The organism is Corynebacterium sp. HMSC072A02, from assembly GCF_001810085.1.
GTDB lineage: Bacteria > Actinomycetota > Actinomycetes > Mycobacteriales > Mycobacteriaceae > Corynebacterium > Corynebacterium hesseae.
In genome coordinates, this window is record NZ_KV799860.1 from 22202 (window position 1) to 135175 (window position 112974).

Sequence of the window (112974 nt, forward strand, 5' to 3'; positions counted from 1 at the left end):
TGGTGGCTATCGACGCCCGCCGCAAAGAGGTCTACTGGGCCACCTACGCCGACGGTAAGCGTCTCAGCGGCCCGAACGTGTCGAAGCCGGAGGCCCTGGAACTGGGCGCCGCTGGGGTGTCGGGCGCGGATACCACGCGCCTGGTTTTCCCCGAGTCTATTGCCCCGCGCCTTCCGGAAGGTATCGCCGGCCTTCCCCGCGAGTGGGCTACCCCGCGCGCGGCGGGACTGGTTGCGTGCGCTGATCTTTCTGCCGAGCCCGCGCCGCTCGTCCCGCTGTACCTGCGGCGTCCCGATGCCGTGGAGCCGAAGGCGAAGCCGCGCTCGGCCGCTTTGGTCGGCGGCATCGGGGAAACACCGGCATCATGAGGCTGCGTCCGCTCGTGCTTGAGGACGCACCCCGCTGCGCCGAACTAGAAAAAGTACTCTTCCCCGGTGAAACTCCCTGGCCGGCGCGTGCCTTCGAGCAGGAAATCGCGGCGGGGCACACAACCTACTGGGCGGTTGACGCAAGCGTCAACCGCGATGACCACAACGACAACCGCGTGGGCCATAACGTCAACCGCGTGGGCCATAACGTCAACCGCGGCGAAGCTCTCGGCTACGCCGGCGTGGGGCGGATGGGGCCCGCGGCGTGGCCGGAATACGAGATCCGCACCATCGGCGTCGACCCCGCGGCCCAACGGCGCGGTATCGCGCGGCTGATGATGGACGCCATCGTCGAGCTTGCAGATTCCCACGATGCGCCCATCTTCCTTGAGGTTCGCGTGGGTAACGATCCGGCCATTCGCCTCTATGAGGCTTATGATTTTGTCATCAACGGCCTGCGCCGCAACTACTACCAGCCCTCCGGCGCGGACGCCCACACCATGTACCGACCACGAAAGAGTGAGAGATGTTAATCCTCGGCATCGAGTCCTCCTGCGACGAAACCGGCGTGGGAATCATCGAGCTGTCTGACAACGGCCACATGGAGATCCGCGCCGACGTCGTGGCCTCCTCCATGGAGCAGCACGCGCGCTTCGGCGGCGTGGTGCCGGAGATTGCCTCCCGCGCCCACCTTGAAGCGATGCCGCAGGTGATGAAGGCGGCGCTGGAGGAGGCGGGCGTCGAGAAGCCAGATGCGGTGGCCGCCACCGTGGGGCCGGGACTGGCCGGCGCGCTCCTCGTCGGGGCGTCGGCAGCCAAGGCCTTCGCCTCCGCGTGGGGCGTGCCCTTCTATGGCGTCAACCACCTCGGCGGGCACGTCGCGGTGGCCAACCTGGAGGGCGAGGAGCTGCCGCACTCGGTGGCCCTGCTCGTTTCCGGCGGCCACACCCAGCTGCTCGAGGTCGAAGCCGTGGGCAAACCCATGAAGGAACTGGGCACCACGCTTGACGACGCCGCCGGCGAAGCCTACGACAAAGTCTCCCGCCTGTTGGGGTTGGGGTATCCGGGAGGGCCGGTCATCGATAAGCTGGCCGCCCAAGGCGAGCCCACCATCGATTTGCCGCGTGGTTTGTCCAAGGCCGAGGACCTGCGCGGGCCCAACCGCCACAACTTCTCCTTCTCGGGGCTCAAGACCGCGGTGGCGCGCCACGTGGAAAAGGCCGAGCGCGAGGGCGCGACGGTCCAGGTTGAGGACCTGTGTGCCTCCTTCCAGGAGGCGGTGGCAGATGTGCTGACCGCCAAGGCCGTGCGAGCCTGCCAGGACACTGGCGCCAAGGTACTGCTGCTCGGCGGCGGCGTGGCGGCGAATTCGCGGCTGCGCGCGCTGGCAGCGAAGCGCTGCGAATCCGCGGGCATCGAGCTGCGTGTGCCGCGCTTCAAGCTGTGCACCGATAATGGCGTGATGATCGCGGCAGTGGCCGCCCAACTCATCCACGAAGGCGCCGAACCCTCCGGCCTGGCATGCGGGACCGATACACAGCTTGAGGTGGAAGTGCCGCTCGTGGCTGCTGCGCGCTAGCGGATGCGCAACCCCCGGGGTGCAGGTAGTGTGATGACCGATAATTGCCTCGCTCGCACATAAGGAGCTCACACCGCTATGACCACTGGATTCCTCGTTAACCCCGATCTGTCCCGCCGCACCATCGAGTTTGAGATCGAGCACGCAAATCAATTCCTCGGCGGCACCACCGAGGATCGCGTATCTGTGGCCTTTCAGGATGATGGCCAGACCTACGCGGCGCTGTTTAACCCGAACGCCAAGGCTGAAGGCGCCGACCCGAACCCGGTGGCGTCCCTGGCGCGCAATGCAGCTGCGACCGGCAATTCCGCCTTCTTGCAGGACCCAATCCGTTCCATCTGCGGTCCGGTGATCTTCGTTGCTGCCGACGGCGACGACAAGAACATCGACGAGGTCGCCGAGGCCGTGGAGCACGGCATCCGCGCGGTGAAGAACTACCGCGAGGACAACCCGGAGGAGTACCAGCTGTGGCGCGCGGCTGTGCTGAACTCCCACCGGCAGGTCTAATTCCAGCCCTTGTTTGTAGGGCCTCAGCGCTTTTCTAGCGCTCGGTGTGGCGCAGCCATGCCAATACGGCCTTCACCCGCCGGTTGGAGTCCTCGGGTCGAAACCCGAGCTTTATAAATACATTGGAGACATGCTTGCTTACTGCTCCGGAGGTAAGGACGAGCGTGTCTTCAATGTCTTTATTGCTCAATCCTTGGGCCATAAGCCCCAGTACCTCCCGCTCGCGAGCGGTGAGCCGGGCTAGCCCAGTGTGCCTTGCAGAAAGCAGCGCCGTGACCACCTCTGGGTCCACCACGGTGCCGCCGCGGGCGACATCGTCAAGCGTGCGCACGAATTCTTCAACATCAGAAACGCGCTCCTTGAGTAGGTACCCGAATCCGCCGTGCTCCAGGAGGCGGTCGAGATAGCTCGCCGCTACGTATTGGCTCAGCACCACCACGGGTTGGGTGGGGTCGGCTGCCCGTAGATCGTGCACGGCTTGAAGCCCGTCATCGGTCATCGTGGGCGGCATGCGCACATCGCTGATAATGAGGTCGAAGTCTTCCTGCCCTGCGATGGCGCGCAGTGCTTCGGCATCTGTGACCGTCGTGACGCTATGGCCGAGAGCACCGAGTAGTTGCTCCAGACCCGCGCGCAGGAGCGCGGAATCTTCTGCGAGTAGTAGCTTCATTCCGCCTCCTTCAGCGGTAGTTTGACCAGCAGCTGGCCGCCGCCTTTACCCGTAGCATTGGTGCTATCAGCACCAAAGGTTACTGTGCCGCCGAGTGCAGCAGCACGCTCGCGCAGCCCGGCGAGGCCCGTGCCCGAACCCACAGCTGCACTCTCACCGTCCGGCTCTTCGTCCGTGGGGCCCGTGCCATTATCTACGATTTTTAGGCGCAGCATATCCCTAAAAGCGACCGTTACCACGGCTTCGGTGGCTGCGCCGTGCTTAGAGGCATTTGTGAGCGCCTCGGCGACTGCATGGTAAGCCAGCAATGCTGTGGTCTCGTCAATCGAGCTCTCGGCGCCCTCTACGCGAAGTGTGGTCTCAAGCCCGGAATGGGCAAGTAACTCGTCGAGGGCGGGGATAAGCCCGTCGTCGAAAAGCACCTGCGGCGCAATGCCACGCACTGTCGCCCGCAATGAAGCCAGAGCCAAAGAGGCATTATGTTCTGCGTCAGTCAAGGCCTGTTGTGCCTGGGGCGGGGCTTGTAGTTTTGCCGCGGCCAAGTTGAGCTTGAGCGCGGTGAGGTACTGCTGCGGGCCATCGTGCAGTTCGCGTTCGATGCGGCGGCGCTCGCCGGAGAAGGCATCGATAAGCGTGGCACGCGAGGCCGCCATTTCCTCGGCCGAAGGACTCAATGCCAGTCGGGTCAGCGAGACCGACACTAAGACCAAGAGGCGGTTGAGACCTACCAGTAACACCACAAGCAACAGGGCAGCCAGCCAGCAGGTTAAGAAAATGAGCGGTCGGTTGGAGGTGGACCACTCGCCAACGGAGAACTCGGCCTTAGGTACGAATGGCGTTATCGCTAGCACACCCGCTGTGAAACCCAGGGCCGTCCACGCGGTAAAGCATGCAGCCGAAATCAATAACTGCAACACGAGGTGATAGAACTGCTGCCAATCAAACCATCGATCTGCGCGCCGGGGTGGAATTTCCACGCCCATCCACTGCGCGCCCAACCGGCCGACAAGTTCCGCGGCGCGACCCACCAACGGGATCCACGGCAGCATCAGCACCGAAATCACCAAGGTTGGGATACACAGCATGCCGAGGAGGAGGCTCCACGCACAAGCTTTGAAGGTTCGCATAGTCTTCGACCCTATCCGCCATGCCGGTGGAAGGGCAGTGGAGCTAGCTCCACCATTTTCCGGGCAGCCCGCCCCATGTCATTGTCGTGCGTGGCCGAGTGGAATCAAAGGCATGTTAAAAGCAGAAAACCTTAGTAAGCGCTACGGCCGCCGCACCGTGCTCAATCGCGTCAATGTGTCTATCGCCCCAGGCGAATTCGTTGCCATCATGGGGCCATCGGGAAGCGGCAAAACCACGCTCCTGAACCTGTTATCCGGGCTCGATAAGCCCACTTCCGGCCGAGTCAACGCGCCGGGGCGCAAGCAGCGTGCATTTGTTTTCCAAGGCTACAACCTGCTGGAATCCCTCAACGCGCGACGCAATGCTACCTTGACGGCGCGTTTTTCCGGACGGCGCCCTGCACGCGGCCGGGTGGAAGAGGTCTTCGACTCGCTCGGTCTCGCTGGATTGGAGAGCCGCCTGCCCGCGCAGCTGTCTGGTGGGCAGCAGCAACGCGTGGCTGTCGCCCGGGCATTGCTGGCCCAAGCGCCCTATATCTTCGCTGACGAGCCCACGGGCGCGCTTGACGACGCCACCGCTTCCACCGTCCTTTCCCACCTTCGCGCCGTTGCCCGCGATGGAGCCAGCGTGATCATGGTGACTCACTCGCACCTTGCCGCCGAGGCGGCCGACCGGGTCATTTCCTTGGAGGAGGTGGCCCATGCTGGTGTGGCTTAAGGACTTACAGTCCAATTGGCTATCGTGGCTGGCCGTAGCGCTGACCCTGGTGGTGTCTTCCACCTCGTGCACCCTAGCGCTAGCCATGCTGGTCGCTTCCCCCGGAGCCGAAGAAAACCCCGCCGGCCAACTGGGCGGCACGGTGCTGGGTATGTCACTGTGCGTGGTGGTGCTAGTGACGCTGTCACAGATGCGCCTTATTATCGCCGAGCGCGAACCGGTCTACCGTTCCTGGCGCATGGTGGGCATGCCTGGGTGGGTGATCCTGTTTTTCATTCTGGGCCAAGTCGCGGTGGTCAGCGCGGGCGCCGGGCTGCTCGGCGTGCTGCCGGCCCTCCCTCTGCTTGCCCCGTGCGTGCGCGCCCTGCGCAGCGACGGCATCCCCTTGCCAGACATTGCTATTACTGGCCAGGTCGTAGTCATTGCAGTAGTTGTTTGTATGTCCGCGGCCCTGGTTGGCGCGCTTCCTCCACTGCGCCGCGTGTTCCGGCCGCGGGCCGCCACGCACCCAGCATGGCTCATAGTGAAATTCCTGCTTGCGGTCGCGGCCATCGGCGGTACGGTCTATGGATGCCTACACATCGATGATCCCGGCGACCTCCTCTCGGCCGAGATGGGTTTGGTCATCCTTGTCGCACTCTTTTTGCCCTGGCTTATGCCCGTCCTGGATCAATGGACCCGCGCGGCCGGCATCGCTGGGGCTAATGTGCGCGTGCGCCGAAGCTTTTCCACCCCGCACATCGTGCCGTGGGTGCTCGTCGGCGGCTTTATCGTCGCCGTCGGCTCGGGCCTGCGCTTTGGGAACGACGCAGGCGCCGGAGGCACCCTGTCCTCGTGGCAGGCCTTCCTCGCCCTTTTGGGTCCAGTCTTCGCACCTAGCATCGTGGGCGCCGTGCTTACCTCGCTGCTTATGCACGGGCGCATCGCGGCCGATATTCGTGGCCTCACCTTGGCGGGCGCCGCCCCCTCGGCCTGGGCGCGCGTGCAAGTGGGGGAGGCGGCGTGCCTCACCCTGACTGCGGCCGGCGTGGTCTGGGCGCTGTGTTTGGCGACGCTCCTCCCACTCCACCGCCTCCTTACCCCACAAGAGGCACTCGGTCGGACAATCCTGGAGGAGCTGTGGTGGCCGTCCTTCGCCGTAATATTCGGCGCAATGTTTATTGCCCTGGGCGTCGTCAAGCTGGCGTTGGCCGGCTTTGTACACACCCGAGTCGCGTCGTTCGCGGAGGGCGAACGGGTTAGCGGCCCACAACGTTGAGGGCTAGCAGTCGCGAGGGTAGAGTGCTAGGCAGGTTGTTTTGACCCACAGTTGTTCACCCGCGACGACGGCTGTGCTGGACACCCACAACCGGCACGCGCGCGTCCACGTGGACGCGCACTAGGAACACTTTGGAGGAAATCATCATGGCAAACATTAAGCCGCTGGAGGACAAGGTCCTCGTCCAGATCGTTGAAGCTGAGACCACCACTGCATCCGGCCTGGTTATCCCGGACTCCGCGAAGGAGAAGCCGCAGGAGGCCACCGTCGTCGCTGTCGGCCCGGGCCGCACCAACGACAAGGGCGAGGTCGTCCCGGTTGGCGTCAACGAGGGCGACACCGTCATCTTCTCCAAGTACGGCGGCACCGAGCTGAAGTACGACGGCCAGGAGTACCTCCTGCTGTCCGCTCGTGACCTGCTCGCTGTCATCGAGAAGTAAAAGTAGGCGATTAACCCTATGCCAAAACTGATTGCATTTGACCAGGAGGCCCGCGAGGGCATCCAGCGCGGTGTAGACACGCTTGCCGACGCCGTCAAGGTCACCCTCGGACCGCGTGGCCGCAACGTCGTGCTGTCCAAGGCTTTTGGTGGCCCGACCGTCACCAACGACGGCGTCACCATCGCCCGCGACATTGACCTCGACGATCCTTTTGAGAACCTCGGCGCCCAGCTGGTGAAGTCCGTGGCCGTCAAGACCAACGACATCGCCGGTGACGGTACGACTACCGCCACCTTGCTGGCTCAGGCTCTCGTCTTCGAAGGCCTGCGCAACGTGGCAGCCGGCGCTAACCCCATCGAGCTGAACAAGGGCATCGAAGCGGCGGCTGAGAAGGTCGTCGAGGAGCTCAAGAAGCGCGCTACCCCGGTGAACTCCTCCGCGGAGGTCTCCCAGGTTGCCACCGTTTCCTCCCGCGATGCGGAGGTCGGCGAGATGGTTGCTGGCGCCATGGACAAGGTGGGCAAGGACGGCGTCGTGACCGTCGAGGAGTCCCAGACCATCGAGTCCACCGTGGACGTCACCGAGGGCATTTCCTTCGACAAGGGCTACCTCTCCCCGTACTTCGCGACGGAAGAGGAGACCTACAACGCCGTGCTTGACGACGCCGCAATTCTCCTCGTCCGCAACAAGATCTCCTCCCTGCCGGACTTCCTGCCGCTGCTGGAGAAGATCGCGGAGTCCTCGCGCCCGACCCTCATCATCGCTGAAGACATCGAGGGCGAGCCGCTGCAGGCGCTCGTGGTGAACTCCATCCGCAAGGTCCTCAAGGTCGCCGCCGTGAAGTCCCCGTACTTCGGCGAGCGCCGCAAGGGCTTCATGGATGACTTGGCTGTTGTAACCGGCGCTACCGTCGTCGACCCTGAGGTTGGCATCAACCTCAAGGAGGTCGGCCCGGAGGTGCTGGGTTCTGCCCGCCGCGTCACCGTGTCCAAGGAGGACACCGTGATTGTGGATGGTGCAGGTACCGCTGAGGCTGTCGAGGAGCGCCGCGAGCAGCTGCGCCGCGAGATCGAGCGCACCGATTCCACCTGGGATAAGGAGAAGCTCGAGGAGCGTCTGGCCAAGCTGTCCGGTGGCGTTGCCGTCATCCGCGTTGGCGCCGCTACCGAGACCGAGGTCAACGAGCGCAAGCTGCGCGTCGAGGACGCCATCAACGCCGCCCGCGCGGCCGTTGAAGAGGGCGTCATTGCTGGCGGCGGCTCTGCGCTGGTCCAGATCTCCCAGGAGCTCGAGGCTTTCGCCGAGGGCTTCGAGGGTGAGGCCAAGATTGGTGTGCTGGCCGTGGCCCGCGCGCTGACCCGCCCGGCCTACTGGATCGCTGAGAACGCAGGCCTGGACGGATCCGTTGTGGTCGCCCACGTTGCCGAGAAGGCCAACGGCGAGGGCTTCAACGCCGCCACCCTGGAGTACGGCAACCTGCTGGAGCAGGGCATCATCGACCCGGTGAAGGTCACCCACTCCGCCGTGGTCAACGCCGCCTCCGTGGCCCGCATGGTGCTCACCACCGAGGCTTCCGTTGTAGAGAAGCCCGCCGAGGAAGAGCCGGCACAGGCTGCGCACGCGCACGCGCACGCGCACTAAAACGTGCGTGCGGGAAACGTAGGTTTCCCGCGTGCCGTAAGGAAGGCCCGCTAACCCGCATTTTTGCGGGGCGGCGGGCCTTCGCCGTGTCCGGGGCAGGACCCCGCCCCGTTAGTAGACTGCTGAGCCGTGGAACAAGAATTCATCACCGTCACCGGCGCCCGCGAAAACAACCTCAAGAACGTGGACGTGCGCATCCCTAAGCGCAAGCTCACTGTCTTCACGGGTGTGTCTGGTTCCGGCAAGACCTCGCTGGTCTTCGATACCGTTGCGGCTGAATCGCAGCGGCTCATCAACGAAACCTATCCCGGCTTCGTGCAGGGCTTCATGCAAGCCCCACCCCGCCCCGACGTGGACTGCTTGGAAGGGCTCACCGCAGCCATCGTCGTGGGTCAGGAGCCCATGGCGGCTTCCGCGCGCTCGACATTCGGTACCGCCACCGACATCACCGGCCACCTCCGCGTGCTCTTCTCCCGCCTAGCCGAGCCCCGCGCCGGCGGCCCCGCGGCCTATTCCTTCAACGTGCCCTCCGCCTCCGGGCAGGGCGCCATCGAGGTCAATGGCGTCAAAGAGGTGCGTCGCTTCGAGCGCACCGGCGGCATGTGCCCGAGGTGTGAGGGAAGGGGGGAAGTGGGGGACGTCGACAAGCGCCAGCTCGTTGATGAAACTCTGACACTGAACGATGGCGCCATCATGTACCCCGGCATGAAGGTGGGCTCGTGGATGTGGCGCGCCTACGCCGAGTCCGGGCTGTACCCAGCCGACGTGCCGGTCAAGGAGTTCACCGAGGAACAGAAGCGGGACCTCTATGAGACCGAGACTAAGGTCAAGGTCGGCGGCATCAACATGAGCTACATGGGGCTGGTCACGCGTCTGAAAACCAACGTGCTGAGCAAGCCCGTGGAGTCCCTGCAAAAGCACATGCGGTCCTTTGTCGAGCGCGCGGTGGTCTTCATCGACTGCCCGGAGTGCCACAGCACGCGCTTGGCGCAGCACGCGCGCGAGTCCTACCTCAACGGCGTCTCCATCGCGGATGTCTGCGCCATGGAGCTTGCCGACGCCTCCGCATGGCTCCGCACCATCAACTCACCGCTTGCCGTGGCCCCGCTGCGTGGGTTGGAGGCCGCCCTGGATTTGGGGCTGGGCTACCTGACTCTGGCGCGCCCGACGGGAACGCTGAGCGGTGGCGAGGCGCAGCGCACGCGCATGGTGCGGCACATCGGGTCGGCGCTCACGGACGTCACCTATGTCTTTGATGAGCCCACCGCCGGGCTGCATCCGCATGACGTCACGCGGATGAATGAGCTTCTCCTGCAGCTGCGCGATAAGGGCAACACGGTGCTCGTGGTGGAGCACAACCCGGCGACGATGGCGATTGCGGATTGCGTCGTCGAGCTTGGCCCCGGCGCCGGAGTGGCGGGCGGCGAAATCCTTTCCGTCGGTGCCGCACCGTCCGTCAGCGGGAAGGTGGCGTTGAAGGATGAGGTGCGCGAGCCCACCGGCGCGCTGGAGATCCGCGGGGCGCGCCATAACAATCTCAAGGACGTCGACGTGGATATTCCATTGGGCGTGCTCACGGTCATTTCGGGCGTTGCGGGATCCGGAAAGTCATCGCTGATGGAATGCCTGCCGGACGACAACCGCATCCTCGTTGTCGACCAGTCTTCGTTGTCTGGTTCGCGGCGCTCCAACCCGGCCACCTACACCGGTGCGATGGACGCGCTGCGCAAGGCCTTCGCCAAGGCCAACGATGGGGCCACGCCGGGAATGTTCTCTTTCAACTCGGAGGGCGCGTGCCCGGCCTGTTCCGGCGCTGGCGTGGTGACCGTGGAGTTTGGTGCGATGGACAGCGCGGATGTGCCCTGTGAGGTCTGCGAGGGCCGCCGCTTTGCTGCCGACGTTTTGGGCTACGAGCTGGCGGGCAAGAACATCGCGGAGGTACTCGCGCTTCCCACGGTTGAGGCCGTGGAGTTTTGCCGCGAGGCCAAAGTTACTGCTGCGAAGCGCGTGTGCGAGCAGCTCGTTGCCGTGGGGCTGGGCTACCTGACGCTGGGGCAGCCGCTCTCGACGCTCTCTGGCGGCGAGCGCCAGCGGCTGAAGCTGGCGGTGCGGCTGTGTGACCGGAAGGCGACTGCGGATATCATCGTGCTCGATGAGCCGACGGTGGGCCTGCATCAGAAAGATATCGACACCTTGCTGCGCCTCTTTGACACGCTTGTCGACGACCACCTCACCCTCATCTGCGTCGAACACCACCGCGCCGTCCTGGCGCACGCCGATCACATCATTGCTCTCGGTCCCGGTGCGGGCTCAGCCGGCGGCGAGGTTGTGGCGGCCTGCTCGCCGCGCGAGTTCCTCGACAAGGACACGCTGACCGCCCGCTACCTGGCGCAGGAGCTGTAAAAACTGGCGTCTTTCACCCGCTGCCCCTTGCCCGTGCTGGCTGTTGGATATCAGTGCAGGTGGGGGAGGGGCGTGATGCTACTTAAAGAAACTTCGCAAAAGGCCCGCTGCGCGACGGCCCACGGTGGGCTCGTCCAGTGGGGAGAGCAGCCTTGTCGCGTCCAGCCAATAGAGGTGGTGGTTTGCCGTCCGACCCCAAGGCTGGGAGCTGGCAGAAGCGGACTAGGCGCCGACGGTCGCGTGGGTGCGACGCGAGCGAAGGGCAACAACGCGCTCCGACTCGCTCATGCCGCCCCACACGCCGTAGGGCTCGCCGGAGGTAAGAGCGTGTTCGCGGCACATCTCGATGACCGGGCAGGTGCTGCAAATAGCCTTGGCGCGGTTCTCGCGCTGGGCGCGGGCGCGTCCGCGCTCGCCGTCCGGGTGATAGAACACGTCAGAGTTTTCCCCACGGCATGCGCCATGAAGCTGCCAATCCCAAAAGTCCGTATTCGGCCCGGGGAGCAGGAAGGACTGAGACACGTTCGATTCTCCTTTGCCAAAGATAGAGTGCCCAGGCGTGGGGCGCGTTGCGGGCACGCCCCTGTGAACGCCGAGGCGAAGTGAGACGAGATTGAAGTGTGTCCCCCTTGGGTAAACAGCGCGTTACGCAATGCTGACATGCAGGTATAACTGGCTGAAACTCCTCAACTGGAGCCCCTGTGACCTGCGCTTAAGGCTAAGATGAACGGTGTATGAACTTTTTTGAGTGGGGTCAAAGCTGGGGATGAGACCCGTCGTTTTGGGGTTTCGTCAAAAGGTTATGCCATGATGTTCATACAGAATATGAAGTAATGCATTAAGCAGAAGAGCAAAAGCAGAACGGCAAGGATGGCAGTGGCTACTCAGGCTACAGACGCGGGCGGCTCCTCAACGGCGGCGAAGCGCGACAGCGATAAGGAATTAGCGGACCTCGTTCCGCTGGCCGTCGACGGTAGCCGCCGCGCCCTCCAGCGCATCATGCGGATCATTCACCCGCAGGTCCTGCGCTATTGCCGCGCGCGCATCGGCGGCCACCGCCAGCCCACGGCGGAGGACGTGGCGCAGGAGATCTGTTTGGCGGTGGCGACGTCTATTGGCACGTACAAAGATAAAGGTCGTCCGTTTATGGCCTACGTCTATGGCATTGCTGCTCACAAGGTAACCGATGCCCACCGCGCCCTGAGCCGCGACCACACTCACCCCACGGAAGACCTTCCGGAGGATGTTGCTCAGGACGCTACCCCCGAAGAATCCGCCCTTGCCGTGGACGGTAGTAACAGAGTGCGGGCCATGCTCGATACGTTAAGTGACAAGGCCCGGGACATTATCATCTTGCGTGTGTTCGTGGGGCTGTCGGCAGAGGAGACCGCGGAAATTGTGGAGTCCACCCCTGGCGCAGTCCGCGTGGCGCAGCATCGTGCACTCGCGCAATTGCGCAAATCCCTCGATTCGCACGAGACGCAGTGAACCAACAATGTGAACCAGCAGAGTGAACCAGTAATTGGGCTAGCCCAGAGCTAGCAGTGAGCCATCGGCACTTGGCACCGACAAACTAATAATTCTCTAGTAAGGAAGGGAGGTCATCATGGCAAAGAAGGACGAGCCTCAGCAGGGTGTCGCTGAGCAGCTGCAGCCCTTGGTTGATGATGATGCATTCCTCACCACTCTCTCCGAAGGAACAGATCCCTCCGATGGCGGTGATGAACTGGCGGGGCTTCTGCTGGAGCTGCGCGGGGACGTCGAAAAGCAGATGCCTCCGACCCCTCTCATTGAGGGCGCGGAGGAAGAGCCGGAGATCATTTCCCTCGGCGCGGCACGCCGCCGTCGAAGCAAGCCTTTCATGCACGGACTCATCGGGGCGGCCGCAGCTACGCTGCTCATCGCAGGTACCGGCGCTGTGGTCGTCAACGCCGGCCCGGGATCTCCGCTTTACGGAGTGAACCAGTCGCTCTTCGGCGCGGACGAGCACGATGTGTCCGTAGTGGAGCTTGCCGGAACGCTCGATGAGATGGAGAAGCGTTCCGCCCAAGGCGACATGGATGGCACCCGCCAGTTGCTTGAAGAAGCCCGGAAGATGGTGGACCAGGCTAAGCGGGAACGTGAGGCAGAGGCCCCTCGTACCACGAAGCAGCAGCCCAGCGCCACGGTGACGCAGACGCAGACCGTGGAGAAGCCTGCCCCGGTGGAGGAGCAGCAGCCGCCGGAGCCGGAAACCGTAACGCAGACAGAGACTGCGGTTTCCACCGTCGTGGTGACCCGCACGGTTTCGGCGGGCAACCCGCTGAGCCCACCGGAGCAGAACCAGCCGGAGCCAGGTCAGCAGGGCGGCGATCAGGCAACGCCTCCGCAAGGCGACAACTCCGACGGAGCTTCGGATGGCGCCACGGATAATGGCCAGCTCCCGCCGGCGCAATTCCAGCAATAAAACCACAAAGAACCTCTTCCCCCGCAACAGGAGGGAAGAGGTTCTTTCCGTTTAACGCGCGGTAGTTCTACCGCGCTGACCGCAGCTAGTAGCGCGAGTCCATGCCGTCGAGATAACCCACCGCATAATCCCAAGGGACGTAGCGCATCGGGTCCGGCTCCGCGCCCGGCTCGTGCACGGGGGCGAGCTGGCCTGCCAGCGTGGCCTGCATGTTGGAGGCCATGATGTCCCACTCGTAGAAGTGGTTCTCCTCGCAGTCCTCGCAGAAAAAGAAGATGCCATCGATGCCGCGCGGGCTGAGAACGCGCGCAAACTCTTGGACCATGGCCAGATCATGGATGACGGCGAGGCGGTCCTCCTCGGACAGCGGCTCGACGTGATCATCCTCCTCGAGGAAGGAGGCTGGGTCGTTGGGGTCGTCCGCGAAAGGATCGCGGGGCATGTTGGCGAAAAAGTTCACGCCTGCGAGCCTATTGACTCCGTGCGCGCATGGCAATTCCCTATAGATACCTATTCCTCTACCCACGGCTACCACTACGGGGCGTCCACGCACTACAGTGAGGGCTACCGCATAAAACTATCTGGTCAGTTTAGGAGAGCCCCACCCTCATGAGCCACGTCCACACCGGCGGAGACAACCCCGACAAGATTGCACTCTACGGCCTTACCTTTGATGATGTCCTGCTGCTTCCGGCAGAATCCAACGTCGTTCCCTCCGAGGTGGATACCTCGGCGCAGTTTACGCGCAACATTCGCCTCGGCGTGCCCCTGGCTTCCGCCGCGATGGACACCGTGACCGAGGCCCGCATGGCCATCGGCATGGCGCGCCAGGGCGGCATCGGCGTCCTGCACCGCAACCTGTCAGTTGAGGATCAGGCCCAGCAGGTAGAGATTGTCAAGCGCTCCGAATCCGGCATGGTGACCGACCCGGTCACGGCTTCCCCGGACATGACCATCGATGAAGTCGATACGCTGTGCGCGCGGTTCCGGATTTCGGGCCTGCCGGTCGTCGATAAGCAGGGCACCCTCGTGGGTATCTGCACCAACCGTGACATGCGCTTCGAGCCGGATTTCTCCCGCAAGGTCTCGGAGATTATGACGCCCATGCCGCTCGTCGTGGCCAAGGAGGGCGTCAGCAAGGAGGAGGCGCTGGAGCTGCTGTCCGCCAACAAGGTGGAGAAGCTGCCCATCGTCAACGATGAGAACAAGCTCGTCGGCCTCATCACCGTCAAGGACTTTGTCAAGACTGAGCAGTTCCCCAACGCCTCCAAGGATGCTTCCGGGCGCCTGCTCGTGGCGGCGGGCATCGGTACCGGTGAGGAGTCCTACCAGCGCGCAGGCCAGCTTGTCGACGCCGGCGTGGACGTCCTCGTCGTCGACTCCGCCCACGCCCACAACAATCGCGTGCTCGAGATGGTCTCCCGCGTGCAGAAGGACTTCGGCGACCGCGTTGACGTCGTCGGCGGCAACCTGGCCACTCGTGCTGCGGCGCGCGACATGATTGAGGCTGGTGCCGACGCCATCAAGGTTGGCATTGGCCCGGGCTCCATCTGCACCACGCGCGTGGTGGCGGGCGTGGGTGCCCCGCAGATCACCGCCATCATGGAGGCCGCCGCGGTGGCCGGCCCGGCGGGCGTTCCGGTTATTGGTGACGGCGGTATGCAGTACTCCGGTGACATTGCCAAGGCGCTGGCCGCCGGTGCGGATGCCGTCATGCTGGGCTCCATGCTGGCTGGCACTACGGAATCGCCGGGCGACATCGTGGTGGTCCAGGGCAAGCAGTACAAGCGCTACCGCGGCATGGGCTCCATGGGCGCCATGCAGGGCCGCGGTCTGACAGGGGAGAAGCGCTCCTACTCCAAGGACCGTTACTTCCAGGCTGACGTCAAGAGCGAGGACAAGCTGGTGCCAGAAGGCGTGGAGGGCCGCGTGCCATTCCGCGGTGACATCGATGCCATCGTGCACCAGATTGTCGGCGGCCTGCGCGCCTCCATGGGTTATACCGGCTCCGCAACCCTGGCCGAGCTCAAGACCAAGCAGTTTGTCCAGATCACCGCTGCGGGCCTCAAGGAGTCTCACCCGCACCACCTTCAGCAGATCGTCGAAGCTCCGAACTACCGCTAAGGACTAATCATGCGCGATTACGTAGAAATCGGCGTGGGCCGTGAGGCTCGCCGCACCTATGACTTGAACCAGATCTCCCTGGTGCCGACTCGCCGCACCCGTTCCTCCAAGGACGTCGACACCTCGTGGCACATCGATGCCTATACCTTCGAGGTCCCGTTTGTCTCGGCGCCGACCGATGCGCTGGCCACCCCCGAGTTTGTTATCGAGATGGGCAAGCAGGGCGGCCTGGGCGTTATCAACGCGGAAGGCCTGTGGGGCCGCCACGAGGATTTGGAGGGCGCGATTGCCCGCGTGACGGAGAACTTCGGTGACCTGTCGACGCTGCAGGAGCTGCACGCAGCGCCCCTGAACGAGGAGTTGCTGGCCGAGCGCATCGCGCAGGTGCGCGATTCCGGCGTGACCGTGGCCGTGCGTGTCTCCCCGCAGCACGCCCGCGAGCTGGCGCCCGTGGTTATTAAGGCCGGCGCGGAGTTGCTGTTTATCCACGGCACTTTGATCTCCGCCGAGCACGTGCAGACCGGTGGCGAGCCGCTCAACTTGAAGGAGTTCATCGGTTCGCTGGATACCCCGGTGATTGCCGGCGGCGTGGCGGATTACACCACTGCGCTGCACCTCATGCGCGCGGGCGCGGCTGGCATCATCGTCGGCTCCGGTGTGAACACCAACCCGGAGACCGTCGGCATTGATATCCCCATGGCGACGACCATCGCGGATGTTGCGGCCGCACGCCGCGATTACCTGGATGAGACTGGGGGCCGCTACGTGCACGTGCTTGCCGACGGCGACATCTTCACCTCCGCAGACATCGCCAAGGCCATTGCTTGTGGTGCCGATGGCGTCGTTCTGGGACCGGTCCTGGCCCGTGCGGCGGAGGCAGGCGGCAAGGGCTGGTACTGGCCGTCCACGGCCGGCCACCCGCGTTTCCCACGCGGCATCATCGAGCCGGTTGGCGTGGCTGGCGCCCTCCTCGGCACCGACGCTTCCGGCGTTGACGCTTCTGGCACCGCCGAGGACGCTTCAGCGACCTCCCTCGAAGTCGTGCTCCACGGCCCGTCCAACGAGCCGCTGGGTGAGCTCAACCTGGTCGGCGGCCTCAAGCGCGCCATGGCAAAGTGCGGCTACACGGACCTGAAGTCCTTCCAGAAGGTAGGCTTGGCCGTGCGCTAGCCCGCCCGTTGTAACGCTGCTCCGCTCAACAAAGCTCGGGGCGGAGTTTATGTCACCGCTCCAGTGGCCATGGCGCTGGCCTCAGTGGCCGTAGCGTTAGAGTCGCTGGCGCGCGGTTTCGGGCGGCCACGGCAGCCGGGGCTTCTTTAGACGGCGTGGGCGCAGCGCTACCTTGCGGAATACCACGCGCCCGCGCGCCGGCACCATGGTTTGCAACACCGAGGCCACCACAACCAGGCCGATAGCCGCCAGCTTAAGCTGGGAGGCATTCTGGGAGAGCAGGAGCCAGCCAAAGAGTGCGGCGAAGACAGGTTCCAGGGCGATGAGGATGGAAAAGACGTTGGGGGCGAGCCTGCGCAGCGCAATGAACTCCAACGAATAGGGGATGAGCGAGGCCAGCACGCCCGTGCCTAGGGCGAGCATTAGGAGGTTTGGGTCGCTGGCCAAAGCCACCGCGCCGCGCCCGCCGACGGGCAGGAGCACGAGGCCACCGATGAGGAAGGCCACGGCCAAACCATCCTGCCCGCTAAAGAGAGCGCCCGCCTTCTTGCTGGCCAAGATATAGGCGGCCCACATCGCACCCGCGCACAGCAAGAAGAAAACTCCACGCAGGTCGAGGGGGTCTCCGTTGAAGGAGTCCAACCCCAGCAGGCCCATGCCGATGAGGGCGAGGGCGACGCAGGTGGCGTCGCGAAGCGAGCGGGAGAGGCACGCCGCCAGCAGTAGCGGGCCGAGAAACTCGATGGTGACTGCCGGGCCCAGCGCGACGAGCTCGATGCCGGCATAGAAAAAACCATTCATCAGGCCCAGCGTGAGGCCGAAAATGGTGGCGGAGATCCACTTCTCGCGGCTCCACTCGCGCACGCGCGGGCGCGCGATGAAGAGCAGAATCACAGCGGCGAAGAGCAAGCGTAGCGAGGCGGTGCCCCAGGGGCCTCCAATGGGGAAAATCTGGATGGCGAGGCTGGCTCCGAGCTGGAGGGAAATACACGAGCCGATGACGCATAGAACGGCAAACGGATTGGTCATGCAGACCATTGTGGGGTGGGAAGAACTGTTAGTCTATCTACAGTTTTTAACACGTACCCGTTAGGGATTCTGCCATGTTGGACCTGCACCGCCTCCGCATTCTCTACGAGCTGCACCGCCTCGGCACCGTCACTGCGGTGGCGGAATCGCTGCGCTATACGCACTCGGCCATCTCCCAGCAGTTGGCGCAGTGTGAGAAGGACGTCGGCGTGGCGCTCTATGAAAAGGTCGGCCGGCGCGTGCGTTTGACGGAACAGGGAGAAATCCTGGCCTCCTACGCGGAGCGAATGCTCGCGTTGGCGGATGAGGCGGAGTCGCAGGTCATTGCGTCAACCAACGCGGTGCGGGGCACGATTAAGGTCACGACCTTTCAAACCATCATGTCCTCGCTGGTCCCGCGGGCGCTGACGGAGTTGGCCAGGGAGTACCCGGACCTGCGCGTGCAGATCATTCAGCGTGAAGCCGATGGCGCGATGGAGCTGCTGGCGCGCCGGGAGGTGGACCTCATCTTGGGTGAGGAGTACGAGTCGGACATGCCCGCCACGGATGAGCACACCCACCGGGAGCTGCTTCTCGACGACCCCCTCCGCCTCATCACCCCACTCACCGGGCCCTGGAGCGAGTTGCGCTTAGAGGATTTTGCAGCGCATGACGAGGAAATCCCCTTTGCCATGGACCCGGAGGAGTTTTTATTGGGGCGGTTCGTCCACCGGCTGTGCCGCAGGCATGGCTTTAACCCCAGCGTGCTCTATGAAACCCCGGACCCCTTTCTACATGCGCACCTGGTGCGCACCGGACACGCGGTGGCGGTGATCTCGGACCTTTTCCTCGACGAAATTGAGGGCGTGCGCGTGGTTTCCTTGCCTGGTAATCCCACCCGCACGCTCTACACCGCGGTGCGCGCCGGGCGCGAGGGACACCCCGCCTTGCGGGCGTTTCGGGCCGCGTTGAGCAAGGCGGCTGCCACCGCTAAAGATTTTGGGCCACTCCCTGCGGTCTAGGGTGTGGGTTCTTGCGTTAAACTGATGACCGTGACTAACCCAAATACAACCCCGCGTCCTGTCCTCGTGGTGGATTTTGGCGCCCAGTACGCGCAGCTCATCGCCCGGCGCGTGCGTGAGGCCAACATCTACTCCGAGGTTGTCCCCAATTCCGCCTCCGTGGAGGACATCAAGGCCAAGAACCCGGCCGCGCTGATCCTCTCCGGTGGCCCGTCCTCCGTATACGCGGACGGCGCCCCCGCACTGAAGCCGGAGCTGCTCGAGCTCGGCATCCCGGTCTTTGGTATCTGCTACGGCTTCCAGTCCATGACCCAAGCCCTGGGCGGCACCGTGGCCTCCACGGGTGCCCGCGAGTACGGCCGCACGGACATGACCGTGTCTGGCGGTGTGCTCCACAAGGGCCTCGAGGATACGCACAAGGTGTGGATGTCCCACGGCGATTCGGTTTCTGAAGCCCCGGAGGGCTTTGAAGTCACCGCCTCTTCCGAGGGCGCTCCCGTGGCCGCCTTCGAGTGCCTGTCCAAGAAGATGGCCGGCGTGCAGTACCACCCGGAAGTTCTTCACTCGCCGCACGGCCAAGAGGTGCTCACGCGCTTCCTGACGGAGGTAGCAGGCCTGGAGCAGAACTGGACTGCTGAGAACATTGCGGAGCGCCTCATTGAGGATGTGCGCGAGCAGATTGGTGAGGACGGCCATGCCATTTGCGCCCTGTCCGGTGGCGTGGATTCCGCCGTGGCCGCGGCCCTGGTGCAGCGCGCTATTGGTGACCGTTTGACCTGTGTCTTCGTCGACCACGGCCTGCTGCGCGCGGGCGAGCGTGAGCAGGTGGAGAAGGATTTCGTGGCGTCGACTGGCGCGAAGCTCATCACCGCTGATGAGCGCGAGGCTTTCCTTTCCAAGCTGGCTGGTGTGACCGAGCCGGAGGCTAAGCGTAAGGCCATCGGTGCGGAGTTCATCCGCTCCTTTGAGCGCGTCGTCGACCAAGCCCTGGACGGCCAGGATGCCGCGTTCCTGGTGCAGGGCACGCTTTACCCGGACGTGGTGGAGTCCGGCGGCGGTGATGGTACCGCGAACATTAAGTCCCACCACAACGTGGGCGGCCTGCCTGACGACGTCGAGTTCGAGCTCGTCGAGCCGCTGCGCCTGCTCTTCAAGGACGAGGTCCGTGCGGTTGGCCGCGAACTGGGCCTGCCGGAAGAAATCGTGGCACGCCAGCCGTTCCCGGGCCCGGGCCTGGGCATCCGCATTATTGGTGAGGTCACCGAGGAGCGCCTGGAGACCCTGCGCCAGGCAGACCTCATCGCGCGTACTGAGCTGACCAACGCTGGCCTGGATGGCGAGATTTGGCAGTGCCCGGTGGTGCTGCTTGCCGACGTCCGCTCGGTCGGCGTCCAAGGCGATGGCCGCACCTACGGACACCCGATCGTCCTGCGCCCGGTATCCTCCGAAGACGCCATGACTGCGGACTGGACCCGCCTGCCGTACGACGTGTTGGAGAAGATTTCCACCCGCATCACCAACGAGGTCAAGGAAGTTAACCGAGTAGTGCTCGACGTGACGTCGAAGCCGCCGGGAACCATTGAGTGGGAGTAAAGCGAAGCAAACTCCCAGACGCTGCGTAGCGCGGCCGTGCCTTGAATTAACAGGGCGCGGCTGCGCTCCCGTTTTCGGCCCCTGGTACCAAGCCCGCGTGGCTTGTCGTTGGCACCGTCTTTGTCGCCACAAGCTCCGACCGAGGCGCGGAGTAGAGCGTTTGTGTTGCCTCGTTGCTGTACAGCTCCGCGAATCGGGCGAGAGCTCTCGCATACCTCTTTAACGCGCGCGCGAGTAGCCGCACGCCGAGCGAAAATTCTCAGCGGGCGGCTGGTGAAAGCGGCTGTTTGTTGCTAAGGCGTCGCAGGCCGGTGAGCCGGCGTCCTACGACCCATCGATCCTGTTGATCCGGCGACCGGTTGGACTTCGACCTGGGGACTCGGGCGACGATTCACGGGCTGGTTGAACTCATGAACTCGGTGGCGGGGTCCGGAGGTTCGCCGGAGTTATGCGGCGGCGCCCCAGGGCTGGAGCCGTCAGCCGGACCGGAACGCGGATCAGGCGGGCCGGATGTTGGCGGATCTGAGGATGCGCGAGCAGTGCCTGGTGCTCGCCCCGGCGCGGAACGCGGCGGGTGGGCCGGGCTTTCGATGGGAATCGGCGGGCCGGCCCACGGCGGCAGGTAGTACACGCGGCCATCGATGCGGTCGAGGTGCCCGCGGCCGGTGGGCTTTTCCGGATCATCGTCGTTGACCGCGTTGTGATACGCGCACAGCGGCACCATATTGGCCATGTTTGTCGGCCCGCCATCTTGGAAGCGGGTGAGGTGATGAATCTGCGAGTCGTCGGCAGGCGCGTTGCACCCGGGCCAGGCGCACGTCGGGTGCTCTGCAGACAGTGCGAGGCGCTGCTTGATGTTGGCGAAACGGCTCGCCATGTAGAGGTTCACGGGGCCGTGGTGGGGGTGGACGAGGGTGATGAGGCCGACGTCGGCAAGCTTTTCGCGCACGAACTCCGCACCGGTCATCGTCGCCCCATTGGTCAACTGCAGCTCAATCTCCTCACCATCGCCATCCACGATGCGGTCCAGCTCATCCAAGCGCACGATGACGTTGGACTGCAGCTTCTGGCCCGAGCCGCCCCCGCCGCGGAACACGGTATGCGCCGCGGTGAGCAAGTCCTTGTCGGTGGTCTTCAACACGGCCAGCAGCTTCGAGATGTTGAGCGAGGAATCCGTAATGCTCAGCGTGTGATTGCGGCCCGCGCGCCGCGTCACCCGCACGCCTGGGGCGGGGTCCTTGGGCGGGTGCCACTCTTTGAGTTTTGCCTTCGCCACCATGGGGATTTTCTCCCGCGGGGTAGCGGCCAGCAGTTGGCGCAGCTCCCACGCCTTGCGGGCCTTGAGCTTGGAACAATAGCGCTCGATATCGAGGAGCGTGAACACGTCGTGGCCCGTGCGGCGCGCTTTGCGCTGCCGGGAGCGGAACATCGTGTCCCCGAAATACACCGCGTGCAGCCCCAGGAGCTTCTCCGCGAAATCCGGCCGCGCACCCATCTCAATTAGCTGCGCGCGCGTGACACCGGCGCATTGCTCGACCACGTCGAGCCCGCGCGCTAGTGCTTGAATGTAACCCCCCAGTTGCATAGCTCACAGCCTAAACCAGGTTGGGGAACCTCGCTACTTGAGCGCAGAAATCGCAGAGCAGAGCTTATCGACGTCCCCCTCCTCCGTCGACCACGCCGTACAGAACCGCACCACGCGCAGGCCTTCGTGTTCTTCGAAGAACTGGCACACGAAGTCCTGCGCGAGCTTCTCTTCCTGTTCGCGTGTCAACAGCGCGAATTGCTGGTTGGTAGGGGAGTCAAAGAGCATGTCGATGCCTGCGGCGCGGAATGCCTCGGCGATGCGCTGGGCCTGGGCGTTGGCGCGGGCGCAGATGTGTTCGTAGAGGGTGGTTGCTGCTGCGCTATGTGCCTTAGCGTCTGGGGTAGTTGCGCTAGCGTCTGCGTAGGAAGCGTTGGTTCCGGGGAGCACATCGGCGGATTCAGGAGCGGGGGCGCTGAAGAGCGCGGCGAATTGCGCGCCGAGCAACCAGCCCTTGGCCAGCAGGCCGCCGTTTTGCTTCATTGCATTGCGAAAACGCGGCGCGCCCGCAGGGAAGACGATGGCCTCGCCGAAGAGGGCGCCGCATTTGGTGCCGCCGATGGTGAAGACGTCGACAAGCGCGGCCAGGTCCGGCAGCGTGATATCTGAGGCGGAGAGGCCATAGCCGAGGCGGGCGCCGTCGACAAACAGGCCCAGCTCGTACTCATCGCAGACCTCGCGCAGGGCCACGAGTTCGGCGCGGGAGTAGGCGGTGCCGAACTCGGTGGGCTGCGTGATGTAGACCAGTGCGGGTTCTGGCATGTGTTCCTCCACCCCGGAGGCGCGGTATTCCTCCATGCAGGCGCGCACCTGCGCGGCGGTGATCTTTCCCAGCTGGTTCGGCAGCGTGATGACCTTGTGCCCGGTGTGCTCGATAGCTCCCGTCTCATGGGTGGCGATGTGCCCGCTATCCGCCGCGATAACGCCCTCCCAGGGGCGCAGGCGATGGGCGATGATCGTGGCGTTGGCCTGCGTGCCACCGACCATGAAATGCACCTCGGCGTTCGGCGCCTGGCAGGCAGTGCGGATGCGCTCAGCGGCCGTGGCACAGAGCTCGTCGGCGCCATAACCGGTATAAGCCCCGCCCGCCCCTGCGATGGCATCAAGGACGCGGGGGTGGGCGGAGCGATGGTAGTCGTTGCCGAAGTGAATCATGGGTGGCCAGTTTAGCCGGTGACGGTGACTTCGCCGATGCCAGCGTCGATGTGAATGTTCAGCAGCGCGTCAGGGTCCTGGCGTTCGGTGCAGTTGCTCTCACCCAGGCCGTCATCACAGGTCAGCGCGACGGGGATGTCCTTCGGGAGGATGACCTCGACGGCGCCGATGCCGGCGTCGACGGTGACGTCGTGCTTGGTTGTGAGGTCGTGGAGCTGGCTGAAGTCCACCGTCGATTCGCCGATGCCCAGGTCGTAGTAGTCCTCGAGCTCATCTTCATGGGTGGGCGCGATGTCTTGCTCACCGACGTTGAAGCGGGCGCTGAAGCCGGACTCGTCGGCCTCGGAGACGAAGGTGACTCCAAGGAAGGTAACCGTCAAGGCGGCGCCCACGGCACCGAGAGCAATTGCCCCCTCAACCCACTGCGAACCGCGCTTCTTTTTCGGTTCCTCCCGCGGGCCCGGCTCCGGCAGGTTCCAGGCATCGGGCACTACGCCGAGTGGATCCCAGGACGGCGGGGTCCTGCGGCCTGATGGGAAAGGGTGGCCGTCCGCCGGGGTATAAGAATTGAGGTTGACCGGCTCTTCGCGCACCGGCTGCTCGGCGGCCAGCAGCCCGCTAGGGGGTAGCGGCTCGCGTTGGTGAAGGGCGTACCACGCCAGCGCCAGCAGGCCGAAGGTCAGTGTAGCGGGCGGAAGGCCGGCGAGGAATTGCCCGCTGAGGAACAGTGGGCCGGAGCTAAACGTCAGAAGGACGCCGACAATTAGGATCCAACCGAGCTCTTGCTCCTCCTTGACGCCATCCTTGCCCAAGGCCGCATCGAGCGGGCAGTAGGGCGATCCGTAGCGCGGCATGAGCGCCCACGCGGCGAGGTAGGCGGCGATGCCCCCGCCGAAAGCGAGTGCTGCGACCACGAAGGCCACGCGCACAATCGTCGGATCGAGCTGATAGCGCACCGCGATGCCTTCACAGACACCGGCGAGCTGGGCGTCGCCGCCCTGCTTTTTGGGAAGGCGGACGGGGCGGGTTGTCCACATCTGGTTGAAAGTGCTGTTCTTCGTCATACTTTTATGGTGCCGCGCGGGGCTTCGCGGCGGTATCGGTAATCGCCCTGATTTTTAGACCTCAGGGTTGTCCCCGATGTGCCGGAGGGGTGGTGCGTGGGACTATGTCTAGTATGACTTCGCCCTATGTCCCCGCCGAGAACGCGGCGCCTTATCCCGTGATGTCACGCCCCCAATCTGGCCGCGTGGTGGCCGGCGTGGCAGCGGGGTTGGCGCAGAATCTGGGGGTTTCGGCGCTCTCCGCGCGCATCGCCTTGACCGCGTTGACCCTGCTGGGTGGGGTGGGGGCGATGGCCTATGCCGGGCTGTGGATCTTCACGCCCGCGCTTGACGACGCCCCCTCCACCCGCCGCAGCCCCCTCTCCCTCGTGCTGGTGTTCCTGGCGCTGGCGGGTAGTGCGGTGGGTGTGTTGGGGGTCTCGGGGGCGTCGCTAAGCGTGGCGGTGCCGTTGGCGGTTGTGGCCATCGGTGCGGTGCTGGCATGGTTGGCGTATGACCGCGGGCTGAACACGCCGGTGGGCCTGGTTGCTGTGGCGGCCGGTGCTGTCCTGGTCATCGGTGGTGTCGTGGTGGCGGCGGTGACGTGGGAGAGCGGATCGGGTTCGGCGATCCTGGCCACGGCGCTGACGCTGGTGGGCTTTGGCGCGCTGGTGGTGCCGCTGGTGCTGAAGCTCTGGCGCTCGCTATCGCAGGAGCAGGCGGCCAAGGCGGTCTCGGAGGAGCGCGCCGAGATTGCCGCCCGCCTGCACGATTCGGTGCTGCAGACGCTGGCGCTGATTCAGAAGCGGGCGGGGGATTCGCGTGAGGTGACGCGTTTGGCGCGCGCCCAAGAGCGCGAGCTGCGCGCCTGGCTTTTCGACGCTCCCTCCGCCGCCCCCACCACCTGCTTCGGCGCCCTCGAAGCGGCGTGCGGGGAGGTGGAAGACCTCTTCGACATGCGGGTATCCGCTGTGACGGTGGGTGAGGATGCGGAGCTGACGGAGGCTGCGAAGTTGCTTATTCAGGCGGCGCGCGAGGCTATGGTCAATGCCGGCAAGCACGCGGGCGTGGACGCGGTGGATGTCTACGCGGAGTTGTTGGCGGGCGAGCTGAGTATCTTCGTGCGTGATCGCGGGGTGGGTTTCGACGTGGATGCTATTCCCGCTGATAGGCACGGGATTCGTGACAGTATTCGCGCGCGCGTAGAGGGATCTGGTGGGCGCGTGCGGATTTCCTCGACCCCGGGGGAGGGCACCGAGGTGGAGCTAGCGGTAGCGTTATGAGCATGGTGAAGGTCTTTTTGGTTGATGATCATTCCGTCTTCCGCGCGGGCGTGCGCGCCGAGTTGGCGGCGGCCCCGGAGATTGAGATTGTGGGCGATGCGGGCACCGTCGCGGAAGCACTGGAGGGCATTGCGCGTACCTCGCCGGACGTGGTGCTTCTCGACGTCCACATGCCCGACGGCGGTGGCCTCGCCGTTATTAACGCGACGGCTAACCAGCCTTCGCGGCCGGTGTTTTTGGCGCTGAGCGTGTCGGATGCGGCGGAGGACGTGATTGCGCTGATTCGGGCGGGTGCGCGCGGGTACGTAACGAAGAATATTTCCGGCCCGGATTTGGCGCGCGCGGTCCTGCAGGTCAACAGCGGGGATGCGTATTTCTCGCCGCGCCTGGCAGGCTTTGTCCTTGACGCTTTTGCCTCCGGATCGCCCGCACCGGAGCCGGAGGAGGGGCAAGACCCAGCAGTGGATGCGCTCACGCGCCGCGAGCTGGAGGTTTTGCGGTTGCTTGCGCGCGGCTATACGTACCGCGAGATTGGCAAGCAGCTGTTCATTTCAGTGAAAACGGTGGAGACGCACGCCTCCAATATTTTGCGCAAGACCCAGCAGTCCAACCGCCATCAGCTCACGCGCTGGGCCACCTCGCGCGACCTGGCTTAAGTCGCAGCCTAGGCAGGGGGAGCGTAGGCGAGCTTGCGGGAGCCGTCGACGTGGGGAAAGAGCAGGAAGGCCGCGCCCGCGACGAGCACCCACACCAGCGCGCTGCCCCAGGCAGGGAGCGCGAGGAGCGGGGAGAGCATAACCATCAACCACAGCACCATGAGGGGAATAAGCTGTGCGGCGTTGGGCAGCATGGTGACGTTGTGGCGCTGGGCATAATCGCGCAGGTCCGCGCGGTAGGGGTGCAGGAATACGAGCGCGCAGGCGGCGATGAGGAGGAGCAGGCTGAGCCCCATGGCGAGCCCGAAGTGGATGCGGCTGGTACCTGCTGCCACGGCGGCACCAGCCAGCAGCGAGGCGCCGAGGCGTACCCACGGCGGAGTGGGGATTGGGGTGGTGTGCGCGCGGAGGGGATTCATGGCGCCTAACGCTACCAGCGCAATTGCGCGTGTCCGGGGAGAGGTTCATAATAGGAGCCATGAATCAAACAGGTGTTCGCGTAGCGGGCGGCTCACGGGCCGACCAGATTGCGGTTCTACGCGCCCAGATTCAACGCCTGGAAACCCCGGATGATTCGGTGCAGGTGCAGCCGGATGCGGAACTTCTTGGCGTCCCTGAAAAGTTATCTGAGCTGCTCCCGGGTGGTGGTCTGCCGCGTAAACGGGCAACCGCCTGCGCGGAATGCGCCGCGCTCGTGGTGGAGCTGATAACTCATGTTAGCGCGGTGGGCGGACACGTCGGGGTAGTGGGCTGGCCGGATCTATCACTCGCACAAGTGGCCGAGGATGGTGATGTCTCCCGGGTCATCACGGTGCCCGACCCGGGCGCGGAGCCCTGGGCGGTAACTAGCGTGCTGTGTGAGGGGCTGGACCTCGTCGTGCACAAGGGGACAGGTGCGCTGAGTCCCACCCGGGCGCGCCCCGTGCTGGCGAAGGTGCGGGCAGGGCAGGCGGCCCTGCTCACCGTGGGGACCCGGCTGCCGGGCACGGCCGTGGAGATCGGTGCGGAGGTCGTCGCGGTGCATGGCCTGGGCCGGGGCAGCGGGCGGATTCGGGGGGTTGATATAGGGGTGCGGGTGGCGTCGGCAAGCATGCGCCCGCGGCGTGGAGTGCTCACGTGCGGGCAGCGACCAGACACGCGCCCGCACTTGGAGGCAGTGTGAGGGTCGCGGCGCTGTGGTTCCCGGATTGGCCCATCCAGGCGCTGCAGGATGCCGAGAGGGCGGCGTGTGTCATCGCCGCCCAGCACCGCGTGGCGGTGTGCAACGCGGCGGCGCGCCGGGCGGGAGTGCGCCGCGGGATGCGCGTGCGCCAAGCCCAAGCCGTCCTGCCGGAGCTGCGCGTGGAGGAGGCCAACCCGGACCGGGACGGGGTGGTGTTCGCGGAGATTGCCGCGGGCCTGGACGCGGTGGCTTCGTCGGTGGAGGTGCTGCGCCCTGGGCTGGTCATCGTGGACGCGGGCGCGGCCGGGCGTTTCCACGGCAGTGAGGCAAAGGCGGTGGAGATGCTTGTCGACGCCACCTCCAGATCCCACCTCGACGCCACCGTCGGCGTCGCGGACGAGATTGCTACCGCGCTGATTGCCGCCCGCCACCGCAACCTGGGCGCGGTGGTGCCGGTAGGAGGGTCGCGCGACTTTCTGGCTAAGCAGCCGGTAGGAGTATTGGCCGCGGAAGTGGCGCTGGGCTGTGCGGCGGACGTGGTTCATTCTTTAGAGCAGCTGGGTGTGCGCACCTTAGGGGAGCTGGCGAGCCTGCCGCTGCGCCAAGTCACCACCCGTTTCGGTGAGGCCGGGCGGCGGTGCCACGCGGTGGCCGCGGCTGCGCCGGATCGGCGCGTGGCACCGGAACTCGCGCGCCCTGACCTGGGCGTGGAGCAGGGCTTCGAGGAGCCCTTGGAGCGCGTGGATGCCGCGGCCTTCGCCGCGCGTCAGCTGGCGGCTCGCCTCCACGCGGCTCTCGAGGAGGCCGGCGTGGTGTGCCTGCGCCTGCGCGTTGCCGCGGAGTTTGAGGGCGGTGAGCGCCTGGAGCGGATCTGGCGTACCCAGGAAGCGCTCAGCGAGGCCGCCACGGCGGATCGTGTGCGCTGGCAGCTCGACGGCTGGCTGAGTACTGCGCGGGCTGGGAGTGCGCCGGGTGAGGGAGGGGGCATCGCCAAGCTGGCGTTGGAACCGGTGGAGGTCGCCCCGCCGGGGGACGGGCTTTTGTGGGGCGCGGGTGAATCCGCCGAGCAGGCTAAGCGTGTCATCGCGCGCGTGCAATCCCAGCTGGGGGTGGATCGCGTGCTGCAACCCCGCCCGGCGGCCGGGCGGGGGGTGGCCGAGCGCATCGAGTACGTCCCTTATGGCGAGCAGCGCGACCCGCAGCCGGAGGGCACGTGGCCGGGGCGCATCCCGGCGCCGCTTCCGGCGAGCCTGGCGCACCCGGCTGCGCGGATTCGGCTTATCGACGTCTCCTCGAAGGACATCATCGTCACCGCCGAGGCCCTCCTTTCCGGGGCTCCAGCAGGTCTGGGGTGGGGCCAGCACCGCTACCGGGTGACTGGGTGGGCCGGCCCGTGGCCCGTGGATACCGGGTGGTGGGAGGCGGGTGCGGCGCAGCGCTGCGCGCGTCTGCAAGTCGTCGGGGAAAACGACAAAGGCCAGCGCGCCTGGTTGCTGGTGTGGGCAGGCGGGCGCTGGTCGGTGGAGGCAACCTATGCCTGAACGGCTTAGTTCAAGATGTCGATGACCAGGCGCGTCGGCGCCCTGAGCACCTGGACCGAATACGGGTGGCGTTCATTAAGCCCGATAACGAACTGCGAGCGGGCCTCGAAGGTGCCGCTGCTGACCACCTGGGTAACCAGCCCGCCGGCGCCCTTTACAGTGCCGATGTTCGGGTCTTCCATGTTGAGCTGGAAGGGGTAGGCGGTGCCGTCGATGCTGACGTCGAGCGCGGCGGAGCCTTCATAAGCAATCGGGTTGCCGGAGCCTTGCTGGGCGGGGGAATCGGTGTAATCGATGAACCAGCCCGGCGAACCATCCCCGACAAACTCGAAGACTACGCGGTCAAAGCCCTCGTGTTTACCCACGCGGACATCGGTCACCACCAGCTCCGAGGGGGCCGGTGGGCGGAGGGTTTTCATCTCCAGGTTGGCGTCCCCCAGCGGGGTTAGGCCAGCGGGCGCGGCGGGGGAGGGCGCAGTGGGAGTGACGGTAGCGGTGGAAGTGGAGGCGCCGGACAGGGTGGCGTCGAGAGTCTTCGTGGGGTCGCCGGTACTACCATCCGGGGAGGAAGACGGAGCGCATCCCTGAAGCACGAGCGCACCCGAGACAACGAGTGCGGCCACGGGGGCGGCTGTGCGCAAGAGATTGTGTTTCGGCATAATTCCGAGCGTAGCGGCACCGCAGGGAATTATATGCATCGAGCTAAGCATCGTAACCACATTGTTGTGAAGGAAGTGATGCCAGTTAAGATGGCGCCATGACCTTCTGCTCCGACGTCCAGGTTGAGCCCCTGGCTGGTACCGCTAAACAAGAATCTGTGTACGTCCTTTTCGAGTGGCCCACGGCGTGGTCGCGCGACGTGCTCGATGGCCGTACCTTCGGCCCGGGCCTCACCGAGAAGCTCAAGGCCAAGCTCAAGGGCGTGGCGGGCCTACAGCTCATTCGCCGCCCGGGGCGCGCCGGGCATGAGCGGGGGACGGGGCACTTCCGTTGTTTCGTCGTGTGGGCGCGCGAGGGGCTGGTGCAGGATTACACCCTGAACGGCCCAGAGGACATTCTTGACCTGGATCTTGAGCATCCCACCGGCACGTGCCTGCCGCTGGTGCTCGTGTGCACCCACGCCAAGCGCGATGCCTGCTGCGCCATCAAGGGGCGCCCGCTGGCTGCCTCCCTGGCATGTGAATTTGAGGAGACCGTGTGGGAAACCTCCCACACCAAAGGCCACCGCTTCGCGCCGTCGGTGCTGCTGATGCCGTGGGGCTATTCCTTTGGCCGCCTCAACGTGGAGGCCGGCCGTGAGCTCGTGGGCAAGGCGCTGCACGGCGAGTATTTCTACCCCGCCAACCGCGGTTCCGGCCTCACCACGCCCCGGGGCCAGGTGGCGGAGCTTGCGGTGGCACGCCAGCTTCTCGACGCCTCCGAGACCCTCCACTACGGCGACCTCACCGTCGACGCGACAGATACCGCAGCGGCAGGTACTGCCGCTGTGCGACACCGCGACGGCCGCGCATGGGACGTGGAACTGGAAGAAAAAGAGGCCTCCGGCGTCGTCTCCTCCTGCGGAGACAAACCGAAGACCTCTCGAATCTACGTCGCGCGTCGCGTCGAAAAGCGCAGCGTATAGATAGGGGTTGGCGCGGTTAGCGGCGCATAATCTTGGCCGAGAGCCAGTTGCCAAAGAACTGCGCTGCCTGCACCAGCACGATGATGATGAGGGTAGCCACCACGGTGACCTCCCACTCGAAGGCGCGGTAGCCGTAGACAATGGCGAAGTCACCCAAGCCACCGCCGCCGACGTAGCCGGCCATCGCGGACATATCGACGATGCCGATGAACAGGAAGGTGTAGCCCAGTACCAGCGGGCCCAGCGCCTCCGGAATGATGACCGTGGTGATGATCTTCCACGGCGAAGCGCCCATCGCGCGGGCCGCCTCGATCACACCCGGATCCAGCGCCACGAGGTTCTGCTCCACGATGCGCGCCACTGCGAAGGTAGCCGCAATCACCATGACGAACGTGGCCGGTTCACGGCCGATGGAGCTTCCCAGCACCGCCACCGTCAGCGGCTGGACAAAAGCCAGCAGGATGATGAACGGGATCGGGCGAATGAAGTTCACCAGAATGTTGATGACGAAGTGAATGGGCTTGTTCTGCAGGATGCCGCCCGGGCGCGTGGTGTAGAGCAGGATGCCCAGCACGAGGCCGATGATGCCGGCGAGCACCAGGGTCGTGGCGACCATGATGAGGGTGTCCTTGATGGCGTCGACAAGCGTGCCGCCCAGTCGGTCCCAATTGGCCTGCGCGAGGTAGGTGACGTTCATCGTTGGATCTCCTCAATCTCGGTGGTGCGTTGCATGTGTGCGTAGAAGTCTTCGATGGCGGCGTCCGGGCCGTTGAGGCGGACGGTGATCTTGCCAAAGGAGTGCTTTTGCAAGGTGGTGATACCGCCGTGGACCACGGCGATGGACACGCCCTCGTCCGCGAGCTTGCCCGCGGCATCGAAGAAGCCGGACTTCTCTGTCAGGTTGATGGTGAACAGGCGGCCTTCGTGGGCCAAGAGGTCATCGGCCTCGACGACGTCCGGGGTGTTGCGCAGCGAGGTGGCCACGAATTTCTCCGCCACCTTGGTTCGGGGATTGGAGAAGACCTCATAGACGCTGCCGGACTCAATAACGTGGCCGCCTTCCATGACGGCGACCTTGTCTGCGATGGAGCGCACGACGTCCATCTCGTGGGTAATGACCACGATGGTAATGCCGAGATCGCGGTTGACCTTGCGCAGTAGGTCGAGGACCTCATGGGTGGTGGTGGGGTCGAGCGCCGAGGTGGCCTCGTCCGCCAGCAGCAGGGAAGGGTTATTAGCCAGGGCGCGGGCGATGCCGACGCGCTGCTTCTGGCCGCCGGAGAGCTGCTCCGGGTAATTATCGCCCTTGTCCGCCAGGCCAACGAACTCCAGTAACTCCTGCACGCGCTTTTTACGCTCCTGCTTCTCGACGCCCTGCAGTTTCAGCGGGTACTCAATATTGCCCGCCGCAGTGCGCGAGGACATGAGGTTGAACTGCTGGAAGATCATGCCGATGTTGCGGCGGATGCCGCGCAGCTTGGACTCGGGAAGGGGGACGACATCGGTGCCGTCGAGAAGCAGCTGCCCCGAGGTCGGCTTATCCAGTCCGTTGATCATGCGCACCAGCGTGGACTTACCTGCGCCGGAGAAGCCAATGATGCCGATGATCTCGCCGGGCTCGACGGTCAGGGAGACATTATCGAGTGCGGTGGTGGTGGTTTTCTTGTTTTTAAAGACTTTGGTGATGTTGCGGAATTCAATCCGGGTGCCCTGGCGGGCGCCAGTGTGTTCAGTCACGTGGTTTTCCTTTGTACGTGTCCGTGTAGTGAATAAGCAGGGAGTAACGGGCAAAATCCCCCGGGTCACGCAAACGAGCGTGAGCGCGGGGGTGAGGGAGATTCGCTTAGCTGGAGGAGGCTTCCTCTTCTAGGCGGTCCAGTATCTCTTGGAGTTCTGCTTGGGGCTTGTCCACGAAGATGGTGGTGCCACCCGTGGTGTCTTGCACCGCGGCCTTCACCTCATCAGAGAGGTAGAGTTCAGCCAGCTTCTTGACCTTCTCATTGTCCTTGTCCTTTTCCTGCACAGCCCACACGTTGACGTAGGGGTCGAACAGGATCTCCGGGTCGGCGTTGGGGTTTTCCGGGTCGTCGTAAAGCACGGCGTCGGCCGGGTTGATACCCGCACGCTTGAAGAAGGAGTTGGTGATGATGGCAGGCTTGCCTTCGCCGAAGGCGGACGGAGTCTGGGAGGCATCGACCGGGGTGATGGTCACCTTGGAAGCGGACTCGTCGATATCGGCGGGATCCGGGGTGAGCTTGCCCTCTTCCTTGAGCTTCAGCAAACCGTTGGCTGCCAGCAGGTTGATGGCGCGGCCCTGGTTCGTGGCGTCATTCGGAATGGCGATGTCCTGCCCCTCGATGCCGTCGATGCTGTCGTGGCCCTTCCAGAACAGAGGCATGGGGTAGACCTGCGTGGACGCAACTGGGACAAGGTTTGTGCCGTTGCCCACGTTGTACTCGGCGAGGAACTTTAAGTGCTGGAACTTGTTGGTGTCCGTGCTCCCCTCAGCCAATGACTGGTTGGGGGTGGCGTAGTCGGTAAAGCTCTTCATCTCGATCTCGATGCCTTCCTTGGCAGCGAGCTCTTTGAGCACGCCCCACTCCGGAAGCTCGGCGTCGGTGGTGCCGATGATGATGGGATCCTCGGCGGTACCAGCGGCGAAATCGGAGCTTGCAGACGAGCAGGCGACCAAGCTGGTAGCGGCAGCGAGGCTAGCTACAGCGGCTGCTACGAGACGGCGGATGCGCATGATTCGTCCTTTGCTAGTTAGTCAGTGAAGGCTGCTTAAACCTGCTCCTCGAGGCGGTCCAGAATCTCCTGGAGCTCCTCCTGGGAGCGGTCCACGGCCACGGCGGTGTCGCCGGAGGACTTCAGGACCGCGTCGGTGACCTTCTGGTCCTTCCACAGCTTGGCCAGCTCGTGGAGGGTTTCGTTATCGGCGTCGTCGGCACGCACGGCCCAGACGTTGATGTAAGGCTCGGCCTCGGTGGAGTCCGGGTCATCCTGAGCAACGGCAGACTGCGGGTCAATGCCGGCGCGCTCGAGGAAGGAGTTGTTGATAACGGCAGGCTTGCCCTCGCCGTAGGCGGCCGGGGTCTGGGCAGCGTCCACCGGGGTGACCTTGACCTTGGATTTCTTCTCATCGATGTCCAGCGGGGTCGGGGTCAGCGGGCTGCCCTCCTTGAGGGTGACCAGGCCTTCCTGGACCAGCAGGCCGATGGCGCGGCCCTGGTTGGTGGAGTCGTTCGGGATGGCGACTTCCTGGCCCTCGACGTCACCGAGGTCCTTGTGGTCCTTCCAGTAGATGGCCAGCGGGTAGATCTCGGTAGCTGCCAGCGGGACGAGGTCGGTGCCGTTGCCCTTGTTGTATTCAGCCAGGAACTTCAGGTGCTGGAACTTGTTGGTCGTCAGCTTGCCCTGGTCCAGAGCCTGGTTCGGGGTGTTGTAGTCGGCGAAGTTTTCCAGCTTGACGTCGAAGCCGGCCTCCTTGGCCAGGTCCTGGAATACGGCCCACTCTTCCATGTTGGCGTCGGTGGTGCCGATGGTGATGGTGGAGTCCTTGGTAATGGCCTCACCGGAGTTCTCGGACTCGGCGGAGTCCGAGGAGCAAGCAACCAGGCCAGTTGCAGCGATGACGGCTGCCGAGGTGGCAGCAAGTACGCGACGGATGCTCATAGTGGGTTCCTAGTGTCCCTTCTTGGTTTGTGCGGCAAGTCGTATCACCGCAGGAGTATGCACTGCACGAAAAACTAGCAACGATTGAACCGCTTTGTCTATCCGAGTATTTGTTCAACGAAAACCTTGACTGGAATACATGTTCGAATATAGTGTGTGGGGCTATGAGGTTCAATGGGGGTGAGGCGCTGCCGTGGTCCCGGGTGGAGAGGATTCTCTCTGGCCGCCCGGGGCCCGTCCCGGTGCCGGTGGGCCACCTTCCGGGGGCGGCGGAGGAGCCGGAGGCCGGGCATTCCGCCGTGCCTTTCGCGGAGCTGCATGCGGTGAGCTCGTATAGCTTCCTCCACGGCGCCTCCGAGCCGGAGGAGCTGGTGGCGCGCGCCGTCGAGCTGGGCTTGCGGGGGATTGCACTGGTAGATAGGGATGGATTCTATGGCCTCATGAAATTTGCGGAGGCCGCCGCCAAGGTGGGGCTGCCCGCAGTCTTTGGGGCGGAGCTCAGTCTCGACCCGGCCCCCCTGACCGTTCTGGCTCGCGCCCCGGAGGGCTATCGGCGTTTATCCCGGCTCATCTCCCGCGCGCACATGGAGGCGGGGGAGAAGGGGGCTGTGTCCTATCCTTCCCTGGCGGAGATTGGTGCGCAGTTGCAGGATGAATGCCTGTTCCTGGTGGGCTGGGAGTGGGCTGAGCATTTCGATCTTCTGGTCGATGGAATAAAAATAGACAGCATGGTTCTGGAGTATGCCTGTACCCAGCTTCCGGAGGACGCGGACCACCACCTACTGCTGGATTCCTTGCCGGTTCCGCGCGCCATCGCAACCGCCCGCCCGGCTGCCGCCACACGGCAACACGCGCGGCTGGCCGGCGCCAAAGAAGCCTTGTCTAGACGCCTCGCGCTTGCCGACGCCTCCCCCAACTCCCACCCCATGGGCTCGTCCTGGCTGCGCTCCGGGGAACAGATGGCGCAGCTGTTTCCGGATCGTCCCGAGCTCATCGCGGAAACCGTCCGCGTCCTTGAGGAATGCAGCTTCACCTGGGAGGCGCTGGCCCCAAACCTGCCTGATTTCGACGTGCCGGAAGGCCATACCGAGATGTCCTGGCTAGAGCACCTCACCTTCGAGCGCGCGGCAGTTCGCTATGCCACGCGGCCTAAGGAGATTCGGGAGCGGGCGTGGGAGCAGATGCGGTACGAGCTGGGCGTAGTGAAGCAGCTGGGCTTTCCCGGCTACTTCCTCATCGTGTGTGATCTCGTGGACTTTTGTAAACGGGAGAATATCCTGTGCCAGGGGCGGGGCTCGGCGGCGAATTCGGCGGTGTGCTTCGCGCTGGGGATTACGAATGCGGAGCCGATTTCCGCGGGCCTGCTCTTTGAGCGCTTCCTCTCCCCGGACCGCGATGGCCCGCCGGATATTGACATCGATATTGAATCGGGGCGGCGCGAGGAGGTCATTCAGTACGTCTATGCCAAGCACGGCCGCGAGCGCGCCGCGCAGGTGGCCAACGTGATTACGTACCGCCGCAAAGGCGCGCTGCGGGATGCCGCCCGCGCGTTGGGCTACCCGCAGGGTTCGGCCGATGCCTGGTCGAAGGGGATCGCGCCCGCGCCTTCGGACGTTGAATCCTTGGCCGAGCAGTTTATAGGGCAGCCGCGCCACCTGGGCATTCACTCCGGCGGCATGGTGCTGTGCGACCGGCCAATTGCGGATGTCGTGCCCGTGGAATGGGCGCGCATGGAAAACCGCTCGGTGCTGCAGTGGGATAAGGATGATTGTGCCGCGGCCGGGCTGGTGAAGTTCGACCTGCTGGGCCTGGGCATGCTCGAAGCCCTGCATCACATGATGGACTTGGTGGAGGAAAGCACCGGCAGGGTGGTCAACCTGTGGGAGCTGGACCTGGCTGACCCGGAAGTCTATGACATGCTCTGCCGCGCGGATGCGGTGGGCGTGTTCCAGGTGGAATCGCGCGCGCAGCTGAGCACGCTGCCGAGGCTCAAGCCGCGGGTCTTCTTCGACCTCGTGGTGGAGGTCGCGCTCATCCGCCCGGGTCCCATTCAGGGCGGGTCGGTGCACCCCTACCTGCGCCGCCGCGATGGCAAGGAGCCGGTGACCTATGACCATCCGGTGCTGGAGAAGTCCCTGGGCAAGACGCTGGGGATTCCGCTCTTTCAGGAGCAACTCATGCAGATTGTGGTCGATGCCGCCGGGTTCAGCGGCGCGGAGGCTGACGACCTGCGGCGCGCGATGGGCTCGAAGCGCTCGCCGGCCAAGATGGCGGCGCTTAAGCAGCGTTTTTATGAGGGTCTGGAGGAGACCAACGGGATCGTCGGGGAGGTCGCGGACAAGCTGTGGGCCAAGATCGTGGCCTTCGCCGCGTACGGCTTTCCGGAGTCGCACTCGCAGTCTTTTGCCTCCTTGGTGTACTTTTCGGCGTGGTTTAAGCGCTATTACCCGGCGCAGTTTTGCGTTGGCTTGTTGCGCGCGCAGCCGATGGGTTTCTACTCGCCGCAGTCGCTTATTCAGGACGCCCGCCGCCACGGCGTGGAGGTGTTGCCGGTCAGCGTCAACGAGTCGGGCCGCGAGGCGCGCGTGGTGGTGGGCGCGGACGGTCAGGCGCGTATCCGCTTGGGGCTTAACCTCATCAAGGGGTTGGGTGATAAGGCCGCCGATCGCATTGAAGCGGCCGCGCCGTTTGGCGACGTCCCCGATCTCTCCCGTCGTGCCGATCTCACCGTCGATCACGTGGAGGCTCTTGCGGTGGCGGGGGCTTTGGATGTCTTTGGGGTGGATCGTCGCCAAGCGTTGTGGCAGGCCGGTGTTGCCGCGACAGAACGGGCAGGGATGCTGCCGGGGCTTTCGGCTATTGAGGCGCCGTCTTTGCCGGGGATGAGTGCTTTTGAGCTTATGGCGGCGGACGTGGCGAGCACTGGTGTGACCCACAACCAGCAGCCGATGGAGCAGGCGCGTGAGGCGCTGCGTGCTCGTGGTGTCTTGGCGGCGGCGGATCTGCCGGCCGTGGAGGATGGCACCCGCGTGCGTATCGCCGGGGTGGTCACGCACCGCCAGCGCCCGCATACTGCAGGTGGCGTGGTCTTCTTCGGCTTGGAGGATGAGACTGGGTTGATGAACGTGATGGTCTCGCCCGGCCTGTGGGCCAGGGATAAGGTCACCGCGCGGACAGCGCCCGCGCTCATCGTGCGCGGCATCGTGCAGAATGCCTCCGGCGCGGTCACCGTTGCTGCGGACCAGCTGGAGCCGCTGGCCTTCGGCGAGGCCCTTTCGCGCGGCTCGCGGGATTTCCGCTAAGAGGTTTATTCCTTTGAGATGAGCTCGTCGCGGTTCATTTTTCCCGCCAGGGAACGGGCCACCGAGAACGGCACCCACACCATGAGCAGCAGGATGATCTTGAGGTAGAGCTGGGACACGAACACACCGTCCATGATGGGCATGGTTCGGGCACCCCAGGCGATAAGGCCAGTCACTGGCAGCAAGATGACGAGTGCTGCGAGGGAGAACTTGAGGCCGTCGTCGCGGGCTTCGACGTGCTGCTGCATTTGGTACTCATCGAGCTCCGTCGTGGGCAGGTCTGCGGCACCTATCGCTGAGCGCAGGCGGGCGGTCAGCAGCGCGGTGAGCAGCGTTCCGAGGCAGGCCACCATGAGTGAGGTAAAGGAGTCCCAGAACTGCAGGGGGAGGGACAGGATGATGAGGCAGGAGGAGAGATCGGCCAGGGTGATGTAGCGCTTGCGGGTCTTAACGGAATCGGGGATGGTAGCGGCGGACATGAGCGAGTTAGTCCTTTCGGTAGATTTCGGAGGACATGGGGGTGAATTCGGTCCGGGAGAACACGGCTTCCACGGGCAAGTCAAAGACCTCGCAGATATTGAATGCGAGATCCAGGCTGGGGGAGTGGTCGCCGCGCTCGAGGGCGCCGATGGTTTGGGGGTTGACCCCGATGGTGTCGGCAAGCTGTGCGCGCGTCATGTCCCGTTCAACGCGGAGCACGCGGACCCGGTTAAATAGTGGGCGGGTTGGCTTTTTCTTTGGGGACATGCACCACAGTGTTGTATAAACCCAACAAGTTGTCAAGGGTTCATGTTAGTGTGTTGGCATGAACCCCGTATCCCCGTCACTCACGAAAGCCCGCTACATCACGAATTTGAGCTGGGACATTATCCTCGCCGCCCTAGCGGCCGCGGCGGCATATTTCTGGTGGGATTGGCTCTATTGGGTCGCCGGCGCGTTTCTCGTGTGGGCACTCTACGAACTGTGGCTCATCCCCGCGCAGGTCAAAAACTTAGGCTGGCAGGAAACCGCCGATGAATTACTGGTCACCCGCGGAAAAATCTGGAACACCTTCACCGTCGTGCCCTACGGCCGCATCCAGTTCGTCGACGTCACCGCCGGCCCCGTCGAGCGGGCGATGGGGCTGAAAAAGGTGAAACTGCACACGGCGTCGCCCAGCAGCGACGCCACCATCCCCGGCCTCCTTGCTGCCGACGCCGACGCCCTGCGCGAACGCCTCGCCGTCAAGGCCCGCGAGAGGATGAGTGGGCTGTGAAGGACCGCGCGCTTATCGACGCCGACGGCTACACCCGCGTCCACCGCCTCACCCCGCTGCTGCGTTTCTGGTCGCTGATTCTGGCCTTGGTGGCCGTTCTCGCGGTGAACGTCAACGCCTCCATGGTGTCGGACGTTCTGTCCTACGTGCAGGGTGGGCACTTGGGTGAGGTCGGCCGCGGCACCCTGCTGGGCATCGGTGCCTTCGTGCTGGTGTGCACGGTGATTTGGCTCGTCTCCGGAATTTGGTGGCGCAAGCTGGGCTACAAGCTCACCGAGGATGAAATCGCGCTGCGCCACGGTGTCATCTCAACGTCCTTCCGTTCCGCGCGCTATGAGCGCATCCAGGCGGTGGATGTCGTGGAATCCATCATCGCGCGCCTATTGGGCTTGGCCGCAGTCCGTGTGGAGACCGCGGGCGGCACCTCCTCCGTCATCAAAATCGAGTACCTGACCAAGGCGACAGCGGAGGAGCTGCGCGCGGAGCTGCTGCGGCGCACAAATAAGGGGTCTGCCAGTGAGCCAGCGCCGGAAACTCCCGCCGCCTTGATTCCGGAGATTCCCATCCTGCGCACGATTGCCGCTGAGGCTTTGCGCCTGCCCACGTTGGTTACCGCACTCGTCATCGGCGGCCTGCTCTTCCTCCCCGGGATGTGGACCGCGCTGCTGCCTATCATCGTGGGCTTCGTGGGGCGGGTGTGGAGTCTGGTGGATTCCTCGTGGACGTTCACCGCGCTTCACGACGCCCCCGCCAACGCCCTCAACGTCTCCTACGGTCTTGCCGACCGCCGCCGCCAAACCATCCGCATCAGCCGCATCCACGGCGTGCGGGTGAGCCAGCCTTTTCTGTGGAGGCGCTTCGGCTGGTACGAGGTGCACGTCTCGGTGGCCGGGTATGGCGCGAAGGGCGGCGGCAAGCAGTCAGGTTCCACGCGCATCCTGCCGGTGGGCACCCGCGAGCAGGCACTGGAGCTTTTAGAGCTCATCTCAGATCTAGACCGCGCGCAGATTGAGGATTTCGCACGCCCTGAAGGGCGCACCCAGCCCACTTATACCTCCCCGCGCCGGGCGACGTGGATCAGCCCCATTGACCGTAAGCAGCAGTCGGTGACGCTGGTGGAATCGCCTCAGCCGGTGACCATCGTGCACCGCGGCCGCATCAACCGCCGCGTCATAGTGATTGGTACCCCGCACATCCAGGAGCTCACGCTGAAGGTGGGGCCGTTGGGTCACCTCGCGGGTGTGCGCACCGTGCGCTTCGACCTTGTGGCGGGCCCGGTCAAGATGGCCGGCCAAGACCTCACGCCTGCCGATGCCTCCGCGCTCCTCACCCGCTTGCGCTCCCGCCGCCTCCCCGCCCTCGAGTCTGCGCCTGCTCCTAGCGGCGGCGACGAAGCTTGAGCAGCACCGGCCCGCGGGTGCGGCTGGGGCCGGCACACGTTGAGGCTGCCGAACAAGACCCGCATCCGCCCGCAGGGCAGGAGCCGAGCGGCTCCATATCGAGCACTCCGCTGGCGGTGAGGTGATCCAGAATCACATCGACCGTGCCGGGCTCCAGCCCGGTCTGCGCCGCGATGGCTACGCGCGAGCGCACACCGGATTCGATGGCTTGCTGCACGGCGTGAATGGGCGAGGCAGGCATTAGATAAACACCCTCAGAATCTGGAAGGCCGCCACTGCCAGCACCCACGCGGTGGCCAGCTGAATGCCGAAGCCAAAGAGCGTCCAGCGCCAGCCAATCTCGCGGCGCTGCGCGGCAATCGTGGCCACGCAGGGTGTGTAGGCCAGCAGGAAGAGCATGTAGGCCCACACCGCGGCGAGGGGATGGCCGCCGGAGGCGCGGTCGAAATCTTGACGCACGTGGTCACTGAGCGCGCTGTGGGATTGCTCCTCCGCGGAGGCGTCGGTGACGTCGTCGACGGCGTAGGTCTGCGCCCACGTCGAAATCAGCGCCTCCTTGGCCACGAAACCAGTGACCAGCGGGCCGGCCAGGGACCACGAGTCGAAGCCAGCCGGGGCAAAGGCCGGGGCAATGGTGCGCGAGACCGCGCCATAGGCGGAATCCTCCGGCGCTGGTGGCTCGCCCAAGGTGGTCTCGTGCACCGCGGCCCCAACCGGGATGGCCATGAGCAGCCACACCACGACCACGGTAGTCACGATGATGCCGCCGGCGGTCTGCAGGAAGCCCTTCAATCGCCTCCACATCACGCTCAGCGCCAGACGCACGGTGGGCAGCTGGTACGTCGGCAAGTCAATAACCAGCGCTTCCTCAGGCACCGCGCGCCACAGCGTCTTGCGCAGCGCCAAACCCACCAGCACGAGCAGCGCGATGGAAATGACGTACATGATGAACACCACGCTGCCGGCGTGCTCTGGGAAGAACGTGGCCGAAAGCATGACGAAGACCACCAAGCGCGCCGAGCACGAGGTAAACGGGATGAGCAGCGCCGTCATAATGCGATGCCGCGGGCTTCCCAGCACGCGCGTGGCCGAGATCGCCGGCACGTTACAGCCAAAGCCCACCACGATGGGGATAAAGGCCTTGCCCGGCAAGCCTATGGCCCGCATAAGGCGGTCGGTCACCACCGCCGCGCGCGCCATGTAGCCGGAATCCTCCAGCACCGCCAAACACAAAAACATCAGCGCCATGAGCGGGGCGAAGGTGAGGACCATGCCGACGCCGCCGATGAGGCCGTCGACAAGCAAGCCCGTAACGAGGGGGTGGCCCAGGCCGATGGCTTCAAGCCCCGCCCGCGCCCAATCGCTCAAGGGTCCGGAGACTAACGCCTCCAGGCCATCCTGCAGGGGAGCGGCCACCGTGGTGGTGATCTGGAAGACCAGCCACATCACGGCCAGAAACAGCAGCGGACCCACGACTGGGTGGAGGGCCACCGCATCGAGGCGGTGGGAGAGTGGCGTGGCATGCTCGACCTCGCTTACCGAGGCCTTCGCCGCCGCATCCAGCTCCGCGAAGCGGCCCTCCAGGCCGGTGTCCTCGCGCAGCTGCACCGGGTGGTGCGCCAAAGACTCCACGACGACCTCGCGCAGCTTCTCGACGCCCTCCCGCTTACGCCCATCAACCTCCACCACTGGGATGGAGGTGGCCTCAGTGAGTGCAGCAGCGTCAACCACTTGACCCTGGTTGAGGGCCACGACAGTCTTCGTCAGCGCGATGATGAGGCGGTAGGGCTGCTCCGCCAATTGGAGGGCCACGTTGAGGCCGCGCGCGACGGCGCTGGCATCGACGACCACGACGACGGCGTCGGGGCGCTCATCGTCGGGGCAATCGATGAGCATGGCGCGGGTGAGCGCCTCATCGGGGCTGAGCGGATCGAGCGAGTAGGTGCCGGGGAAGTCGATGAGATCGGCGGTGGATTCACCCAGCTTCCACGCACCGCGGCTGACCTCAACGGTGGTTCCCGGCCAATTGCCGGTCTGCGCCTTCGCGCCGGTCAGAGCATTAAAGAGCGTGGACTTGCCGGAATTCGGGGAGCCGACGAGCGCGATGATGGGTGCTCCGGCAGGAGCTATCGCGCCGCCCGGATCGCCGTGACAGCTGGGTTTCGTGGTGGCCATGATTTAAACCTCGATGGCTTGCAGCGTTGTCTTGTCGATGGCATAGCGGCAGCTGCCCACCGAGACAACGCGGGCGCCGCCGGCCACGCGCGGGCCCATCGTCAGCGTGGCGCCGGGGCGGATACCCAGCTCGCCGAGGCGCACCGCTAAGGCGGCATCGCAGGTGCAGGAAATGCACTCGTTTCCCAAGGTGATGGTGCATCCCATGGGGATGGCGTCGGCGGTTTGCCGTGGGCACCCAGACAACTTCACGGTGAGCTCTCTTCCTCTAAAGCATTACCGTTATAGGTTAACCTAAGTAAATATAGGTCTGTCTAGTTTTCGCCGCTTTCGGTTAGGTGATCCTCACCACGCGGCGCTCGGGGCGCCGCGTTTCCTACATGTTGCCTGAATTAGTTGGTCCAGCTGCTCACCTGGCGCAGCTTTTGGCGGTTCTTCAGCCGCGACTGGCCCAGCTTGCGGGACATGCGGTCCAGAATCTGGATGGCCTCCGTGATGTGAGGGCCTTTGTTGAGCATGACGCACTCCGCGCGCAGCGCATAGCCCGCGTCCGTGATTTCCGCGCGGGAGGGAAGCCCCGTCTTGGCCAGGGTCTCCAGCACCTGCGTGGCCATGATGACCGGGATGTGTGCCGCCTCCGCGACCTTCATGATCCGCCCCGGTACCTGGACCATCTCCTCGAATCCCAACTCCACGGCCAAGTCGCCGCGCGCAATCATGATGCCGAACTTGGCATGTCGCATGCCCTCCAGCAATACGCTTCCCAGCTGCTCATAGGCCGGCACCGTCTCAATCTTGAGCACGATGCCCAGGTCACGCACGCGCTGCGCCATCTCCTCGGACTCCTGCTCGGCGGCAATCTCCTCGAGCGTGTCATAGAGGAAGGCCACATCAGCTGGAGTGCGGATGAAGGAAACCGCTGCGATATCGCAGTGCGTGGCCACAAAACGCAGCGCTTCGATGTCTTCCTCGGTGAGGCTGGGCAGCGGGACGTCAGTATCCGGCAGGTTGATTCCCTTATAGGCGGCCAGGTTGGTGCCGGTGGGCCCGGCGTGCTCCACGGTGATGACAGCCTCGCGCTCAGCGCCGTTGTCCCGCACCTCGTGGACGCGGCCGGAGATTGCGCCATCATCGAAAATCACCCGGTGGCCCACCTCCAGCGCACCGACCACCTCCGGCAGCGTGCACCCAATGGTGGTCACCTCGCCCTCAACGATGCGCGCCGGCTCCTGCGAAGTGCTCAGCACCAACTCCTCGCCGCGGTGCAGGCGAATCTTCTGCTCCAGTGCCGGAACCCCATGCACCTGCGTGGTGTCCCCGCCGTGGCTCAACACCGTTCCCTCGGCGAGGTAGCAGTTGCGATCACCGTGCAGCACCGCCACGCCTGCTTCCGCGCTCTCCACGGTGAACACACGCGAGCGCCCGCGCGCTTCCGTGAAGCGCACCTCGCTGCCGGGGTGCAGGCGCGCCAACCACTCGCCATCCACCTCCAGCGCTACCGCCGGGCGTGCCGCGCTTGGCGACGCCTCCCCCGCCACCCCGTGGGCGCGGGTAGAGGAGGGGGCGTCGTGAAGCACGAGCGTTGCCGGGCTCAGCAGCTCACCTGCCGCGGTGCGCTCGCCGCGCACGCGAATGACCTGCGGACCCGGCTCGATGCTGCCGGTGCGGACCTTGGGGCCCGCAATATCGCAGGAAATCAGGATCTCGCGCCTCACCTCCTCGGCGGCGCGGTGGACGTGTGCCACCATTTTCTGCCAGGCATCCTGGCCATCGTGGGCGCAGTTGATGCGGGCGAGTTCCATGCCCGCGCGGGCGAAACCGAGGACCAGCTCATAGTCATCTGCGGCCTCGGTGGGAAGGGTCACCATGATGCGCGCGTGGGTGTCCTCCTGAGTGGGGCCGAGGAGGGCTTCGGTGTTGGCGTCGAGGATATCGTCCGCGTCCGCATAGGCCGTGGCAATCGGCTGCACGGGGTAGGTCGGTGCGTGGCCATCGAAGGCGTCGAGCACGTTGCGCGCGGCGTGGAGGCGCTCAAGCACCGCGGGCTCTGGATGGCTAAGGCTCGTGGCGCCCAATGCCGTGAGGCCTTCCTGGATTTCGACGGCGTCCTGGGAGCGCAATTCCATGTAGCGCACGAGGTTAACCGCGCCGGGGCGGTGGACGGGATCCACGCGCGCGATCTGCGCGGCGTGCGCGGCAGACGAAGCTTCGATGCGGGTAGTGAGGGAATCAAGAAGTGGGCGCAGGCTAGGCAAGGTTTCTCCTTCGTTGTGAAAGTCCACCCACATTGTGCCGCGACTTGTTAGACCGCGCCACGGAAGCCGAGCTGGCGCCAGGCCTCGTACACGGCCGTCGACGCCGCGTTGGATAGATTCATCGAGCGCCTAGCCGGCATCATGGGGATGCGCACGCGTTCGGTGACACGCGGATGGAAGGCGTGCTCTTCCGGCAGGCCAGTGGGCTCGGTGCCGAAGAGGAGGACGTCCCCCTCCTGGTAGTCGATGTCCGTGAACCACTTATCTGTGTGGGTGGTGAAGGCGAAGACCCGCGCACCGGGCAGGGCTTCCATGCAGGCGTCGAAGTCTTTGTGGATTTTGAGATCCGCCAGGTCGTGGTAGTCCAGGCCCGCGCGCTTGAGGTGTTTGTCCTCGAAGTTGAAGCCGAGCGGCTCGATGAGGTGCAGGCTCGCGCCCGTGACGGCGGCGGTGCGGATGGCGTTGCCGGTGTTGGTGGGGATCACGGGGTTGTCGAAGACGATGTGCAAGCTGCTCATAGGCATCAGTCTAGGATGGTGGGCATGAGCGCTACCAAACTAGATGGCAACTTGTACCGCGACGAGATTTTTGAGGACCTGGCCCAGCGCGTGGCCGCCCTCAAGGAGAAGGGGATTCCCCCGGGACTGGCCACGGTCCTGGTGGGCGATGATCCGGGTTCGCATTCCTACGTGAAGATGAAGCACCGCGATTGCGAGAAGCTCGGAATCAATTCGATTCGCAAGGACCTGCCTGGCGACGTTACCCAGGAAGAACTCGAGCGCGTCATCGAAGAGCTCAACAATGACGATGCCTGCACCGGCTACATCGTGCAGCTACCGCTGCCGAAGCACCTGGATGAAAACCGCGTGCTCGAGCTCATCGACCCGGCCAAGGACGCCGATGGCCTGCACCCGATCAACCTGGGCAAGCTGGTGCTCAACGAGGACGCCCCGCTGCCGTGCACGCCGAACGGTTGCATCCACCTGCTGCGCCGCTTCGGCGTGGAGCTCGATGGTGCCAAGGTCGTGGTCATCGGTCGCGGCGTGACCGTGGGCCGCCCAATTGGCCTGATGCTGACTCGCCGCAGCGAGAATTCCACGGTGACGCTGTGCCACACCGGCACCAAGGACTTGGCCGCGGAGACCCGTGAGGCCGATGTCATCATCGCGGCCGCTGGCAAGGCACACATGCTCACCGCCGACATGGTCAAGGAAGGTGCTGCGGTTCTCGACGTCGGCGTGTCCCGCGTTGACGGCAAACTCGCCGGCGACGTGGCTGAGGACGTGTGGGAGAAGGCCGGCTACGTTTCCCCGAACCCGGGCGGCGTGGGCCCGCTGACGCGCGCGTTCCTGGTGAGCAACATCGTCGAGCGCGCCGAAAAGCTCGCCGCTCAGTAGTGCGTGAAGTCGAGCGCTCGAGTAGTGAGTATGTCTGACCAACCAGCACAGCCGCGCGGGAAAACTGCGCCGCCGGTGTCTTTATCGAACCCGCACGATGCGCACCTGAAGCCCTCGGCGCTGCCGCCGGCTCTTCAGTGGTTGGCCATCGGCTTGTTCGTGGCGGCGGTTGTGGTGTCGGGCTTCTATGCCGTGTTCGAGCACTGGCGCCGCGCCACGCTGCTGCTGGGCGGGGCGCTGGTGTGGCTGACGGTGGTCCGCCTGACCTGCGATTCCTCGCGGGTCGGCGTGCTCGCGGTGCGCTCCCGGCGCTTCGACGCCTGCTTTACAGGCATCTTGGGCGCGGCGATGGTGTTCATGGCCTTTTCCATCGACGCGCTTGGATCGTAACGCGTTTGGCTCCCGGAAAGAGCCAAACGGCTTCTTAAATGTAATACTCGTCGCCCACGTACGCAGGGCCCACGTCTAAGCCATTTGGCGCCGAGAGCAGCAGGAAGTTGCGCAGGATACGGTTCATCTGCCGGGTCTCCGTCAGAAAAGCATCGTGGCCCACGGGTGAGACAATCTTGGCCATCGCCAGCAGCTGGTTGACGTTGCGGGAGATGTGCTCCTGCTGGTGATAGGGGTAGAGGATATCCGTGTCCACGCCCACCACCATCGTTGGTACCTGGGAGGCCGCCAACGCCTTGATGAGCCCGCCGCGCCCGCGGCCGACGTCATGCCGGTTCAGCGCCTCCGTGAGAACCACGTAGGAACCCGCATCGAAGCGCTCGGTGAGTTTCGCCCCCTGGTAATCCAGGTAGGAGTTCACCGCGAAACGCTGGTTCAGCTGGCGGTGCGGCCCCAAGGGATTCTCGCCTTGCTGTGCGGTAGCGCCGAAGCGCTCGTCGATTTCCTGCTCGCCGCGATACGTCAAGTGCGCGATACGGCGCGCCGCCGCCAAACCATCCCGCGGAGTCTTGTCCGTGAGGTAGTAATTTCCGCCATGCCAAAACGGGTCGCGCTCGATCGCGGAAATCTGCGCGGATTGGATGCCAATCTGCCAGCCCGAAGCCCTGGCCGACACCGCAATCACACACACCGCCGACACGCTTTCCGGGTGCAGCAAGCTCCACTCCAGAGTCCGCGCCCCGCCCATCGAGCCGCCGAGTACCGCGTGCACACGCGAAATACCCAGCTTCTTCAAGCAGTCGTGCTCGGCCTCCACCAAGTCCCGAATCGACAGCGCCGGGAAACGCCCGCCCCACGGCTTTCCATCCGGGTGCAGCGACTTTGGCCCCGTCGAGCCGTTGCAGCCACCCAGCGCATTGGTCGCGATAACGCACCAGCGCGTGGTGTCCAGGGCCTTGCCCGGGCCCACCAGGTCGGACCACCAGTCCGCCACGTTGGAATCCCCGGTCAGCGCGTGCTCGACCACCAAGACATTGTTGACGCCGTCCGGGTCGCCGGCGAAAGCGCCCCAGCGTTGGTAGGCCAGGGAGGCGTCGGCAAGCACGGCGCCTGCTTCGGTGGTGAAGTCACCGATGGGGACGACGGCGAGCTCGCCTTCGGGCGCGAGCTCCGGGATGGCGCTAACCAATGGCCGCGAACCCACGCTCGAGGTCGGCGATGATGTCGTTGACGTCCTCAATACCGACGGACAAGCGCACCGTGGCCTGCGTAATGCCCGCGGCCTTGAGCGCTGCCTCATCGGACTGGGAGTGCGTGGTGGTCGCCGGGTGCACCACCAATGAGCGGGTATCGCCGATGTTGGCCAGGTTCGAGTGCAGCTTCAGCGCATCGATAAACGCCCACGCCTCCTCGCGGCCGCCGTCGATGTCGAAGGAGAGCACGGAGCCGGTGTAGTCATAGCCCAGCTTCTCCTTGGTGGCCTTGTAAGGCGAGGACTCCAGGCCGGCGTAGTTGACCTTCGTGACCTTGGCGTGGGATTCCAGGTACTCGGCCACGGCCTGGGCGTTGGCATTGTGCTTCTCGACGCGCAACTGCAACGTCTCAATGCCATTCAGCGTCAGCCAGGCGTTGAAGGGGGAGATGGCGGCACCGGTATCGCGCAGCAGGCCCGCGCGCGCCTTGATAGCGAAGGCCGGTGCGCCCAGATCGGCGTACTTGAGGCCGTGGTAGGCCTCGTCTGGGGTGACGAAGTAGGGGAAGACGGGCTCGCCGTCACGCTCGATGGTCCAGTCGAAGGAGCCGCCGTCGATGATGGCACCACCGATGGCGGAGCCGTTGCCGCTGTAGAACTTGGTGGTGGAAACCACGACGATGTCTGCGCCCAGCTCCAGCGGGCGGGCGAGCGCGCCGGTGGCGATGGTGTTATCCACGATGAGCGGGACCTGGTTCTTGTGCGCTACCTCAGCGATGGCGGGGATGTCGAGGACATCGGCGACTGGGTTGCCGAAGGTCTCGCCGTAAAAAGCCTTCGTGTTCGGCTGGACGGCGTCCTGCCAGGATGCCGGGTCGTCGGGGTTCTCCACGAGGGTGACATCGATGCCGAGGCGCTTCAAGGTCACGGTAAAGAGGGTGGAGGTGCCACCGTAGAGGCGCGGGGAGGTGACAATGTGGTCGCCGGCGGAGGCCAGGTTCAAAATGGCCGCGGTTTCGGCGGCCTGGCCGGAGGCGAAAGCCACGGCGGCGACGCCGCCCTCGAGGGAAGCGAGGCGCTCCTCCAGCGCGTCCTGCGTGGGGTTGGTCAGGCGAGTATAAATCGGGCCGGCATCCGAGAGATTGAAGCGGTTGGCGGCGTGCTCGGCATCGTTGAAGACATACGAGGTGGTTTGGTAAATCGGCACGTTGCGTGCGTTGGTGGAGCCGCCCAGGTTCTGGCCGGCGTGGAGGGCGCGGGTGGCAAAGGACCACTCGTTTACTGCGGAATTATCGTATTTGGTGCTCATGTCAGGAAAGGCTAGACCAAGCGGTTCAGTGCCGTTAGTGGTTTTCTAGAAACCGCAGGCAAGCCCGAGAATAAAAATAGACCGAGCGGTTGGTTCGGCTTAAATTTCGATGCTTTCACCAACCCGCAGGCGCCGATAGCCGCTCACCCCGGCGCGTTGGAGCATGCCGTCGGTGATCTGCTTGCCGGCGTCGGAAAGCACGGCGTCATGGATGGGAACCGTAAGCCGCGCACCGATGCGCATGGCGTAATCCGCGGCATCCGCCCCGCGCACCCACGGGCCGGCGATGGGGAGCAGGAGCACGTCTACCGTGAGTCCTTCCGAGACAACCCACTGGTCGCCGGGGTGCAGCACGCCGCCGAAGAAATAACCCAGGTTCTCCGGGCGCGGGATATTGGGGTGGATCTCCTCGTGGAGGCCGCCCACCGCGTGAATCTCAAGGCCCAGAACTGTAAACGTCTCTCCAGCATGCACGATGGTGCCGGAGCCGAGGGCGTCGATAGCCTCCCGCGTTCCCCACACCGGCAGGCCGCTCCCGCGCACGGCATCGACGTCGAGGTGGTCACCGTGTGCGTGCGTGAGCAGCACCGCTTCGGCGCCTTCGAGGCAGCTCAGGTCAGAGAGGGGACCGGGGTCGATAACGATGCGACCCTGGGGAGCCTCGACGGCCACGGCGGATTGTCCATGCAGAGATAGCTTCATGATTCCCACGCTAGCCAAAAGTAAAGGAATACAGCGAGAGCCCTTCGCTTACTTCCAGCTCGATTGTTTCGGTGTGATTGTCAGGTTCCCGGACGAGATCCACCGTGCCGTCCTCGGTGATGTCGAAGGTGTCAACCGAACCATCGGCGCGGTGCACGCGAACCGTTCCGCGTCCTGATACCACGAGCTGTACCCAGGCGGCGCGGTAGTTCAGTCGCAGGCGCGCGTGAGGTCCGGCGGTGATGGGCTGGTCAGCCAAAGTCCACGTCCCGCCCAGCGAATACTGACCTAACGGCGGCTCGCTCGTGGTGAACTGGTGCGTGCCGTCGCGGTAATCGGGGTTGGTGAAATACTGTGCGCGTGCGGTGCCGAGGTACGTCTCCGGCGAGCGCGGCGCGATGTTCGCATCGGCGGTCTCGATTGGTTCGGGTAGCTCTATGCTGGGGTCACGCTCGAGGAGAAGCTCACGAATGAGGCGCTCGGTCTCGGCGTAGTCGCCCTCGCCATGGTGGGATTGGCGCAGCATGCCGTGCTTGTCGACGACATAGTGCGCCGGCCAGTACCGATTCCCAAAGTTCTTCCACGTGGCGAAGTCATTGTCTTGCGCCACCGGGTATTCGATTCCTTGCTCGCGGGCCGCGCGGCGCACGTTGTCGACCTCGTACTCGAAGGCGTACTCCGGTGCGTGGATGCCGATGATGTCGAGGCCGTAGTCCTTGTAGTGCGCATAGAGCTTGGTCAGGTGCGTGTTGTTGCGCTGGCAGTTGATGCAGGCATAGGCCCAGAAATCGATGAGGGTGACCTTGCCGGAGGTACGCGGATCGACGGGAGCATCCGTGTTGAACCAGCCGGTCAACCCCGCGAACGCGGGCACGGGGGTTCCTTCGGCTGTGCGGGTGGCCTGTTCAACGGGCGTGGCGTCGGCGTCGATGCTGGGGAGCTTTTGCTGCAGCCAGGCGGGCGCGCCAAGCGAAATGGCACCGGCCATGGCGATAACTACCACTCCCGCGGTGATGCGCACCCCGCGCTGGTGGGAGCGGAAAGCATCGACGCGTTTGCCCACCTCGTTGCCGCCCAAAGCGAAGGCCAGCAGGGGGATGGCCACGCCGAGGGCGAAGGAGAGGCAGAGGGCGAGGATGTGGGCGTCGACAGTCCCGGTGGCGCCCGCCACGGAGATGGCGGCGAGTACAGGGCCGGCGCAGGGGACGAAGACAACGCCCATGGCCAAGCCGACGACGAACCCGCCTTTGCCGCGGGCCTTGGCTTGCAAGCTGCCGGCTTTCGGGAGCTTCTGGAAAGGCCACTCAAGGATTTCTTGCACGCGGGGAACCACCATTCCCAGGCCAACGAGGATCAGCAGCGCGATTCCCACTTTCCACGGGATGTCGGCGGGCAGGCCCAGGGAATTGAGCAGCGTTGTGGCAAACAGCGTGACGAGGCTGAAACTTGTGACGAGTCCGCCTACGACCTGCCATGGCCGCCACCGTGAGCCGCCGCTAACGGCGAGGACCAGCGGCAAGACCGGCAAGATGCAGGGCGAGATGCCCGTGATAAGGCCACCGGTAAACCCGATGAACAGCGTTGATAGCATGCTGTACTCCTTCGCTTGGTGTGCGGTGTGGGTATGCAACTAGTTCGGAGTACGAGTGAAAAACGGATTGGTTTTAAATCCATCCAATCCGCATCGCGGGGTGGCTCCGAATAGTCAGATACAGGGCCCGGAAAAGCCGGACCCGAAGACCTGAAGAAGGAGTACCGAAATGAAGAAGCTTGTTACTACCGCCGCTGCACTTGCTGTTGCCGCCAGCGGGTTGGTTGCCTGCAACGACAAGAAGGAAGACATGGACATGATGCCCAGCTCGGAGATGATGGCCCCGAGCGAGGAAATGACTAAGTAAAAGTGCCATGTCCGCCCCGCTGCTGGAGGTAAGCTCTACACCCGTGTCTGCGATGTCACCTGATGAACATGCGCGGCTGAACCGCCTTTTGGTTCAGACCGCTTCCGCAGACAAGCATGCCTTCAGCGCGCTTTACGACGCCCTCGCGCCCACCGTGTACAGCGTGTGCCTGAGCGTTCTGCGCAATCCCGCCTTAGCAGAGGAAGTTGCTCAAGATGTCTTCGTTGAGGTCTGGACCTCCGCTGCGAAGTTTGACCCGCAGCGAGGAAACGCGCGGTCGTGGGTGGGCAGGTTGGCGCATGGGAGGGCCGTCGATAAGCTGCGCAGCCATGTGGCCGCAGTGCAGCGCGATGACCGCGACTCGAAGCTTGATCACGCCACTTTCGCTGAGCCGATCGAAGACGAAGCCCTGAACAATGTGGAGGCTCACCTCCTGCGCCGGGCCGTCGACGAAATTGGGGAGCCGCATTCCACCGCGGTGGCGCTCGCTTTTTTCGATGGCTTGACGCATGCTGAGCTGGCAGAATCAACGGGAGTACCGCTGGGTACGGCCAAGACGCGCGTGCGCGACGGTGTTAAGAAGCTAAAAGCGATTCTCGAAAGGGAGGGGCGATGAGCAATACACATGAGTTTTCTGATGAGACTTTCGATGACTTCCTCGATTCCCTCCCCGAGGTCGAACCGCCGGCGCGAATGAAAGATGCCGTCTTTGCGGAAATTGGCGGTGGCGAAGCTGCCGAGGTCATCGAGCTTCCGCGCCGCCGTTGGCGGACCTTCGTGGCGGTGCCGGCTGCCGCGGCGGTCCTCGTAGTAGGCATGGTTGCCGTGCCGCCCTTGTTGCAGTCCGATGACTCGCAGAATCAGACGAGCGATAGCGCGCGGGTAGAGGCTGAATCGCCCGGCGAGAAGTCGATGCACGCCATCATGGGGGCAGAGGATCTCATGCAGGGCAACGCCGATGCGTCGGGCGCACAGCTGGATATCGTGTCTTCGGCGTCGATGGAGAAATCCGGCGCGATGGTGGATGGCCAGCCGCAGCTCGCCGATGGCATGGGCGCCCAGGTATGGGCAGTCAGCGCCGATGGCGGCATGGCTTCGGCGGGGGTCATCGGCCAGGACCCACACGATGGGGTATGGATGCCTTTCGACGGCGCGGCAGTCAAAGTCATGGTCACCGAGGAACCCGCAGGCGGCAGCGAGCAACCGACGGGCCGCACTCTTGCTACCGTGACCTTGGCAAGCGCCGGTTAGGGCTCAGTCTGCTAAAGCCTGCTTGATCAGCTCCAGCGCGGCGGCGAGTTCGACGTCGCTCAAATGCCCAAAGCCCAAGACCACGCCTTCCTCGGCGGGCGCGCCGCCCCAATAATCGCGCAGCGGGGTCAGCGTGAGGCCCAGATTGGCCGCGCGCTGGACGACGCCCTCTTCACACAACAACACCGCGTGGAGCCCGCCGTGGATGGGCAGAAGGGTAGCGGGGGCGTCTTCCAGCGCGGCTTGGACGAGGTCGCGGCGGCGCTTGTAGGCACGGCGCATTCGGCCGGTATGCCGCCGCAGCGCCCCGCTGGCCAGGTAGTTCGCCAGCGCCGCCTGGGGAATAGCGCCGACGGGCTGGCCGAAGACCTCCCGCACGCGGTCCACGCCCGCGCGCAGGTTCGGCGGCACGACCAGATAGCCACACGCAATCGACGGCGAAATCACCGAGGAAAACGTGCCCAGCAACACCGTGTGTTCCGGGGCGAGCGCGGTGAGCGCGGGCAAGGGCTGGCCGACGTAGCGCAGCTCGGAATCGAAATCATCCTCGATGATGAGCACGTCATTGCCGCGTGCCCACTCGACGAGCTCCGCGCGCCGGGCAGCCGGCAGCGAACCGCCATAGGGGTGCTGGTGGGAGGGGGTGACGATGAGAACGTCGAGGTCAACGGTGGGGACGGTGACACCGTGGGCGTCGGTGGGGACGTCGACAAGCGTGTGCCCCAAGGCCTGGGGGATGCGGCGCAGGCTGGGGTAGCCGGGGGACTCCACGCCCACGCGCAAGTGGCCGCCCAGCGCGCGCAGCAGCACCGACAGCCCGTCGCGGGCGCCGGCGGTGATGACGACATAAGCGGGGTCGACGGTTAGCCCGCGCATGTGGCGCAGGTGCGCGGCCACCTCGCGGGGGAGATCTCCGGAAGGATCCACCGCAGCCTTGCGCCACGCCGCCCTCCATTCGGGGGTGATGATTCCGGCCGTATCGGGTAAACCGGGGGTCAACTCCACGCGCGGTGGGGCAGGGGTGGGCCGTGGAGCAGGATGCGGCTGCGGGGCGCGCCCGTGGGGCAGGTGCGGGTTGATGACGGTGCCCGACCCAACCGCCGCGGTCAGGTAGCCCTCGGCGGTCAATTGCTCATAGGCGGTAACCACGCTGCCTCGGGAAATGCCGAGCTGACTCGCCAATGCGCGCGTGGAGGGAACCTGCTCGCCGGGCAGCAGAATTCCGGCGGCCACCTGGGTGCGGAGGGCTTCGGCAATCTGCACCGGCAGGGCGCGCGTATCAGATGGGTCGAGGCGGAGAGGCATGACCCCATCATAAGTGGTCTAATCCAACACCCAGAAAATGGCTCTTGTCTTGGACCACTTTTCGGGGCCATGATGTGAGCTATGACTGAACAGAAGAATGAACAGGGACGCGCCACCACGCGCGTCAAACGTGGACTAGCTGACATGCTCAAGGGTGGCGTCATCATGGATGTCGTAACCCCGGAGCAGGCACGAATTGCTGAAGACGCGGGTGCTTCCGCCGTCATGGCGCTCGAGCGCGTGCCGGCCGATATCCGCGCCCAGGGTGGCGTGGCCCGCATGTCGGATCCGGACCTCATCGAGGGCATCGTCAACGCCGTGTCCATCCCTGTGATGGCGAAGGCCCGCATCGGCCACTTCGTGGAGGCGCAGATTCTCGGCGAGCTGGGCGTGGACTTCATCGACGAGTCCGAGGTGCTCAGCCCCGCCGATTACGTCAACCACATCAACAAGTGGGATTTCGACGTGCCCTTCGTCTGCGGTGCTACCAACCTGGGCGAGGCCCTGCGCCGCATCACCGAGGGCGCGGCCATGATCCGCTCCAAGGGTGAGGCCGGTACTGGCGACGTCTCCGAGGCCGTCAAGCACCTGCGCACCATCAAGGGTGAAATCGCGCGCCTCCAGAACCTGGATCGCGACGAGCTCTACGTTGCGGCCAAGGAGCTGCAGGCCCCGTATGACCTGGTTGCTGAGGTTGCGGAGACCGGCAAGCTGCCGGTCGTGCTGTTCGTTGCTGGTGGTGTGGCTACGCCTGCCGACGCCGCCCTCGTCCGCCAAATGGGCGCCGAAGGCGTCTTCGTCGGCTCCGGCATCTTCAAGTCCGGCGAGCCCGCGAAGCGCGCGGAGGCCATCGTGAAGGCAGTGACCCTCTACGATCAGCCGGCAGAGCTGGCTAAGATCAGCCGCGGCCTGGGTGAGGCCATGGTGGGCATCAACGTCAACGACATCCCCGCCCCGCACCGCCTGGCTGAGCGCGGCTGGTAGGACCTGTGCCCGCAGTGAAGAAGTCGGCGGACACGACGCGACCGCTCGTCGGAGTGCTCGCGTTGCAAGGCGGAGTGGAAGAGCACATCGCTGTGCTGGAGGGCCTCGGCGCTGCAACGCGCCGGGTGCGCCTGCCGCAGGATCTCAACGGGCTGGACGGAATCATTCTGCCCGGCGGCGAGTCGAGCACCATCGATAAGCTGGCGCGTTCTTTTGGCGTCGCTGAGCCGCTGCGCCGCGCCGTCGAAAATGGGCTGCCGGTTCTTGCCACCTGCGCGGGGCTCATCTACAGCGCCCGCGAGCTGGAAAACCCCGCACCGGGCCAGCAGACGCTGGGGCTTATCGACGTCACCGTGCGCCGCAACGCCTTCGGAAACCAGCGCTTCTCCGAGGAGCGCACCGTGCCCGTCGCGATGGAAGGCCAGAGGTCCGGCGTAAATGCCTCAGGGGTCGGCGAGCCTCTAGCCATCGAAGCGAGCTTCGTCCGCGCGCCCATCGTTACCCGCGCGGGCGAGGGTGTCGAGGTCATCGCCACCGTGCCCCTCCCTGCACATGACATTGAGGTCAGTGGTGAGGGAAGTGGTGCCGGGGCACGAACCCGTCCTGCCGCGGGGCGCGAGGTGATTGTGGGCGTGCGCCAAGGATGCGTCACGGCGTTGAGCTTCCATCCGGAAGAAAACGGCGACTCGCGCCTCCACGCCGCGTGGCTCGCTTCCCTCGTTCGCTAACTAATTCTGCCCGGAAGCTCTTTCCTTAAATAACTATCGCTCAATAGTGATCTGGGATACATTGAGATGTGCCAGCTGAACACATCACGCCCAGAAAGGCACTTTGCCGTGAGCACACCCGCCCCTGAACAAGTCCGCGAAGATATCCGCTTCCTCGGCCGGGTGCTCGGCCGGGTCATCGCGCAGCAGGAAGGCGAGGATGTCTTCGAGCTCGTCGAATCGACCCGCCGCATGGCCTTCGACGTGGCGCACGGCGATGCAAAACCCGAAGACCTCGTCGCCATCTTCCGCGATCTCGACATCACTAAGGTCAACCTCGTGGCCCGTGCATTCAGCTATTTCGCGCTCATCGCCAACCTCGTAGAGGATCTGGATGACGAGTCCGTTGAAGCGCCCGTCTCCCTGCGCAAGACATTCGCCAAGCTCAAGGAAGAAGGCGTCACGCCAACCGACGCCTCCTCCGTCATCCGCGGCGCGCACGTCGCCCCCGTTCTCACCGCGCATCCCACCGAAACCCGCCGCCGCACCGTCTTTGATACTCAGACCCGCATCAAGACTCTCCTCAAGGAATCACACCGCGGCGGCAACATGGCGGCAATCGAGAAGGAAATGTATCTGCGCATGACGCTGCTCTGGCAGACCGCGCTGATTCGCATCGCCCGCCCCACCCTCGAAGACGAGATTGACGTCGGCCTGCGCTATTACAAGCTGTCGCTGCTCGACCAGGTCCCTGCCCTCAACCGCGCCATTCGCCACGCCATGCGCGAGACCTTTGGCCAGCAGCTTCCCGATTCCCCCGTTGTCCGCCCCGGCTCCTGGATTGGCGGCGACCATGACGGCAACCCGTACGTCGACGAGCACACCCTGACCTATGCCACCCGCAAGGCCGCGGCAACGGTGCTCCAGTACTATGCCGACGAGCTCGGCGAGCTGGAGCGCGAGCTCTCCCTATCAGACCGCTATTCCTCCAGCTCCAAAGAGCTGGGCGCGCTTGCCGACGCCTCCCACAACGACGAAAAATCCCGCGTCGACGAACCCTACCGCCGGGCGATCTTCGGCATCCGGAAGAAGGTGCTGGCGAGGTTGGAGGGGGAGGCGTCGCCAAGCGCGTATGCGTCTCCGGAGGAACTCAAGCGGGACCTGGACGTGATCGACCGCTCGCTGCGCCAGTTCAATGACGATATCATCGCCGATGACCGCTTGGCTCGGCTGCGCTCGGCGGTGACGACGTTCGGATTCCACCTTTCGACGCTGGACATGCGCCAGAACTCGGAGTCCTTCGAGAACGTCCTCACCGAGATTTTCGCCGCGGCCACCATCACCCCGGACTACCGCGCGCTGGGGGAGGAGGAGAAGGTCGCGCTGCTCGTGCGCGAGCTGCAGACCAATCGGCCGCTGCTTTTCCCCGACGCTGAGAAGGGATTCACCGAGGATACCGCGAAGGAGCTGGGCGTCTTCCGTGCGGCCGCGCGCGCTGTGCGGGACTTTGGGCCGGAGTCGGTGTCGCACTGCATTATTTCTATGACCGGAACCGTCTCCGACATTCTGGAGCCGATGGTCCTGCTCAAGGAGGTGGGCCTGAGCGAGGTCGATGTGGTGCCGCTGTTTGAGACCATCGAGGATCTGAAGGCCGGCGCCGGCATCCTGGAGAAGCTATGGCAGGTGCCCGTCTACCGTGAACATCTGAGCTCGCGCGGGGATATCCAAGAAGTCATGTTGGGGTACTCGGATTCCAACAAGGACGGTGGTTACCTGCAGGCGAACTGGGCGCTGTATGACGCCGAACTGGCCCTCGTTGAGCTCTGCGCGCGCCACGGCGTGGAGTTGCGACTGGCACATGGTCGCGGTGGTGCGGTGGGCCGTGGCGGCGGACCGACGTATGACGCGATTTTGGCGCAGCCGAAGGGGGCGGTGTCGGGTTCGGTGCGCATTACCGAGCAGGGGGAGGTGATTTCTGCGAAGTACGGTGCGCCGGAGACCGCGCGCCGCCACTTGGAGGCGTTTGTTTCCGGAGCGCTGGAGGCATCGTTGTTGGATACCGAGCCGATTGCGGATCCGGAGCGCGCCTACGAGATCATGCGCGAGCTGGCGGCGTTGAGTGGCGTGGTCTACCGCCAGCTTGTCGACGACCCCGGGTTCATCACCTACTTCACCCAGTCCACCCCGCTGCACGAGATTGGCGAGCTTAACCTGGGCTCGCGCCCGACCTCGCGCAAGCAGACCACCGCGATTACGGATTTGCGTGCGATTCCCTGGGTGCTGTCGTGGTCGCAGTCCCGCACCAACATTCCGGGCTGGTTCGGCGTGGGCAGCGCGGTGACGGCGTGGGTTCAGCAACCCTCCGGAGGATCGACAGCCTCCGGAGGTGCAGCAGGAGCGGTAAATGCCACAGCGGATGTAGCAGTGACCGAGAAGGCTGGAGCAGATACCGGAGCTGGAGAAGAGAAGCGCTGGGAGGAGCTGCGCGAGCTGTATCGCACGTGGCCCTTTTCCCGCTCTGTCTTCGCCAACATGGCGCAGGTCATGGCTAAGGCGGAGATGCAGCTGGCGCGTCTGTACGCCAACTTGGTCGACGACAAGGACACCGCAGACCGTATCTTTGGCCTGATATCCGAGGAATATGAGCGCACCCGCGAGGTCTACCTCAAGGTCACCGGTAACGCGGATCTGGTGAGCGAGAATCAGCGCCAAGCACGTTCACTCAAGCGGCGCTATCCTTACCTGCTTCCGCTCAACGCCGTCCAGTTGGAGTTGCTGCGCCGCTACCGCCGCGGCGACGACCAGTTCCTGGTGTCCAAGACCATCCAGGTCACGATGAACGGGCTAGCCACCGCGCTGCGCAACGCCGGCTAAACCGCCCGCCCGCATCATTGGGCATCCGGCCCAACCGCTTGGCCCGCCAGCATTCCTGCGGGACAGGCTCGAGGGCATGATCAGTTCCATTAGTTAAGCCGGCATGCCGAATGCCCCGCGAGGAGGTGATTTCCTGCGGGGTTCGGGACAATCATGCACCTTGCCCGGCTATACGTTGCCAAGATGAGTGCTGCCAAGGTGGGCGCGGTGGCTAGTTGAAGGCGCTGGTGAAGACCGGCGCGGCGTCGTATGGCGGGATCCATGCCACCCGCCCGCCGATGCGATCCATGTGGCCGCGCGAGGGAGGGGCAGCTGGGTCATCGTCGTTGACTCCGTTGTGGTACGGGCACAGCGGTACCAGGTTGAGGATGTTGGTGGGCCCGCCGCGGGCCCAAGCCTTGATGTGGTGAATCTGGCACTTCTCAAAAGGAACCTTGCAGCCCTCCCAGGCGCAGCAGGGATTCTCCGCGGCTAAGGCAAGACGCTGCTTGGCGGTGGCGAAGCGCTGGAAGCGGAAGACATCGAGCGGGCCGTGTTCGCGGCTGACCGCCACGATAATCCCCTTGTCCAGCAAAGCGCGCTCCACCAGCTGCGATCCGGTCATCGTCGCGCCATTGGTCGTCCGGACGATGAACTCCTCGCCGTCCTTCTCCGTATTGCCCTTGAGCAGCTCGGCGTAGTCATCGAGCTGCAGGACCGCCATGGTGGCAACCTCAGTCTTGACGCCGCCGCCATCCAGATTCTCCAGGAAGCTCTCACCGGGGCGTTCCTGGTCGATGCCCTCGAATACGCCAGTCAGCTGGAGCGAGTCCGCCGTCACGGTGAGCGTGGCAAGGCCGTTGCCATGCTGGGTGAGCTTGGCGCGCTCGGCATACGTGCGGGGCTTACGCATCTGACGCAGGCGCTTGCGAGCTACCTTTTCCACCAGCTCCGCGCTGGTCTGGCACAGCTCCACGCGCAAATCCCATGCTTTGTTGTGGTCCCGAACTTTGGCCACGAAGTGCTCGATAAGCTGCAAGGTCACCAGCCCGTGTCCCCGCCGGCGCGCGGCTTCCACCGCCGTGCGCTGCTTCTTCGTCGATGAGGTGTGCCCGAAGTAGGTGTGGTGGAGGGAGAGGAACACGGTGGCGTCGGCAGGCGCGGCGCCGAGGGCCACCAAGTCAGATTCAGACAGGCCCGCGCACTCGGCCACCAGGTCAATGGCGCGGCCGAGGGCGGCGAAGTACGTCTGCAATCTCATACCCCGCAGCCTAAAAGCGCTCCATCCCGCCGCCAAGCCCCCAACTCGCCATTTGACGAAATCTGTGGATAACTAGTCGGGACTAGGCGCCGGCCAGGCCGCGGCGCTTGAGCAGCGGCGCGACGTCCTTGTCGCGGCCGCGGAATTCGCGGTAGGCCTCCGTGAAGTCGCGGGATGCGCCCTTCGACAGGATCACGTCGCGGAACTTTTGGCCAGCCGCGCGCAGGTCGGTCTGCTCCTTGAACCACTCGAAACCATCGGCATCGAGTGCCTCGGCCCAGAGATAGGAGTAGTAGCCCGCGGAGTAGCCACCGGCAAAGATGTGGTTGAAGTACGTCGAGCGGTAGCGCGGGGCGATGAGCTCGTTGTCCAGCCCGGCCGCGCGTAGGGCCTCGGCTTCAAACTCGGCGACGGCCTCCGGGGTGGCCTCTAGCTTGGCGGCGTCGGCAGCACTCAGGGAATGCCACGCGAGATCGATGATCGATGCCCCCAGATACTCCGAGGTGGCGAATCCCTGGCCGAATTCGGATGCGGCGGAAATGGCGGCGAGAAGCTCGTCCGGGATTGGTTCGCCGGTCTCCACGTGGCGGGCGTATTCCTTGACCAGTCTCTCATCGAGCGCCCAGTTCTCGTTGATCTGCGAGGGGAACTCCACCCAGTCGCGCGGCACGTTGGTGCCGGCGAAGGTGGGGTAGCGGACGTCGGAAAGCAGGCCGTGCAGGGCGTGGCCGAATTCGTGGAAGACGGTGCGGACCTCGTCCATGTTTAGCAGCGGCTGCGAGCCGTCGGCGGGCTTGGTGATGCCCATGACGTTGACGATGACCGGCTTGCGCTCCAGCAGCCGGGATTGGCCCACGAACTCGCTCATCCATGCGCCTCCGCGCTTGGTGGGGCGTCCGAAGTAGTCGGTAAGGAGAAGGCCGATCCCCTTACTCTCGTGATTGACGTCTCCGTCAATCACCTCCCAGACGCGGACCCCCTCCGCATAGCCCTCGAGGTCATCGCGCGGGATGACGGTGATGCCGTAAAGGCGCTCGGCGGCGGCGAAGACGCCCTTCTCCAGGACCTGATCCAGCGGGAAGTACTTGCGCAGCTCCTCCTCATCAAGGGAGAAGTCGCGGGCGCGGACCTTGGATTCCCAATAAGGCCAGTCCGCGACGCTAAAGCCTTGGCCGTTGAGCGTTGCTTCCTCCGCGAGGAGTTTCTGCTCGCCTTCGGCATTGGCCGCGGCGGCGGGGGCGAGGTCGAAGAGCATGGTGCGGGCGGCGTCGGCAGTCGCGGCGGTTTCTTCGGCGATGACGTAGTCGGCATGCGTGGCAAAGCCCAGCAGCTCGGCGCGCTCGGCGCGCAGCTGGACGGCCTCGATGAGCCCCGGGATGTTGTTCTCGGAGCCCCTGCTTGCCGACGCCCCATACAACCTCCCCCTCGCATCCTCCCGCGCCAGACGGCTCAGCTCGGACTGCACGGTCGGAAGCTCCAGCGGGATGACATAGCCCTCGCGGCCTAACGCCTCGGCGTCGGCCTTGGCGGAGGCGATGCGCTCGGCGGGCAGACCCTCGAGTTCTTCCTCGGTGAAGGAGACCGCGCGCTCGCGGGTAGACGCCATGAGGTTGCGGCCGAATTCTTCAGAGAGCGCGGAGAGGCGCTGGTTGATCTCGGAGAGACGGGCCTTGCCGGCCGCGTCGAGGTCGGCGCCCTTGCGGGCAAAGGTGCGCAGGAGGTGGTCGTGGAGGCGCTGGCCTTCTTCGTCGTCGGCAGGCGGCGTGGCCTCCTTGATGCGTGCGTAGAGCACCTCGTTCTGGTAGATCGCGTCATGGTGCGCGGACAGGCGCGGGTAGATGTCGGCGGCGATCTCCTCCATCTCCTCGGTGACGTCGGTGCCGGAGAGGTTGCCAAAGACCGCCATGACGCGGTCGAGGTCCTGGCCGGAGCGCTCGAGCGCCTCCACGGTGTTTTCCCACGTGGGGGCGGCGGGGTTGTCGGTGATGGAGGTGATCTCGGCGTCGTGAAGCGCGAGTGCCTCGTCGAAGGCGGGGCGGTAGTGCTCGACCTTGATCTCCGCAAACGGCGGGAGCTGGTAGGGCAGCGTGGAGGGAGTTAGCAGTGGGTTAGTCATAAGAAACTACCGTACCTAATAAGCTCCGCCCTATGTGATTGCTTTCACTAAATTATCCGACCGGGACTGGCGTGCGTTCCTTGCGCTGGGTTGTGGCACGGTTCACCAGAATGACATCGAGAACCAGGAAAGCTGCCAAGGTGATTCCTAAGAGCGGCAGGAAGACTCCGACGGTGGCGGCGAATAGCGCGCCCAGTCCTGTGGCGGCCCAGGAGAAGTGGGCAGTCGGGAGGAAGCGCGGGCGGCGTTTCCACCACATGTAGTAGCCCAGCACCACCAGCGCGGCGGTGGCGAGGCCCAGTGCGAGCAGCGCGATCTGCAGTGGAAGGCCAAACATGATCCCCATGTGCAGGTACGTGCCCCAGCTGCTGAGTTTGCTAAACAGCGGCAGGCTGGAGAAAGGCTGCCGGTCGATGACCTCCCCGGTGGTGCCATCTACCGAAATTGCATCGGAGGTGGTGCGCCATTCCACCCACCGTTCGCTGACCTGCCAGGCGGAGTGGGCGTCCTCCGGCGGGTACAGGCGCAGCGGTCCGGTCAGTTCCTCGGCGCGGCCGGTGGCGAGGACACGCTCGGCGTCGGCAGCCACGCTCGTGCTTGCCGACGCTCCATGCCCTTCATGGCCTTCATGCCCGGTGTGCTCATGCGTTTCAGCGGTGGTGCCGTGCAGGGCGGTGTTGATGGGAGTGGCTTTCCAGTGCATGCGCTCGACGAGGGAATCGACGTTCCCGCCGGCCAGACCGGACCAGGTGATGCCGGTGGCAGAGAGGCCAAGCAGACCGATGAAGATCCACGCGCCAATAGTGGAGTGCAGGCGAGTGGCCTTCCAGCGGGCAGAGCGCTTGGGCTGCTGCTGCGCGGCGTTCGCGGTTGCTTTGTTCTTCGGGCGGCGGCGAATCCACCACATATAGAGGCCTCCACAGGCCATGACCCACAACCAGGAAGCGGCCAGCTCCGAGTAGAGCTCACCGATCTTGCCCAGGTGGAAGCTTTCGTGTAGGGAGGAAATCCAGCGGCGCAGTGGCATCTCGCCTAGGCCCGAGTAGGTGGGGTAGTCCCCGATGACCTTGGCGGTTGCGGGGTTGATGAAGACGGTGCGCTGCAGGCTCTCGTCGATGCTTTCATCGGAGACCAGCACGCGCGTGGAATCCGTCGGTGTCGTGGCCGGCCAGACCTGAGTGACCGGCATGTCAGGGTGCTCGTGCTGTGCGGCCTGGATTTGTTCCTCCAGGCTCAGCGGATTCTCCACGGTAGGCACCGTCAATACGTCGTGGTAGACCACTTTCTCCAGGGAGGGCGCCACGGCATAAAGACAGCCGGTCAATGCCGCGATGAGGATGAAGGGGCCGACGAACATGCCGCCATAAAAGTGGATGCGTTGAATGAAGGATCGCAGAGCCGTCCGACTCATAAGTAGTGCTCTTTCGGGGTCTATTGATTAGGGCCTCTGCTGAACGTTCGCGGGGCGTTCAGGAGGGGCGATGGACAGGTGCTGATATCAACTGCACTAGTAGTCGGAGGCGAGGGTTTCTCGGTTCCCAGGTATTGAAAAACTTTTTAACTAACTGGGGTCCTCGGTGCTCAAAGGATGAAAATCCCGCGAGATAAGGCGCGAGAAGCAAGAAACAGTCAAGAAAAAATCTTCGCAGCTCAACGGGTAAAAATAGCGTCGCGGAGTGCTGTTTTAGGCCTGTTTGTGGTTAATGAAGCAAGAAAGCGATCCCTATTCGCTCCAGAACGGAACATAGCGCAACGAACGCGGACCGGCGTTGGGATCGTAGGCATGGATGAGTCCTTCCTCGACGGTGGCGGCAAGCAGGCGTGTGGCCTGAGCGGCTTGTGAATTCTTCAGCCCGAAGCGCTGACGGATTGAGGAATTGTTAACGGGGAGGTTCTCGAGGAAGCGAAGGCAAGCGTGTTGATAGACGGCTTGGGTCTTTTCTTCCATAGTCATCAGCGCAAAGGGGCGGTAGGCGCTGAGGGAGACGGTGGTACTTCCGTTGGCGCGAATGAGAGCAGGTGGGAAGTGCTCGGCTTCGAGTGAAGAGACGATTTTATCCCAGCCACTTCCGCGTTGCTCGACAAAATGCGCCAGACGTAAAGCTTCACCGAGATGGGTATTGCGTGTGGTGGACGCCGAGTCAATGAACCGTTGGGGGTCGATAAGCGGGGTGCCTGGGTTGGTTACTTCGACCCGATCGCTGAAAATCTCCACGGTTAAGAACCGGCCACGCTGTTCAAGATCCTGGTGCATGAGCGCATTTGCTAGCACCTCGCGGAAGGCTACCGTTGGCAACAACGGAGTCACTACGCGCTTACCACTGGAATCAATATGTTCGCCACCTGGACGAATGGTGTTGAAGAGCGTGACTATGTGGGTGAAGGAAGACGCATAGCCTTCGGTGAATTCCCATTCTCGTTCCACCTCCGTGCGTGAAGGACCGTTGAAATGTAGGACGCGGGGAGCGCGCCCGCGCAGCTCCGGAAAGTCCTGAAGAGAGCGCGCATACATGAGCGCGGACCAAGCCGGAATATGCCAGCCTTGCTCGTGTGAGTAGGAGATGGCTTTGGCGCTCCTCAACGTGTCGATGAGGGCGGCGCCTGTCGTATGTGGGAGTTCCGGTCTATTAAGGAAGAAAGCCTCAGGATCAAGCAGGTCGGTAATCGATTCGGGCTCAAGGCCCTCGGCCACTACTGTGTTCTCAAATTCGAACTGGTTGAGTTTTTGCCAGAGCTGACGTTCCTCATTGGGAAAGTCCATGAGGTTTTTCATGTAGCTGCCCTTGCGGAAATACCGCTTCCCTTCGAAGGAATACGGGGCGGACAATGCGGCGGGGATGCGCAGAAGCACAACGAGATGTCCATCAACCGTGATCTCGTCGAAGGTCAGTTCAGGGGCTGGGCTAATGACGCGGTTGAGCCAAGGAAGGAGATCCTCGTTTCCCTTCCCTTTGGTGAGCTGCCAATTAAAGGTCGTCCCGACGATGGTTCGGTCGTCGTTGACACCCCACACGAGATATCCCGCAGGCTCATCATGCAGGCGCGCCGAATTTCCCAAGGCGCAAGCATATTTCGCAATCTCCGCGCCGGAGGATAGCTTGTTTACCTTGAACTCGAGCCACGGTAGCTCAGCCGGAAGCGTTGTAAACCGTTTCACGCGGGCTACAAGTTGTTCCTCAGGCGCAGTATTGATGGGAGTCATGAGTAAAAGTATGCGCGAGAAGCAAGAAACAGTCAAGAAAAAGTCTTCGCAGCTCAACGGGTAAAAATAGCGTCGCGGAGTGCTGTTTTAGGCCTGTTTGTGGTTAATGAAGCAAGAAAAGACCGCCTCGAACTCCGGGGAGGAGACGAAGCGGTCTTTTGTTAAGCGCCTAGCGCAGAATTACTTCTTCAGGCCGTCAATGATTTCGTTGAAGGCAGCGACCGGGCGCATGGTCTGGTTGAGCTTTTCCTCGTTCGGGGCGTAGTAGCCGCCGAGGTCGACGGGGGCGCCCTGGACGTCGAGAAGCGCCTGCTCAATCTCGCCAGCCTTGGCCTCGAGGGCCTCAGCAACCGGCTTGAAGGCCTCGGCCAGCTCGGCGTCGTCAGTCTGCGCAGCCAGCTCCTTGGCCCAGTTGAGGGTCAGGAAGAAGTGGGAGCCGCGGTTGTCGTTCTCGCCTACCTTGCGGGACGGGGACTTGCCCTCATCCAGCAGGGTCTCGGTGGCCTTGTCCAGTGCAGCGGCCAGCACGCCAGCCTTGGCGTTGCCGTTGGTGTTGTGCTCGTGGCGGAAGGACTCAGCCAGAGCCAGGAACTCACCGAGGGAGTCCCAGCGCAGGTGGTTCTCCTCCTGAACCTGCTGGACGTGCTTCGGAGCGGAGCCGCCGGCACCGGTCTCGAACAAGCCGCCGCCAGCCATGAGCGGAACCACAGACAGCATCTTCGCGGAGGTGCCCAGCTCCAGGATGGGGAAGAGGTCGGTGTTGTAGTCACGCAGGACGTTACCGGTGACGGAGATGGTGTCCTCGCCCTTGCGGATGCGCTCGACGGAGGTCTTGGTCGCGGTGACCGGGTCCTCGATGGAGATGTCCAGGCCCTCGGTGTCGTGATCCTGGAGGTACTTCTTGACCAGCTCGATGAGGTTGGCATCGTGACCGCGCTCCGGGTCGAGCCAGAAGATGGCCTTCATGCCGGACAGGCGAGCGCGGTTGACGGCCAGCTTGACCCAGTCCTGGATCGGGGCGTCCTTGGTCTGGCAGGCGCGCCAGATATCGCCAGCTTCCACGTCGTGGGAGATGAGGGCCTCGCCCTTGGAGTTGCGGACCTCGACGGTGCCCGCAGCCGGGATCTTGAAGGTCTTGTTGTGGGAGCCGTACTCCTCAGCCTTCTGTGCCATGAGGCCGACGTTCGGGACGGTACCCATGGTGGTCGGGTCGTAAGCGCCGTTGGCCTTGCAATCCTCGATCACGGCCTGGTAGACGCCGGCGTAGGAAGAATCCGGGATGACGGCGAGGGTGTCCTGCTCCTCGTCGTTCTTGTTCCACATGTGGCCGGAGGTGCGGATCATGGCCGGCATGGAGGCGTCAATAATGACGTCAGACGGAACGTGCAGGTTGGTAATGCCCTTGTGGGAGTTGACCATGGCGAGGTCAGGACCGTCGGCAAGCGCGGCGTCGAAGGCAGCCTTGATCTCAGCACCGTTCTCCAGCTTGTCCAGGCCCTCGTAGATAGCGCCCAGGCCGTTCTCGCCATTGAGGCCAGCGGCCTCGAGCTCCTTGCCGTACTTCTCAAAGACGTCAGCGAAGAAAGCGCGCACCACGTGGCCGAAGATGATGGGGTCAGAGACCTTCATCATGGTGGCCTTGAGGTGAGCGGAGAAGAGAACGCCCTCTTCCTTGGCGCGGGCAACCTGCGCCTTGAGGAACTCATCGAGTGCCTTGGCGGACATGAAGGTGCCGTCGATGACCTCGCCCTTGAGGACCGGCAGCTTCTCCAGCAGGGTCTGCTCGCCCTCGGCGGTCTTCAGGACGATGGAGAGGGTGTCCTCCTCCGGCATGATGACGGACTTCTCGTTGTGGCGGAAGTCGTTAGCGTCCATGGTGGCCACGTTGGTCTTGGAATCAGCGGACCAAGCGCCCATCTTGTGCGGGTTCTTCTTAGCGAAGTTCTTGACCGCAATCGGAGCGCGGCGGTCGGAGTTGCCCTCACGCAGAACCGGGTTGACGGCGGAGCCCTTGACGGCGTCGTACTTCTCCTGAGCCTCTTCGTACTCCGGGAGATCAAAGCCGGCTGCCTGCAGCTCAGCGATGGCCTTCTTCAGCTGCACCAGGGAAGCGGAGATGTTCGGCAGCTTAATGATGTTGGCTTCCGGGGTCTTGGCCAGCTGGCCAAGCTCAGCCAGGGCGTCGGAAACCTTCTTGTCACCAAGGCGCTCCGGGAACTGGGCCAGGATGCGGCCGGCCAGGGAAATGTCGCGGGTTTCTACCTCGATGCCCGCGGTGGAAGCGAAGGCCTCCACGACGGGCTTGAAGGAGTAGGTCGCCAGCAGCGGCGCCTCGTCGGTACGGGTCCAGATAATCTTTGCCATGGTTCTCCTAAAGAAGTTGAAAACTGTTCAACCTCACAGGATACCTGTCTTATTTTCTCGCGGTGCCGGTCCCCCTGTGACTCGCGCCACCAGCGGGGCGGGGCTGTGTGATCGCTAGGGCCTTCTCGTCTGCGCGCGGGAAAGGGACTAAGGTACGCGCACGTGAATCTCCCGCACTCCGCTCCCCGCATCCAACGCCGTCCCGTCCCGCGCCAAACGGAAATCTCCTCAACCCGCCGCACCATCGTCATGATCGCCATGGCGCTGGGTGCCTTCGCCATCGGCACCACGGAGTTCACCTCGATGGGCCTGCTACCGCTCATCGCGGATGATTTCGGGATTACGGAAGACACGGCGTCGGTAGTCATCTCCGTCTATGCACTCGGCGTTGTCGTGGGCGCGCCGGTCATCGCTGCACTCACGGGCAAGCTCCCACGCCGCCGCCTCATTATCCTGCTTATTGGTTTCTTGCTCGTGGGCAACCTGCTCACGGCCTTGGCCCCGAACTACGGAGTTCTGCTGGTGGCGCGCTTCATCGCTGGCCTGCCGCACGGCGCGTACTTCTCCGTAGCTAACCTGGCGGCGGTCTCGATGGCACCTCCTGGCCGCCAAGGTTTTGCCATGTCGATGGTGGGCATGGGTCTGTCCATCGCCACCGTGATCGGTGTGCCCGCGGCGCAGGCCCTAGGCCAAGGATTGGGCTGGCATGCGGCGTACTTTTTGGTCGTGGCCATTGCGGGACTCACGATGATCCTGCTCTTTTTCCTCTTTCCGCACATGACGCGCATGCCGCAAACAGATATGTTTACAGAGCTCGGCGCGCTGAAAAACAGCCAGGTCCTACTCACCGTATTCCTTGGCACCGTTGGCTTCGGCGGCATGTTCGCCGTCTATACCTACATCACGTGGACCATGACGGACGTCGCCGGCATGGACCCGAGCCACACGTGGATTGTGCTCATGGCCTATGGCATCGGCATGACCACAGGCAACGTCGCCGGTGGCTGGTTGGCGGACCGTAACCTGGAATTCGGCATCATTTTTGCCCTTATCTGCATGGTTAGCGTGTCGGTGACCTTCTACTTCGTGGCTCACAGCGCGTGGGCGGGCACGATTGTCTTTGGCGTCTTGGCCTTCTTCGGCTCCATCCTTGTGCCGTCGTTGCAGCTGCGCTTGGTCAACGTGGCGGGGGATGCACAGACCCTCGCGGCGGCGTTGAACCAGTCCGCCCTCAACATCGCCAATGCGGCGGGCGCGGCCATCGGCGGCGCAGTCGTGGGCGCGGGCTACTCCTATAACTCCACCGCGCTGGCCGGTGCGGGCCTGGCGGTGGCAGGCTGTCTCACCTGGGTTGTCACAATGTGGGACAAGCGCCGTCTAGCCCCTTCCGTGAAGATTATTGAACAGAGTTAGACTGTCCGGCATGAGTTTCACCATCGCCTCCGTCAACGTCAACGGCATCCGCGCGGCTTGCAAACAGCGCAATGAGAACAACCCAGGCATGAACGCGTGGCTGGAGACCACACCGGCCGACGTCGTCCTCATGCAGGAGGTGCGCGCCAACCCCGAGCAGACCCAGAAGGCCTTGGCCCCGGCTCTGGAGGCCGGATGGAACCTGGTACAGGCCGAATCTGCCGCCAAGGGCCGCGCGGGCGTGGGTATCCTATCGAAGCATGCGCTTGGCGACGTCTCCGTAGGCTTCGGCTCCTTCGCCGAATCCGGCCGCTTCATCGCCGCCACCGTGGAAGGCGTGCGGGTGGCTTCCCTGTATTTGCCTTCCGGTGATACCGATTCCCCGAAGCAGGATGAGAAATACCTCTTCCTGGATGAATTCTCTGACGTTCTGGATGAGATGGCCGTGACCTACCCGGAGGCCGTCATCGGCGGTGACTGGAACATCTGCCACCGCGCCCAGGACCTGAAGAACAATAAGGCCAACGAGAAAAAGTCCGGCCACCTGCCGGAGGAGCGCGCCTTCATGGACCGCGTCTTCGGTTCTTTCCCGGATGAGCAGCCGCAGGACAAGAAGGGGCTGGGGGACTGGCTCGGCGTGGTGGACTACGAAACCAAGACCGCTTGGGAGGCGGCCAAGGATCCGCAGTGGTTTGACGTCGCCAGGCGCCTGTACCCGGCGGCGGATGGCCCCTACACGTGGTGGACCTACCGTGGCCAGGCTTTCAACAACGATGCCGGATGGCGCATTGACTACCAGGCGGCCACGAAGGCCATGCTGGAGCGCGCGCAGCGCACCTGGGTGGAGAAGGCGCCGACGGTGGAGGAGCGCTGGTCTGATCACTCTCCGCTTCTGGTCGAGTACAAGTAGCCCACTCCAAGTAGTGGTACGATAATCCCGTCTTAACGTCCTTTTCTATTTCGCAGGAGATGCTCATGACCCGCGCAATCATCTACTTTGTCCTCGGCGCTATTCTGCTTGCCCTGGGTATCTGGTGGTGGACCATCGTCGGACCGTCCTTTGCCTTCCTTGGCCCGATCGTCCTCCAGGGCGTTGGCGGCGCGTTCATGGTGGCCGGTTTCGCCGTCATGATGGACGTTATTAGCCCGACCTCCCGCAAGATTTAACCGACGCAGCGCCGCCCCAGCGGAGGCGGCAGAGTAGAGTGGTCAACCATGACTGACTCCACTTCTGCATCGAACTCCGCTTCCCGAGTCCTCTCTGGCATTCAGCCCACGGCGGACTCTTACCACCTGGGTAACTACCTCGGAGCGCTCAAGCAGTGGATTGACCTGCAAGACTCGCACGAGGCTTTCTACTTCATCCCGGACCTGCACGCCATCACGGTGGAGCAGAACCCGGAGGAGCTGCGCCACCGCACTGTGGCGGGTGCTGCGCAGCTGATCGCGTTGGGCATCGACCCGGCGAAATCTACCCTCTTCGTCCAATCCCACGTCCCCGCGCACGCGGAGCTGACGTGGGTTTTGCAGTGCCTGACCGGCTTCGGTGAGGCCTCCCGCATGACCCAGTTCAAGGACAAGTCTCAAAAGCAGGGCCAGGACCGCACCTCGGTGGGCTTGTTTACCTACCCCGTTTTGATGGCCGCGGATATCCTTCTCTATTCCCCGCACTACGTGCCGGTGGGGGAGGACCAGCGCCAGCACCTCGAGCTCACCCGCAACCTGGCGGAGCGTTTCAACAACAAGTACGGTGAGGTCTTCCGCGTGCCGGAGGCCTTCATTCCGGAAGGCTCGGCCAAGATTTATGACCTGCAAGAGCCGACGTCCAAGATGTCGAAGTCGGGGGCCAACCCGAAGGGCATCGTGAACCTGCTCGATGCTCCCAAGACCTCCGCCAAGCGCATCAAGTCCGCGGTGACCGATGACCTCGGCGTGGTGGCCTTTGACCGTGAGAAGCAGCCGGGCGTGTCCAACCTACTGGCCATCCAGTCCGCGCTGACGGGGGAGAGCATCCCGGATCTCGTGGACAAGTATGCCGGTCAGGGCTATGGCCACCTCAAGGTCGATACGGCCGAGGCGCTCGAGGCCTTCACCACTCCGCTCAAGGCTCGCTACGACGAGCTCATGGAAGACCGCGGCGAGCTCGAGCGCATCTTGGCCCAGGGCGCCGAGCGCGCTACGGAGATCGCCACCCCCCTCGTGGACAAGGTCTACGAGGCGGTGGGGTTCCTCCCCGCGCGTCGCGGCTGAGTTGGCTAGCATGATGAAGACTGTGTAGAGGTTTCTGTAATTAACTTTTAAGGGGAACGCCAGTGGCGCCAACGACTCGACCTGATGAGAAGAAGACCGATGACTACGGCATTGAGCGAGCTCACGCCGATGAACCGGGCGCGGTAGACAAAGTCCGTGAGAAGTCCGGCTTCATCGACCACATTATGAAGATGCTGGACCGCTACGGTAGCCAAGGCGGCAACCAGTTCGCGGCCGGAATTACGTATTTCTCGGTTCTAGCTCTCTTTCCCATCTTCATGCTCACCGTGGCCGCCGCCGCGACCGTGCTGGCGAACCGCCCCGACCTCATGCAGCAGCTGGAGGAGCAGATCACCAACGCCGTATCGGGCGATCTGGGTAATTCGATTACGGAGCTTCTCCACACCGCGATTAAGCAGCGCGGCGCGATGTACGGCATCGGTGGCCTGACCACCCTGTGGTCCGGGCTCGGCTGGATGAATAATCTGCGCATCGGCATTTCTGCCATGTGGAACCAGGACCCCACCGACGCACCGGGCAATTTCGTGACCCATAAGCTCAGCGACCTGCTGGGCCTCATCGGCCTGCTCGTGGCCATGATCATCGCCTTCGGCGTGACGGCAGCGGGTTCGTCCGGGCTGACCCAGAAGATCTTCGAGTGGGTCGGCATCGAGTCCTTCCCTGGCATGGGAGCGGTGCTTGTTATCGCCGGAATCGTGATTGGTCTTATCGCTAACTTCCTGGTCTTTTGGTGGATGGTGGCCTTCCTGCCGCGCACGAAGGTGCCCACCAAGTCGGGCTTGATGGGCGCGGCCATTGGCGCGGTGCTTTTTGAAGCCATCAAGCAGCTGTCCACCGTCATCATGTCCTCCGCGGCGGGCAACCCAGCCGGTGCCGTGTTCGGCCCTGTGATTGTCCTCATGGTGGTCATGTACCTGGTCTGGCGCGTCGTGCTCTACGTTTCCGCGTGGACGGCCACCACCGAGGAATCCCTTGAGCTGATGGTCCCGCCGGTTCCGGATCAGGCGGTTATCCGCGTCCGCAATGAGATCCGCCGGGGCCCGAACCCGGGCGTGGCCTTGGGTGCCGGTGCCGCACTCGGCGCGGCGGCCGCAGGCGCATGGGCCTTGCTGCGCCGAAAGTAGGCCGATGCTTCCAGTATCTTTCGCTCCGAACCTGTATGAACACTTCACCCTGGATTCGCGCGCGACCTCACGCGAACTCGGCGTGCAGCTGGCGGCTGCCGACGCCCGCCTCGAAGGCCTCGGCTACCTCCCCGAGGATGCGGAGCGCGAGGAGCTCGCCGTTGCCGCCCGCATCCTCTGCGAGCCTTCTACCCGGGCAAGCTATGACCAAAAGGTAGAATCAGGCGCCCGGCTTACTTGGGCGCAACTGGAGGACTACGCGAATACCGGCCGCTGGGACGAAAGCCACCACGCTCCCGCGCCCGCGCACGACGCCCCGCGTGCAACCCCCGGCACCCGCGTGCTTTTGGCCGTCATCGACTACGTCATTGCGGCGATCGGTGTGTCCCTCCTCGTAAGTCTCGGGGTGTACAACTCCGCTTTCAATGAGGTCTGGCTCACCAGCATCTCGGGCATCATCACGGTGGCCTATTACATCTGCTTCGAGGTCCTCGTAGGAGCAACGCCGGCGAAGCTGATAGCTGGATACACGGTGCGCGATGTCACCACCCGCGAGAAGCTCACCTGGCAGCAGAGCATTAAGCGCAACTGGTGGCGCGTGGCCTCCCTCGTGCCGCTTGTCGGCCCGCTCATTGCCTTCTTCGGAGCCCTCTACGTGGTGACCACGATTGGCCCGAAGAACGCGCTTCGCGGCCAGCACGACATCATGGCTAACGCCGAAGTAGTGAAAAAGTAGCCACCGCCACCACGAGGAGGGTGACGAGGCCCGCCACCAGCCACCCGATCCAGCCCTGCGAGTCCGCGAAGGACGACGCCGTCGCCGGGGCCTCAGCGGTGGCGGTGGCAGAAGGCGTGGTGGGCGCTGTGCTGGGCTCCTGCGACTCCGAAGGCTCATGCCTCCCAGCCGCGAAATCATCGAGCTGCCCCACGCCGTCGCCGGGCTGGACGTCGGAGGCTTCGTCGAGAAGCATCTGCGCCTGCTCCCACGCGCGGAAACCATGCTCAACGGTCGTATCGAGGAGAACCGCCTGGAGGCGGCGCCCATCGCGGTTGATCGCACCGACGAAAGTGTGGTGCGCGTCCTCGGTATAGCCGGTCTTGCCGCCGATACCATCCGGATCATTGAGGAAGAGCCCGTTATCGTTCCACAGCTCATAACCGGGCATGTCACCCCAGCCGGGAAACTCCACGTGCTCAGTATCGACGATGCGCGCGAAGGTGTCGTTGGCAAAAGCCGCGCGGTAAATCAGCGAGATATCCGCCGCGGACGTCGACATACCCGCCGCGTCCAGCCCGGAGTAGCTGGCCGCCACCGTCGAGCGCGTGCCAATCTCCTTCGCCTTCGCGTTGACCTTCTCCAGCGCCTCCTCATCCCCGCCTATGGCCTGCGCGAGAGCGTGTGCGGCATCGTTGCCGGAAGCCATGAGCAAACCCTGGAGAAGCTGCTCCACGGTATAGACCCCATCCGGGCCGAGGCCGACGGCGGAGCCTTCGACGGAGGCGTCGTCAAGCGTGGCGGTGATGCGTTGGTCCAAGGGAAGCTCCTCGATGACCACGAGCGCTAACAGTGCTTTGATGATGGAGGCCGGGCGGTAGCGCCCGTTGGGGTCCTTCATGGCGATGATCTCGCCCGTGTCCACGTCACTGACCATCCACGCCGAGGCCACGACGTCCTTATTGACCCGAAAACCCGACGGCGCGGTGACACCGCACGCAGCGCCCTCAACCGCGGGCAGGGGAGTGGGCGCTGCCTGGCCGGGAGCCAACCGCTCCGAGGTGGTCGTCGGCTCCTCAGGCACGAGGGAATGCGGGCACAAGTCAGTATCCGGCGCAGTGGTGCGCGTGGGCGATGATGACTCTTCCTCTTCTGCAAACGCCGGCGGCGTGGCGGCCAGAGCGATGACGGTGAGGAGCGCGGGGACATGTTTCATAGCGTGCTTAATCCTAGACCCCGTCCTAGGATGAACCTCATGCATGACGCACCTCTGATTAGCCCCGAAAACAAAGATTCCGGCGCCGAGATTTTCGCTCGTCTGCCCAAAGTGACGCTGTTGGCGCCGCTGCCCACGGTTGCATCCACCCCGGACGAGCTCCGCGCGGCCACGCACGCTGCTGTGCAGGCGCTTGCCGACGACCACGTGGTCTACGCCGAGCTCCGCCTGCGCCCCAGTGCTTTCCCCTTCGGCGCCGCCGAGGCGCTGGCTGCGGCGCAAGAGGGTCTTGATGTTCCCGGTATTGATGCGCGGATCATCGTGGAGGGCGCGGCCGACAATGTGGATGCCGGCGAGGCTGTTGCCGGTGCAGCGCTGACTGAGCTGTCCGCAGCGGAGAAGCTGCGTGAAAATTTCATTCCCTGGGAGCGGGACGTGGCTTCGTACGAGGATGCCGTGGCAGCCGTGCACGCCGGTGCGACGCGTTTGGTCCACGCAACGGATCTCATCGATGATTTCGGTGCCGACCTTGACGGCGTTCGCCCGGGCAAGGCCTCTGCGTGGGTGCGGGATCGCCGCATCGCGCTGACCTTCGCGCCGCTAGAGGAATTGCCCGCAGAGGAGCTGGTCGATCACCCTCTGCCGCTGCTGCAGCAGCTCGGCTTTACCTGCACGGTGGCGGGCGAGAAGCTCAGCGATGTCTTCCTCGCCCTGAGCGAGACCTTCGGCTATGGCCTCGAGGAGTTCTTCGACCTCACCATCAAGGCCATTGAGAATTCCTTTGCTAGCGAAGAAGACCGCCAGCGCCTCATCGAGCAGGAGATCCTGCCCGCCTATGAGGAACTGGCGGATCCGGAATTCGCGGAAGACGCTTCAGAAATGAGCGATTCCGATGCGGAAGAAGACAGCGAGTCTTCCAAGTAGAAGCTAGAAGCGGGAGAAACGCTTCGTCAGCATTTCCTCCAGGCCCTTCCAGGACTCCGCGTGCTCGGTGTAGGGCTTGGAGGGGACGTAGCCCGCGTGCTCGGTGGAGCCGAGCATGTAGCCCAGGTAGTCCTGGAAGCGCGGGTTCTGCAGCATATAAGAGTTGATGGAGTCATCCCCGGCCCAGTCGGCAGCGTCGGCACAGACCTCGTAGCAGCGGCTCATCTGATCCGTATCGACTGCCTCCGGACCCTTTTCAATGTCGCGCACGATGCCATTGAAGGTGTACTGGTTATCCGGGTGGACGGTGACCTCGAGCTCGCCCGCGTTCGCCGCGGCAACGACCTCCTCCCAGGTGGAAACCTTTGCTAGGTCATGGTCGTCGTTCTCCATGATCCAGCGCACGAGCACCTTGGAGCTGGGGAAGGTAAAGATCTCGCCCCACTTGCCCAGGAACACCGGCTTGCCGTTGAGGTAGGTGCGCAGGGTGTAGACCGTCCGCTGGTTGGCGGTGATCTTAATCGGGTCGATGCCTGCGGCTGCCCACGGGGAATTGTCGTAGGGATCGGCGGATTTCGCTGCCGCCTCGCGCTCTTCTTCGGCCTTCTTGCGTGCTTCTTCCGCGGCTTCGCTGGCGGCAGAGATGCGGGTAGCGGCATCCGCGGTTGCCTCCTGGCTGAAATCGGAGGAAGGGATGACCTTGACTACCTTGTCGAGGTCCTCGATGACCTCACGCCAGTTGCTATGAATAACGCGGCCTACGCCGGACCATTCGCCCATGCCTTGGTCACCGGCATAGTGATCGGCTCCGCGGGCGGGGTTGCGCAAAATGGAATGCGAAGCGAAGAAAATCACGGTGTGCTCCGCGGCCCCGACCTCTGCCAGCGCGTGTGCAATTTCTAGGCAGCGTGCGACGGTGGACACGTTCTCGTGGCTGGGGCGGCCAGCCAAGTGCTTTGGCATGCCGATGAGGTCGTATACGTGCTTCTTCTCCGGAACGACGCGGTCCGCCGCCTGGGAATTGAAGGCCTCCCACTTTGGGTGATCGAGCAGGTCGTGCTTCGAGCCGGATTCGAGGAAGCACAGCATCTCGGCTTCGGTGTTAAAGAGCAAGACGGACTCGTCATCACCGAGGAAGGCCTGCCACTCGGAACCATTCTGGCGCCACTTCGGCGCCCAGAGGGTATAAAAATCACCCTCAGAAAGGGAGAGCTGGATGGGTACAATCGCGCGGGTGTTCATGGGCAAACAGTCTACCCTGTAGGCCTCCAGAACCCTTTGAAAGCCATCCCCATGTTGTTAGTACGCAGCGGATTGGTTTGCACAGGGCTGCCCGCTTCCACCATTTGTCCGCCGCCGGAGTACATGGCCACGTGACCATCCCACACGATGAGGTCACCGGGCTGCAGTTCGTCTGCGCTTACCTGACGGCCCACGGTCTGGCTTTCTGCGGTGCGCGGCAGCTCCACCCCCGCTTGGCGCCAAGCCCATTGCGTCAACCCAGAGCAATCAAAGCTGCCATTGCCGGTACCGCCCCACCCATAGGGAGTCCCCACCTGGGACAAGGCGGCCTGTGTCGCTGCCTGCCCTTGCGTGGTTCCTTCGCTTGCGGTGGAGGACGCGGTGAGTGCGTGGCGCACCACGCCTTCCTCCTGCGGGCCGCGCACCGAGGGGCGAACAGCACGCTGGCCAATGGGGATGAGGGGAGCTGCTGCTTGCAGGAGCTCCCCAGCCAGCTGCTTGACGCGAAGCATCGCTTTGCCAACGTATTCCATGGCCAGGGCTTGCAATGCTGAACGCGCCGCAGCCTGTGTTGCAGGATTTGGGATAAGCAACCCGAGAGCGATAGGTAGTCCGCGCTGGAGAAGCTCGAAGCCCAGACCGATGAGGTCCCTGACTGTCGCCGCGATGAGCCCGCGGGCAGTATCCAGAGCTGAGCGGGCGGTGGAGAGATCCTCAGTGGCTTGGCGTGCAGTGTCTAACAACGCCCGTGGATCCCCATGCGCAATTTCCGCTAGCGGCCCTGCAGCAGTGAGATCGGGCACAGTGGGCAGGGAGACGTCGGGAAGCTGCGCCGGCTGAATCCGGGCAATGTGGGCGAGTGCTGACTCCAACATCACAGACCCCCGCACGCGTTCGCGAGAGCACCATCGGCGTCTTCCGCTTCGCGGGCCATGCGGAAGCTGGAGTCCGCCACGGCACCGGCATCCGCCCTGACCTGGGTAAGGCGGGCAGCAAGGTTCTCCATGGCGGTGTTAAAGGTTCCAGTGAAACCGCCCAGAACGGTATCGACCGGTAGCTCAGGAGGGGGAGTGGAGGAGGCCTGGGAGATGGCGGCAAGCTCATGCGCCAGCCTACGGGTGTGTTCGGTGTCGATATTAAACGTGTGGAAGCTAGTCATGGCTTATTAGACTGTGCTGCCCGCTGATCGGTTCCCGGCCGATTCTTATACAGTGAAGGGCATGGATATCCACGTAGTAGACCACCCCCTCGCCGCCTCCCGGCTCACACTCATGCGCGATGCCCGCAGCGATAATGCCGCCTTCCGTGCAGCTCTGCGGGATCTTGGCACCATGCTTGTCTATGAGGCAGCGCGCGACCTGCCCGTCGAGCATTTTGATTGCGTTACTCCCGTTGCCACGGCGGAGGGCACCCGCCTGCAGGACCCGCCAATTATCGTGCCCATCATCCGTGCTGGACTGGGCATGATTGACCCGGCGCTGTCGATGATCCCTGATGCCCAAGTTGGCTTCATTGGCATGGCGCGCGATGAAGAAACCCATGAGCCGGTGCCTTACCTGGAGGCCCTGCCGGAGGATCTCAGCGGGCGTAGCGTCTTTGTCGTCGATCCGATGCTCGCCACGGGCGGTTCCCTCCTGCATTCCCTGAAACTCCTCGCGGACCGCGGCGCCACCGATATCACCGCGATCTGCATGGTGTCCGCGCAGCCGGGCGTCGATGCGCTGGCCAACTCGGGGCTGCCGGTTCGCTTGGTTACCGCGGCGATTGATCCGGCCCTCAACGAGGACGCCTACATCGTGCCGGGGCTTGGCGACGCCGGCGACCGCCTCTACGGTCCCCGCAATATCGACCTGTAGCGAAGGTAGACCGCTTAGTATATCCGGCGTGTGACCTGCCCGGCTAACTGAACCGCATGGTCTAGTTGTAGACTCTTCCCAACAGGACACCACGGAGGAGGAAGCAGTGATCTCGGACTACGTCAGTGAGTGGTTCAGCAACCACCGCGCGGAGGTCATCGCGTGGCGCCGCCATATTCACCGCCACCCGGAGACCTCCAATAAGGAAGTGGAAACCACGCGCTTCCTGTCTCGCACCCTGCGTGAGTACGGTCTGGAGCCGCAGCTTTTCCCCGAAACCGGCCTCATGGTGGACATCGGGCCCGATACGGAACTTGGGCGCCTGGCCTTCCGCGCCGACATCGACGCGCTCCCGGTCACGGAGGTCACGGGCCTTGAGTACACCTCCGAGGTCCCCGGCGTCATGCATGCCTGCGGGCATGACATGCACACCACCATTGCACTAGCCACGGCCTGTGCCTTGGCGGATCTCAACCGTGAGCACCCGCTGGACTTCGGCGTTCGCGTCATCTTCCAACCTGCCGAAGAGGTTTGGGTAGGCGGCGCCACCGACGTCATCGAGTGGGGTGCGCTCGAAGGCGTGAACTCCATCTTTGCCGTCCACGTCGAGCCGAAGCTGCGCGTCGGGCGCATTGGCGTCCGCGCCGGGGCGATCACCTCCGCGACTGACGTCGTGGAAATCAACGTCTCCGGCCCGGGTGGGCACACGTCGCGCCCGCACTTGTCGGCGGACGTCGTCTATGCGTTGGGCAAGCTGCTGACGGACCTGCCGGGTTTGCTCTCGCGCCGCGTCGATCCACGCACCGGCACCGTCTTGGTCTTTGGTCAGGTGAATTCCGGCTATGCACCGAACGCGATTCCCGAGACCGGCTCGGTGTCTGGCACCATGCGCACGGCGGATATCGGGATCTGGCGCGAGATGCAAACGCTGTTCTCTGAGCTTGTGGAGCAGGTCCTGGCGCCCCTGGGCGTGGAACATGAGCTGGTCTATCACCGTGGGGTTCCGCCGGTGCTGAACGACGACGTCTCCACCGCCCTCCTCGCCAGCGCTGCCCAGGCCATCGACCCGCAAGCCGTGGTCCAAGCGCCGCAGTCCTCGGGCGGCGAGGACTTCTCCTGGTACTTGGAGAAGGTCCCCGGTTCCATGGCCCGCCTGGGTTGTTGGTCCGGCGAAGGCGAGCAGCACGATCTGCATATGGGTGATTTGGCCCCCGATGAGAGGGCTATCGGCGTGGGCGTCAAACTCTTCGGCTCCGTGGCGGAACAGTTTGCCAACGTGGAGGATTAGTTTTCTAACTACTACACTGTGACAAGGATTTCCCAGAGTTCTTATAGGCAGATTTTTAAAAAAGGAGCGACAGTGTCACAGGAAGCCCCCCGCATCGTAATTATCGGCGGCGGCCCCGCAGGCTACGAGGCTGCGACTGCCGGCGCCAAGTACGGCGCGCACATTACGTTGGTTGAGGAACAGGGCCCCGGTGGCTCCTCCGTTCTTTTGGACTGCGTCCCGTCGAAGTCCTTTATTGCCGGCGCCAACATTCGCACCGACTTCCGCCGCGCGGATGATATGGGCCTGAACCACCAGCTCGGCTCGCTGAAGCTGAGCCTGGAGGCGCTTAACGGCCGCGTGCAGGCGCTGGCCGGCAACCAGTCCCGCGACGTGCGCGCGGGCCTGGAGAAGATCGGCGTCAAGGTCATCGATGGCCGCGCCGCATTCTCCGAGGACCAGCACGGCGTGAAGGGTGCCGCGCACAAGGTTGATGTCACCCACACTGATGGCACCACCGAGACCCTCGACGCGGACCTGGTCCTCGTTGCCACCGGTGCCACCCCGCGCATCTTGCCGGGCGCTCAGCCGGACGGCGAGCGCATCCTGACCTGGCAGCAGGTTTATGACCTCAAGGAGGAGCCGGAGCACCTCATCGTCGTCGGCTCCGGCGTGACCGGTGCCGAGTTCGTTTCCGCCTTCGCGGAGATGGGTGTGCGCGTGACCATGGTGGCTTCTCGCGACCGCATTCTGCCGCATGATGACGCCGATGCTGCCGACGTCCTCGAGACCGTCCTGGCTGAGCGCGGCGTGGAGCTGGAAAAGAACTGCCGCGTCGAAACGGTCTCCCGCACCGAGGACGGAAACGTCGTGGTGAAGACCCAGGACGGCCGCGAGATCCACGGCTCCCACGTCATCATGTCCATCGGTTCCATCCCGAATACGAAGAACCTGGGCCTCGAGCACGTTGGCGTGGCTACCACGAAGTCCGGTCACATCGAGGTTGACCGCGTTTCCCGCACCAACGTTGCCGGCATCTACGCCGCGGGTGACTGCTCCGACCTCTTCCCACTGGCCTCCGTTGCCGCGATGCAGGGGCGTATCGCCATGTACCACTCCCTGGGTGAGGGTGTATCCCCGCTGCGCTTGAAGACGGTCGCCACCGCCGTGTTTACCCGCCCGGAGATCGCTGCCGTGGGCTTTACCCAGGCGGAGATTGAGGCGGGCGAGGTCGCCGCGCGCACCATCACGATGCCGCTGAACACCAACCCGCGCGCCAAGATGCGCTCTCTCCAGCACGGTTTTGTCAAGCTCTTCTGCCGCGCGACCTCCGGCCGCGTAATCGGCGGCGTCATCGTCGCCCCGACCGCTTCCGAGCTCATCCTGCCCATCGCCGTGGCGGTAACCAACCAGCTCACCGTGAACCAGCTGGCGGATTCCTTCGCGGTCTACCCGTCGCTGTCCGGCACCATCACCGAGGCAGCCCGCCGCCTCGTTGCCCACGACGACCTCGAGTAGGCAGGCTCCAGCTCCGCTTTAGCTTCGGCTCGGTTTTATAAGCCCAGTGTGCTCACCGCATGCTGGGCTTCTTCCATGGTGAACCGCTCGCCGTAGTCGCTGGTGAGCTGCATAGGGGTTGGACATGAGAGAACTTCCTGCGTAGGTGAGAGACGAGAGCTCGGCGTGGTGCCGAACGAGTCCTATCTTGGCAAGCGGCCTGGACATTGCCGCAGGAAATTCGAGAACGTGGGCGAATTGTAGAAAACTACGAGGTCGCGTAAGCCGAAACCGGAGTGGCATTGAGGTCGAGGCTGACGGAGCGCCCCGCCTGTGGGAAGGCGCGCTGCGGACAGGCCGGGCGTGGGCAGGCGGCGCAACCGGGGCCGATGGGGGTTGCCTCGGAAGGGGAGAGGTTGAGCGCATCGGCGTAAACCACGCGATCCGCCTGCGCGATATCGCAGCCCAGCCCCACGACGAATTCCTTGCGCGGCGTACCCCAGGCCTGGGCTTGGCCTTGGACGAAGCGCGCGATCCACAGATAGGTGTGGTCATCGGGCATCGAGGCCACCTGGCGCGTGATGCGGTTTGGCGTTTCAAAAGCGCGGTGGACCACCCACAACGGGCACGAGCCGCCGCTGCGCGCAAAGTGGAAGGCAGTGGAGGACTGGCGCTTGGAAATGTTGCCTGCGCGGTCGGTCCGGATGAAGGAGAAAGGGACACCTTGGTGGTGGGGCCGCTGAAGCGTCGACAAGCGCTGCGCGGTGGTCTCGAAACCAGTGCCAAAGGATGCCGCGATCACATCAATGTCGTAGCGCGTCTCCTCCGCGGTGGTGAGGAGCTGCGTATAGGGCATGGTGACGGCCGCCGCGAAGTATTGGGCCAGACCATAGGTGCCGATGGAGCGGGCTTCGGCGCTGGGTAGCTCGGCCACGAGTTCCGCGCAGTGCTCTGGATAGGCCAGAAGACAGTACTGGAGTGCCATCTCGAAGACGAGCTGGGCTTCAGTGAGTCCTGCGCGCAGGTGTAGCTCGCGGTCGTGGAAGGTCCGTCGGCGCGGTGAGGCCGAGGAGAATCGTGTCGTAACGCCGAACTCGTCCTGCAGGACTGAGGCCAAGCGCCCACGGCGCAGGACGCGGTCACCGAGGGAATCGGACAGTTCCTCGGCGGCGACGTCCAGGCTGTGAATGTAGTTGTGGGCGTCGTAGAAGAAGTCGCGGACCGCTTCGAAAGGGCCGGTTTCCGCGGGGGTGTGTGCGGCGGCGGCGACAAGCCTGGGGAGTAGCTCGGGGAAGCGTCCGCTTAAGTCAGTGAGTGTGGTGTCGGAGGCCTCGGGGAAGAGCTGGCGCAGCTCGGCGAGCGCGCGCAGGTCGCGATCCCCCGCGAAGTAGGTGGCGTCAACGCCAAAGCGTTGCGTCAGCTGCATGAGGACGGTGACGGTGAGGGGGCGCTGGTCATTCTCCAACTGGTTGAGGTAGCTGGTGGACATCCCCAGTTGTTGTGCCATGGCCGCTTGGGTGAGTTTGCGTTCTTTACGTAGTGCGTGGATTCTTGCCCCCGCGTAGTGCTTGCTCATTGTGTACGTCCTCCCAAAAAGCCGCCCCAACAGGTAATTACACAAGGTTTGCAAACAACGCAAAACCCTGCAACAGATAAACACAGTTTACACATGTGGCAGGCCACACGGGCGGGGGATAGTGTGATGGCTATCGCAGCCGTTGTTGTCTAGGAGGAAAACCCCGTTGATTAACCACGAAGTACGTACCCACAAGTCCGCTGAGAACTTCCCCATCGAAGAGCACCTGGCGTACAAGATTGCCAAGGTCGCAGCAGATCCCGTTGAGGTTCCGGCCGAGACCACCGAGATGATCATCAATCGCATCATCGATAACGCCTCCGTGGCCGTGGCCTCTGCCACCCGCCGCCCGGTGACCTCCGCCCGAGTCATCGCTCAGGCCCACCCGGCTCAAAAAGGCGGAGCCACCATCTTTGGTGTTGACGGCACCTACTCCGCCGAGTGGGCAGCCCTGGCCAATGGCACTGCCGTGCGCGAGCTGGACTACCACGACACCTTCCTCGCCGCCGAATACTCCCACCCGGGCGATAACATCCCGCCAATCCTGGCCGTGGCACAGCACAAGGGGCTGACCGGCAAGGAGCTCATCCGCGGTATCGCCACCGGCTACGAAATCCAGGTCAACCTGGTCAAGGGCATTTGCCTTCACGAGTGGAAGATCGACCACGTGGCGCACCTCGGCCCCTCCGTCGCCGCGGGCATCGGCACCATGCTCGGCCTCGACGTCGACACCATCTACCAGGCCATCGGCCAGGCGCTACACACCACCACCGCCACCCGCCAGTCCCGCAAGGGCCTCATCTCCTCCTGGAAGGCCTATGCACCGGCGTTTGCCGGCAAGATGGGCATCGAAGCAGTAGACCGCTCCATGCGCGGCGAGGGTGCCCCGGCCCCGATTTGGGAAGGCGAGGACGGCTTCATCGCCTGGATGCTCCACTCTCCGGAGCGCACCTACACCGTCCCTCTCCCGGCTGAGGGCGAGGAAAAGCGCGCCATCCTGGACACCTACACCAAGGAGCACTCCGCGGAGTACCAGGCACAGGCCCCGATTGACATGGCCTTTGCCCTCAAGAAGACCTTGGCTGAGAAGGGCCTGAAGGTGGAGGACATCGAGTCCATCGTCCTGCACACCTCGCACCACACTCACTACGTCATCGGCACCGGCGCCAACGACCCGCAGAAGATGGACCCGAACGCCTCCCGTGAGACTCTGGATCACTCCATCATGTACATCTTCGCCGTGGCCCTGCAGGACGGCGAGTGGGACTACGAGACCTCCTACTCCGACGAGCGCAAGCACCGCCAGGACACCATCGACCTGTGGCACAAGATTTCCACCGTCGAGGACCCCGAGTGGACCCGCCGCTACCACTCCAACGACCTGGAGGAGAAGGCCTTCGGCGGCAAGGCTGTCATTACCTTCAAGGACGGCACCGTGATTGAGGATGAGCGCGCGGTGGCCGACGCCCACCCGCTCGGCGCCCGCCCCTTCGGCCGCGAGGAGTACATCAACAAGTTCAAGAAGCTCGCCGCCGGCAAGGTATCGGAGGAGGAACAGGAGCGCTTCCTCGCTGCCGCCCAGAACCTGGAAAACCTCACCGACCTGAGCGAGCTCAACGTTCGCCTCACCGACGAGGCTATCGCCACCGCACCCGAGACCCCGAAGGGACTGTTCTAAATGGCTGGCCTATTTGGCTCTACTACCAGCAATGCAGACAAGCGCAAGAGCTTCCGCGAGGCGCTGAACGCACCGGGAATTACCACGCTGCCGGGCGCCTTCAACCCGTTGACCGCGCGGCTCATCCAGGACATCGGCGGCTTCGGCGGCGTCTATGTCTCCGGCGCGGTGCTGGCTAATGATTTGGGTCTGCCGGACATTGGTCTCACCACCCTCACTGAGGTGGCGCAGCGCGCCGGGCACATTGCCCGCGCCACGGACCTGCCTGTGCTTGTCGACGCCGACACGGGCTTCGGCGAGCCCATGTCCGCCGCCCGTACGGTTGCCGCGCTGGAGGACGCCGGCCTGGCCGGCTGCCACCTGGAAGACCAGGTCAACCCGAAGCGCTGCGGTCACCTCGATGGCAAGGAAGTGGTGCCGACGGACCTTATGGTTCGCCGCATCACCGCCGCGGTCAACGAGCGCCGCGATGAGAACTTCATCATTTGTGCGCGCACCGATGCCGCCGGCATCCACGGCATCGATGAGGCCATCGAGCGCGCCAAGGCCTACGCCGACGCCGGCGCGGACCTCATCTTCACTGAGGCCCTGTACTCGCCGGAGGACTTTGAAAAGTTCCGCGCCGCCGTGGACACCCCGCTGCTGGCCAACATGACGGAGTTCGGCAAGACCGAGCTGCTGTCCGCCAAGCGCATCGAGGAGCTGGGCTATAACGCCGTCATCTGGCCGGTATCCACCCTGCGCGTGGCCATGGGCGCTACCGAAGAATTCCTCCGCGACATGCAGGAAACCGGCCTGCAATCCGAGGAATGGCTCGACCGCATGCAGCACCGCTCCCGCCTGTATGAGCTGGTGCGCTACGACGAGTACAACGCCTTCGACCAGAGCGTGTTCACCTACTCCAAGGACAGCTACAAGCCCACCTTCGACTAGGGCACACGGCCTGAAACTCACACTAGAACCCAATAAAAAGGAGAAAACACCATGTCTGAAACCCCAGAAATCCGCAAGGGCCTGTACGGCGTCGTCGTCGATGAGACCGCCGTGTCCAAGGTTGTCCCGGAGACCAACTCCCTGACCTACCGCGGCTACCCGGTCCAGGAGCTGGCACGCTACTGCTCCTTCGAGGAGGTTGCTTACCTGCTGTGGAACGGCGAGCTGCCGTCCCAGGATGAACTGGTCCGTTTCTCCGCTCGTGAGAAGGCGCTGCGCCACCTGGACCGCCACCTCATTGACCTGATCACCTCCATGCCGAAGTCTTGCCACCCGATGGACGTTCTGCGCACCGCAGTCTCCTTCATTGGTTCCCAGGATCCGGAGGAGTACACCAAGGATTCCGAGCACATCCGCCGCACCGCGCTGGAGCTCATGGCGAAGCTGCCGACCATCGTCGCCCTCGATATCCGCCGTCGCCGCGGTGAGGGCTACATCGAGCCTTCCCGCAAGAAGGGCTTTGCGGAGAACTTCCTGTGGATGGTCTTCGGTGAGGAGGAGGGCTCGCCGGCCCTGTCGCGCTCCGATATTGAGGCCTTTGATAAGTCCCTCATCCTCTACGCTGAGCACTCCTTCAACGCCTCCACCTTCGCTGCCCGCGTGGTGACCTCCACGATGTCGGATACCTACTCCGCCGTCACCGCCGCCATCGGCGCCCTCAAGGGCCCGCTACACGGTGGTGCTAACGAGGCCGTGATGAAGAACTTCCTGGAGGTCGGTGACCCGGCCAAGGCAGAGGAGTGGACGCTCAACAAGCTCAAGAACAAGGAGCTCGTCATGGGCTTCGGTCACCGCGTGTACAAGAACGGTGACTCCCGTGTTCCGACCATGGAGGCTGCCTTCCGCGAGCTGGCCAAGGACCACGGCCAGGAGCAGTGGGTGGAGATGTACGAGAAGATGGCCAAGACCATGTACGAGAACACCTCCATCAAGATCCAGCCGAACCTGGACTTCCCGGCTGGCCCCGCGTACCACATCCTTGGTTTCGACATTGAGTTCTTCACCCCGATCTTCGTGATGGCCCGCATCACCGGCTGGACCGCACACATCGTGGAGCAGAACGAGAACAACTCCCTCATCCGCCCGCTGTCTGCCTACAACGGCAAGGAGCAGCGCTCCGTTCCGCCGAAGCAGATCTAGAAAAGCAAAGTTCGCTAATGCAGCATTAGCTAACGGAGAACATAAAACCAGCGCACGAACGATTCTCTTCGTGCGCTGGTTTTAATTCTTTGTCCGAGTCCCCTGCGGCGCGTGAATTTCTGTTGTTTGGTATACCGATTTCCGCCCGCATTGTCGCCTCGGACACTATCCTTAAGTTCGTATTGTGCTTATCTGAAAGGATCACTCCCAGTGTCTGATACCGCCCACAAGTCCTTCTCTAAGATCTTGGTGGCCAACCGCGGTGAGATTGCCGTGCGCGCCTTCCGCGCTGCCTTTGAGGTCGGCTCCAAGACCGTTGCAATTTATCCAAAGGAAGACCGCAACTCCTTCCACCGCGCTTTTGCCAATGAGGCAGTGCGCATCGGTACCGAGGGCCAGCCGGTCAAGGCATACCTCGACATCGATGAGGTCATTCGCGCCGCCAAGAAGTCCGGCGCAGATGCCATTTACCCTGGTTACGGCTTCCTATCGGAGCGTGCCGATTTGGCGCGTGCCTGCCGTGACAACGGCATTAAGTTCATTGGTCCGACCCCGGAGACCTTGGACCTGACCGGTGATAAGGCCGCCGCGGTAGCCGCTGCCCAGGAGGCGGGGCTGCCGACTCTGAAGGACTCGAAGCCCTCGACGGACGTCGACAAGCTGGCGGAATACGCCAAGGACTTTAATTTCCCCGTCTTCGTGAAGGCAGTGGCCGGCGGTGGCGGCCGCGGTATGCGCTTCATCGAGAACGAGGCGGAGCTCAAGACCAAGTGTGCTGAGGCCTCCCGCGAAGCTGAGGCAGCCTTCGGCGATGGCAACGTTTACCTCGAGACCGCGGTGATTCGTCCGCAGCACATCGAGGTGCAGATTCTGGCTGACTCCCACGGCAACGTCTTGCACCTGTTTGAGCGTGACTGCTCCGTGCAGCGCCGTCACCAGAAGGTCGTCGAGATCGCCCCGGCACCCACGCTGGACCCAGAGCTGCGTGACCGCATCTGTGCGGACGCCGTGAAGTTCTGCGAGCACATCAACTACGAAGGCGCCGGCACCGTCGAGTTCCTCGTCGATGAGAAGGGTAACCACGTCTTCATCGAGATGAACCCCCGCGTGCAGGTGGAACACACCGTGACCGAGGAGGTCACTGGCGTGGACATCGTGAAGTCCCAGATGCAGATTGCGGCGGGCTTCTCCCTCGAGGAGTTGGGCCTCAAGCAGGAGGACATCCACATCACCGGCGCGGCGCTCCAGTGCCGCATCACCACCGAGGATCCCTCCAATGGCTTCCGCCCGGATACCGGCACGCTGACCCAGTACCGCTCGCCGGGCGGCGCAGGCGTGCGTCTCGACGGCGCAACGGCCGTCGGCGCTGAGGTCTCCCCGAACTTCGACTCCCTGCTGGTGAAGATGACCTGCCGTGGAGTCAACTTTGAGCAGGCCGTGGCACGTGCGCAGCGCGCGCTCAACGAGTTCACGGTGGCCGGCGTGGCCACCAACATCGGCTTCCTGCGCGCACTGCTGCGCGAGCCGGACTTCGTCAACACCCGCGTGGACACCAGCTTCATTCCGGAGCACCCGGACCTGCTCAAGGCCCCACCGGCCGTGGATGAGTCTGGCCGCATCATCGACTACATCGCTGATGTGACCGTCAACAAGCCGAACGGCGAGCGCCCGACCACCCTGCGCCCCTTCGACAAGCTGCCGGATCTGGACTTTAACTCTGAGCTGCCGCGCGGTTCCCGCGATGAACTGTTGGAGCTGGGCCCGAAAAAGTGGGCGGAGAAGATCCGCAAGCAGGACGCTCTTGCCGTCACTGATACCACCTTCCGTGACGCCCACCAGTCCCTGCTGGCCACCCGCGTGCGCGGTACCGCGTTGGTCACCGCCGCTGAAGCCGTCGCCCGCATGACCCCGGAGCTGTACTCGGTGGAGGCATGGGGCGGTGCGACCTACGACGTCGCCATGCGCTTCCTCAAGGAAGACCCGTGGGTGCGCCTGGATCTGCTGCGTGAGGCCATGCCGAACCAGAACATCCAGATGCTGCTGCGCGGCCGCAACACCGTGGGCTACTCGCCGTACTCCAACGATGTGTGCACCGGTTTCGTGCAGGAGGCCGCCAAGTCTGGTGTGGATGTCTTCCGCATCTTCGACGCGCTGAACGACGTCACCCAGATGCGCCCGGCTATCGACGCCGTCCTGGAGACCAACACCACCGTGGCTGAGGTCGCTATGGCCTACTCTGGCGACATGTGCTCCCCGGATGAGAAGCTCTACACGCTGGACTACTACCTCAAGCTGGCCGAGGAGATTGTCAACACCGGCGCTCACGTCCTGGCTATCAAGGACATGGCGGGCCTGCTGCGTCCGGAGTCCGCATCGAAGCTGGTTATGGCTCTGCGCAAGGAGTTCGACCTGCCGGTTCACGTGCACACGCACGACACCGCTGGCGGTCAGTTGGCCACCTACTACGCGGCAGCGCTTTCTGGTGCCGACATCGTCGACGGTGCTTCCGCGCCGCTGGCGGGCACTACCTCCCAGCCTTCGCTGTCCGCCATCATCGCGGCATTCTCGAACTCCTCTCGTGATACCGGCATCTCCCTCAAGGCCGTCTCCGACCTTGAGCCGTACTGGGAGGCCGTCCGCCAGCTCTACCAGCCCTTCGAGAAGGGTATTCCTGGACCGACCGGCCGCGTCTACCGCCACGAGATTCCAGGTGGCCAGCTGTCCAACCTTCGCGCGCAGGCTACCGCTCTGGGCTTGGAGGATCGCTTCGAGATCATCGAGGACACCTACGCTGCGGTGAATGAGATGCTCGGCCGCCCGACCAAGGTGACCCCGTCCTCCAAGGTGGTCGGTGACCTCGCCCTGCACCTTGTGGGCGCTGGCGTAGACCCGGTTGACTTTGAGGCGAACCCCACCAAGTACGACATCCCGGATTCCGTCATCGCCTTCCTGCGCGGTGAGCTCGGTACGCCTCCGGGTGGTTGGCCGCCGCTGCGCGATAAGGTCCTGGAGGGCCGCGCGCCTGGCGACGTCACCGTCAAGCCCGTGCCGGAGGATGAGAAGAAGCACCTGGCTTCGGATGATTCCACCGAGCGCCGCGCTTCCCTCAACCGCCTGCTCTTCCCGAAGCAGTTCGAGGAGTTCAACGAGTTCCGCCGCACCTACGGCAACACCGAGGCGCTGACGGACACGGTCTTCTTCTACGGTCTGGAAGAAGGTAAGGACTACATTGTTCACCACTTCCCGGAGGGCTCCAACGACCGCGCGGACCTCAAGCCCGTCACCTTGCGTCTTGACGCAATGGGTGAGCCGGACGAGAAGGGCATCCGCAACGTCGTGCTCAACGTCAACGGCCAGATCCGCCCGCTCAAGGTGCGCGACAACAACGTCGAGTCCACCGTCGCCACCGTGGAGAAGGCCGATCCGTCCAACGAGGGCCACGTGGCCGCACCGTTCGCCGGCGTGGTGAACCCGACCGCCAAGCCTGGCGACGAGGTCAAGGCCGGCGACCAGATCGCCGTCATCGAGGCCATGAAGATGGAAGCCTCTATTTCCGCCACCAAGGATGGCACCATCGAGCGCGTCGCCATTGGCGCCGCCACCAAGGTGGAGGGCGGCGACCTCATCGCCGTTATCAACTAAAAGTCGACTTAGGTCATGGATGGGTGAGCAGCGTCATTCTTGGCGCTGCTCACCGGTGGTTTTCGGCGGTGGGGTGGGATTTTTCCGCACTGCATTGGCCTAAGTCAGGAGGGCGTGCCTCGTAAAAGGCATCTGGCAGAAGGCATCTTTGGGTCCAAGAACGCCATCTGCAATGAGTAAAAGGCGTTTTTAGCCGTGAAAACGCCTTTTGGCAGATGTCTCCAGCATGTCGATGGAGGCATGCAGATGCTGTGCGTTGCGAGGGGTGCGAAGAAGGTAATCCGTTTCGCGAAGATACGTGCAGCGTTCTACGGAAACGGTCGTTGTCACCCGACTTGGGTCATGGGTGGGTGAGCAACGTCGCTCTTGGCGCTGTCGTCGGCGCGCCGCCGAAGGCGTCGAGTATAGTCGACACTTTTACAAGAAACCGAGGAAGTGTCGAGTATAGTCGACACCTTTTGTCGGTTTGCGTACTAGAAGCGCTTGAGCATCACGTGAGCATCCGGGCGGCCGGGCACGTCGATGTCGACGAAGCCTTCGGATTCATACAGCTTGCGGGCGCCGGTATTCTCCGGCTCAATCCACAGCGATACGGCGGGAGCCTGCTGCGCCTCGGCGAGGTCGCAGGCGTTGCGCAGGAGGCGTCGCCCAGCGCCTAAGCCCCTGTAGCGGGACTCCACAGCAATGAAGAGCTCGGGGATCTCCTCCGGGTCGAGGTCGGTGGCCCACTGGGACTCATCAAAAGGATCGGCCTCGGGGTTGCCGGCGTAGGCGGCACCCTTCGCTTCAGTGGTGTAGTAGCGCAGCCACGCACCACCGACGGGGACGCGGTGGCTGGAGACTGCGATGACGCCGCCGTCGACATGGGGCGACCATTCGTCAACGTACAGTCCTACGTCAGGGGTGTGGAAATCCCCGATATGGGCGTCCTCGTCACCGAGGACATCGGCGAGGAAAAGGAGACGGGAGAGGTAGGTACGGTCGTGCTCCTTGGCCAACCGTACACCGAACTCAGAATCGTTAACGCTCATGCCTTTCGAGGCTACTTGATCTCTGAATCTAGCTACTCACTGAGTGGTTCGAGTGGAGTTGGTGGCGCTATCCTGATGCGCCACTGTTGCATCCCCTCAGAGCGACAAGTCAGCACCCCGGTAAGTTGTACTCAGCGAGTCAGTGACCCGGAGCAGAGCTCCACCGGGGTATCACGTACAAAGAGTATGTAACGTTGCTGACTGAAGCAAGGTTATTGCAGTGCTCCCTGGCCGTAAGGAAGCATCGGCAAATTACTTGATCTCCAGAATCGGCTCGCCCTTGTTGATCTGCGTGCCGGTGGACACCTTGAGGTCGGTCACGGTGCCGGACTTGTGGGCCTTGACGGGGTTCTCCATTTTCATGGCTTCAAGGACGACGACGACCTCGCCCTCTTCGACTTCCTGGCCTTCTTCGACGGCGACCTTGATGACGCTGCCCTGCATCGGTGCGGTCACGGCGTCACCGGACACGTTGGCTGCTGCGCCTTTACCACGGCGCTTCTTCGACTTCTTGCGCTTGGTGCCGCCACCCAAGAGCAAGTTGCCCGGCAGGGCCACCTCGATGCGGCGGCCGCCAACCTCGACGACGAACTTCTGGGATGCTTCCTGGTCCTCATCCTCAGGTGCTTCGGCGGTGTCGGTGTATTCGGGCAGCTCGTTGACCCACTCTTCCTCGATCCACTTGGTGTAGACCGTGAAGTTGCCGTCCTCGGCGGTGAAGGCAGGATCGGTGAGGATTGCCTGGTGGAAGGGGATAACCGTGGGCAGGCCTTCGATGCGGTACTCGGACAGCGCGCGGCGTGCGCGCGCGAGGGCGGTCTCGCGGTCCGGGCCCCAGACGATGAGCTTGGCCAGCATGGAATCGAACTGGCCGCCGATGACGGAACCTTCGCGCACGCCGGAATCCATACGCACGCCCGGGCCGGAAGGCTCGGAGTAGGAGACGATGGTTCCAGGAGCCGGCATGAAGCCCGCAGCGGCGTCCTCGCCGTTGATGCGGAACTCGAAGGCGTGGCCGTGCGGGGTCGGATCCTCGGAGATGGAAAGCTCGCGGCCCTCGGCGATGCGGAACTGCTCGCGAACGAGGTCGTAGCCGGTGGTCTCTTCGGTAACGGGGTGCTCCACCTGGAGGCGCGTGTTGACCTCGAGGAAGGAGATGAGTCCATCCGCACCCACAAGGTACTCCACCGTACCGGCGCCGTAGTATCCGGCCTCGCGGCAGATGCGCTTTGCGGATTCATGGATGGAGGCGCGCTGCTCATCGGTGAGGAAGGGGGCAGGGGCCTCTTCGACGAGCTTCTGGAAGCGGCGCTGTAGGGAGCAGTCGCGGGTGCCCATGACGACGACGTTGCCGTGCTGGTCAGCCAGGACCTGCGCCTCGACGTGGCGGGCCTTATCCAGGTAGCGCTCGACGAAGCACTCGCCGCGGCCGAAGGCTGCGGTGGCCTCGCGGGTGGCGGACTCGTAGAGGTCCTTGATCTCCTCGCGGGTGTGAGCGACCTTCATGCCGCGGCCACCGCCGCCGAAGGCAGCCTTGATGGCAACGGGCAGGCCGTGCTCGTCGGCGAAGGCCTCGACCTCTTCGGCGCTGGCGACGGGATCCTTGGTACCCGGTGCCATGGGCGCGTCGGCACGCTCGGCAATGTGGCGGGCGGTGACCTTGTCACCCAAGTCCGCAATCGATTGCGGCGAGGGGCCGATCCAGATCAAGCCGGCGTCGATGACGGCCTGGGCAAAGTCGGCGTTCTCGGAGAGGAAGCCATAGCCGGGGTGGATGGCGTCGGCGCCGGATTTGGAGGCGGCGTCGAGAATCTTGCTGATATCGAGGTAGGACTCAGCGGAGTTTTGGCCGCCGAGTGCAAAGGCTTCGTCGGCAAGCGTGACGAATGGGGCGTCAGCATCGGGCTCGGCATAAACCGCTACGGATGCGATGCCGGCATCGCGAGCCGCGCGGATGACGCGGACCGCAATCTCACCGCGGTTGGCCACGAGGACCTTGGTGATGTTCTTGGTTTCAACTGCCACGGCAGGAACCCTCCTCCAATTTTTCTGATAGGACTGCGTACTATTCTTGCACACCAAAACATGAGGATACCGTCACGTCTTGGTTTCGTGTCAAAAAATAAACCCGCACCAGCGTGGATGCGGGCTTATTTCGGCGTGTTGCTAGCGTTCAACGGGCATGCGAACCATGTTGCCCCACTCTGCCCACGAGCCATCGTAGACGCGCGGGTTGTCGAAGCCGAGCAGGTACTTCAGCACAAACCAGGTGTGTGCGGCCTGAGCGCCGACATGCGAGTAAAGGACGGTTTCCGTTGCGGGCTCTAGCTCGCCATAGTTGACCTTGAGCTCGCTGAGTGCACGGAAGCAGCCGTTGGGGTAGACCGCGCGATCCCATTCCAAGTTGATGGCCCCGGGAATATGGCCGTGCGTCAAGGTGGTGCCGTAGGCGGACTCGCCGGTTCCGTTCTTGAGGGCGGCTTCGCCGCAGAACTCGTCTGGGCTGCGGGTGTCGACAACGGTGGCGGTGGAGCCGCGCAGCTCATCGACGAAGATGCGGGAGGATTCTTCGCGGGAAACCTCCGGGTAAGAGGACGCGGATGGTTCGGGGACCATGAAGGAAGTATCGCGTTCTTCGGACATCCAGGCGTCCCGGCCACCGTCGAGAAGCCGCACGTCTTCGTGGCCGTACAGCTCAAAGATCCACAGGGCGAATGCAGCCCACCAGTTGGACTTATCGCCGTACAGGATGACGGTGTCATCGCGCTCGATGCCCTTCGAGCGAAGGAGGGCTGTGAAGTCTTCGGCGCTGATGATGTCCCTCGTCGTGCTATCGAGCAGTTCCGTCTGGACGTTGATACGGATAGCGGTGGGGATGTGGCCGATATCGTAGAGGAGTGAATCCTCATCGACCTCGATCACGTGGAGGCCGTTAATGCCCAGTCGCGCGGATAACCACGGTGCGGACACGAGACGCTCGGGGTGCGCGTATTCCTGGAAAGGGGGATTCGGGTCGAATTCGGCCACGGTCCACCTGCCTTTCTCGTTAAGGGGGAACGTTCGCTTCAACTCTAGCGTGCTTGGCCAACTAGTGGTCACGGGGGAGAGCCTTTTGTGGTGTTGGATACATTTCTTGAGAGGGTAGTGCTGCTTCGCACTTACTGGTTATAACAAGTATGCAGGTCAGGGGCTGAAAAGTGCGCTAAGCTCGCTTTTTAACCTTTTGTTGGGCTGATTCTGTAGGGGAGCGCGCAGGCCAAACCTGGGTTATTTTAAGTAGTGACACTCATCAACCCCCTAGCGAAAGGGAATTACTGTGCACAAGGCAATCGTCGTCTTCGAGGTTGAGGGCGGATCAGACAAGCAGATCAACGGACACCGTAAGGACACCATGCCAATCGTCGACTGCATCAAGGATGCAGGCTGGCATGCAGAGGTCGTGTTCTACCGCCCTGAGTGGTCCGAGAAGCTCTTCGAGTATGTATCCGAGAACTTTGATGCCTACATCTCCCGCGTGAACCCGGGCAACATCCCGGGCGGTGAAAAGGGCTACTTTGACCTGCTCTCCAAGCTGTCCGACGCTGGCCTGGTCGGCATGTCCACCCCGTACGAGATGATGGCCTACGGCGCCAAGGATGCCCTGGTCAAGCTCAACGACACCGACCTGGTCCCGTCCGATACCGCCGCCTACTACGACGTCGAGTCTTTCCACAACACCTTCCCGACCTCCCTGTCCTACGGCGAGCGCGTGCTTAAGCAGAACCGTGGCTCCACCGGCTCCGGCATCTGGCGCGTGCGCCTTGCCGACGAGAAGCTGGCCGAGTCCGTCGAGCCGGGCACGGCTCTGCCGCTCGACACCAAGATCAAGTGCACTGAGGCTGTGGACAACCACACCGAGGAGCGCGAGCTGGGCGAGTTCATGGACTTCTGCGATCAGTACATCGTGGGTGACAACGGCATGCTCGTGGACATGCGCTTCATGCCGCGCATCGTCGAGGGTGAGATTCGTATTCTTCTCGTGGGCCCGGACCCGGTCTTCGTGGTGCACAAGAAGCCGGCCGAGGGCGGCGACGCCTTCTCCGCCACCCTGTTCTCCGGCGCCAAGTACACCTACCAAAAGCCGGAGGAGTGGCAGGAGCTCGTCGATATGTTCGCTGACGTTCGCCCGGTCATTGCAGAGAAGCTCGGCGGTGACAACATCCCGCTGATCTGGACCGCGGACTTCATGCTGGCTGACGGCGAAAACGGCGAAGATACTTACGTCCTTGGTGAGATCAACTGCTCCTGCGTGGGCTTCACCTCTGAGCTGGACATGGGCATTCAGGAGAAGGTGGCTGCTGAGGCCATCAAGCGCGTGGAGGCCAAGCACGCTTAAGCGTTTTATTTCGCACTAATCCTGTCGAGTTTCCCCTGCCGTGGCGGGGGAAACTGTCGTTTTCTGAGGTGTATTTGCCTAACTCGCGCTGCCGGTGAGCAAGATCTCAGGTACGTTCGGTGGGGTAAAAAATTTATGACAGTATCGTGCTGTAGCGCACTGCGAAAATCAATGATTCTTCGAAAGGTCTAAAACTATGACGAACCCCAACCAGTTTGGTGAGAACGGCGACAAGAGCGATAACAACGCTGGCGACTACAACGCTCACGGTTCCCACAGCGACAACGCTGGGAACAACAGCTTCGGTAGCTTTGGCGGCTACGGTAGCTCCCAGTCCGGCAGCGATAATTCTGCTTCTGGGTGGAACAGCCAGGGACAGAACTCCAACTTCGGCTGGGGCGGCCAGGCTGGCTACGGCGATTACTCCGAGAGCTCCGCTGAGACCTCCTCGTTCGGAAGTGCGTCTTCCCAGAATTCGCAGCCGGAGTCTGAAGGTGAGGCCAAGGACAGCACTCTTGGCTCCAGCTTTGCTGCGTCTGAGTCTGCCTCTGGTTCTGCCAACACGGAGTCAGCTGACCGCAAGTCTGAAAGCCATGACACCCGCGCTAACCATGACTCTTTTGGCGCCTCCTACGCTTCCTACAACTCCGATAGCAGTGCTGGTGCCGAGCACTCCGCTGAGTCGACGAACTCGAATCAGGGCTACGGCAACCACGGTTACGGCAACAGCGGCTTTGGCAACGACGGCTTTGGCGGCAGTGTGCAGGCAGAATCCAACCAGAGCCAGGGTTTTGGGCAGCAGTCTGGTGATGGCTTCGGCTCCCCGGCTTCTCACTCCAACTCCACGTCCGGCTTCGGTAGCTACCAGCAGCAGAACCAGGGCTTCGGCGCGCAGGAGCAGCAAGGTTTCGGCTCCCAGGGCCAGCAGGGCTTCGGGGCACAGGAGCAGCAGGGATTCGGCCAGCAGAACTCGCCCTTTGCTGCCTCTCCGCAGAACAATCAGTACCCGCAGCAGGCCGCACAGAACGGTGGTTCTTCTAAGAGCACGGGCTTCTTCAAGGCGCTGTTTGATTTCTCCTTCAGCAGTTTTGTCACCCTGAAGTTCTCCTCCTTCATCTACATGCTGCTCGTCATTTTGTCAGCAGTCTCCTGGGCAGGATTGATCCTCTTCTCTTTCGCGGCTTTCGCTGACAGCTTTATCATCGGAATCTTGACGTTCCTAGCCGCTGTCATTTTTGGTGGAATTGTGTTCCTCTTCTATGTCATCCAGTTCCGCTTGATCTTGGAGTTCTTCGTGGCAAACATCCGCACCGCGCAGAACACCGGTGATCTTGTTGCTAAGGCAGACGGCGACAAGGCTTAATCGCATACCAATCCCTGCGCTGCTTTAGGGCAGACAGACTAATCCCGCCGGCCTCATTATTTGAGGCCGGCGGGATTTTGTACTTAAAGCGCCGTGCCCGTCGGGGAGGTCCGCTAGCTGCCGCAGATGGTTCCAGTCATATGGTTCGGGTCAGAAGGTTCATGCGCCCCCAAACAAACCTTCTTTGGGCACCTGGATGGTTCACCTGCCCCCAGCTAAACCTTTTGAATAGAACCAGTTGACTAGAACTATGTGGCGGACCGGGGGAAGCGGGGCAGCGCGCAACGGCGCTACTGGCTGCTTAGTCCAGCAGCGTGGCGACGGACTCGGGGTCGGCGTCGGAAAGCATCTGGCGGATGCGGTCATACTCCGCGTCCTCACCGATGGCCTTCGCAGCATGGCCCAGTGCGGCAATCGCGCGCAGCACGCCTTGGTTGGGCTCGTGGGAGAAGGGGACAGGGCCCCAGCCCTTCCAACCATTGCCGCGCAGGCGGTCGAGGCTGCGGTGGTAGCCGGTACGCGCATAGGCGTAGGCGGTGATGAAAGCGGTGGGCTCAGCGCCCTTGTGCTTGTCTAGTTCTTGCTCCGCCAGCAGCGCCCACAGCAGCGCGGAATCCGGATGGGCCATGATTCCCGCGGTGAGATCGGAAGTGCTGTCAGCACCCGGATCGGCCGGCAGCTTGATGGGCGGGGGAGCGAGCATATCTTTCATTTCCATGCCGCCCCACTCTAGCCATGTGGCAGCGAGGTCACCAGAGGGGGCGAACCTGGAAAGGTTCGCCCGCAGCTGGATGGATTCACCCGCAACTAGAAAAGCTCGCCCCGAATTAGGACTGGGCCCAGAAGTCAGAAACGTTGAGCCCAAAGGAATACAGCGCGCGGCGCAGCACCGGCAGCGAAAGGCCGATGACGGAGGAAGGATCGCCCTCAATGCGGTCGATGAACCAGCCGCCGAGGGCTTCCAGGGTAAAGGCGCCGGCGCATTCCAGCGGCTCGCCGGTGCGGGCATAGGCCTCGATATCGGCGGTAGTAGCTTCCGCAAAGTGCACCGTCGTGCGCGAGGCCTCCACGAAGCGTGCGTCGCCGCGCAGCACGCAGTGGCCGGTGATGAGCTCCGCGGCGCGACCGGCCTGCGCGTGCCAGCGCTCCACGGTGGCCTCGGGGGTGTGGGGTTTGCCTTGGAGGGAACCGTCGAGAAGCAGCATGGAATCCCCGCCCACCACGACGTCCTCGGGATAGTCCGGGGCAATGGCCTCTGCCTTGGCCGTGGCGAGTGCGCAGACGATCTCGGCGGGCTCAGCACCCGCCAGGCGCTCCTCGATGGCCCGCTCATCCACGTGGGCCGGGGCAATGACGGGTTCCACGCCCGCACCCCGCAGGATGGACAGGCGGGACGGGGACTGAGAAGCCAGAACCAGGCGCATGTGCTTAGTAGTAGCGGACGTTGCGGAAGGCGGACGGGTTAAACACGTCGCCCGGCTGGCCCCACAGGTCGCGCTCGGAGCGGGTATCGGCGGCCTTGGCACGCGCCTCAGAGTCGAGCTGGCTGAGCACCGTGGTCAGAGCCGCCACCTCAGCGTCGGTGGGGTTGCCGTTGAGAACGGTAAACAGGGAAGCGGTCATAGGGAAACCTCTACAAAACGATATTGCCGTGTTTCTTCGGCAGGGTCGGAATAATCTTGCGATCCAGCAGGCGCAGTCCCTCAATGAGGGAACCGCGCGTGGCTGCCGGGGTAATAACGGAATCGACGAGACCACGCTCAGCGGCTTGGTACGGGGTGAGGTAGGCTGCGGCCTCGTCCTCACTCAGCTCCAGCTCAGCGGCCAGTTCAGGGGCATCGGCCACGGCGATCTCGGCCGTCGGCCACGCATAGGACAGGTCCGCACCGAGCTCCTTGGAGCCGAAGGCGATGTAGCCGGTGCCGTGCGCGCGGCGCACAATGACGCTGATCTTTCCCACGCTTGCCGCAGCATAAGCATGCACGAGCTTGGCCAACGCTGCCTTCTCCACATCCAAAGCCGGGGAGTCGACGAACTCGACGATGGGGGTGTTGAAGGCATCGCACAGGCGAATGAAACGGGCGGCCTTGGCGGCGGCTGCGGCATCGAGGGAGTCACGGTTGGCGATGATGCCGACCGTGCGTCCCTCCACGCGGCCGAAGCCGGTGAAGACCCCGCGCACCCGGGCGCCGAGCTCGAAGACATCCTCACAGGTGGCGGTGACTACGTCGGCGAGATCGACGGTGCCGTCATCGCCGACGAGGGTATCGAGCGCGTGGTCGGCCTCGCTGATGTTGTCTTCCACCGAACCCGCAACGATGGTGGCCTCGGTGCGGGGCGCGGCGGCACGGTTATTGGAGGGCAGATAGGAGAGCACGCGCTTGGCGACGCTCACCTCGTGCTCCCCGTCCGCCTGCACGTCGCCGTCGGGGGCGATGACGACATCGGACAGCGCGGCCACGAGCGAGGCTTCCTTGGACTCCGCGTAAACCGCCGTGATCTGCGGGATGAGGCCGGAGGCGGTGGTGGCGCGGGCGAGGATGCGGGCCTGCATGGCGGAGGAGACGATGCCCTCCTGGGCGCGGGGCTTATCGCTGGCAACGAGCGCGACGATGGGCACGCCGGTCTTAATGGCCAGGTCGTAGAGCTTGGTGACCTTTTCGCCATAGACCTCGCCCATGGTGCCGTCGAACAGCGAGGCGTCCTGCGCATAGGCGCAGACCTTGCGGCCATCGACGGTGCCGAAGCCGGTGACGACACCATCGGTGTAGGGGCGGATGTGCTCGCGGCCGAACTCGGTGGAGCGGTGGCGAGCAAGGGCGTCGGTCTCCACGAAGGAGCCGGCGTCAAAGAGCGCCTCGATGGCGCTGCGGGCTGCCGGGACTTCTCCCTGTGGCGCCCGGGACTCGGTGAGCTTGGCGCTCAGGTCCTCGATCTTGCCAGCGGTCGTCTTCAAGTCAGTCATGGAACACTAGTGTAATACAGTGCTTCTGCTGCACTGATTTGTGCTGAAACGAGCGCGGCCTAGAGCGGGATGTTTCCGTGCTTGCGCGATGGGCGCGCGACATTCTTGTCCGTGAAGAAGCGCAGGTTTTTAGCGATTGCACTGCGGGTTTCGGAGGGGAGAATGACGGCGTCGATAAGCCCGCGCTCTGCTGCCTTATACGGGTTGAGCATGTGATCTTCGTATTCGCGCTCGAAGGATTTGGTCAGCTCAGTTACGTCGAGGCCCTTCTCATGGGCGGCCTTAATCTCCTTGCGATAGATAAAACCGACGGCACCTGCTGCACCCATGACCGCGATCTGGGCGGTGGGCCATGCCAGGTTGATGTCCGCGCCCAGCCCCTTGGAGCCCATCACGCAATAGGCGCCGCCGTAAGCCTTGCGCAGGGTGACGGTGATCTTGGGAACGGTGGCTTCGGCATAGGCGTAGAGCAGCTTGGCGCCGCGGCGCAGGATGCCGTCGTGCTCTTGGTCGGCGCCGGGGAGGAAGCCGGGGACGTCGACAAGCATGATGATAGGGATGTTGAAGGCATCGCAGGTGCGCACGAAGCGGGCGGCCTTCTCGGAAGAATCGATGTCGAGGCAGCCGGCGAAGACCTGGGGCTGGTTAGCAACGAAACCAACAGTGCGGCCTTCGATGCGTCCGAAGGCGGTGACCACGTTATCGGCGCGGTCGGCCTGGATCTCCAGGAAGTCACCGTCATCGGTGAGGGCCTCGATGACCTCCTTGACGTCATAGGGCTGGTTTGGGGAATCCGGGATGATCTCATCCAGCATGAGGTCGTCGGCGGTTTCTTCGCCCAGGTCTTCGTAGGGCTCAACCGGGGTCAGCTGGCGGTTATTGGAGGGAAGGTAGGTCAGCAAGTCGTGGACCCAATCCAGGGCTTCCTCGTCGCTGGCGGCGGTGTAGTGCGAGGTTCCTGCTTTGTGCATGTGGACGCCCGCGCCGCCGAGTTCTTCTTGACTGACTTCTTCGCCGGTGACGGTCTTGATGACGTCTGGTCCGGTGACGAACATCTTGGACTTCTTGTCCACCATCACCACGAAATCAGTCAGGGCAGGGGAGTAGGCGTTGCCGCCGGCGCACGCGCCCATGATGACGGAGATCTGCGGGACGATGCCGGAAGCCTTGACGTTCTGGTAGAAGGTCTTGGCAATCCAGTCCAGGGACACGGCGCCGTCCTGGATGCGGGCGCCGGCACCCTCGTATAGGCCGATTAGCGGGCGGCCGGTGGTGATGGAAAGCTCCATGATCTTGATCATCTTCTCGCCGTAGACCTCACCGAGTGCGCCACCAAAGACGGTTCCGTCCTGGGAGAAAATGCAGACCTCGCGGCCGTCGATGGTGCCCCAGCCGGTGACGATGCCATCGGTCAGTGGGCGCTTCTTGCCCATGCCGAAGTCCGTGGTGCGGTGCACGGCGAGCATATCGGTCTCGACGAAGGAGCCCTCGTCGAGGAGATAGTCCAAGCGCTCACGTGCGGTGAGGCGGCCTTGGGCGTGGACCTTTTCGTGGGCTTTCTCGCCCATGGGCTGCGCCGCTGCTTCGCGACGCCTCTTCAGTTCAGCGATCTTGCCTGCGGTGGTGTCGGCGCTCAGGGAGTCAAGCTCCGACAAATGTGAGGAAATAGTCATGTTTGGCAGTGTAGAGAAGTTTTGTATAGGAATGTATAGCGGCGCACGGGTGATTCCGCTCACAATTTACGTTCGGGCAGGTGGGGGGCGGTGAAAAAGATGAGGGAATCCTCGTAAACGGCGTGTTGGGTGCATGCTAACCGTCTTTGCCACTTTGCTCAGTTCCAATGGCGCTGTGCAGGCGCGCAACGTGTAGGGCGATGTAGGCGAGCTCATTGTCATTAATGGCATGACCTTGACCTTCCAATTTGGAACGGACGAGACGAGCAATGCGCACTGCTGCAGCATCATCGTGTTCGATAGCTGCAAGCATGGAGTGCAATGGTGCGTCAGCTTCCCGGCTCGGGGAATGTAAACGTGCGAAGAGATACCGCAGGTGCGTAACGAATCGTGTGACCGTGGGGGAGCTGGGGCGAAGGTGGCACTGAAGCTCGGAAGAGACCAAGTCGAGAAGAGCAGAGATTTCCTTCGTGGTGTTTTCTGCCTTGGTCATATCCCCATCCACAAACTGTGCGTTGATGAAGTGCATCGCTATGGCGGCTGCTTCATCGCGGGCTAGACGGACGCTAGTGGCGTTCTCTACTTGGTCGAGGAGCTTTAATCCCAGCTCAAATTCCTCTGGGTACAAAGTGGATACTTCCCACATCAATGGGTAGCTGAATTCGATTCCGCTTTCTTCGCGTTCGATTGCGAAAGAAATGTGATCTGCTAGGCCTAAGACTAAAAGCTGTGTTTCGCTGACCTGAGAGTGCGTGTTTACGAAATTTACAACAAGATTGACTATGTCTAGCGGGAGCTCAGAGAGCAGTGCGGTGAGGTTTGCGATGGGGTGAGCGGAGCTTGGGCGGAAAACTTGCTCCACAGCATCATCCTGGATTTCATCGCCAAGCTTTCGACCGAAACCAATCCCCTTGCCCAAGCAGATAGCTTGAGTACCTTGTGCGTCGGTACAGAGCACAGCGTTGTTGTTAAGTGCGCGGATGACATCCATAGGTTTAGGGTACAGGGCACGGTAACGCAGACTTGAAAGGTTCAGTTGTACGTGACCGTGCCCTGTCTTAGAGGCGAGATTGTTAGAGCTCAGCTCCATTGGAAGCTATGACATTTCGGTACCACTCGAAAGAATCTTTCTTTGAGCGGGCCAGAGTGCCATTGCCCTCATTATCGCGATCGACGTGAATCATGCCGTAACGCTTCTTCATTTCACCGGTGGTGAAGGAAACTAGGTCGATGATTCCCCACGGGGTGTAGCCCAGGAGATCGACGCCGTCTTCGAGGACGGCCTCCTTTACTGCCGCGATGTGATTGCGCAGATAGTCGATTCGGGCCTCGTCGTGAATGGAGCCATCGGCTTCCACGTTATCGACCGCACCGAAACCGTTTTCTACGATGAAAAGCGGCTTTTGATAGCGGTTGCAGAGGGAATTGAGGGAGTAGCGCAGACCTTGTGGGTCGATTGGCCAGCCCCAGTCGGAAGACTTGATACACGGATTATCTACTGAATTAGGCAATCCGCCGTTGACCGAGGAACCAGCGTCAGCCACTGCATCGTGTTTAACGGTGTTGGACATGTAATAGGAGAACCCGAGGTAGTCGACGGTACCGTTGCGGAGAATCTCGTCGTCGCCGTCTTGGAAGCCCGGATCAATTCCCTCTCGCTCAAATTTCTTCAGAGCATAGGCCGGGTAAGAGCCGCGGATTTGTACATCGGGGAAGAAGTATCGATCGCGGCTAGCAATTTCGGCGGCCATGATGTCTGAGGGATTGCAGCTGTACGGGTAAATCGGGACCATGGCAACCATGGCGCCGATCTGTAGGTCGGGATTGATTTCGTGTCCTACTGCTACGGCACGTGCGGAGGCGAGCAGGCAGTTGTGTGCGGTCTGGTACAGCACCTGCTGGGGGTTTTCACCTTCGGCGATGGTCACGCCCGAGTTGGTCCAAAGGAAAAGCGGGTTATCCACATTCATTTGGTTGTTGATCTCGTTGAAGGTCATCCAGTACTTGACCTTCTTGTGGTAGCGCTCGAAGCATACTCGTGCGAAGCGCTCAAAGAATTCCACGAGCTTGCGGTTACGGAAACCTCCGTATTCACGGGCGAGGTGAAGGGGAATCTCGAAGTGGCTTAATGTGATGACGGGTTCGATACCGTACTTAAGAAGCTCGTCGAAGACCTCGTCATAGAACTTGAGTCCTTCTTCATTGGGCTCAAGCTCATCGCCTTGCGGGAAAATCCTGGACCAGGCAATTGACGTACGGAAGCATTTGAGTCCTATTTCTGCGAAGAGCTTGATGTCTTCGCGGAAACGACCGTAGAAATCGATTGCTTCGTGGTTGGGATAAAACTCGTTGGCTTCGATGGTTTCGGTGACGCGGCGGGGAACTCCGTGGGCACCAGCGGTGAGGACGTCGACGACGGAGGGGCCTTTACCGCCCTTGTTCCAGCCGCCTTCGAATTGGTGTGCAGCAACAGCGCCGCCCCAGAGGAAATCCGGATTGAGTGACGTGGGCATTTACTTGGCTCCTTCTGCTTGAGTCTGGTTTGAGGACTTGGCTTCAACGGCCATGAGCTCGTTTCCATGAGTGGTACGGGTTGATGGATGGATGATGACATCAGCGAATTTCTTCGTATTCGTGATGATTACTGGCGTAGTGAGTGAATAGCCGGCTTGGGTAATCGATTGAGCGTCAAACTCAACCAATAAGTCTCCTTCTTCGACGCGCTGTCCCTTTGTAACGTGACTGGTGAATGGCTTTCCCTTGAGCGCGACCGTGTCTAGGCCGATGTGGACCAGAACTTCAACGCCGTCATCTGAAATGATTCCTACAGCGTGTTTGGATGGAAGGACAGTCGCAACTGTGCCATCGAAGGGCGCGTAAACCTTGTTGTCGGTTGGTTCTACGGCCACGCCATCGCCCATGGTGCCCTGTGCAAAGACCGGATCGTCCACCTCGTTAAGGGCGAGAACTGTGCCAGTCACAGGGCTTGAGATGTGGAAGACGGTCTCTTTTTGGGAGAGTTGGCTGTGGTATTCAGCGGATGCGGCATCGGAGTCGGGAGAATTGTCGGTTGCTTCGGCAGGGGCCTCGGCGAGCACATCCGTGAAGCCAACAATGTAGACGCCGATGACGGCTCCGAAGAATGCTACAGCGCAGCCAATAATCTCACCCATGAGCGAGTTCGTTCCAGGTTCGTAGGCATTCATGATGGTGAGCACGCCAGGTAGTCCTGCATAGACGTATTGCAGGGAACCGAAGAGGGACACCACAATGGCGCCTGCCGCACCCGCGACACAGCCCACAATGAAGGGCTTCTTTAGGCGGAGTGTAACGCCATAAATAGCGGGTTCAGTGATGCCGAAGACGCCGGTCAGGGAAGCGGATGCGGCGATCTTCTTCATTTCGGGGCTGCGAGACTTGAGGAAGACTCCGAAGGCCGCGCCGACTTGGGCAATCACCGCAGCGGTCTGGAAGGCCTGGAAGGGGTCTGAGCCATACTGCTCAAAGTTTGCCAGGACCATTGGGGTCACGCCCCAGTGCACACCAAAAATGACGACTACCTGCCAGAAACCACCCACCATGGCAGCGGCGACAGGGGGAGCAACATCGACCAACCAGTTGAAACCGTCTGCAATGAGAATTGCGCCCTGGTTGGACAGCGGGCCAATGATAAGAACAGTGAGTGGTACTGCGATGATGAGGCAGAACAGTGGGGTAAACAGCTGCGTGACGACTTCAGGTAGATGCTTCCGGAAGAACCTTTCGAGGTAAGACAATCCCCACACGACGAAAAGGGGTGGAAGCACAGTTGAGGTGTATGTGGTCTCGCTCAATCCAAAACCGAAAAGCGTAATGTGTTCGCCCTCGGCCACACGTGAGGCAATGTCGGCCATTTCTGGGGCGACGAGAGCACCAACGGCGGCGACAGAGATGAATGTGTTGGTCTTGAAGAATTGTGAGGCGGTGATCGCGATGAGGATGGGGAGGAAAGTAAAAGGCGCCCAGCTCATGAGCGAGAAAATCTCGTATGTACCTGTCTCGCCAAACTCCGGCCAGGCGGCAGTGATGAGGATGAGCGCACCTTGGATAAGGCCCGCTGCGGCGAGTACGTAAATGAAGGGGGCAAAGACCGCCGACATCATAGCGATGATGCGGTTCATGAGGGTGGGTTTATTGTCCTCGTCATCAATCTGCTGTTCATTAGGATCGATTCCTAGCTGATCAATGGCGGCTTCGTAGACCTCTCCCACGCGGTTGCCGATGACGATTTGGAACTGCCCTCCCTTCTCGACGGTTGTGATGACGCCGGGCAGGTTCTTAATCTTGGTGTGGGCGTCTTCGGGAGTGCTCTTCAGGACAAGGCGCAGGCGAGTGGCACACCGAGCAATTCCTGTGATGTTAGATGGCCCGCCGACAAGCTCTATGACGTCGTGGGCAAGTTTTGGATAATCACGCACCGGGGTGGTCATGATTCCTCACTTTCGTTTTTAGGCTAATGAAGAGTCCCAAAACGAAAGAAGACTCGCGAGCGCAATGAAGCTGAAGTCCCTTTCGTTAAAGGGGATTCCGCTTCAGGTTCTTGCCTCTTGCGAGTAACAGGCCTGATAGCCGATAGCTAAAATGATAGCCCTTGATGTGGCTAGGTACAAGAAGGGCTATGCGTGACTTGGATTATGCAAGCCATCCGAAGCTGTCGAGGAATAGCTCTACCTCGGCAAGGTCGCCTTCCCGGGGGAAGTCGCCCGTGAGGGCGGCGAAGCTTTCCTCGATGTCGGTATGGGTTGCCGGAATGAGATCGTGCTTGACAAGATCTTCTGCCACCTGCGCTGCGATGGGCGCAGCGGTAATGGTGTCAAGACCGGTACCGGTGGCGGTCTTGAATGTGTTAGTAATGGCGGAAATAAAGCCGGAAATGGTATTCATTCGTGCTCGCCCCTTTTTGTCTCTCGTAGTAAAGGTACGGGGTACCGTACCGTTGGTATTCACCAACTATATCGTGTAAACGTCCAAAACGCTACATAGATTTCAAGTTAAGTTAACTTTTTGTTTACCTTGGCTGATGTGTGACCAGGGGCACACATGTGCTTCCTGCGGCGGAGGAAAATGAATAAGGGCAAAAAGGACAGCCCCGCCGTGTAGGGCGACGGGGCTGTTGGTGTTGTCGGTGGGAGGGGGGAAGGCTTAGTGCCCGCTAGCGATTCCGGCAAATGGCTCCCAGCCGAAGTAATGGGCGATGGAGTCCTTTGCAATCCATGTGATAGCGACAAGGATGAGGAGGGCGAGAACGGCGTATACCGTCCAGCCAAGCATCTTCATCTGGGGTGAAGCTTCGGTGTCATCAACGACAACGCCTTCGGCGTTGCGGATGGGGTCGCCCGTCATGCAGCGCATGCCCAAAGCGAAGAGGAGTGGGATGCCGGCGCCGAAGGCGAGCGCGAGTGCGGCCACGCGAATGAGGGCGGTGACGATTTCCATTGCGGTCATGATTGGAATCCTTAGTTGTCCTTGTGAGCGGTGTGGGACTTGACCACATCATTGACGGCGTTTGCGGCGCCAGGGGCGTTGCCGGTCGAAACGCCGGCGGCGACCTTTTCGCGGTGAGACATCGAGGAGTCGACGGACTCGGAGTCCTCGTCCCAGTCGTCGTTGACGTTATTAGCGTCAACCGGGTTGCGGCGAGCGCGCAGGAGGATGAGGGCGACCATTCCCAGCAGGATGATTAGGTCAACGATGGCACCCACCATGGTGTTGGTGGCTGCGCCCACGCCGTTGGCAATCCACCACGTAACGAAGCCGACGAAGGCGGCGCACGGAAGGGTGATGAGCCACGCGGCCACCATGCGCATGGCGACGCCCCAGCGAACCTTCGCGCCCTTGCGGCCCAGGCCGGTACCCAGGATGGAACCGGTGGACACGTGGGTGGTGGACAGTGCCATACCGCCGGTGGCGGAGGTCAGGATGATGGCGGCGGAGGTGGCCTCAGCGGCCATGCCCTGCGGGGATTCAATCTCCACGAGCCCCTTGCCCAGGGTGCGGATGACGCGCCAGCCGCCCGACATGGTGCCGGCGGCAATCGCGACGGCACAGGCCACGATGACCCAGGTTGGGATGCGGGAATCGGAGTTGGCCTCGCCAGCGGCAACGAGGGCAAGGAAGATAACGCCCATCGTCTTCTGTGCGTCACCGGTGCCGTGGGCCAGGGATACGAGGCAGGCGGTTACGATCTGGCCGTGGCGGAAGTGCTCGTTTTTGACCTTGCTCGGGATGGTGTTGGTCACCCAGTATACCAGGGCGGTACCGCAGGCGGAAACCAGAGCGGCGATGAGCGGGGAGGCAATAGCCGGGATGATGATCTTGCCGGCGATGGAGGACCATGCCACGCCGCCGGTGCCCAGGGCTGCGAAGGCAGCGCCGATGAGGCCACCAAAGAGGGCGTGGGAGGATGAAGATGGCATGCCAAGGAGCCAGGTAAATAGGTTCCAGGTGATGCCGCCGATGAGGCCGGTGAAGACGACCATGAGCAAAGCGTCGCCGTCGGCGGGGACGGAGACATCGTACTGGTCAAGGTTGACGATTCCCTTGGCCACGGTGGCGGCCACGTTGACGGAGAGGAATGCGCCGATGAGGTTGAGGAGGGCGGAAATGGCGACCGCGGTGAACGGCTTCAGTGCGCCGGTAGCAATTGACGTTGCCATAGCGTTGGCTGTGTCGTGGAAACCGTTAGTGAAGTCGAAGGCCAGTGCCGTGATGACCACGATGGCCAAGATGATAAGAGTCGCTGACACGAGCGTGATCCCTTTCAGGACTAGGGCAATAATCTACAAAGAGGGGTCAGCGTGTCGGGGCCAAAGGGGTGGCGCGACGACTGCGAGCTAACCGCGGTTGACGATAGTCCCGAAAGGTAATGGTGCCAATTGTGCGCAAAAGGGCCGGTGACCTCGGCAAATAGGCATTATGTAGCTTTAATTGGTCATAAAACGCTAAAAAACCTCAAAAATTACAGCACAATACATCGACTGTTCATGTTCTGTTTACCGTTTTCGCTAAAAGACCGTTAAGCCTCCACCGGAAGCCAGGCATAACCGAAGGGGCCCAGTTCGACTGGTCCTAAGTCCACGGCTTTTTCGGTGAAGTTGTGCAAGCACAATAATTCACCGCGCTGGAATCCCAGCACGCCCGCGTGGCCGGTCTCCACCGCCTCGAAAGGCGCGGTGCCGAGTTCCGGATGCGCCTTGCGTTGCTGGATGAGGCTGCGAACGCGGTGGAGGATCGAGGAGTCGTCGGCAAGCTGCTCCTCCACCGAAATACCAACCCCGCCAACGACGGGGCGGCGCGTCTGAGCGGATGTACTGAATCCTGCGCCCTCGCCCGGCTCCCACTGCATAGGAGTGCGTACAGCATCGCGGTCGGGCAGCTCGGGGGCGTCGTTCATGCCAACCTCATCGCCGTAATACAGGAAGGGCGCGCCCGGTAGCGTCATGAGGAGGGAATAGAAGAGCTCAATCTTGCGGTAGTCGTTGCCCAACAGCGGGGCGAGTCGCCGCGCGATACCCACGTGAGCGCGCATCTGATCATCCGGCAGAAAGTGCTCGTACATGATGGCGCGCTGATCCTCGCCAACCATCTCCAGCGTTAGCTCGTCGTGATTGCGCAGGAAGGTGCCCCACTGGCAGCCCTGGGGCAACTCCGGCAATTCCGCCATGATCTCGTAGACCGGTGTGGCGTCCCCCAGTGCAAGGGCCTGGTAGAGCCGCGGCATGACGGGGAAATTGAACACCATGTGGAAGCGATTGCCCGTGCCGTAGAACTCCATGGTGTCGTGCGGCGGCTGATTGGCCTCCGCGATCATGATGGCCTCGGGATAGTTCTCGTCAATGAAAGCGCGGATTCTTTCCACAAACTCGACTGTTTCCGGCAGGGACTCGCCGCCCAGCCCATCGCGCTCGTAGAGGTATGCAATGGCATCGAGGCGGAAGCCGTCCACGCCCTTGTCCAGCCAGAAGGAGAGGATCTTGAACACTTCCTCGTGGACCTTCGGGTTGTCATAGTTCAGGTCCGGCTGGTGCGAGTAAAAGCGGTGGAAGTAGTACTGCTTGCGCTCCGGATCCCACGCCCAATTCGAGGTTTCCGTATCGGTGAAAATGATGCGGATCTCTGGGTAGCGCAGGGGATCATCGCCCCACACGTAGTAATCACCGTACGGCCCTTCCGGATCGGTGCGCGAGGCCTGGAACCACGGGTGATCGGTGGAAGTGTGGTTGAACGCCAAGTCCGTCATCAGCCTCATGCCGCGCGCGTGGAGCTCGGCGACGAGCTCCTCGAAGTCCTCCATCGTGCCGTAATCCGGGTGGATGGAGTAGTAATCGGCAATGTCATAGCCATCATCGCGCAGCGGGGAGGCATAAAACGGGGAAAGCCACAGGCAGTCCACGCCGAGCCACTTGAGGTAATCCAACTTCTCAATAACGCCGCGCAGCGTGCCGACGCCTTCGCCGCGGGTGTCCTTGTACGAGCCCACGAGGGCCTGGTAGAAAATGGCGTTATCGTGCCAGGTCATCGGAGATCCTTCCGTTTAGCCCGCCACAGCAGAAACTCGGCCAGGCACAGCGTGCCTGCGAGGAGCCCCGGCCAGATTGCGGGGGAGGGGTGAAAAAGGTTGAGGACTGCCTGCACCAGCGCCAGGAACGCAAAGAAACCAACGAATCCCAGCGCGGTGTCCCACAGCAGAGCGCGGCGCATTAGGCCTTAACACCGCCGGCGGTGAGGCCGGCAACGATGCGGTGCTGGAAGATGAGCACCATGATGATCAGCGGAATCGTCACCAGCGCGCCCGCGGCCATGGTGGCGGCGTAGGGGTACTCGAAGGCCGAGGGGCCGGAGAAGCGCGCGATGGCCACGGTCACCGGCTCAGTAGCGGTGGTGGATAGCTGCTTGGCCAACATGAACTCGTTCCACGTCGTGATGAAGGCGATGATGGCGGTGGTAAACAGCGCCGGCGCGGCCAAGGGCAGGAGCACGAGGCGGAAGGCCTGGCCGCGGGAAGCACCGTCCACGCGGGCGGCCTCCTCCAACTCCCAGGGAAGCTGGCGGAAGAAGCTCAGCAGCGTATAGACCGTCAGCGGTAGCGCGAAGGAGATGTTCGGGATGATCATCGCGCGGTAGGTGCCGATCCATTCGAGGTTTCCAAAGAGCTGGAACAGCGGGGTCACCAACGCGATGGCCGGGAACATCGAGGCAGCCAGAATGATGCCGGTGACAATACCTTTGCCGGGGAAGTCGTAGCGTGCCAAGGCGTAGGCGGTAAACACACCGATAAGGACCGCCACCGCGGTCGTGACCAAGGAAATGATCAAAGAGTTCCCCAGCGCATTGAGGAAGTCATTGCCCTTGTCCGTGGCTAGGGCGTCCCGGAAGTTATCCAGGGTTACGTGCGTGGGCCACGGGGTGGTGTCGAAAGTATGGGACTTGTGCCGCAGGGCGGTGACGACCATCCAGTAGAAGGGCGCGAGCCCCCAGAACATGATGAAGAGGATGCCAAGGTAGTGTCCGATCTTTTTCATGACTTCTTCTCCTTCTTCTGGCGAGCAGTACCGGACACATCAGCGCCGAGGAAGCGAACGAGGATGAACGCGACGGTGAAGATGAGCAGGAAGATGAGGGTGGATAGCGCGGAGGCAGAGTTGAAGTGGCCCTGGCGCATGTCCTCCACCACCAACTGGGAAATGGTGGCCGTCGGGGAGTTGGAGGAGGCGGAGATCATGATGACCGGCAGGTCGTACATGCGCAGCGCGTCCAGCGTGCGGAAGAGGATGGCCACCATGAGCGCTGGGCGTACCAGCGGCAGGGTAATGGTGAAGAAGGTTTGGATGCGCGAGGCGCCGTCGACGCGGGCGGCGTCATAGACATCGCGCGGAATCATCTGCAGACCGGCCAGGATGAGCAGCGCCATGAACGGGGCGGTCTTCCACACATCGGCGATGATGACCGCGAGGCGGGCATAAAACGGGTCCGTGGTCCACGCGATGTTCGAGCCGATGAGCGCGTTGATGATGCCGTCCGGCGCGAACATGAACTGCCACAGCTTCGCCGTCACCGCGGTGGGAATGGCCCAAGGCACCAGCACGGCCGCGCGCACGAGGCCGCGCCCGCGGTACTCGCCGTTCATCACCAGCGCCATGAACATGCCCAAGATCGTCTCCAGTGCCACCGTGACCACGGTGAAGAAGAGCGTGATCTTGAGCGCCGGCCAGAAATCAGTGGCGATGACGCCGTCCGGGCATGTGGTGGCCTGGCCGGTGGCAGACATGCATTTATTGGTGAGCCAGTACAGGTAGTTCTCGAGGCCTGCGAATGAGCCTTCCTCGAATACACCCGTGGTCGGGTTAAGCCGCTTGTTGCCCTGGAAGGACAACATCACAGCGCGCACGATGGGATAGCCGATGACCACGGCCAGCGCTATCAGCGCCGGTGCGATGAGCGCAGCGACGCGCAGATACTGTCTGCGGGGCTGCGCGGTAGCCGGTGCTCCAGCCATGCGGTGCCTGCCTTTCTGATTAATAGGGGAGAGGGGTTTATCGGGGGTTGGGGAAAATCATAGCGGGTGGCTGAGACATCCTCTGTGCACGAGACCCAGATCAAAGAAAGAGGCGCGGGCAAGTCTCGTGGACTTACTCGCGCCCCATTCACGCTGGGAGCATTAACCCTGCGCGGCTGCCTCGATGGCTGCTTTCATGTCCTTCGTTGCGTCGTCGACGGACTTGCCCGCGGTCAATGCCGCGTAAGCGTTATCCTGCACGGCCTTGGAGATGGCGGTGTAGAACGGGGAAACCGGACGCGGCGCGGCGTTCTCCAGGGATTCCTTCAGGGCCGGAAGGTACGGGAACTCCTCGACGAGGGACTCATCGTCGTAGATGGAAGCCAGCACCGGCGGGAAGGAAGCCTCAGCGAAGGACTTCTGGTTCTCCTCGTTGATGATGAACTTCATGAAGTCCAGGGCCGTAGCCTTGTGCTCGGAATTGATGTTGATGCCGTTGTTGTAGCCGCCGAGCGTGGAGACACCGACGCCGTCCTTGCCCACCAGCGGCTGGACCTCGAACTTGACGCCCTTTTCCTCAGCGTTGGTGTACATGTACGGCCAGTTGATAGCGAATGCGGTCTTGCCCTCGGTGAAAGCGAGGTTGGTCTCCTCCTCCGTTGTGGCGGTGGAGTCCTTGGAGATGGTGCCGTCCTCGTAGGCGTCGACAAGCGCTTGCAGGCCTTCCTTGGCCTCGTCCGAGTCAACGGTCACGTTGCCCTCGTCATCCAAGATGGAGCCGCCCCAGCCCTCGATGAAGCCGGCGGTGTTGACGGTGAGGCCCTCGTACTGCTTGAGCTGGGTGGTCAGGCAGGACGCATCGTCCTTGATGGCCTCGCAGGCAGACGCGATGTCCTCGAACTTCTCCGGAGCCTTGTCCGCCAACTCGGTGTTGCGGAAGAGCAGCTGGCCGTTGGTGTTCTGCGGCAGCGCGTAGAGGGTGTCGTTGTAGGTCGCGGACTCCACGGTGGGCTCCAGCAGGCCAGAGGTATCAACCTCCAGGTCACCGGTCAGCGGTGCTAGCCACTGGTTTGCAGCGAAGTCCGCGGTCCAGACCACGTCGAGCGCCATGACGTCGTAGTCGGAGTTGCCCGCCTGCAGGGACTGCACGAGGGTTTCGCGCTGCGCGTCGGCCTCGCCGGCGAGCTCCTTGAGCTCGACCTTCTCGTCCGGGTGCTCGGCGTTCCATGCCTCGATGATGGGGGTGATCTTGTCGGTGTCGTTCTTGCCCATGGCAAAGGTGATGGGCCCGCGGCCGCCACCATCGGTGGAGGAGGCATCGGAGCCAGCGCTTGACGACGACCCCTCGTCGCCCGACGAGCAA

General features: G+C 63.2%; 102 protein-coding genes and 1 pseudogene (1 of these 103 running past the window's edge). 47 read left to right on the top strand and 56 right to left on the bottom strand.

Annotation, left to right across the window (positions count from 1 at the left end; all coding sequences use genetic code 11):
• The 4 genes and pseudogenes from HMPREF2698_RS08690 to HMPREF2698_RS08705 form a co-directional block, all read left to right on the top strand.
• A pseudogene (locus HMPREF2698_RS08690) lies at nt 1-368 on the top strand (tRNA (adenosine(37)-N6)-threonylcarbamoyltransferase complex dimerization subunit type 1 TsaB); the annotation flags it as partial.
• Nucleotides 365-901, top strand: coding sequence for a GNAT family N-acetyltransferase (locus tag HMPREF2698_RS08695; RefSeq protein ID WP_070563763.1), 537 nt, complete (start codon nt 365-367; stop codon nt 899-901). The pseudogene HMPREF2698_RS08690 and the gene HMPREF2698_RS08695, both read left to right, overlap by 4 nt.
• The gene (gene tsaD / locus HMPREF2698_RS08700) at nt 895-1947 is read left to right on the top strand and encodes a tRNA (adenosine(37)-N6)-threonylcarbamoyltransferase complex transferase subunit TsaD (protein ID WP_070563766.1); all 1053 of its coding nucleotides are present in this window, start codon (nt 895-897) and stop codon (nt 1945-1947) included. The genes HMPREF2698_RS08695 and tsaD overlap by 7 nt, the downstream gene beginning before the upstream one ends.
• Before the next feature lie 78 nt (nt 1948-2025).
• On the top strand, nt 2026-2454 hold the full coding sequence (locus HMPREF2698_RS08705) for a hypothetical protein (RefSeq protein WP_070563768.1): 429 nt from the start codon (nt 2026-2028) through the stop codon (nt 2452-2454).
• A gap of 34 nt (nt 2455-2488) precedes the next feature.
• On the opposite strand, the gene HMPREF2698_RS08710 is transcribed toward HMPREF2698_RS08705, so the two are convergent.
• Together HMPREF2698_RS08710 and HMPREF2698_RS08715 are read right to left on the bottom strand one after the other, a co-directional pair.
• Complete coding sequence (locus HMPREF2698_RS08710; RefSeq protein ID WP_070563770.1) at nt 2489-3124, bottom strand: response regulator; 636 nt, start codon at nt 3122-3124, stop codon at nt 2489-2491.
• Complete coding sequence (locus HMPREF2698_RS08715) at nt 3121-4251, bottom strand: sensor histidine kinase (protein WP_070563773.1); 1131 nt, start codon at nt 4249-4251, stop codon at nt 3121-3123. The genes HMPREF2698_RS08710 and HMPREF2698_RS08715 overlap by 4 nt, the downstream gene beginning before the upstream one ends.
• Nucleotides 4252-4363: 112 nt before the next feature.
• Between HMPREF2698_RS08715 and HMPREF2698_RS08720 the strand changes: the two genes are divergently transcribed.
• The 5 genes from HMPREF2698_RS08720 (at nt 4364) to HMPREF2698_RS08740 (ending at nt 10711) form a co-directional block, all read left to right on the top strand.
• Nucleotides 4364-4969: an ABC transporter ATP-binding protein gene (locus HMPREF2698_RS08720; protein WP_070563776.1), complete on the top strand. Its 606-nt coding sequence runs from the start codon at nt 4364-4366 to the stop codon at nt 4967-4969.
• Complete coding sequence (locus HMPREF2698_RS08725) at nt 4953-6227, top strand: FtsX-like permease family protein (protein ID WP_070563779.1); 1275 nt, start codon at nt 4953-4955, stop codon at nt 6225-6227. Before HMPREF2698_RS08720 ends, HMPREF2698_RS08725 begins: the two co-directional genes overlap by 17 nt.
• Before the next feature lie 140 nt (nt 6228-6367).
• Entirely contained in the window at nt 6368-6667 is a 300-nt protein-coding gene (groES, locus tag HMPREF2698_RS08730; protein WP_167595557.1) for a co-chaperone GroES, read from the top strand.
• 18 nt (nt 6668-6685) lie between these two features.
• Nucleotides 6686-8308 (top strand): chaperonin GroEL, encoded by a 1623-nt coding sequence (gene groL, locus HMPREF2698_RS08735; protein ID WP_070521544.1) that lies wholly within the window; start codon nt 6686-6688, stop codon nt 8306-8308.
• 129 nt (nt 8309-8437) lie between these two features.
• On the top strand, nt 8438-10711 hold the full coding sequence (locus HMPREF2698_RS08740; RefSeq protein WP_070563782.1) for an excinuclease ABC subunit UvrA: 2274 nt from the start codon (nt 8438-8440) through the stop codon (nt 10709-10711).
• A gap of 222 nt (nt 10712-10933) precedes the next feature.
• On the opposite strand, the gene HMPREF2698_RS08745 is transcribed toward HMPREF2698_RS08740, so the two are convergent.
• Nucleotides 10934-11233, bottom strand: a complete 300-nt coding sequence (locus tag HMPREF2698_RS08745) for a WhiB family transcriptional regulator (protein WP_070563785.1) — start codon at nt 11231-11233, stop codon at nt 10934-10936.
• Between the two features lie 348 nt (nt 11234-11581).
• Between HMPREF2698_RS08745 and HMPREF2698_RS08750 the strand changes: the two genes are divergently transcribed.
• Both HMPREF2698_RS08750 and HMPREF2698_RS08755 read left to right on the top strand, forming a co-directional pair.
• Nucleotides 11582-12199, top strand: a complete 618-nt coding sequence (locus HMPREF2698_RS08750) for a sigma-70 family RNA polymerase sigma factor (RefSeq protein WP_070563788.1) — start codon at nt 11582-11584, stop codon at nt 12197-12199.
• Between the two features lie 118 nt (nt 12200-12317).
• Nucleotides 12318-13157 (top strand): hypothetical protein, encoded by an 840-nt coding sequence (locus tag HMPREF2698_RS08755; protein WP_070563791.1) that lies wholly within the window; start codon nt 12318-12320, stop codon nt 13155-13157.
• A gap of 85 nt (nt 13158-13242) precedes the next feature.
• Here HMPREF2698_RS08755 and HMPREF2698_RS08760 read toward each other — a convergent pair whose 3' ends face one another.
• Nucleotides 13243-13617: a DUF5319 domain-containing protein gene (locus tag HMPREF2698_RS08760; RefSeq protein ID WP_070521533.1), complete on the bottom strand. Its 375-nt coding sequence runs from the start codon at nt 13615-13617 to the stop codon at nt 13243-13245.
• A 149-nt stretch (nt 13618-13766) separates the two neighbouring features.
• Between HMPREF2698_RS08760 and guaB the strand changes: the two genes are divergently transcribed.
• Nucleotides 13767-15281, top strand: coding sequence for an IMP dehydrogenase (gene guaB / locus HMPREF2698_RS08765; protein WP_070530747.1), 1515 nt, complete (start codon nt 13767-13769; stop codon nt 15279-15281).
• Nucleotides 15282-15290: 9 nt separating this feature from the next.
• Nucleotides 15291-16451 carry a GuaB3 family IMP dehydrogenase-related protein gene (locus HMPREF2698_RS08770; protein WP_070563794.1) on the top strand — a complete coding sequence of 387 codons (1161 nt, stop codon included), beginning with the start codon at nt 15291-15293 and terminating at the stop codon, nt 16449-16451.
• 96 nt (nt 16452-16547) lie between these two features.
• Here HMPREF2698_RS08770 and HMPREF2698_RS08775 read toward each other — a convergent pair whose 3' ends face one another.
• Complete coding sequence (locus tag HMPREF2698_RS08775; RefSeq protein ID WP_246819456.1) at nt 16548-17480, bottom strand: EamA family transporter; 933 nt, start codon at nt 17478-17480, stop codon at nt 16548-16550.
• A 74-nt stretch (nt 17481-17554) separates the two neighbouring features.
• Here HMPREF2698_RS08775 and HMPREF2698_RS08780 point away from each other — a divergent pair, with 74 nt between their 5' ends.
• Both HMPREF2698_RS08780 and guaA read left to right on the top strand, forming a co-directional pair.
• Nucleotides 17555-18481: a LysR family transcriptional regulator gene (locus HMPREF2698_RS08780; RefSeq protein ID WP_070521519.1), complete on the top strand. Its 927-nt coding sequence runs from the start codon at nt 17555-17557 to the stop codon at nt 18479-18481.
• A 24-nt stretch (nt 18482-18505) separates the two neighbouring features.
• On the top strand, nt 18506-20074 hold the full coding sequence (gene guaA / locus HMPREF2698_RS08785) for a glutamine-hydrolyzing GMP synthase (protein ID WP_070521516.1): 1569 nt from the start codon (nt 18506-18508) through the stop codon (nt 20072-20074).
• A gap of 391 nt (nt 20075-20465) precedes the next feature.
• Here the strand turns inward: guaA and HMPREF2698_RS08790 are convergent, their stop codons facing one another.
• Genes HMPREF2698_RS08790 through HMPREF2698_RS08800 form a run of 3 tightly spaced genes read right to left on the bottom strand, consistent with a single transcriptional unit; the run spans nt 20466 to nt 23878 of the window.
• Entirely contained in the window at nt 20466-21659 is a 1194-nt protein-coding gene (locus HMPREF2698_RS08790; protein WP_070521513.1) for an HNH endonuclease signature motif containing protein, read from the bottom strand.
• 33 nt (nt 21660-21692) lie between these two features.
• Entirely contained in the window at nt 21693-22814 is a 1122-nt protein-coding gene (locus HMPREF2698_RS08795; protein ID WP_070521511.1) for a threonine aldolase family protein, read from the bottom strand.
• 11 nt (nt 22815-22825) lie between these two features.
• Nucleotides 22826-23878 carry a PspC domain-containing protein gene (locus HMPREF2698_RS08800; protein ID WP_070521508.1) on the bottom strand — a complete coding sequence of 351 codons (1053 nt, stop codon included), beginning with the start codon at nt 23876-23878 and terminating at the stop codon, nt 22826-22828.
• Nucleotides 23879-23991: 113 nt separating this feature from the next.
• Between HMPREF2698_RS08800 and HMPREF2698_RS08805 the strand changes: the two genes are divergently transcribed.
• On the top strand, nt 23992-25140 hold the full coding sequence (locus HMPREF2698_RS08805; protein WP_210386596.1) for an ATP-binding protein: 1149 nt from the start codon (nt 23992-23994) through the stop codon (nt 25138-25140).
• 2 nt (nt 25141-25142) lie between these two features.
• Nucleotides 25143-25796 (top strand): response regulator, encoded by a 654-nt coding sequence (locus HMPREF2698_RS08810; protein ID WP_070521502.1) that lies wholly within the window; start codon nt 25143-25145, stop codon nt 25794-25796.
• Between the two features lie 8 nt (nt 25797-25804).
• Here HMPREF2698_RS08810 and HMPREF2698_RS08815 read toward each other — a convergent pair whose 3' ends face one another.
• Nucleotides 25805-26215 carry a hypothetical protein gene (locus HMPREF2698_RS08815; RefSeq protein WP_070521499.1) on the bottom strand — a complete coding sequence of 137 codons (411 nt, stop codon included), beginning with the start codon at nt 26213-26215 and terminating at the stop codon, nt 25805-25807.
• A gap of 59 nt (nt 26216-26274) precedes the next feature.
• Between HMPREF2698_RS08815 and HMPREF2698_RS08820 the strand changes: the two genes are divergently transcribed.
• Together HMPREF2698_RS08820 and HMPREF2698_RS08825 are read left to right on the top strand one after the other, a co-directional pair.
• Nucleotides 26275-26958: a hypothetical protein gene (locus tag HMPREF2698_RS08820; protein ID WP_070521496.1), complete on the top strand. Its 684-nt coding sequence runs from the start codon at nt 26275-26277 to the stop codon at nt 26956-26958.
• A complete protein-coding gene (locus tag HMPREF2698_RS08825; protein WP_070563800.1) occupies nt 26955-28499 on the top strand; it encodes a DNA polymerase Y family protein in 1545 nt (514 codons plus the stop codon). The genes HMPREF2698_RS08820 and HMPREF2698_RS08825 overlap by 4 nt, the downstream gene beginning before the upstream one ends.
• Nucleotides 28500-28504: 5 nt before the next feature.
• On the opposite strand, the gene HMPREF2698_RS08830 is transcribed toward HMPREF2698_RS08825, so the two are convergent.
• A complete protein-coding gene (locus tag HMPREF2698_RS08830; RefSeq protein ID WP_070563803.1) occupies nt 28505-29158 on the bottom strand; it encodes an AMIN-like domain-containing (lipo)protein in 654 nt (217 codons plus the stop codon).
• 98 nt (nt 29159-29256) lie between these two features.
• On the opposite strand from HMPREF2698_RS08830, the gene HMPREF2698_RS08835 reads away from it, so the two are divergent.
• On the top strand, nt 29257-30123 hold the full coding sequence (locus HMPREF2698_RS08835; protein ID WP_070563806.1) for a sucrase ferredoxin: 867 nt from the start codon (nt 29257-29259) through the stop codon (nt 30121-30123).
• A gap of 16 nt (nt 30124-30139) precedes the next feature.
• On the opposite strand, the gene HMPREF2698_RS08840 is transcribed toward HMPREF2698_RS08835, so the two are convergent.
• The 4 genes from HMPREF2698_RS08840 to HMPREF2698_RS08855 all read right to left on the bottom strand — a co-directional run bounded on the left by HMPREF2698_RS08840 (nt 30140) and on the right by HMPREF2698_RS08855 (nt 33798).
• The gene (locus tag HMPREF2698_RS08840) at nt 30140-30820 is read right to left on the bottom strand and encodes a methionine ABC transporter permease (protein WP_070563809.1); all 681 of its coding nucleotides are present in this window, start codon (nt 30818-30820) and stop codon (nt 30140-30142) included.
• Nucleotides 30817-31860, bottom strand: coding sequence for a methionine ABC transporter ATP-binding protein (locus tag HMPREF2698_RS08845; protein WP_070563812.1), 1044 nt, complete (start codon nt 31858-31860; stop codon nt 30817-30819). The genes HMPREF2698_RS08840 and HMPREF2698_RS08845 overlap by 4 nt, the downstream gene beginning before the upstream one ends.
• Before the next feature lie 106 nt (nt 31861-31966).
• Nucleotides 31967-32872 carry a MetQ/NlpA family ABC transporter substrate-binding protein gene (locus HMPREF2698_RS08850; protein ID WP_070563814.1) on the bottom strand — a complete coding sequence of 302 codons (906 nt, stop codon included), beginning with the start codon at nt 32870-32872 and terminating at the stop codon, nt 31967-31969.
• A 35-nt stretch (nt 32873-32907) separates the two neighbouring features.
• Nucleotides 32908-33798 (bottom strand): MetQ/NlpA family ABC transporter substrate-binding protein, encoded by an 891-nt coding sequence (locus HMPREF2698_RS08855; RefSeq protein ID WP_070530712.1) that lies wholly within the window; start codon nt 33796-33798, stop codon nt 32908-32910.
• 164 nt (nt 33799-33962) lie between these two features.
• Between HMPREF2698_RS08855 and HMPREF2698_RS08860 the strand changes: the two genes are divergently transcribed.
• A complete protein-coding gene (locus HMPREF2698_RS08860) occupies nt 33963-37100 on the top strand; it encodes an error-prone DNA polymerase (RefSeq protein WP_070563817.1) in 3138 nt (1045 codons plus the stop codon).
• Between the two features lie 5 nt (nt 37101-37105).
• Here HMPREF2698_RS08860 and HMPREF2698_RS08865 read toward each other — a convergent pair whose 3' ends face one another.
• Nucleotides 37106-37579 carry a hypothetical protein gene (locus HMPREF2698_RS08865; protein ID WP_070563820.1) on the bottom strand — a complete coding sequence of 158 codons (474 nt, stop codon included), beginning with the start codon at nt 37577-37579 and terminating at the stop codon, nt 37106-37108.
• A gap of 7 nt (nt 37580-37586) precedes the next feature.
• Nucleotides 37587-37847, bottom strand: a complete 261-nt coding sequence (locus tag HMPREF2698_RS08870; RefSeq protein ID WP_070530708.1) for a helix-turn-helix transcriptional regulator — start codon at nt 37845-37847, stop codon at nt 37587-37589.
• 58 nt (nt 37848-37905) lie between these two features.
• Between HMPREF2698_RS08870 and HMPREF2698_RS08875 the strand changes: the two genes are divergently transcribed.
• The gene (locus HMPREF2698_RS08875; protein ID WP_070563822.1) at nt 37906-38355 is read left to right on the top strand and encodes a PH domain-containing protein; all 450 of its coding nucleotides are present in this window, start codon (nt 37906-37908) and stop codon (nt 38353-38355) included.
• Nucleotides 38352-39755 (top strand): PH domain-containing protein, encoded by a 1404-nt coding sequence (locus tag HMPREF2698_RS08880; protein ID WP_070563825.1) that lies wholly within the window; start codon nt 38352-38354, stop codon nt 39753-39755. Before HMPREF2698_RS08875 ends, HMPREF2698_RS08880 begins: the two co-directional genes overlap by 4 nt.
• Here the strand turns inward: HMPREF2698_RS08880 and HMPREF2698_RS08885 are convergent.
• From HMPREF2698_RS08885 to HMPREF2698_RS08905, 5 genes are all read right to left on the bottom strand, one after another.
• Nucleotides 39733-39996, bottom strand: coding sequence for a FeoC-like transcriptional regulator (locus HMPREF2698_RS08885; RefSeq protein ID WP_070563828.1), 264 nt, complete (start codon nt 39994-39996; stop codon nt 39733-39735). The genes HMPREF2698_RS08880 and HMPREF2698_RS08885 overlap by 23 nt on opposite strands.
• Nucleotides 39996-41930 (bottom strand): ferrous iron transport protein B, encoded by a 1935-nt coding sequence (feoB, locus tag HMPREF2698_RS08890; protein ID WP_070563831.1) that lies wholly within the window; start codon nt 41928-41930, stop codon nt 39996-39998. Before feoB ends, HMPREF2698_RS08885 begins: the two co-directional genes overlap by 1 nt.
• A gap of 3 nt (nt 41931-41933) precedes the next feature.
• On the bottom strand, nt 41934-42182 hold the full coding sequence (locus HMPREF2698_RS08895; protein ID WP_070563834.1) for a FeoA family protein: 249 nt from the start codon (nt 42180-42182) through the stop codon (nt 41934-41936).
• A gap of 140 nt (nt 42183-42322) precedes the next feature.
• Nucleotides 42323-44218 carry a pyruvate kinase gene (locus HMPREF2698_RS08900; RefSeq protein WP_070521452.1) on the bottom strand — a complete coding sequence of 632 codons (1896 nt, stop codon included), beginning with the start codon at nt 44216-44218 and terminating at the stop codon, nt 42323-42325.
• Between the two features lie 14 nt (nt 44219-44232).
• Entirely contained in the window at nt 44233-44703 is a 471-nt protein-coding gene (locus HMPREF2698_RS08905) for a tRNA (cytidine(34)-2'-O)-methyltransferase (protein WP_070521448.1), read from the bottom strand.
• A 24-nt stretch (nt 44704-44727) separates the two neighbouring features.
• On the opposite strand from HMPREF2698_RS08905, the gene HMPREF2698_RS08910 reads away from it, so the two are divergent.
• A complete protein-coding gene (locus HMPREF2698_RS08910; RefSeq protein WP_070563837.1) occupies nt 44728-45582 on the top strand; it encodes a bifunctional methylenetetrahydrofolate dehydrogenase/methenyltetrahydrofolate cyclohydrolase in 855 nt (284 codons plus the stop codon).
• A gap of 75 nt (nt 45583-45657) precedes the next feature.
• Nucleotides 45658-45972 carry a DUF3017 domain-containing protein gene (locus HMPREF2698_RS08915; RefSeq protein ID WP_046648384.1) on the top strand — a complete coding sequence of 105 codons (315 nt, stop codon included), beginning with the start codon at nt 45658-45660 and terminating at the stop codon, nt 45970-45972.
• A 34-nt stretch (nt 45973-46006) separates the two neighbouring features.
• Here the strand turns inward: HMPREF2698_RS08915 and HMPREF2698_RS08920 are convergent, their stop codons facing one another.
• From HMPREF2698_RS08920 to HMPREF2698_RS08935, 4 genes are all read right to left on the bottom strand, one after another.
• Nucleotides 46007-47161 carry a homoserine O-acetyltransferase MetX gene (locus tag HMPREF2698_RS08920; RefSeq protein WP_246819457.1) on the bottom strand — a complete coding sequence of 385 codons (1155 nt, stop codon included), beginning with the start codon at nt 47159-47161 and terminating at the stop codon, nt 46007-46009.
• On the bottom strand, nt 47154-48473 hold the full coding sequence (locus HMPREF2698_RS08925) for an O-acetylhomoserine/O-acetylserine sulfhydrylase (protein ID WP_070563839.1): 1320 nt from the start codon (nt 48471-48473) through the stop codon (nt 47154-47156). Before HMPREF2698_RS08925 ends, HMPREF2698_RS08920 begins: the two co-directional genes overlap by 8 nt.
• A gap of 99 nt (nt 48474-48572) precedes the next feature.
• A complete protein-coding gene (locus HMPREF2698_RS08930) occupies nt 48573-49175 on the bottom strand; it encodes an MBL fold metallo-hydrolase (RefSeq protein ID WP_070521612.1) in 603 nt (200 codons plus the stop codon).
• A gap of 10 nt (nt 49176-49185) precedes the next feature.
• On the bottom strand, nt 49186-50766 hold the full coding sequence (locus tag HMPREF2698_RS08935) for a redoxin domain-containing protein (protein ID WP_070563842.1): 1581 nt from the start codon (nt 50764-50766) through the stop codon (nt 49186-49188).
• 169 nt (nt 50767-50935) lie between these two features.
• On the opposite strand from HMPREF2698_RS08935, the gene HMPREF2698_RS13445 reads away from it, so the two are divergent.
• Genes HMPREF2698_RS13445 through HMPREF2698_RS08945 form a run of 3 tightly spaced genes read left to right on the top strand, consistent with a single transcriptional unit; the run spans nt 50936 to nt 52324 of the window.
• Nucleotides 50936-51073, top strand: coding sequence for a hypothetical protein (locus HMPREF2698_RS13445; RefSeq protein WP_168164026.1), 138 nt, complete (start codon nt 50936-50938; stop codon nt 51071-51073).
• A 7-nt stretch (nt 51074-51080) separates the two neighbouring features.
• A complete protein-coding gene (locus HMPREF2698_RS08940) occupies nt 51081-51689 on the top strand; it encodes a sigma-70 family RNA polymerase sigma factor (protein ID WP_083303820.1) in 609 nt (202 codons plus the stop codon).
• A complete protein-coding gene (locus HMPREF2698_RS08945) occupies nt 51686-52324 on the top strand; it encodes an anti-sigma factor (protein WP_070530682.1) in 639 nt (212 codons plus the stop codon). Before HMPREF2698_RS08940 ends, HMPREF2698_RS08945 begins: the two co-directional genes overlap by 4 nt.
• 3 nt (nt 52325-52327) lie before the next feature.
• Here HMPREF2698_RS08945 and HMPREF2698_RS08950 read toward each other — a convergent pair whose 3' ends face one another.
• Complete coding sequence (locus tag HMPREF2698_RS08950; protein ID WP_070563845.1) at nt 52328-53629, bottom strand: MocR-like pyridoxine biosynthesis transcription factor PdxR; 1302 nt, start codon at nt 53627-53629, stop codon at nt 52328-52330.
• Between the two features lie 81 nt (nt 53630-53710).
• Between HMPREF2698_RS08950 and pdxS the strand changes: the two genes are divergently transcribed.
• The 3 genes from pdxS (at nt 53711) to ppc (ending at nt 58194) form a co-directional block, all read left to right on the top strand.
• On the top strand, nt 53711-54613 hold the full coding sequence (pdxS, locus tag HMPREF2698_RS08955) for a pyridoxal 5'-phosphate synthase lyase subunit PdxS (RefSeq protein WP_070563848.1): 903 nt from the start codon (nt 53711-53713) through the stop codon (nt 54611-54613).
• 14 nt (nt 54614-54627) lie between these two features.
• Nucleotides 54628-55341, top strand: coding sequence for a pyridoxal 5'-phosphate synthase glutaminase subunit PdxT (gene pdxT / locus HMPREF2698_RS08960; protein ID WP_070563851.1), 714 nt, complete (start codon nt 54628-54630; stop codon nt 55339-55341).
• A 66-nt stretch (nt 55342-55407) separates the two neighbouring features.
• Complete coding sequence (ppc, locus tag HMPREF2698_RS08965) at nt 55408-58194, top strand: phosphoenolpyruvate carboxylase (RefSeq protein WP_210386595.1); 2787 nt, start codon at nt 55408-55410, stop codon at nt 58192-58194.
• Nucleotides 58195-58405: 211 nt separating this feature from the next.
• On the opposite strand, the gene HMPREF2698_RS08970 is transcribed toward ppc, so the two are convergent.
• From HMPREF2698_RS08970 to HMPREF2698_RS08990, 5 genes are all read right to left on the bottom strand, one after another.
• Nucleotides 58406-59434: an HNH endonuclease signature motif containing protein gene (locus tag HMPREF2698_RS08970; protein WP_070563856.1), complete on the bottom strand. Its 1029-nt coding sequence runs from the start codon at nt 59432-59434 to the stop codon at nt 58406-58408.
• Nucleotides 59435-59516: 82 nt separating this feature from the next.
• Nucleotides 59517-61550 carry a M3 family metallopeptidase gene (locus tag HMPREF2698_RS08975; protein WP_070563859.1) on the bottom strand — a complete coding sequence of 678 codons (2034 nt, stop codon included), beginning with the start codon at nt 61548-61550 and terminating at the stop codon, nt 59517-59519.
• 52 nt (nt 61551-61602) lie between these two features.
• Entirely contained in the window at nt 61603-62961 is a 1359-nt protein-coding gene (locus HMPREF2698_RS08980) for a PepSY-associated TM helix domain-containing protein (RefSeq protein ID WP_070563862.1), read from the bottom strand.
• A gap of 312 nt (nt 62962-63273) precedes the next feature.
• Nucleotides 63274-64752 (bottom strand): RNA-binding domain-containing protein, encoded by a 1479-nt coding sequence (locus tag HMPREF2698_RS08985; protein WP_070521413.1) that lies wholly within the window; start codon nt 64750-64752, stop codon nt 63274-63276.
• A 180-nt stretch (nt 64753-64932) separates the two neighbouring features.
• Entirely contained in the window at nt 64933-67116 is a 2184-nt protein-coding gene (locus HMPREF2698_RS08990; protein WP_070563865.1) for an NADP-dependent isocitrate dehydrogenase, read from the bottom strand.
• 162 nt (nt 67117-67278) lie between these two features.
• Between HMPREF2698_RS08990 and HMPREF2698_RS08995 the strand changes: the two genes are divergently transcribed.
• The 6 genes from HMPREF2698_RS08995 to HMPREF2698_RS09020 all read left to right on the top strand — a co-directional run bounded on the left by HMPREF2698_RS08995 (nt 67279) and on the right by HMPREF2698_RS09020 (nt 72660).
• Nucleotides 67279-68529, top strand: coding sequence for an MFS transporter (locus HMPREF2698_RS08995; RefSeq protein ID WP_070530659.1), 1251 nt, complete (start codon nt 67279-67281; stop codon nt 68527-68529).
• 10 nt (nt 68530-68539) lie between these two features.
• Nucleotides 68540-69439: an exodeoxyribonuclease III gene (locus tag HMPREF2698_RS09000; protein WP_070563868.1), complete on the top strand. Its 900-nt coding sequence runs from the start codon at nt 68540-68542 to the stop codon at nt 69437-69439.
• A 65-nt stretch (nt 69440-69504) separates the two neighbouring features.
• Entirely contained in the window at nt 69505-69696 is a 192-nt protein-coding gene (locus tag HMPREF2698_RS09005; RefSeq protein ID WP_049157254.1) for a hypothetical protein, read from the top strand.
• A 48-nt stretch (nt 69697-69744) separates the two neighbouring features.
• A complete protein-coding gene (gene trpS, locus HMPREF2698_RS09010) occupies nt 69745-70779 on the top strand; it encodes a tryptophan--tRNA ligase (RefSeq protein ID WP_070530655.1) in 1035 nt (344 codons plus the stop codon).
• Nucleotides 70780-70841: 62 nt separating this feature from the next.
• Nucleotides 70842-71924, top strand: coding sequence for a YhjD/YihY/BrkB family envelope integrity protein (locus HMPREF2698_RS09015; RefSeq protein ID WP_070563871.1), 1083 nt, complete (start codon nt 70842-70844; stop codon nt 71922-71924).
• Nucleotides 71925-71928: 4 nt separating this feature from the next.
• Nucleotides 71929-72660 carry an RDD family protein gene (locus tag HMPREF2698_RS09020; protein WP_070563874.1) on the top strand — a complete coding sequence of 244 codons (732 nt, stop codon included), beginning with the start codon at nt 71929-71931 and terminating at the stop codon, nt 72658-72660.
• Here the strand turns inward: HMPREF2698_RS09020 and HMPREF2698_RS09025 are convergent.
• Nucleotides 72635-73855 carry a D-alanyl-D-alanine carboxypeptidase family protein gene (locus HMPREF2698_RS09025; RefSeq protein WP_070563877.1) on the bottom strand — a complete coding sequence of 407 codons (1221 nt, stop codon included), beginning with the start codon at nt 73853-73855 and terminating at the stop codon, nt 72635-72637. The genes HMPREF2698_RS09020 and HMPREF2698_RS09025 overlap by 26 nt on opposite strands.
• Nucleotides 73856-73894: 39 nt before the next feature.
• Between HMPREF2698_RS09025 and HMPREF2698_RS09030 the strand changes: the two genes are divergently transcribed.
• Nucleotides 73895-74779: an amidohydrolase family protein gene (locus HMPREF2698_RS09030; protein WP_083299224.1), complete on the top strand. Its 885-nt coding sequence runs from the start codon at nt 73895-73897 to the stop codon at nt 74777-74779.
• A gap of 3 nt (nt 74780-74782) precedes the next feature.
• Here HMPREF2698_RS09030 and HMPREF2698_RS09035 read toward each other — a convergent pair whose 3' ends face one another.
• The 3 genes from HMPREF2698_RS09035 to HMPREF2698_RS09045 are packed head-to-tail and all read right to left on the bottom strand — an operon-like array spanning nt 74783 to nt 77180.
• Nucleotides 74783-76021 carry a hypothetical protein gene (locus HMPREF2698_RS09035; protein ID WP_070530645.1) on the bottom strand — a complete coding sequence of 413 codons (1239 nt, stop codon included), beginning with the start codon at nt 76019-76021 and terminating at the stop codon, nt 74783-74785.
• A gap of 11 nt (nt 76022-76032) precedes the next feature.
• Entirely contained in the window at nt 76033-76896 is an 864-nt protein-coding gene (locus HMPREF2698_RS09040; RefSeq protein WP_070563883.1) for a C40 family peptidase, read from the bottom strand.
• Nucleotides 76896-77180 carry a hypothetical protein gene (locus tag HMPREF2698_RS09045; RefSeq protein ID WP_070563886.1) on the bottom strand — a complete coding sequence of 95 codons (285 nt, stop codon included), beginning with the start codon at nt 77178-77180 and terminating at the stop codon, nt 76896-76898. Before HMPREF2698_RS09045 ends, HMPREF2698_RS09040 begins: the two co-directional genes overlap by 1 nt.
• 61 nt (nt 77181-77241) lie before the next feature.
• Between HMPREF2698_RS09045 and upp the strand changes: the two genes are divergently transcribed.
• From upp to HMPREF2698_RS09060, 3 genes are all read left to right on the top strand, one after another.
• Nucleotides 77242-77877 (top strand): uracil phosphoribosyltransferase, encoded by a 636-nt coding sequence (upp, locus tag HMPREF2698_RS09050; RefSeq protein ID WP_070530640.1) that lies wholly within the window; start codon nt 77242-77244, stop codon nt 77875-77877.
• A gap of 106 nt (nt 77878-77983) precedes the next feature.
• Nucleotides 77984-79165, top strand: coding sequence for a M20 family metallopeptidase (locus HMPREF2698_RS09055; RefSeq protein ID WP_070563889.1), 1182 nt, complete (start codon nt 77984-77986; stop codon nt 79163-79165).
• Nucleotides 79166-79237: 72 nt separating this feature from the next.
• The gene (locus HMPREF2698_RS09060) at nt 79238-80662 is read left to right on the top strand and encodes an NAD(P)H-quinone dehydrogenase (RefSeq protein WP_070530636.1); all 1425 of its coding nucleotides are present in this window, start codon (nt 79238-79240) and stop codon (nt 80660-80662) included.
• A gap of 35 nt (nt 80663-80697) precedes the next feature.
• Here the strand turns inward: HMPREF2698_RS09060 and HMPREF2698_RS12985 are convergent, their stop codons facing one another.
• On the bottom strand, nt 80698-80775 hold the full coding sequence (locus tag HMPREF2698_RS12985; RefSeq protein WP_083299228.1) for an Ltp family lipoprotein: 78 nt from the start codon (nt 80773-80775) through the stop codon (nt 80698-80700).
• 134 nt (nt 80776-80909) lie between these two features.
• Nucleotides 80910-82217, bottom strand: coding sequence for a short-chain fatty acyl-CoA regulator family protein (locus HMPREF2698_RS09065; RefSeq protein ID WP_070530634.1), 1308 nt, complete (start codon nt 82215-82217; stop codon nt 80910-80912).
• Nucleotides 82218-82383: 166 nt separating this feature from the next.
• Between HMPREF2698_RS09065 and prpD the strand changes: the two genes are divergently transcribed.
• The 4 genes from prpD to HMPREF2698_RS09085 all read left to right on the top strand — a co-directional run bounded on the left by prpD (nt 82384) and on the right by HMPREF2698_RS09085 (nt 89670).
• Entirely contained in the window at nt 82384-83895 is a 1512-nt protein-coding gene (gene prpD / locus HMPREF2698_RS09070; RefSeq protein ID WP_070563892.1) for a 2-methylcitrate dehydratase PrpD, read from the top strand.
• Entirely contained in the window at nt 83896-84828 is a 933-nt protein-coding gene (gene prpB, locus HMPREF2698_RS09075; RefSeq protein WP_070563895.1) for a methylisocitrate lyase, read from the top strand.
• Between the two features lie 51 nt (nt 84829-84879).
• Nucleotides 84880-86028 (top strand): bifunctional 2-methylcitrate synthase/citrate synthase, encoded by a 1149-nt coding sequence (locus HMPREF2698_RS09080; protein ID WP_070530628.1) that lies wholly within the window; start codon nt 84880-84882, stop codon nt 86026-86028.
• A 210-nt stretch (nt 86029-86238) separates the two neighbouring features.
• On the top strand, nt 86239-89670 hold the full coding sequence (locus HMPREF2698_RS09085; RefSeq protein ID WP_070563898.1) for a pyruvate carboxylase: 3432 nt from the start codon (nt 86239-86241) through the stop codon (nt 89668-89670).
• Between the two features lie 473 nt (nt 89671-90143).
• Here the strand turns inward: HMPREF2698_RS09085 and HMPREF2698_RS09090 are convergent, their stop codons facing one another.
• The 3 genes from HMPREF2698_RS09090 to HMPREF2698_RS09100 form a co-directional block, all read right to left on the bottom strand.
• Nucleotides 90144-90701: a GNAT family N-acetyltransferase gene (locus HMPREF2698_RS09090; RefSeq protein WP_070563901.1), complete on the bottom strand. Its 558-nt coding sequence runs from the start codon at nt 90699-90701 to the stop codon at nt 90144-90146.
• Between the two features lie 252 nt (nt 90702-90953).
• Nucleotides 90954-92726 (bottom strand): ATP-binding protein, encoded by a 1773-nt coding sequence (locus tag HMPREF2698_RS09095; RefSeq protein ID WP_070563904.1) that lies wholly within the window; start codon nt 92724-92726, stop codon nt 90954-90956.
• A gap of 141 nt (nt 92727-92867) precedes the next feature.
• Entirely contained in the window at nt 92868-93728 is an 861-nt protein-coding gene (locus tag HMPREF2698_RS09100; protein WP_070563907.1) for a sulfurtransferase, read from the bottom strand.
• A 289-nt stretch (nt 93729-94017) separates the two neighbouring features.
• On the opposite strand from HMPREF2698_RS09100, the gene HMPREF2698_RS09105 reads away from it, so the two are divergent.
• Nucleotides 94018-95076 carry a Cj0069 family protein gene (locus HMPREF2698_RS09105; RefSeq protein ID WP_070531077.1) on the top strand — a complete coding sequence of 353 codons (1059 nt, stop codon included), beginning with the start codon at nt 94018-94020 and terminating at the stop codon, nt 95074-95076.
• Nucleotides 95077-95272: 196 nt separating this feature from the next.
• On the top strand, nt 95273-96439 hold the full coding sequence (locus tag HMPREF2698_RS09110) for a DUF4282 domain-containing protein (RefSeq protein WP_070563911.1): 1167 nt from the start codon (nt 95273-95275) through the stop codon (nt 96437-96439).
• A 301-nt stretch (nt 96440-96740) separates the two neighbouring features.
• Here HMPREF2698_RS09110 and HMPREF2698_RS09115 read toward each other — a convergent pair whose 3' ends face one another.
• The 16 genes from HMPREF2698_RS09115 to HMPREF2698_RS09190 all read right to left on the bottom strand — a co-directional run.
• Nucleotides 96741-97157: a DUF3151 domain-containing protein gene (locus tag HMPREF2698_RS09115; RefSeq protein WP_070531073.1), complete on the bottom strand. Its 417-nt coding sequence runs from the start codon at nt 97155-97157 to the stop codon at nt 96741-96743.
• 109 nt (nt 97158-97266) lie between these two features.
• Complete coding sequence (locus HMPREF2698_RS09120; RefSeq protein WP_070531071.1) at nt 97267-97863, bottom strand: Maf family protein; 597 nt, start codon at nt 97861-97863, stop codon at nt 97267-97269.
• Nucleotides 97864-97867: 4 nt separating this feature from the next.
• Entirely contained in the window at nt 97868-98062 is a 195-nt protein-coding gene (locus HMPREF2698_RS09125) for an acyl-CoA carboxylase subunit epsilon (RefSeq protein WP_070528100.1), read from the bottom strand.
• Between the two features lie 10 nt (nt 98063-98072).
• Nucleotides 98073-99404 (bottom strand): carboxyl transferase domain-containing protein, encoded by a 1332-nt coding sequence (locus HMPREF2698_RS09130; RefSeq protein WP_070531068.1) that lies wholly within the window; start codon nt 99402-99404, stop codon nt 98073-98075.
• 59 nt (nt 99405-99463) lie between these two features.
• On the bottom strand, nt 99464-101077 hold the full coding sequence (locus HMPREF2698_RS09135) for an acyl-CoA carboxylase subunit beta (RefSeq protein WP_070531065.1): 1614 nt from the start codon (nt 101075-101077) through the stop codon (nt 99464-99466).
• Between the two features lie 136 nt (nt 101078-101213).
• Nucleotides 101214-102167: a PRD domain-containing protein gene (locus HMPREF2698_RS09140; protein ID WP_083303821.1), complete on the bottom strand. Its 954-nt coding sequence runs from the start codon at nt 102165-102167 to the stop codon at nt 101214-101216.
• Complete coding sequence (locus HMPREF2698_RS09145; protein ID WP_070563917.1) at nt 102151-103590, bottom strand: 6-phospho-beta-glucosidase; 1440 nt, start codon at nt 103588-103590, stop codon at nt 102151-102153. The genes HMPREF2698_RS09140 and HMPREF2698_RS09145 overlap by 17 nt, the downstream gene beginning before the upstream one ends.
• Entirely contained in the window at nt 103591-105546 is a 1956-nt protein-coding gene (locus HMPREF2698_RS09150) for a beta-glucoside-specific PTS transporter subunit IIABC (RefSeq protein ID WP_070563920.1), read from the bottom strand. It abuts the gene before it with no gap.
• A 202-nt stretch (nt 105547-105748) separates the two neighbouring features.
• Entirely contained in the window at nt 105749-106000 is a 252-nt protein-coding gene (locus HMPREF2698_RS09155; RefSeq protein WP_070531063.1) for a hypothetical protein, read from the bottom strand.
• A 258-nt stretch (nt 106001-106258) separates the two neighbouring features.
• A complete protein-coding gene (locus tag HMPREF2698_RS09160; protein ID WP_070531060.1) occupies nt 106259-106561 on the bottom strand; it encodes a hypothetical protein in 303 nt (100 codons plus the stop codon).
• 11 nt (nt 106562-106572) lie between these two features.
• Complete coding sequence (locus tag HMPREF2698_RS09165; protein ID WP_083303822.1) at nt 106573-107862, bottom strand: inorganic phosphate transporter; 1290 nt, start codon at nt 107860-107862, stop codon at nt 106573-106575.
• Nucleotides 107863-108131: 269 nt separating this feature from the next.
• Entirely contained in the window at nt 108132-109634 is a 1503-nt protein-coding gene (gene treS / locus HMPREF2698_RS09170) for a maltose alpha-D-glucosyltransferase (RefSeq protein ID WP_070531058.1), read from the bottom strand.
• Entirely contained in the window at nt 109631-109816 is a 186-nt protein-coding gene (locus tag HMPREF2698_RS09175; RefSeq protein WP_070531056.1) for a hypothetical protein, read from the bottom strand. The genes treS and HMPREF2698_RS09175 overlap by 4 nt, the downstream gene beginning before the upstream one ends.
• Entirely contained in the window at nt 109816-110637 is an 822-nt protein-coding gene (locus HMPREF2698_RS09180) for a carbohydrate ABC transporter permease (RefSeq protein ID WP_070531054.1), read from the bottom strand. The genes HMPREF2698_RS09175 and HMPREF2698_RS09180 overlap by 1 nt, the downstream gene beginning before the upstream one ends.
• On the bottom strand, nt 110634-111611 hold the full coding sequence (locus HMPREF2698_RS09185) for a carbohydrate ABC transporter permease (protein WP_070531051.1): 978 nt from the start codon (nt 111609-111611) through the stop codon (nt 110634-110636). The genes HMPREF2698_RS09180 and HMPREF2698_RS09185 overlap by 4 nt, the downstream gene beginning before the upstream one ends.
• 162 nt (nt 111612-111773) lie before the next feature.
• Nucleotides 111774-112974: the 3' portion of an ABC transporter substrate-binding protein gene (locus HMPREF2698_RS09190; protein WP_070563923.1), read on the bottom strand. It continues 89 nt past the right edge of the window; the window shows 1201 of its 1290 coding nt (coding positions 90-1290); the start codon falls outside the window, past its right edge; its stop codon occupies nt 111774-111776.

Bases quoted from the DNA above. Each gene is read 5' to 3' on its own strand.
- HMPREF2698_RS08905 (WP_070521448.1), bottom strand. From the start codon at position 44,703: ATGAGCAGCTTGCACATCGTCTTCGACAACCCCGTGATCCCCACCAAC.
- HMPREF2698_RS09040 (WP_070563883.1), bottom strand. From the start codon at position 76,896: ATGTTGGAGTCAGCACTCGCCCACATTGCCCGGATTCAGCCGGCGCAG.
- HMPREF2698_RS09110 (WP_070563911.1), top strand. From the start codon at position 95,273: ATGACGAACCCCAACCAGTTTGGTGAGAACGGCGACAAGAGCGATAAC.
- HMPREF2698_RS08870 (WP_070530708.1), bottom strand. From the start codon at position 37,847: ATGTCCCCAAAGAAAAAGCCAACCCGCCCACTATTTAACCGGGTCCGC.
- HMPREF2698_RS08855 (WP_070530712.1), bottom strand. From the start codon at position 33,798: ATGAGCATCCGTCGCGTACTTGCTGCCACCTCGGCAGCCGTCATCGCT.
- HMPREF2698_RS08815 (WP_070521499.1), bottom strand. From the start codon at position 26,215: ATGAATCCCCTCCGCGCGCACACCACCCCAATCCCCACTCCGCCGTGG.
- HMPREF2698_RS08820 (WP_070521496.1), top strand. From the start codon at position 26,275: ATGAATCAAACAGGTGTTCGCGTAGCGGGCGGCTCACGGGCCGACCAG.
- HMPREF2698_RS08715 (WP_070563773.1), bottom strand. From the start codon at position 4,251: ATGCGAACCTTCAAAGCTTGTGCGTGGAGCCTCCTCCTCGGCATGCTG.
- HMPREF2698_RS12985 (WP_083299228.1), bottom strand. From the start codon at position 80,775: ATGCAGCTCACCAGCGACTACGGCGAGCGGTTCACCATGGAAGAAGCC.
- HMPREF2698_RS08805 (WP_210386596.1), top strand. From the start codon at position 23,992: ATGACTTCGCCCTATGTCCCCGCCGAGAACGCGGCGCCTTATCCCGTG.
- HMPREF2698_RS13445 (WP_168164026.1), top strand. From the start codon at position 50,936: ATGAAGAAGCTTGTTACTACCGCCGCTGCACTTGCTGTTGCCGCCAGC.
- HMPREF2698_RS09160 (WP_070531060.1), bottom strand. From the start codon at position 106,561: ATGACCGCAATGGAAATCGTCACCGCCCTCATTCGCGTGGCCGCACTC.
- HMPREF2698_RS08940 (WP_083303820.1), top strand. From the start codon at position 51,081: ATGTCCGCCCCGCTGCTGGAGGTAAGCTCTACACCCGTGTCTGCGATG.
- HMPREF2698_RS09180 (WP_070531054.1), bottom strand. From the start codon at position 110,637: ATGAAAAAGATCGGACACTACCTTGGCATCCTCTTCATCATGTTCTGG.
- HMPREF2698_RS08790 (WP_070521513.1), bottom strand. From the start codon at position 21,659: ATGCAACTGGGGGGTTACATTCAAGCACTAGCGCGCGGGCTCGACGTG.
- HMPREF2698_RS08725 (WP_070563779.1), top strand. From the start codon at position 4,953: ATGCTGGTGTGGCTTAAGGACTTACAGTCCAATTGGCTATCGTGGCTG.
- HMPREF2698_RS08980 (WP_070563862.1), bottom strand. From the start codon at position 62,961: ATGAGTCGGACGGCTCTGCGATCCTTCATTCAACGCATCCACTTTTAT.
- HMPREF2698_RS08810 (WP_070521502.1), top strand. From the start codon at position 25,143: ATGGTGAAGGTCTTTTTGGTTGATGATCATTCCGTCTTCCGCGCGGGC.
- HMPREF2698_RS09035 (WP_070530645.1), bottom strand. From the start codon at position 76,021: ATGAACACCCGCGCGATTGTACCCATCCAGCTCTCCCTTTCTGAGGGT.
- guaA (WP_070521516.1), top strand. From the start codon at position 18,506: ATGACCGTGACTAACCCAAATACAACCCCGCGTCCTGTCCTCGTGGTG.
- HMPREF2698_RS09175 (WP_070531056.1), bottom strand. From the start codon at position 109,816: ATGCGCCGCGCTCTGCTGTGGGACACCGCGCTGGGATTCGTTGGTTTC.
- HMPREF2698_RS08795 (WP_070521511.1), bottom strand. From the start codon at position 22,814: ATGATTCACTTCGGCAACGACTACCATCGCTCCGCCCACCCCCGCGTC.
- HMPREF2698_RS08930 (WP_070521612.1), bottom strand. From the start codon at position 49,175: ATGAAGCTATCTCTGCATGGACAATCCGCCGTGGCCGTCGAGGCTCCC.
- HMPREF2698_RS09030 (WP_083299224.1), top strand. From the start codon at position 73,895: ATGCATGACGCACCTCTGATTAGCCCCGAAAACAAAGATTCCGGCGCC.
- HMPREF2698_RS08705 (WP_070563768.1), top strand. From the start codon at position 2,026: ATGACCACTGGATTCCTCGTTAACCCCGATCTGTCCCGCCGCACCATC.
- HMPREF2698_RS09005 (WP_049157254.1), top strand. From the start codon at position 69,505: ATGACCCGCGCAATCATCTACTTTGTCCTCGGCGCTATTCTGCTTGCC.
- trpS (WP_070530655.1), top strand. From the start codon at position 69,745: ATGACTGACTCCACTTCTGCATCGAACTCCGCTTCCCGAGTCCTCTCT.
- HMPREF2698_RS08750 (WP_070563788.1), top strand. From the start codon at position 11,582: ATGGCAGTGGCTACTCAGGCTACAGACGCGGGCGGCTCCTCAACGGCG.
- HMPREF2698_RS09150 (WP_070563920.1), bottom strand. From the start codon at position 105,546: ATGACCACCCCGGTGCGTGATTATCCAAAACTTGCCCACGACGTCATA.
- treS (WP_070531058.1), bottom strand. From the start codon at position 109,634: ATGACCTGGCACGATAACGCCATTTTCTACCAGGCCCTCGTGGGCTCG.
- HMPREF2698_RS09140 (WP_083303821.1), bottom strand. From the start codon at position 102,167: ATGGAGCTGAGCTCTAACAATCTCGCCTCTAAGACAGGGCACGGTCAC.
- HMPREF2698_RS08875 (WP_070563822.1), top strand. From the start codon at position 37,906: ATGAACCCCGTATCCCCGTCACTCACGAAAGCCCGCTACATCACGAAT.
- HMPREF2698_RS09185 (WP_070531051.1), bottom strand. From the start codon at position 111,611: ATGGCTGGAGCACCGGCTACCGCGCAGCCCCGCAGACAGTATCTGCGC.
- HMPREF2698_RS08945 (WP_070530682.1), top strand. From the start codon at position 51,686: ATGAGCAATACACATGAGTTTTCTGATGAGACTTTCGATGACTTCCTC.
- HMPREF2698_RS08800 (WP_070521508.1), bottom strand. From the start codon at position 23,878: ATGACGAAGAACAGCACTTTCAACCAGATGTGGACAACCCGCCCCGTC.
- ppc (WP_210386595.1), top strand. From the start codon at position 55,408: ATGTGCCAGCTGAACACATCACGCCCAGAAAGGCACTTTGCCGTGAGC.
- HMPREF2698_RS09090 (WP_070563901.1), bottom strand. From the start codon at position 90,701: ATGAGCGTTAACGATTCTGAGTTCGGTGTACGGTTGGCCAAGGAGCAC.
- HMPREF2698_RS08950 (WP_070563845.1), bottom strand. From the start codon at position 53,629: ATGCCTCTCCGCCTCGACCCATCTGATACGCGCGCCCTGCCGGTGCAG.
- HMPREF2698_RS08885 (WP_070563828.1), bottom strand. From the start codon at position 39,996: ATGCCTGCCTCGCCCATTCACGCCGTGCAGCAAGCCATCGAATCCGGT.
- groL (WP_070521544.1), top strand. From the start codon at position 6,686: ATGCCAAAACTGATTGCATTTGACCAGGAGGCCCGCGAGGGCATCCAG.
- HMPREF2698_RS09120 (WP_070531071.1), bottom strand. From the start codon at position 97,863: ATGCGCCTGGTTCTGGCTTCTCAGTCCCCGTCCCGCCTGTCCATCCTG.
- HMPREF2698_RS08910 (WP_070563837.1), top strand. From the start codon at position 44,728: ATGAGCGCTACCAAACTAGATGGCAACTTGTACCGCGACGAGATTTTT.
- HMPREF2698_RS08775 (WP_246819456.1), bottom strand. From the start codon at position 17,480: ATGACCAATCCGTTTGCCGTTCTATGCGTCATCGGCTCGTGTATTTCC.
- HMPREF2698_RS09125 (WP_070528100.1), bottom strand. From the start codon at position 98,062: ATGACCGCTTCCCTGTTTACCGTTCTCAACGGCAACCCCACCGACGCT.
- tsaD (WP_070563766.1), top strand. From the start codon at position 895: ATGTTAATCCTCGGCATCGAGTCCTCCTGCGACGAAACCGGCGTGGGA.
- HMPREF2698_RS08865 (WP_070563820.1), bottom strand. From the start codon at position 37,579: ATGTCCGCCGCTACCATCCCCGATTCCGTTAAGACCCGCAAGCGCTAC.
- HMPREF2698_RS08860 (WP_070563817.1), top strand. From the start codon at position 33,963: ATGAGGTTCAATGGGGGTGAGGCGCTGCCGTGGTCCCGGGTGGAGAGG.
- HMPREF2698_RS09000 (WP_070563868.1), top strand. From the start codon at position 68,540: ATGAGTTTCACCATCGCCTCCGTCAACGTCAACGGCATCCGCGCGGCT.
- HMPREF2698_RS08710 (WP_070563770.1), bottom strand. From the start codon at position 3,124: ATGAAGCTACTACTCGCAGAAGATTCCGCGCTCCTGCGCGCGGGTCTG.
- HMPREF2698_RS09115 (WP_070531073.1), bottom strand. From the start codon at position 97,157: ATGGAAATGAAAGATATGCTCGCTCCCCCGCCCATCAAGCTGCCGGCC.
- feoB (WP_070563831.1), bottom strand. From the start codon at position 41,930: ATGGCCACCACGAAACCCAGCTGTCACGGCGATCCGGGCGGCGCGATA.
- HMPREF2698_RS09045 (WP_070563886.1), bottom strand. From the start codon at position 77,180: ATGACTAGCTTCCACACGTTTAATATCGACACCGAACACACCCGTAGG.
- HMPREF2698_RS09155 (WP_070531063.1), bottom strand. From the start codon at position 106,000: ATGAATACCATTTCCGGCTTTATTTCCGCCATTACTAACACATTCAAG.
- HMPREF2698_RS08975 (WP_070563859.1), bottom strand. From the start codon at position 61,550: ATGACTAACCCACTGCTAACTCCCTCCACGCTGCCCTACCAGCTCCCG.
- HMPREF2698_RS08970 (WP_070563856.1), bottom strand. From the start codon at position 59,434: ATGAGATTGCAGACGTACTTCGCCGCCCTCGGCCGCGCCATTGACCTG.
- HMPREF2698_RS08770 (WP_070563794.1), top strand. From the start codon at position 15,291: ATGCGCGATTACGTAGAAATCGGCGTGGGCCGTGAGGCTCGCCGCACC.
- HMPREF2698_RS08990 (WP_070563865.1), bottom strand. From the start codon at position 67,116: ATGGCAAAGATTATCTGGACCCGTACCGACGAGGCGCCGCTGCTGGCG.
- HMPREF2698_RS08755 (WP_070563791.1), top strand. From the start codon at position 12,318: ATGGCAAAGAAGGACGAGCCTCAGCAGGGTGTCGCTGAGCAGCTGCAG.
- HMPREF2698_RS08925 (WP_070563839.1), bottom strand. From the start codon at position 48,473: ATGAGCACCAAATACGATAATTCCGCAGTAAACGAGTGGTCCTTTGCC.
- HMPREF2698_RS08850 (WP_070563814.1), bottom strand. From the start codon at position 32,872: ATGCGCATCCGCCGTCTCGTAGCAGCCGCTGTAGCTAGCCTCGCTGCC.
- HMPREF2698_RS08900 (WP_070521452.1), bottom strand. From the start codon at position 44,218: ATGTGGGTGGACTTTCACAACGAAGGAGAAACCTTGCCTAGCCTGCGC.
- HMPREF2698_RS08840 (WP_070563809.1), bottom strand. From the start codon at position 30,820: ATGAACGTCACCTACCTCGCGCAGGCCAATTGGGACCGACTGGGCGGC.
- HMPREF2698_RS09020 (WP_070563874.1), top strand. From the start codon at position 71,929: ATGCTTCCAGTATCTTTCGCTCCGAACCTGTATGAACACTTCACCCTG.
- HMPREF2698_RS09130 (WP_070531068.1), bottom strand. From the start codon at position 99,404: ATGACTGACTTGAAGACGACCGCTGGCAAGATCGAGGACCTGAGCGCC.
- HMPREF2698_RS09080 (WP_070530628.1), top strand. From the start codon at position 84,880: ATGTCTGAAACCCCAGAAATCCGCAAGGGCCTGTACGGCGTCGTCGTC.
- HMPREF2698_RS09065 (WP_070530634.1), bottom strand. From the start codon at position 82,217: ATGAGCAAGCACTACGCGGGGGCAAGAATCCACGCACTACGTAAAGAA.
- HMPREF2698_RS08695 (WP_070563763.1), top strand. From the start codon at position 365: ATGAGGCTGCGTCCGCTCGTGCTTGAGGACGCACCCCGCTGCGCCGAA.
- HMPREF2698_RS08830 (WP_070563803.1), bottom strand. From the start codon at position 29,158: ATGCCGAAACACAATCTCTTGCGCACAGCCGCCCCCGTGGCCGCACTC.
- HMPREF2698_RS08935 (WP_070563842.1), bottom strand. From the start codon at position 50,766: ATGCTATCAACGCTGTTCATCGGGTTTACCGGTGGCCTTATCACGGGC.
- prpB (WP_070563895.1), top strand. From the start codon at position 83,896: ATGGCTGGCCTATTTGGCTCTACTACCAGCAATGCAGACAAGCGCAAG.
- HMPREF2698_RS08720 (WP_070563776.1), top strand. From the start codon at position 4,364: ATGTTAAAAGCAGAAAACCTTAGTAAGCGCTACGGCCGCCGCACCGTG.
- HMPREF2698_RS08985 (WP_070521413.1), bottom strand. From the start codon at position 64,752: ATGACTCCCATCAATACTGCGCCTGAGGAACAACTTGTAGCCCGCGTG.
- HMPREF2698_RS09135 (WP_070531065.1), bottom strand. From the start codon at position 101,077: ATGACTATTTCCTCACATTTGTCGGAGCTTGACTCCCTGAGCGCCGAC.
- HMPREF2698_RS09025 (WP_070563877.1), bottom strand. From the start codon at position 73,855: ATGAAACATGTCCCCGCGCTCCTCACCGTCATCGCTCTGGCCGCCACG.
- HMPREF2698_RS08780 (WP_070521519.1), top strand. From the start codon at position 17,555: ATGTTGGACCTGCACCGCCTCCGCATTCTCTACGAGCTGCACCGCCTC.
- guaB (WP_070530747.1), top strand. From the start codon at position 13,767: ATGAGCCACGTCCACACCGGCGGAGACAACCCCGACAAGATTGCACTC.
- pdxS (WP_070563848.1), top strand. From the start codon at position 53,711: ATGACTGAACAGAAGAATGAACAGGGACGCGCCACCACGCGCGTCAAA.
- HMPREF2698_RS09145 (WP_070563917.1), bottom strand. From the start codon at position 103,590: ATGCCCACGTCACTCAATCCGGATTTCCTCTGGGGCGGCGCTGTTGCT.
- upp (WP_070530640.1), top strand. From the start codon at position 77,242: ATGGATATCCACGTAGTAGACCACCCCCTCGCCGCCTCCCGGCTCACA.
- HMPREF2698_RS08835 (WP_070563806.1), top strand. From the start codon at position 29,257: ATGACCTTCTGCTCCGACGTCCAGGTTGAGCCCCTGGCTGGTACCGCT.